Origin of the sequence: Pararhizobium sp. PWRC1-1, assembly GCF_049897905.1 — a bacterium.
Classification (GTDB): domain Bacteria; phylum Pseudomonadota; class Alphaproteobacteria; order Rhizobiales; family Rhizobiaceae; genus Pararhizobium.
Genome location: NZ_JAFCXE010000002.1, coordinates 111846 through 223151 on the forward strand (window position 1 = coordinate 111846; position 111306 = coordinate 223151).

At 60.0% G+C, this 111306-nt stretch carries 113 protein-coding genes, 1 tRNA gene and 1 pseudogene (2 of these 115 running past the window's edge); 63 read left to right on the plus strand and 52 right to left on the minus strand.

Annotated elements, in window-relative coordinates:
- Together rplM and rpsI are read left to right on the plus strand one after the other, a co-directional pair.
- A protein-coding gene (rplM, locus tag ACP7E0_RS04125; protein ID WP_060641245.1) for a 50S ribosomal protein L13 crosses the window boundary here: on the plus strand, nt 1-35 show its 3' end. The gene continues 430 nt to the left of window position 1, outside the view; the window shows 35 of its 465 coding nt (coding positions 431-465); the start codon falls outside the window, past its left edge; it ends in the stop codon at nt 33-35.
- A 2-nt stretch (nt 36-37) separates the two neighbouring features.
- Complete coding sequence (gene rpsI, locus ACP7E0_RS04130) at nt 38-511, plus strand: 30S ribosomal protein S9 (RefSeq protein ID WP_060641246.1); 474 nt, start codon at nt 38-40, stop codon at nt 509-511.
- Nucleotides 512-622: 111 nt separating this feature from the next.
- Here the strand turns inward: rpsI and ACP7E0_RS04135 are convergent, their stop codons facing one another.
- Nucleotides 623-1084 carry an Lrp/AsnC family transcriptional regulator gene (locus tag ACP7E0_RS04135; protein WP_426123161.1) on the minus strand — a complete coding sequence of 154 codons (462 nt, stop codon included), beginning with the start codon at nt 1082-1084 and terminating at the stop codon, nt 623-625.
- 118 nt (nt 1085-1202) lie between these two features.
- Here ACP7E0_RS04135 and ACP7E0_RS04140 point away from each other — a divergent pair, with 118 nt between their 5' ends.
- Nucleotides 1203-1994, plus strand: a complete 792-nt coding sequence (locus ACP7E0_RS04140) for a phenylalanine 4-monooxygenase (RefSeq protein ID WP_426123162.1) — start codon at nt 1203-1205, stop codon at nt 1992-1994.
- Between the two features lie 9 nt (nt 1995-2003).
- Here ACP7E0_RS04140 and ACP7E0_RS04145 read toward each other — a convergent pair whose 3' ends face one another.
- On the minus strand, nt 2004-3125 hold the full coding sequence (locus ACP7E0_RS04145; protein ID WP_426123163.1) for an acyltransferase family protein: 1122 nt from the start codon (nt 3123-3125) through the stop codon (nt 2004-2006).
- A 222-nt stretch (nt 3126-3347) separates the two neighbouring features.
- Between ACP7E0_RS04145 and speB the strand changes: the two genes are divergently transcribed.
- The 3 genes from speB (at nt 3348) to ACP7E0_RS04160 (ending at nt 6184) form a co-directional block, all read left to right on the plus strand.
- A complete protein-coding gene (speB, locus tag ACP7E0_RS04150) occupies nt 3348-4304 on the plus strand; it encodes an agmatinase (protein WP_426123164.1) in 957 nt (318 codons plus the stop codon).
- 93 nt (nt 4305-4397) lie between these two features.
- Nucleotides 4398-5330: an N-acetyl-gamma-glutamyl-phosphate reductase gene (gene argC / locus ACP7E0_RS04155; RefSeq protein ID WP_426123165.1), complete on the plus strand. Its 933-nt coding sequence runs from the start codon at nt 4398-4400 to the stop codon at nt 5328-5330.
- Nucleotides 5331-5392: 62 nt separating this feature from the next.
- Nucleotides 5393-6184 (plus strand): TSUP family transporter, encoded by a 792-nt coding sequence (locus ACP7E0_RS04160; RefSeq protein WP_426123166.1) that lies wholly within the window; start codon nt 5393-5395, stop codon nt 6182-6184.
- On the opposite strand, the gene ACP7E0_RS04165 is transcribed toward ACP7E0_RS04160, so the two are convergent.
- Entirely contained in the window at nt 6185-7288 is a 1104-nt protein-coding gene (locus ACP7E0_RS04165) for a COX15/CtaA family protein (RefSeq protein WP_426123168.1), read from the minus strand. It abuts the gene before it with no gap.
- 177 nt (nt 7289-7465) lie between these two features.
- Here ACP7E0_RS04165 and ACP7E0_RS04170 point away from each other — a divergent pair, with 177 nt between their 5' ends.
- Both ACP7E0_RS04170 and ACP7E0_RS04175 read left to right on the plus strand, forming a co-directional pair.
- The gene (locus tag ACP7E0_RS04170) at nt 7466-7678 is read left to right on the plus strand and encodes a DUF2842 domain-containing protein (RefSeq protein ID WP_060641252.1); all 213 of its coding nucleotides are present in this window, start codon (nt 7466-7468) and stop codon (nt 7676-7678) included.
- Between the two features lie 16 nt (nt 7679-7694).
- A pseudogene (locus tag ACP7E0_RS04175) lies at nt 7695-8437 on the plus strand (metallophosphoesterase family protein).
- On the opposite strand, the gene ACP7E0_RS04180 reads toward ACP7E0_RS04175, so the two are convergent.
- Nucleotides 8434-9084: a CatB-related O-acetyltransferase gene (locus tag ACP7E0_RS04180; RefSeq protein WP_426123170.1), complete on the minus strand. Its 651-nt coding sequence runs from the start codon at nt 9082-9084 to the stop codon at nt 8434-8436. The pseudogene ACP7E0_RS04175 and the gene ACP7E0_RS04180 sit on opposite strands and share 4 nt — an antisense overlap.
- A 313-nt stretch (nt 9085-9397) precedes the next feature.
- Between ACP7E0_RS04180 and ACP7E0_RS04185 the strand changes: the two genes are divergently transcribed.
- A complete protein-coding gene (locus ACP7E0_RS04185) occupies nt 9398-10669 on the plus strand; it encodes a GNAT family N-acetyltransferase (RefSeq protein ID WP_426123601.1) in 1272 nt (423 codons plus the stop codon).
- Between the two features lie 14 nt (nt 10670-10683).
- On the opposite strand, the gene ACP7E0_RS04190 is transcribed toward ACP7E0_RS04185, so the two are convergent.
- Nucleotides 10684-12843 carry a GumC family protein gene (locus tag ACP7E0_RS04190; protein ID WP_426123172.1) on the minus strand — a complete coding sequence of 720 codons (2160 nt, stop codon included), beginning with the start codon at nt 12841-12843 and terminating at the stop codon, nt 10684-10686.
- Between the two features lie 274 nt (nt 12844-13117).
- Between ACP7E0_RS04190 and ACP7E0_RS04195 the strand changes: the two genes are divergently transcribed.
- The 5 genes from ACP7E0_RS04195 to ACP7E0_RS04215 all read left to right on the plus strand — a co-directional run bounded on the left by ACP7E0_RS04195 (nt 13118) and on the right by ACP7E0_RS04215 (nt 18934).
- Nucleotides 13118-13633, plus strand: a complete 516-nt coding sequence (locus ACP7E0_RS04195; protein ID WP_426123602.1) for a polysaccharide biosynthesis/export family protein — start codon at nt 13118-13120, stop codon at nt 13631-13633.
- 5 nt (nt 13634-13638) lie between these two features.
- The gene (locus ACP7E0_RS04200) at nt 13639-14814 is read left to right on the plus strand and encodes a glycosyltransferase family 4 protein (protein WP_426123174.1); all 1176 of its coding nucleotides are present in this window, start codon (nt 13639-13641) and stop codon (nt 14812-14814) included.
- A 57-nt stretch (nt 14815-14871) separates the two neighbouring features.
- Complete coding sequence (locus ACP7E0_RS04205; protein ID WP_426123175.1) at nt 14872-16434, plus strand: undecaprenyl-phosphate glucose phosphotransferase; 1563 nt, start codon at nt 14872-14874, stop codon at nt 16432-16434.
- Nucleotides 16431-17702 carry an O-antigen ligase family protein gene (locus ACP7E0_RS04210; protein ID WP_426123176.1) on the plus strand — a complete coding sequence of 424 codons (1272 nt, stop codon included), beginning with the start codon at nt 16431-16433 and terminating at the stop codon, nt 17700-17702. The genes ACP7E0_RS04205 and ACP7E0_RS04210 overlap by 4 nt, the downstream gene beginning before the upstream one ends.
- 65 nt (nt 17703-17767) lie before the next feature.
- A complete protein-coding gene (locus tag ACP7E0_RS04215) occupies nt 17768-18934 on the plus strand; it encodes a glycosyltransferase (RefSeq protein ID WP_426123177.1) in 1167 nt (388 codons plus the stop codon).
- 37 nt (nt 18935-18971) lie between these two features.
- Here ACP7E0_RS04215 and ACP7E0_RS04220 read toward each other — a convergent pair whose 3' ends face one another.
- The gene (locus ACP7E0_RS04220) at nt 18972-19634 is read right to left on the minus strand and encodes a hypothetical protein (RefSeq protein ID WP_426123178.1); all 663 of its coding nucleotides are present in this window, start codon (nt 19632-19634) and stop codon (nt 18972-18974) included.
- Between the two features lie 204 nt (nt 19635-19838).
- Between ACP7E0_RS04220 and ACP7E0_RS04225 the strand changes: the two genes are divergently transcribed.
- A tRNA-Pro gene (locus tag ACP7E0_RS04225) sits at nt 19839-19915 on the plus strand.
- 538 nt (nt 19916-20453) lie between these two features.
- Nucleotides 20454-22037, plus strand: a complete 1584-nt coding sequence (locus ACP7E0_RS04230; RefSeq protein ID WP_426123179.1) for a flagellar hook protein FlgE — start codon at nt 20454-20456, stop codon at nt 22035-22037.
- Nucleotides 22038-22212: 175 nt separating this feature from the next.
- Here the strand turns inward: ACP7E0_RS04230 and ACP7E0_RS04235 are convergent, their stop codons facing one another.
- The 9 genes from ACP7E0_RS04235 to ACP7E0_RS04275 form a co-directional block, all read right to left on the minus strand.
- Complete coding sequence (locus ACP7E0_RS04235; RefSeq protein ID WP_426123603.1) at nt 22213-22479, minus strand: hypothetical protein; 267 nt, start codon at nt 22477-22479, stop codon at nt 22213-22215.
- 5 nt (nt 22480-22484) lie between these two features.
- Nucleotides 22485-22835 carry a hypothetical protein gene (locus tag ACP7E0_RS04240; RefSeq protein ID WP_426123180.1) on the minus strand — a complete coding sequence of 117 codons (351 nt, stop codon included), beginning with the start codon at nt 22833-22835 and terminating at the stop codon, nt 22485-22487.
- Nucleotides 22836-22956: 121 nt separating this feature from the next.
- Nucleotides 22957-23202, minus strand: coding sequence for a DUF982 domain-containing protein (locus tag ACP7E0_RS04245; protein WP_426123181.1), 246 nt, complete (start codon nt 23200-23202; stop codon nt 22957-22959).
- Nucleotides 23203-23304: 102 nt separating this feature from the next.
- Entirely contained in the window at nt 23305-23838 is a 534-nt protein-coding gene (locus tag ACP7E0_RS04250) for a MerR family transcriptional regulator (RefSeq protein WP_426123182.1), read from the minus strand.
- Nucleotides 23839-23992: 154 nt separating this feature from the next.
- Nucleotides 23993-24331 carry an integration host factor subunit alpha gene (locus ACP7E0_RS04255; protein ID WP_113316049.1) on the minus strand — a complete coding sequence of 113 codons (339 nt, stop codon included), beginning with the start codon at nt 24329-24331 and terminating at the stop codon, nt 23993-23995.
- Between the two features lie 94 nt (nt 24332-24425).
- Entirely contained in the window at nt 24426-25397 is a 972-nt protein-coding gene (locus tag ACP7E0_RS04260; protein WP_426123183.1) for a beta-ketoacyl-ACP synthase III, read from the minus strand.
- 5 nt (nt 25398-25402) lie between these two features.
- Entirely contained in the window at nt 25403-26461 is a 1059-nt protein-coding gene (gene plsX / locus ACP7E0_RS04265) for a phosphate acyltransferase PlsX (RefSeq protein WP_426123185.1), read from the minus strand.
- A 204-nt stretch (nt 26462-26665) separates the two neighbouring features.
- Nucleotides 26666-27217 (minus strand): YceD family protein, encoded by a 552-nt coding sequence (locus tag ACP7E0_RS04270; RefSeq protein WP_426123186.1) that lies wholly within the window; start codon nt 27215-27217, stop codon nt 26666-26668.
- A gap of 87 nt (nt 27218-27304) precedes the next feature.
- On the minus strand, nt 27305-27844 hold the full coding sequence (locus tag ACP7E0_RS04275; RefSeq protein ID WP_426123604.1) for a ubiquinol-cytochrome C chaperone family protein: 540 nt from the start codon (nt 27842-27844) through the stop codon (nt 27305-27307).
- A 131-nt stretch (nt 27845-27975) separates the two neighbouring features.
- Between ACP7E0_RS04275 and ACP7E0_RS04280 the strand changes: the two genes are divergently transcribed.
- Nucleotides 27976-28500 (plus strand): outer membrane protein assembly factor BamE, encoded by a 525-nt coding sequence (locus ACP7E0_RS04280; RefSeq protein WP_426123187.1) that lies wholly within the window; start codon nt 27976-27978, stop codon nt 28498-28500.
- A 137-nt stretch (nt 28501-28637) separates the two neighbouring features.
- Here the strand turns inward: ACP7E0_RS04280 and ACP7E0_RS04285 are convergent, their stop codons facing one another.
- The 4 genes from ACP7E0_RS04285 to ribH all read right to left on the minus strand — a co-directional run bounded on the left by ACP7E0_RS04285 (nt 28638) and on the right by ribH (nt 33193).
- Entirely contained in the window at nt 28638-30776 is a 2139-nt protein-coding gene (locus ACP7E0_RS04285) for a sodium-translocating pyrophosphatase (protein WP_426123188.1), read from the minus strand.
- Nucleotides 30777-30995: 219 nt separating this feature from the next.
- Nucleotides 30996-32231, minus strand: coding sequence for an MFS transporter (locus tag ACP7E0_RS04290; RefSeq protein WP_426123189.1), 1236 nt, complete (start codon nt 32229-32231; stop codon nt 30996-30998).
- Nucleotides 32232-32240: 9 nt separating this feature from the next.
- On the minus strand, nt 32241-32735 hold the full coding sequence (nusB, locus tag ACP7E0_RS04295; RefSeq protein WP_113245252.1) for a transcription antitermination factor NusB: 495 nt from the start codon (nt 32733-32735) through the stop codon (nt 32241-32243).
- Nucleotides 32732-33193 (minus strand): 6,7-dimethyl-8-ribityllumazine synthase, encoded by a 462-nt coding sequence (gene ribH, locus ACP7E0_RS04300; protein WP_113316057.1) that lies wholly within the window; start codon nt 33191-33193, stop codon nt 32732-32734. The genes nusB and ribH overlap by 4 nt, the downstream gene beginning before the upstream one ends.
- A 207-nt stretch (nt 33194-33400) precedes the next feature.
- Between ribH and ACP7E0_RS04305 the strand changes: the two genes are divergently transcribed.
- Complete coding sequence (locus tag ACP7E0_RS04305; protein ID WP_426123190.1) at nt 33401-33904, plus strand: cupin domain-containing protein; 504 nt, start codon at nt 33401-33403, stop codon at nt 33902-33904.
- A 43-nt stretch (nt 33905-33947) separates the two neighbouring features.
- Nucleotides 33948-34466, plus strand: a complete 519-nt coding sequence (locus ACP7E0_RS04310; protein WP_426123191.1) for a GNAT family N-acetyltransferase — start codon at nt 33948-33950, stop codon at nt 34464-34466.
- 154 nt (nt 34467-34620) lie between these two features.
- Here the strand turns inward: ACP7E0_RS04310 and ACP7E0_RS04315 are convergent, their stop codons facing one another.
- The 9 genes from ACP7E0_RS04315 to ACP7E0_RS04355 form a co-directional block, all read right to left on the minus strand.
- The gene (locus ACP7E0_RS04315; RefSeq protein ID WP_426123192.1) at nt 34621-35241 is read right to left on the minus strand and encodes a riboflavin synthase; all 621 of its coding nucleotides are present in this window, start codon (nt 35239-35241) and stop codon (nt 34621-34623) included.
- Entirely contained in the window at nt 35241-36353 is a 1113-nt protein-coding gene (ribD, locus tag ACP7E0_RS04320) for a bifunctional diaminohydroxyphosphoribosylaminopyrimidine deaminase/5-amino-6-(5-phosphoribosylamino)uracil reductase RibD (protein WP_426123193.1), read from the minus strand. Before ribD ends, ACP7E0_RS04315 begins: the two co-directional genes overlap by 1 nt.
- Before the next feature lie 69 nt (nt 36354-36422).
- Nucleotides 36423-36896, minus strand: coding sequence for a transcriptional regulator NrdR (nrdR, locus tag ACP7E0_RS04325; protein WP_426123194.1), 474 nt, complete (start codon nt 36894-36896; stop codon nt 36423-36425).
- Nucleotides 36897-36923: 27 nt separating this feature from the next.
- A complete protein-coding gene (glyA, locus tag ACP7E0_RS04330) occupies nt 36924-38225 on the minus strand; it encodes a serine hydroxymethyltransferase (RefSeq protein WP_426123195.1) in 1302 nt (433 codons plus the stop codon).
- A gap of 184 nt (nt 38226-38409) precedes the next feature.
- Nucleotides 38410-39735, minus strand: coding sequence for a L,D-transpeptidase family protein (locus ACP7E0_RS04335; RefSeq protein WP_426123196.1), 1326 nt, complete (start codon nt 39733-39735; stop codon nt 38410-38412).
- A 548-nt stretch (nt 39736-40283) separates the two neighbouring features.
- On the minus strand, nt 40284-40796 hold the full coding sequence (gene ldtR / locus ACP7E0_RS04340; protein WP_113318097.1) for a transcriptional regulator LdtR: 513 nt from the start codon (nt 40794-40796) through the stop codon (nt 40284-40286).
- A gap of 129 nt (nt 40797-40925) precedes the next feature.
- Nucleotides 40926-41363: a DUF6163 family protein gene (locus ACP7E0_RS04345; RefSeq protein WP_426123197.1), complete on the minus strand. Its 438-nt coding sequence runs from the start codon at nt 41361-41363 to the stop codon at nt 40926-40928.
- Nucleotides 41364-41518: 155 nt separating this feature from the next.
- Nucleotides 41519-42460 carry an adenylate/guanylate cyclase domain-containing protein gene (locus ACP7E0_RS04350; protein ID WP_426123606.1) on the minus strand — a complete coding sequence of 314 codons (942 nt, stop codon included), beginning with the start codon at nt 42458-42460 and terminating at the stop codon, nt 41519-41521.
- A 505-nt stretch (nt 42461-42965) separates the two neighbouring features.
- Nucleotides 42966-43304, minus strand: a complete 339-nt coding sequence (locus ACP7E0_RS04355; protein ID WP_426123198.1) for a hypothetical protein — start codon at nt 43302-43304, stop codon at nt 42966-42968.
- A gap of 438 nt (nt 43305-43742) precedes the next feature.
- Between ACP7E0_RS04355 and hemB the strand changes: the two genes are divergently transcribed.
- Entirely contained in the window at nt 43743-44756 is a 1014-nt protein-coding gene (gene hemB / locus ACP7E0_RS04360) for a porphobilinogen synthase (protein ID WP_426123199.1), read from the plus strand.
- Between the two features lie 20 nt (nt 44757-44776).
- Here hemB and ACP7E0_RS04365 read toward each other — a convergent pair whose 3' ends face one another.
- Nucleotides 44777-46369: a GGDEF domain-containing protein gene (locus ACP7E0_RS04365; RefSeq protein WP_426123201.1), complete on the minus strand. Its 1593-nt coding sequence runs from the start codon at nt 46367-46369 to the stop codon at nt 44777-44779.
- Nucleotides 46370-46801: 432 nt separating this feature from the next.
- Here ACP7E0_RS04365 and ACP7E0_RS04370 point away from each other — a divergent pair, with 432 nt between their 5' ends.
- The 5 genes from ACP7E0_RS04370 to ACP7E0_RS04390 all read left to right on the plus strand — a co-directional run bounded on the left by ACP7E0_RS04370 (nt 46802) and on the right by ACP7E0_RS04390 (nt 49805).
- Nucleotides 46802-47266 (plus strand): RDD family protein, encoded by a 465-nt coding sequence (locus ACP7E0_RS04370; protein WP_113318100.1) that lies wholly within the window; start codon nt 46802-46804, stop codon nt 47264-47266.
- A gap of 181 nt (nt 47267-47447) precedes the next feature.
- Entirely contained in the window at nt 47448-48194 is a 747-nt protein-coding gene (locus ACP7E0_RS04375; protein ID WP_426123202.1) for an arginyltransferase, read from the plus strand.
- Between the two features lie 27 nt (nt 48195-48221).
- Nucleotides 48222-49127: a DMT family transporter gene (locus ACP7E0_RS04380; protein ID WP_426123203.1), complete on the plus strand. Its 906-nt coding sequence runs from the start codon at nt 48222-48224 to the stop codon at nt 49125-49127.
- Between the two features lie 67 nt (nt 49128-49194).
- The gene (locus ACP7E0_RS04385; RefSeq protein WP_060641285.1) at nt 49195-49416 is read left to right on the plus strand and encodes an AbrB/MazE/SpoVT family DNA-binding domain-containing protein; all 222 of its coding nucleotides are present in this window, start codon (nt 49195-49197) and stop codon (nt 49414-49416) included.
- Nucleotides 49413-49805: a type II toxin-antitoxin system death-on-curing family toxin gene (locus ACP7E0_RS04390; RefSeq protein WP_426123204.1), complete on the plus strand. Its 393-nt coding sequence runs from the start codon at nt 49413-49415 to the stop codon at nt 49803-49805. Before ACP7E0_RS04385 ends, ACP7E0_RS04390 begins: the two co-directional genes overlap by 4 nt.
- Nucleotides 49806-49845: 40 nt before the next feature.
- Here ACP7E0_RS04390 and parC read toward each other — a convergent pair whose 3' ends face one another.
- Nucleotides 49846-52122, minus strand: a complete 2277-nt coding sequence (gene parC, locus ACP7E0_RS04395) for a DNA topoisomerase IV subunit A (RefSeq protein ID WP_426123205.1) — start codon at nt 52120-52122, stop codon at nt 49846-49848.
- Nucleotides 52123-52321: 199 nt separating this feature from the next.
- Between parC and ACP7E0_RS04400 the strand changes: the two genes are divergently transcribed.
- Nucleotides 52322-52723 carry a hypothetical protein gene (locus tag ACP7E0_RS04400; protein ID WP_426123206.1) on the plus strand — a complete coding sequence of 134 codons (402 nt, stop codon included), beginning with the start codon at nt 52322-52324 and terminating at the stop codon, nt 52721-52723.
- A gap of 151 nt (nt 52724-52874) precedes the next feature.
- Complete coding sequence (locus ACP7E0_RS04405; RefSeq protein ID WP_426123208.1) at nt 52875-54068, plus strand: hypothetical protein; 1194 nt, start codon at nt 52875-52877, stop codon at nt 54066-54068.
- A gap of 257 nt (nt 54069-54325) precedes the next feature.
- On the opposite strand, the gene ACP7E0_RS04410 is transcribed toward ACP7E0_RS04405, so the two are convergent.
- The 3 genes from ACP7E0_RS04410 to aspS form a co-directional block, all read right to left on the minus strand.
- Entirely contained in the window at nt 54326-54952 is a 627-nt protein-coding gene (locus tag ACP7E0_RS04410) for a Fic family protein (RefSeq protein WP_426123209.1), read from the minus strand.
- 177 nt (nt 54953-55129) lie between these two features.
- Entirely contained in the window at nt 55130-55312 is a 183-nt protein-coding gene (locus tag ACP7E0_RS04415) for a hypothetical protein (protein WP_426123210.1), read from the minus strand.
- A 76-nt stretch (nt 55313-55388) separates the two neighbouring features.
- Nucleotides 55389-57185, minus strand: a complete 1797-nt coding sequence (gene aspS / locus ACP7E0_RS04420) for an aspartate--tRNA ligase (RefSeq protein ID WP_426123211.1) — start codon at nt 57183-57185, stop codon at nt 55389-55391.
- Between the two features lie 290 nt (nt 57186-57475).
- Between aspS and ACP7E0_RS04425 the strand changes: the two genes are divergently transcribed.
- The 3 genes from ACP7E0_RS04425 to rnd all read left to right on the plus strand — a co-directional run bounded on the left by ACP7E0_RS04425 (nt 57476) and on the right by rnd (nt 61443).
- Nucleotides 57476-58708: an MFS transporter gene (locus tag ACP7E0_RS04425; protein WP_426123213.1), complete on the plus strand. Its 1233-nt coding sequence runs from the start codon at nt 57476-57478 to the stop codon at nt 58706-58708.
- 100 nt (nt 58709-58808) lie between these two features.
- Entirely contained in the window at nt 58809-60212 is a 1404-nt protein-coding gene (locus ACP7E0_RS04430; RefSeq protein ID WP_426123214.1) for a multicopper oxidase domain-containing protein, read from the plus strand.
- An 85-nt stretch (nt 60213-60297) separates the two neighbouring features.
- A complete protein-coding gene (gene rnd / locus ACP7E0_RS04435; RefSeq protein ID WP_426123215.1) occupies nt 60298-61443 on the plus strand; it encodes a ribonuclease D in 1146 nt (381 codons plus the stop codon).
- A gap of 103 nt (nt 61444-61546) precedes the next feature.
- On the opposite strand, the gene ACP7E0_RS04440 is transcribed toward rnd, so the two are convergent.
- A complete protein-coding gene (locus ACP7E0_RS04440) occupies nt 61547-61954 on the minus strand; it encodes a DUF2000 family protein (RefSeq protein WP_426123216.1) in 408 nt (135 codons plus the stop codon).
- On the opposite strand from ACP7E0_RS04440, the gene ACP7E0_RS04445 reads away from it, so the two are divergent.
- The 3 genes from ACP7E0_RS04445 to ACP7E0_RS04455 all read left to right on the plus strand — a co-directional run bounded on the left by ACP7E0_RS04445 (nt 61953) and on the right by ACP7E0_RS04455 (nt 65484).
- Nucleotides 61953-62861 (plus strand): AraC family transcriptional regulator, encoded by a 909-nt coding sequence (locus ACP7E0_RS04445; RefSeq protein ID WP_426123217.1) that lies wholly within the window; start codon nt 61953-61955, stop codon nt 62859-62861. The two genes, ACP7E0_RS04440 and ACP7E0_RS04445, sit on opposite strands and share 2 nt — an antisense overlap.
- Before the next feature lie 89 nt (nt 62862-62950).
- A complete protein-coding gene (locus tag ACP7E0_RS04450) occupies nt 62951-64018 on the plus strand; it encodes an adenylate/guanylate cyclase domain-containing protein (protein WP_426123218.1) in 1068 nt (355 codons plus the stop codon).
- Nucleotides 64019-64125: 107 nt separating this feature from the next.
- Nucleotides 64126-65484, plus strand: coding sequence for an esterase-like activity of phytase family protein (locus ACP7E0_RS04455; RefSeq protein WP_426123219.1), 1359 nt, complete (start codon nt 64126-64128; stop codon nt 65482-65484).
- A gap of 333 nt (nt 65485-65817) precedes the next feature.
- Here the strand turns inward: ACP7E0_RS04455 and ppx are convergent, their stop codons facing one another.
- The 4 genes from ppx to ACP7E0_RS04475 form a co-directional block, all read right to left on the minus strand.
- Nucleotides 65818-67338: an exopolyphosphatase gene (gene ppx, locus ACP7E0_RS04460; RefSeq protein WP_426123220.1), complete on the minus strand. Its 1521-nt coding sequence runs from the start codon at nt 67336-67338 to the stop codon at nt 65818-65820.
- Between the two features lie 12 nt (nt 67339-67350).
- Nucleotides 67351-69537, minus strand: a complete 2187-nt coding sequence (locus ACP7E0_RS04465; protein ID WP_426123221.1) for an RNA degradosome polyphosphate kinase — start codon at nt 69535-69537, stop codon at nt 67351-67353.
- 66 nt (nt 69538-69603) lie between these two features.
- Nucleotides 69604-70290 (minus strand): DnaA regulatory inactivator HdaA, encoded by a 687-nt coding sequence (gene hdaA / locus ACP7E0_RS04470; protein ID WP_426123223.1) that lies wholly within the window; start codon nt 70288-70290, stop codon nt 69604-69606.
- Nucleotides 70291-70296: 6 nt separating this feature from the next.
- Nucleotides 70297-71433 (minus strand): AI-2E family transporter, encoded by a 1137-nt coding sequence (locus ACP7E0_RS04475; RefSeq protein WP_426123224.1) that lies wholly within the window; start codon nt 71431-71433, stop codon nt 70297-70299.
- A 219-nt stretch (nt 71434-71652) separates the two neighbouring features.
- Between ACP7E0_RS04475 and purM the strand changes: the two genes are divergently transcribed.
- The 4 genes from purM (at nt 71653) to ACP7E0_RS04495 (ending at nt 74095) form a co-directional block, all read left to right on the plus strand.
- Nucleotides 71653-72735, plus strand: coding sequence for a phosphoribosylformylglycinamidine cyclo-ligase (gene purM, locus ACP7E0_RS04480; RefSeq protein WP_426123225.1), 1083 nt, complete (start codon nt 71653-71655; stop codon nt 72733-72735).
- Entirely contained in the window at nt 72732-73364 is a 633-nt protein-coding gene (gene purN, locus ACP7E0_RS04485) for a phosphoribosylglycinamide formyltransferase (RefSeq protein WP_426123226.1), read from the plus strand. Before purM ends, purN begins: the two co-directional genes overlap by 4 nt.
- Nucleotides 73365-73448: 84 nt before the next feature.
- Nucleotides 73449-73688 carry a type II toxin-antitoxin system Phd/YefM family antitoxin gene (locus ACP7E0_RS04490; protein WP_426123227.1) on the plus strand — a complete coding sequence of 80 codons (240 nt, stop codon included), beginning with the start codon at nt 73449-73451 and terminating at the stop codon, nt 73686-73688.
- Nucleotides 73685-74095, plus strand: a complete 411-nt coding sequence (locus tag ACP7E0_RS04495) for a type II toxin-antitoxin system VapC family toxin (protein ID WP_426123228.1) — start codon at nt 73685-73687, stop codon at nt 74093-74095. Before ACP7E0_RS04490 ends, ACP7E0_RS04495 begins: the two co-directional genes overlap by 4 nt.
- A 1-nt stretch (nt 74096) precedes the next feature.
- Here the strand turns inward: ACP7E0_RS04495 and ACP7E0_RS04500 are convergent, their stop codons facing one another.
- Together ACP7E0_RS04500 and ACP7E0_RS04505 are read right to left on the minus strand one after the other, a co-directional pair.
- A complete protein-coding gene (locus ACP7E0_RS04500) occupies nt 74097-74696 on the minus strand; it encodes an NUDIX domain-containing protein (RefSeq protein ID WP_426123229.1) in 600 nt (199 codons plus the stop codon).
- 7 nt (nt 74697-74703) lie between these two features.
- Nucleotides 74704-76836: a molybdopterin-containing oxidoreductase family protein gene (locus ACP7E0_RS04505; RefSeq protein WP_426123230.1), complete on the minus strand. Its 2133-nt coding sequence runs from the start codon at nt 76834-76836 to the stop codon at nt 74704-74706.
- 67 nt (nt 76837-76903) lie between these two features.
- Between ACP7E0_RS04505 and ACP7E0_RS04510 the strand changes: the two genes are divergently transcribed.
- The 3 genes from ACP7E0_RS04510 (at nt 76904) to ACP7E0_RS04520 (ending at nt 79432) form a co-directional block, all read left to right on the plus strand.
- On the plus strand, nt 76904-77770 hold the full coding sequence (locus tag ACP7E0_RS04510) for a 23S rRNA (adenine(2030)-N(6))-methyltransferase RlmJ (RefSeq protein ID WP_426123231.1): 867 nt from the start codon (nt 76904-76906) through the stop codon (nt 77768-77770).
- Nucleotides 77771-78071: 301 nt separating this feature from the next.
- Entirely contained in the window at nt 78072-78800 is a 729-nt protein-coding gene (locus tag ACP7E0_RS04515; protein ID WP_426123607.1) for a ribonuclease T2 family protein, read from the plus strand.
- Nucleotides 78801-78841: 41 nt separating this feature from the next.
- A complete protein-coding gene (locus tag ACP7E0_RS04520) occupies nt 78842-79432 on the plus strand; it encodes a glutathione S-transferase family protein (RefSeq protein ID WP_426123232.1) in 591 nt (196 codons plus the stop codon).
- Nucleotides 79433-79509: 77 nt separating this feature from the next.
- Here the strand turns inward: ACP7E0_RS04520 and ACP7E0_RS04525 are convergent, their stop codons facing one another.
- Entirely contained in the window at nt 79510-80151 is a 642-nt protein-coding gene (locus tag ACP7E0_RS04525) for an outer membrane protein (RefSeq protein WP_113317919.1), read from the minus strand.
- 333 nt (nt 80152-80484) lie between these two features.
- On the opposite strand from ACP7E0_RS04525, the gene ACP7E0_RS04530 reads away from it, so the two are divergent.
- Both ACP7E0_RS04530 and uvrC read left to right on the plus strand, forming a co-directional pair.
- The gene (locus ACP7E0_RS04530) at nt 80485-81279 is read left to right on the plus strand and encodes an SDR family oxidoreductase (RefSeq protein ID WP_426123233.1); all 795 of its coding nucleotides are present in this window, start codon (nt 80485-80487) and stop codon (nt 81277-81279) included.
- A complete protein-coding gene (gene uvrC / locus ACP7E0_RS04535) occupies nt 81276-83303 on the plus strand; it encodes an excinuclease ABC subunit UvrC (RefSeq protein WP_426123235.1) in 2028 nt (675 codons plus the stop codon). The genes ACP7E0_RS04530 and uvrC overlap by 4 nt, the downstream gene beginning before the upstream one ends.
- A 57-nt stretch (nt 83304-83360) precedes the next feature.
- On the opposite strand, the gene ACP7E0_RS04540 is transcribed toward uvrC, so the two are convergent.
- Both ACP7E0_RS04540 and ACP7E0_RS04545 read right to left on the minus strand, forming a co-directional pair.
- A complete protein-coding gene (locus ACP7E0_RS04540) occupies nt 83361-84047 on the minus strand; it encodes an alpha/beta hydrolase (RefSeq protein ID WP_426123237.1) in 687 nt (228 codons plus the stop codon).
- Nucleotides 84048-84154: 107 nt separating this feature from the next.
- On the minus strand, nt 84155-85246 hold the full coding sequence (locus ACP7E0_RS04545; RefSeq protein ID WP_426123239.1) for a helix-turn-helix transcriptional regulator: 1092 nt from the start codon (nt 85244-85246) through the stop codon (nt 84155-84157).
- 214 nt (nt 85247-85460) lie between these two features.
- On the opposite strand from ACP7E0_RS04545, the gene pgsA reads away from it, so the two are divergent.
- From pgsA to ACP7E0_RS04560, 3 genes are read left to right on the plus strand one after another with little or no spacing between them, the layout of a single operon-like run.
- A complete protein-coding gene (gene pgsA / locus ACP7E0_RS04550; RefSeq protein ID WP_113317923.1) occupies nt 85461-86048 on the plus strand; it encodes a CDP-diacylglycerol--glycerol-3-phosphate 3-phosphatidyltransferase in 588 nt (195 codons plus the stop codon).
- Nucleotides 86048-86308, plus strand: a complete 261-nt coding sequence (moaD, locus tag ACP7E0_RS04555) for a molybdopterin converting factor subunit 1 (protein ID WP_426123240.1) — start codon at nt 86048-86050, stop codon at nt 86306-86308. The genes pgsA and moaD overlap by 1 nt, the downstream gene beginning before the upstream one ends.
- Nucleotides 86309-86312: 4 nt before the next feature.
- Nucleotides 86313-86780 carry a molybdenum cofactor biosynthesis protein MoaE gene (locus tag ACP7E0_RS04560; RefSeq protein WP_426123241.1) on the plus strand — a complete coding sequence of 156 codons (468 nt, stop codon included), beginning with the start codon at nt 86313-86315 and terminating at the stop codon, nt 86778-86780.
- Nucleotides 86781-86793: 13 nt separating this feature from the next.
- Here ACP7E0_RS04560 and ACP7E0_RS04565 read toward each other — a convergent pair whose 3' ends face one another.
- A complete protein-coding gene (locus tag ACP7E0_RS04565; protein WP_426123242.1) occupies nt 86794-87690 on the minus strand; it encodes a branched-chain amino acid ABC transporter permease in 897 nt (298 codons plus the stop codon).
- A gap of 65 nt (nt 87691-87755) precedes the next feature.
- Between ACP7E0_RS04565 and ACP7E0_RS04570 the strand changes: the two genes are divergently transcribed.
- Nucleotides 87756-88316, plus strand: coding sequence for a CGNR zinc finger domain-containing protein (locus ACP7E0_RS04570; RefSeq protein ID WP_426123244.1), 561 nt, complete (start codon nt 87756-87758; stop codon nt 88314-88316).
- Nucleotides 88313-88828: a hypothetical protein gene (locus ACP7E0_RS04575; RefSeq protein ID WP_426123245.1), complete on the plus strand. Its 516-nt coding sequence runs from the start codon at nt 88313-88315 to the stop codon at nt 88826-88828. The genes ACP7E0_RS04570 and ACP7E0_RS04575 overlap by 4 nt, the downstream gene beginning before the upstream one ends.
- A gap of 91 nt (nt 88829-88919) precedes the next feature.
- Here the strand turns inward: ACP7E0_RS04575 and ndk are convergent, their stop codons facing one another.
- Both ndk and ACP7E0_RS04585 read right to left on the minus strand, forming a co-directional pair.
- Nucleotides 88920-89342, minus strand: coding sequence for a nucleoside-diphosphate kinase (gene ndk, locus ACP7E0_RS04580; RefSeq protein WP_037108924.1), 423 nt, complete (start codon nt 89340-89342; stop codon nt 88920-88922).
- Between the two features lie 101 nt (nt 89343-89443).
- A complete protein-coding gene (locus ACP7E0_RS04585; protein WP_426123246.1) occupies nt 89444-90133 on the minus strand; it encodes a glutathione S-transferase family protein in 690 nt (229 codons plus the stop codon).
- 156 nt (nt 90134-90289) lie between these two features.
- Between ACP7E0_RS04585 and ACP7E0_RS04590 the strand changes: the two genes are divergently transcribed.
- Complete coding sequence (locus ACP7E0_RS04590) at nt 90290-90805, plus strand: DinB family protein (protein WP_426123608.1); 516 nt, start codon at nt 90290-90292, stop codon at nt 90803-90805.
- Between the two features lie 116 nt (nt 90806-90921).
- Nucleotides 90922-91143 carry a hypothetical protein gene (locus tag ACP7E0_RS04595; RefSeq protein ID WP_426123247.1) on the plus strand — a complete coding sequence of 74 codons (222 nt, stop codon included), beginning with the start codon at nt 90922-90924 and terminating at the stop codon, nt 91141-91143.
- 12 nt (nt 91144-91155) lie between these two features.
- On the opposite strand, the gene ACP7E0_RS04600 is transcribed toward ACP7E0_RS04595, so the two are convergent.
- Nucleotides 91156-92334: a low temperature requirement protein A gene (locus ACP7E0_RS04600; RefSeq protein WP_426123248.1), complete on the minus strand. Its 1179-nt coding sequence runs from the start codon at nt 92332-92334 to the stop codon at nt 91156-91158.
- Nucleotides 92335-92554: 220 nt separating this feature from the next.
- Between ACP7E0_RS04600 and ACP7E0_RS04605 the strand changes: the two genes are divergently transcribed.
- The 3 genes from ACP7E0_RS04605 to ACP7E0_RS04615 all read left to right on the plus strand — a co-directional run bounded on the left by ACP7E0_RS04605 (nt 92555) and on the right by ACP7E0_RS04615 (nt 96113).
- Nucleotides 92555-92950 carry a Rap1a/Tai family immunity protein gene (locus ACP7E0_RS04605; RefSeq protein ID WP_426123249.1) on the plus strand — a complete coding sequence of 132 codons (396 nt, stop codon included), beginning with the start codon at nt 92555-92557 and terminating at the stop codon, nt 92948-92950.
- 135 nt (nt 92951-93085) lie between these two features.
- A complete protein-coding gene (locus tag ACP7E0_RS04610) occupies nt 93086-94165 on the plus strand; it encodes a GGDEF domain-containing protein (protein ID WP_426123251.1) in 1080 nt (359 codons plus the stop codon).
- 58 nt (nt 94166-94223) lie between these two features.
- Nucleotides 94224-96113 carry an ATP-binding cassette domain-containing protein gene (locus ACP7E0_RS04615; RefSeq protein WP_426123252.1) on the plus strand — a complete coding sequence of 630 codons (1890 nt, stop codon included), beginning with the start codon at nt 94224-94226 and terminating at the stop codon, nt 96111-96113.
- Between the two features lie 263 nt (nt 96114-96376).
- Here the strand turns inward: ACP7E0_RS04615 and ACP7E0_RS04620 are convergent, their stop codons facing one another.
- A complete protein-coding gene (locus ACP7E0_RS04620) occupies nt 96377-97282 on the minus strand; it encodes a DMT family transporter (RefSeq protein ID WP_426123253.1) in 906 nt (301 codons plus the stop codon).
- A gap of 135 nt (nt 97283-97417) precedes the next feature.
- A complete protein-coding gene (locus ACP7E0_RS04625) occupies nt 97418-98281 on the minus strand; it encodes a DMT family transporter (protein ID WP_426123254.1) in 864 nt (287 codons plus the stop codon).
- A gap of 82 nt (nt 98282-98363) precedes the next feature.
- Between ACP7E0_RS04625 and ACP7E0_RS04630 the strand changes: the two genes are divergently transcribed.
- The gene (locus ACP7E0_RS04630; protein WP_426123256.1) at nt 98364-99782 is read left to right on the plus strand and encodes a PLP-dependent aminotransferase family protein; all 1419 of its coding nucleotides are present in this window, start codon (nt 98364-98366) and stop codon (nt 99780-99782) included.
- Between the two features lie 95 nt (nt 99783-99877).
- Nucleotides 99878-100096: a hypothetical protein gene (locus ACP7E0_RS04635; protein ID WP_426123257.1), complete on the plus strand. Its 219-nt coding sequence runs from the start codon at nt 99878-99880 to the stop codon at nt 100094-100096.
- A 21-nt stretch (nt 100097-100117) separates the two neighbouring features.
- Here ACP7E0_RS04635 and ACP7E0_RS04640 read toward each other — a convergent pair whose 3' ends face one another.
- Nucleotides 100118-100960 carry a GNAT family N-acetyltransferase gene (locus ACP7E0_RS04640; protein WP_426123258.1) on the minus strand — a complete coding sequence of 281 codons (843 nt, stop codon included), beginning with the start codon at nt 100958-100960 and terminating at the stop codon, nt 100118-100120.
- A gap of 175 nt (nt 100961-101135) precedes the next feature.
- Here ACP7E0_RS04640 and ACP7E0_RS04645 point away from each other — a divergent pair, with 175 nt between their 5' ends.
- From ACP7E0_RS04645 to ACP7E0_RS04655, 3 genes are all read left to right on the plus strand, one after another.
- Nucleotides 101136-102062 carry a Gfo/Idh/MocA family protein gene (locus ACP7E0_RS04645; protein WP_426123260.1) on the plus strand — a complete coding sequence of 309 codons (927 nt, stop codon included), beginning with the start codon at nt 101136-101138 and terminating at the stop codon, nt 102060-102062.
- A 115-nt stretch (nt 102063-102177) separates the two neighbouring features.
- A complete protein-coding gene (locus ACP7E0_RS04650) occupies nt 102178-102468 on the plus strand; it encodes a ribbon-helix-helix domain-containing protein (RefSeq protein ID WP_426123261.1) in 291 nt (96 codons plus the stop codon).
- Entirely contained in the window at nt 102465-102755 is a 291-nt protein-coding gene (locus tag ACP7E0_RS04655) for a type II toxin-antitoxin system RelE/ParE family toxin (RefSeq protein ID WP_426123262.1), read from the plus strand. Before ACP7E0_RS04650 ends, ACP7E0_RS04655 begins: the two co-directional genes overlap by 4 nt.
- Before the next feature lie 9 nt (nt 102756-102764).
- On the opposite strand, the gene ACP7E0_RS04660 is transcribed toward ACP7E0_RS04655, so the two are convergent.
- Both ACP7E0_RS04660 and ACP7E0_RS04665 read right to left on the minus strand, forming a co-directional pair.
- Nucleotides 102765-103214 (minus strand): DNA polymerase III subunit chi, encoded by a 450-nt coding sequence (locus ACP7E0_RS04660; protein ID WP_426123264.1) that lies wholly within the window; start codon nt 103212-103214, stop codon nt 102765-102767.
- A gap of 8 nt (nt 103215-103222) precedes the next feature.
- On the minus strand, nt 103223-104719 hold the full coding sequence (locus ACP7E0_RS04665) for a leucyl aminopeptidase (protein WP_426123265.1): 1497 nt from the start codon (nt 104717-104719) through the stop codon (nt 103223-103225).
- Nucleotides 104720-104733: 14 nt separating this feature from the next.
- On the opposite strand from ACP7E0_RS04665, the gene ACP7E0_RS04670 reads away from it, so the two are divergent.
- The 6 genes from ACP7E0_RS04670 to pdxA form a co-directional block, all read left to right on the plus strand.
- Nucleotides 104734-105045 carry a hypothetical protein gene (locus ACP7E0_RS04670; protein WP_426123267.1) on the plus strand — a complete coding sequence of 104 codons (312 nt, stop codon included), beginning with the start codon at nt 104734-104736 and terminating at the stop codon, nt 105043-105045.
- A complete protein-coding gene (gene lptF, locus ACP7E0_RS04675; RefSeq protein ID WP_426123268.1) occupies nt 105042-106217 on the plus strand; it encodes an LPS export ABC transporter permease LptF in 1176 nt (391 codons plus the stop codon). Before ACP7E0_RS04670 ends, lptF begins: the two co-directional genes overlap by 4 nt.
- A complete protein-coding gene (gene lptG, locus ACP7E0_RS04680) occupies nt 106214-107299 on the plus strand; it encodes an LPS export ABC transporter permease LptG (RefSeq protein WP_426123269.1) in 1086 nt (361 codons plus the stop codon). Before lptF ends, lptG begins: the two co-directional genes overlap by 4 nt.
- Nucleotides 107299-109638 (plus strand): LPS-assembly protein LptD, encoded by a 2340-nt coding sequence (locus tag ACP7E0_RS04685; protein WP_426123271.1) that lies wholly within the window; start codon nt 107299-107301, stop codon nt 109636-109638. The genes lptG and ACP7E0_RS04685 overlap by 1 nt, the downstream gene beginning before the upstream one ends.
- A 226-nt stretch (nt 109639-109864) precedes the next feature.
- The gene (locus tag ACP7E0_RS04690; RefSeq protein ID WP_426123272.1) at nt 109865-110809 is read left to right on the plus strand and encodes a peptidylprolyl isomerase; all 945 of its coding nucleotides are present in this window, start codon (nt 109865-109867) and stop codon (nt 110807-110809) included.
- A 10-nt stretch (nt 110810-110819) separates the two neighbouring features.
- Nucleotides 110820-111306 carry the 5' portion of a 4-hydroxythreonine-4-phosphate dehydrogenase PdxA gene (pdxA, locus tag ACP7E0_RS04695; RefSeq protein WP_426123273.1) on the plus strand. The gene runs 542 nt beyond the window's last position, so only the first 487 of its 1029 coding nucleotides appear in the window; its start codon is at nt 110820-110822; the stop codon falls past the right edge of the window.

Sequence of the window (111306 nt, forward strand, 5' to 3'; positions counted from 1 at the left end):
CAGCGCTGAACAGCAAGAACACAAGGAGCGCCTAATCGTGGCTGATCTCTCTTCTCTGAAAGACCTCGGCACGGCAACTGAAGCAACTGCTTCGGCTCCGGTTCATGTCCGCAAGGTCGACGCCCAGGGCCGCTCCTATGCGACCGGCAAGCGCAAGAACGCCGTTGCCCGCGTCTGGGTCAAGCCGGGCTCCGGCAAGATCACCGTCAACGGCAAGGAATTTGCGGCTTACTTCGCACGTCCGGTTCTGCAGATGATCCTGCGCCAGCCGATCTTCGCTGCTGCCCGTGACGGCCAGTTCGATATCGACGCAACGGTTGCAGGCGGCGGTCTTTCCGGCCAGGCCGGTGCCGTTCGTCACGGCATCTCGAAGGCCCTCACCTACTTCGAACCGGGCCTGCGCACGGTTCTGAAGAAGGGTGGCTTCCTGACCCGCGACAGCCGCGTCGTCGAGCGTAAGAAGTACGGTAAGGCCAAGGCCCGCCGTTCGTTCCAGTTCTCGAAGCGTTAATCGTTTCGAAAATTTCGATTTGGAAAAGGCGGGCTTTGTCCCGCCTTTTTCTTTGCCTTGCTTGCGCATGTCATTGCCCCAAAACCGCTGCGCACTTTTGGGCGATATGCGTTACAGCGGCAATTCCGTAGAAAACTTCAGTTCCCTGAGCACGAAGCTCGACACCACCGTGCGCACATGGGGATTGCGCATGAGGTAGCGCGTCATGAAGGCCTCGTAGCTTTCCACGTCGCTCATCCGGATTTTCAGCATGTAGTCGAAGGCGCCGGAAAGCGCATAACACTCCATGATCTCCGGCCGCTCCAGCACCACCGCCGCAAAAGAGGCCACCGCCTCCTCGTGATGATCCTCCAGCGTCACATGCGCAATGACGCAGAGTTTCAGATCAAGCTTTCCCGGATCGAGCAGCGTTACCCGCTTGCGGATGACGCCGTCGGATTCCAGCTCCTGGATCTTGCGCCATGCCGAGCTCTGCGACATGCCGGCCTTCTCGGCTAACTCCGCCAGAGACAGACTGCCATCGGCCTGGACGAGCTGCAGAAGCTTGCGATGGAAACTCCCAGATTCTTTCATAATTTTAGAAATCTCCGAAAAATTCTGCCAAGATTATGGAGATGTTCAGCACGAAAGAAAGAAAAATCCGCCGATCCCGGAGCATAATTGCAAGGAAGCACGCATCTAGGAGGACGCCATGACCAAGCAAAGCAGCTACACCGCCAAACTGCCAGGCCGGGACGGGATCTATCCCTACACAGCGGAGGAAGACGCTATCTGGGGCGAGCTCTACGAGCGGCAGATGAAGCTGCTCGCCAACATGGCCTGCCAGGAATATCTCGATGGGGTAAAGACCCTTGGGCTGAGGCGAGACAAGGTACCGCAGCTTGCCGATGTCGGCCGCCGCCTGCATGAGACGACAGGTTTCGGGGTCGAAGGCGTGCCCGCGCTCATTCCACCATCGCGCTTCTATGAACTGCTATCGCAGGGCAAGTTTCCGCTGGCCACCTTCCTGCGCCGCCGTGAGCATATCGACTACATCGAGGAGCCGGACCTGTTCCATGAGGTGTTCGGCCATTGCCCGCTGCTGACCAACCAGAGCTATGCCAATTTTGTGCGCCATTTTGGCACAGCTGCGATGCATCTCGGGAAGGGCTATTCCTGGCACCTGTTCCGCATATTCTGGTTCACCGTGGAATTCGGACTGATCAATACGCCGCAGGGACGCCGCTGCTTTGGCGCCGGCGTCGTCTCTTCGCCAAGCGAAGCGAAGGCCGCGATGGACGGCACTGCCTGCGAATTCCGGCCGTTCGACCTGATGAGCGTGCTGCGAACTCCCTACCGGATCGATATCGTCCAGCCGATCTACTATGTCATCGACAGCTTTGCCGATCTTGAAGCGATCGTCGCGCAGGATATCGGCAGCATGATCGACAAGGCAAAATCACTGGGTGATTTTACCCCGGCCTTCGAAGCAAAGGCATCCTGACGCACGCCGTCAGGATAGCCTCTTCGGCCACAGGGTGCCGAGCCACCGGTTCAGGACCTGGGTTGCGGGCCTTTCAAAGCATGAAAACTGCAAGGCAGAGACCAGCATAATGACGCCGAGAGCGATCATCGCCTCGAATGCCAGCAGCCCGTAACTGTCGGCGACGGCGCTTGCCATGACCTTCACGAACAGCTGGATGACATAGATGTGCAGGAGATAGGTCGAGAACGACCAATCGCCGAGACGCGCAAGCCATGGCAGACGCATGCTGAACAGCGGGATGGCGCCAAGAACGAAAAGTGCGGACGGCACCCCCCAGAGCATGAAACGGATTTCGTTGCTGTAAATGCCACTCAGGGCAACTGCGGCGAAGATAAGCGGGAGGCCGAGAAGCCAGAGAGGTTTGAACCATCTCTTGCGGTGGATTGATGCGCCATAATTCCAGATGAGAATTCCCAGAACAAATTCCAGGATGATCGGCTGCGTATAAAATTCGAAAATCTTGTCGCCGTCGATGAGAGCGCCCAAGGCAGCGCAGGTGCAAAGAATGAGCGCAGCGACGAGCAGCGTCCGATCGCCAGAGAGCCAGATCGAAAGCGCGACCACGCCATAGAAGAAGAATTCGTAATTCAATGTCCAGCCGATGATCAACGTCGGCAACGTCGTTCCGTTGACGAAATCAGGCAGAAAAAACAGCGAAAAAAGCAACCTGGTCCAGGACATGCCAGGGTTGTTGACGACCGAAGGATACAGCAGGCAGAGAAGACAGAAGACGAAGGTCATCAGCCAGTAGAGCGGTGCAATGCGAGCCAAACGGCGCAGCATGAATTCGAGCGGGGAGAAATGGGCCGTGCGGGCCGCGATCATCGCCATGATGTAACCGCTGATGACGAAAAAGATATCGACCCCGATTGCGCCGATCGCAAAACCGTTCGCCCAGCCCAATTGCGAACTCAGCGACGCGGACAGGTGATGGAAAACCACCAGCCATGCCGCAATCGCGCGGAGATACTGGATCGAATCGACAGTTCCCGCTTGTGCCGGTGAGACCACAACGCGCGGTGCAGATGCCGCACGGCGAAACGCTGCATAGGCAATGCCGGCCGTTGCAGGACGTTTCTCCGAAATCATAAGGGTTACCTTTTGCTGCGATCAGCCATGCATTTGGAATTTCTGTTTCAAATCGGGACAAACAGGTCGAAATCCTGTTCCCTGACCTTCTTTTAGCAAGGATCATGCCAGAAACTTAAATAATCATTCACCACGGACCAGCAGCAGTCCTATTCCCCCATTGCAGATCACCGGCTATCGTGCGCGCTGACATGTCAGCAGAACGAAAAGACGGGACCGTTCATGGCCAACAAGACGATAGACCACGCCATCACAGCCACATCTCTGAAGAGCGCCGCCACCGACCCGACCCATGCGGGTATCCTGTCCTTCATGCGGCGGAAATACACCAAGAGCCTGAAGGGCGTCGATGCTGCCGTCTGGGGCATCCCGTTCGACGCGGCGACATCCAATCGTCCCGGCGCCCGCTTCGGGCCACAGGCGATCCGCCGCGCCTCCGCCATCTTCGACAATGATCCGCAATATCCGTTCGACCGCGATCTATTCGAGGACATGGCCACGATCGACTATGGCGACTGCCTTCTCGACTATGGCAATCACAGCAAGACGCCGGCGACCATCGAGCGCGAAGCGGCCAAGATCCTGAAGAGCGGCGCGTTCCTCTTGACCCTTGGCGGCGACCACTTCGTCACCCTGCCGCTGCTACGCGCCAATGCCGCCGTTCACGGCCCCATCTCTCTCGTCCAGTTCGATGCACATCAGGATACCTGGGCCGACGAGAAGGGCCGCATCGACCATGGCTCCTTCGTCGGCCGTGCCGCGCGCGAGGGCCTGATCGATACGGCAAGCTCGATCCAGCTCGGCATCCGCACCCATGCGCCGGATGATTGCGGCATCCGTATTCTCTATGGCTACGACCTCGAGGAGATGAGCGCTGCCGAGATCGCCGATGTCATCCTGCATCATGTCGGCGACCGCCCGGCCTATCTCACCTTCGATATCGACTGCCTCGATCCGGCCTATGCGCCGGGCACAGGAACGCCGGTTGCGGGCGGCCCGTCCTCGGCGAAGATCCTGTCGGTGATCCGCAAGCTTGGCGCTCTCGTCATCAAGGGCGCAGATGTCGTCGAGGTGGCTCCAGCCTATGACCACGCCGATATCACCGCCATTGCGGGCTCCACCATCGCGATGTATATGCTCGGCCTTCATGCCGAACAGCTGGCGGAACGACGCGGATAGCAACCGAGCCCGCCCTGTTGTCAAACTGATTCAATTGCATGCCAAAGTGATTCCGCAAGACCCGGCAATCCATTGGCAGGACAGGATAAAACCATGAAACCGAAGATCTTCATCGATGGCGAACACGGCACCACGGGCCTGCAGATCCGAACGCGCATGGCTGGCCGCTTGGATGTGGAGCTGCTGTCCATTCCGGAAGCCGAACGCCGCAACGCCGCCATTCGCGAAGATCTCCTGAACAGCGCCGATGTCGCGATCCTCTGCCTTCCCGACGACGCCTCCAGGCAGGCGGTGTCGATGCTTGAAGGCAACAACAAGGTGCGCATCATCGACACCTCGACCGCCTATCGCATCGCGCCGGACTGGGCCTATGGCTTTGCCGAAATGGATGCGGCGCAGGCGGCGAAAATCCGCGATGCCCGCCTCGTCGCCAATCCCGGCTGCTATCCGACCGGCGCCATCGGCCTGATCCGCCCATTGCGCCAGGCCGGTATCCTGCCGCAACGCTATCCGATCACAGTCAATGCGGTCTCCGGCTATACCGGCGGCGGCAAGCAGATGATCGCGCAGATGGAAGACCCGGCCAATCCGGACCCTATCGATTCGCCGAATTTCCTCTACGGCCTGACGCTCAAGCACAAGCATGTGCCGGAAATGCAGATCCACGGCATGCTCGATCGCGCCCCGATCTTCTCGCCGTCAGTCGGCCGCTTCCCGCAGGGCATGATCGTCCAGGTGCCGCTGTTCCTTGATCAATTGAAAGATGGCACGACGCTCGAAACTATCCACGCAGCACTGGTTGCCCATTATGCCGGACAGTCGATCGTCGAGGTCTTGCCGCTTGATGTCAGCGCCAAGCTTTCGCGCGTCGATGCCGTCGAGCTTGCCGGCAAGGATACGATGAAGCTCTTCGTATTCGGCTCGCAAGGCGGCGAACAGGTCAATCTCGTTGCCCTGCTCGACAATCTCGGCAAGGGCGCATCGGGCGCTGCGGTCCAGAACATGGATCTCATGCTGTCGGCATAGACCAACATCACATCCGGAGCATCCACCACCCGGTCCGCACGCGCGGAAAGGCATTAGCTGACATGGGCGATACCGGCTTCTTCGCGACCGTTTTTGCAAGGGTCGCCACTGCGCTGCCGGAGCATGGCCTCTATGTCCTGCTTGTCTGCACCTTCATCGCCGGTCTTGCGCGCGGCTTTTCCGGGTTCGGTGCCGCTCTTATCCTGATCCCGATCGGCGGTTCCATCCTCGGCCCGAAGATCATGTCGCCGGTGCTTCTGGTCATCGACACGATCGCGGCAGCCGGTATGTTGCCGGCCGCCTGGCGCGCCGCCAACCGGCGCGAGGTGTTCACAATGGCATCCGGCGCCCTGATCGGCGTGCCGCTCGGCACGGCGGCCCTGGCGCTTGCCGATCCGCTCATCCTGCGCTGGTCGATCACCGTCGTCTCGGCTGTCCTGCTTGTCCTGTTGATTTCCGGCTGGCGCTATCACGGCCAGCCCCGAGCGCCGCTCACCGCCGGGGTCGGCGGCATTGCAGGCGTCTTCAGCGGCGCGGCGCAGCTCGGCGGCCCACCCGTTGTCGCCTACTGGCTGAGTGGCGCCAGCGACGTGCTCGTCATCCGCTCCAACATCATGCTGTATTTCGCGATTTCCTCAGTTCTGACCGCCATCAGCTATGTCGTCGGCGGCCTGTTCGTCGAACAGGTCTTTGCGCTGACACTGGTCATCCTGCCACTTTACGCCGGCGGGCTTTACGTCGGCTCGCGCCTGTTCGGCTTTGCCAAGCCATCGACATTCCGCATCATCTGCTACTTCCTGATCGGTTCGTCCGCCATTCTCGGCATGCCGGCCCTCGATGGACTTTTGCGCTGATCAGTCCCGGATTTCGATTTCCAGCGGTCGCGGATATTCGCCGATAAATGCGCGCCAATGGGCGACGGCGAAACCGAGCACGACCAGCGCACCGCCCTGATGCGCGACGCCCCAGCCAACCGGCACCTGCAGCAACAGCGTCATGATGCCGATGATCGCCTGGATCGTCACCAGCACGAACAGCAGAACCGAGCGCCGTGCATGCGTCGTTTCCGGCGCGTTGCGCAGCGAGGCGATCATGTGCATCAGAACGAAGGCGAACAGCACATAGGCGCCGATGCGGTGGACGAACTGCACGGTCTTCGGGTTTTCAAAGAGATTGAGCCAGGCGGGCTGCTGGATGAACAGGCCCGATGGTATGAGCGAGCCGTCCATCAGCGGCCAGGTGTTGTAGGAGAGGCCCGCGTCGAGACCAGCGACCAGCGCGCCCAGATAAATCTGGAACAGCGCCATGCAGGCGATGAGCGCTGCCATTTTCCTGGAGCTTTTCGTCGGCGCCGGATCATTGGCATGCGGCGCCAGTCCCCTGCCGATCCAGATACAGGAGACGAAGATCAGACAGGCAATAATCAGATGAGTAGCCAGCCGGTACTGGCTGACTTCCGTGCGATCGGCAAGACCGGACGATACCATCCACCAGCCGATAAAGCCCTGAAATCCACCCAGCGCCAGAATGCCGACCAGCGGCAACTTGAGGCGCGGCTCGATTTTTCCGCGAATCCAGAAGAAGGCGAGTGGCAGGGCGAAAATCAAACCGATCGAGCGGGCCAGCAACCGATGGGCCCATTCCCACCAGAAGATGGTCTTGAACCCTTCCACGGTCATGTCGCTGTTGATCTGCTCATATTGCGGGATCTGTTTGTAGAGCTCGAATTCCTCCTGCCATTCGGCAGCGGTGAGCGGCGGGATGACGCCGTGGATCGGCTTCCACTGGGTGATCGACAGGCCGGATTCCGTCAACCGCGTTGCACCGCCGACAAGGACCAGCCCGAACAGCACCAGCACGACAATACCGAGCCAGATCCTGATCTGAGTCCGATTGCGGCTGACCGTGTCGATCTCGCGCATCAGACGCTGTTGCGTTGCCAAATCCGTGCTTGCCATCGAGGCCTCCACTTATCGAAACACACAGGCATCGCCGGAAGACGGTGATTTGTCCGATGACCTGTGCATCAAAAGCGTTGATTTGCACCAGAGCAGCATGCAAAACAAGGCTTACCCCTTTGCGGCATGCCGTCGCGGCCAAGAACCCCGGCGAACCTGCCAACCGGAAAGACCTGAATGCCTGTACGCCTGAGAAAACTGATCGGCACTGTCCTGATCATCATCCTCGTCATCGTCTATGCGCTGGCGGCCACCACCTTTGCCTCGCTTCTCCTCGGCACGTCGCCGTGGTGGGTGCATCTGGCCTATTTCTTTTTCACCGGTCTGTTATGGATTCTGCCCGCCATGCTGATCATCAAGTGGATGGAAAAACCCGCCAAACCGCGTTGAGCCGAAAGACGATACCATGAAAATCGCAGTGATCGCCGATATCCACGGCAATGACCTCGCCCTTGAAGCCGTGCTTGCCGATATCGCAGCGCAGGGCATCAACGACATCGTCAATCTCGGCGATCACCTGAGCGGCCCGATGAATGCTGCTCGCACCGCCGATATCCTGATGGCGCGCAATTTCCCGTCGATCCGCGGCAATCACGATCGCTGGCTGGTCACTCTTCAACCGGCTGAGATGGGCACCTCTGACAGTATGGCACACGCCGAACTGCTACCGAACCATCTCGACTGGCTGCGTGCCCTGCCCGCGACGCTTGTCCACCGGGAGGAACTGTTTCTCTGCCATGCCACGCCGCAGGACGATCTCACCTACTGGCTGGAAGACCTGACGGCTGATGGCGTTGTGCACATATCCGCCCGCCAGCGGATAGAAGGTTTTGCAAACGGGATCGATTTTCCCGTCATCCTCTGCGGCCATACCCATATTCCGCGTGCTGTGCGGCTTGCCGACGGACGGTTACTCGTCAATCCCGGCAGCGTCGGCTGCCCCGGCTATGACGATGACGAACCGGTATTCCACAAGGTGGAAACCGGCTCGCCCGACGCATCCTATGCCATCCTTGAAAAGGCAAACGGCCGCTGGAACGTCACCTTCCGGCGCGTGTCCTACGATCACATGGCGATGTCGAACCTTGCACGCGAGCGCGGCCGCAACGAATGGCCAATGCGCTCGCCACGGGCTGGCTCGGCGATTAAACCGCCTTTTCGAGCGCTTCGATATCAGCGCCGGTGATCGCGGCAATGTGTCGAGTAACCGTGTCGACCGGCCAGTTCCACCAGGCAATTGCCTGAAGGCGCTCGACGATATCATCACCGAAACGCCGCTTCACCACTCTACCCGGGTTTCCGGCCACGACGCTGTAGGGCGGCACGTCCTTGGCGACCACGGCGTGAGCGCCGATAATGGCGCCGTCGCCGATTGTCACACCTGGCATGATCGTCGCCTTGGTCCCAATCCAGACATCGTTTCCAACCGTCGTGTCGCCACGATAGCCGCTTGCATAACCGGCCGGGTCGAAACCGTCGCGCCATGCGCCGGGAAAGATGCCGAACGGGTAGGTCGAAAAACCCTGCATGGCATGGTTGGCGCCGTTCATGATGAACGTCACGCCTTGCGCCAGCGCGCAGTAACGGCCGATCTCCAGCCGGTCACCGATGAAATCATAGTGGTAGAGGACGCATTTCGCCTCGAAATGCTCCGGCCCTTCAGGATCGTCGTAATAGCTGAAATCGCCGGCGCTGATCAGCGGCGAACGGATGATATTCTTGAGAAAGCCGATTTGCGGGAATGCGGCGACGGGCGTTACGGCACCGGAATCCGGCACGTCTTGATGTTCAGGCATGGGAATGCTCCACCTTTATGTCCAACGGTCGTGGTGACATAGAGCGATCTGGAAACGCGCGGGAATTGCAACGAATTGTCCAAACCTTGTTCAGTGGCGCATCGGTCTCTCCATCAAGTCGCCTCGGAATAGCAAAAATCGTACGGCAGTTCCAGCCTGCCCGGAGCACCAGGAGATGAATCGGTCTTATCCATTCAGTAACCGCTTTCGATAAAATCCACGGAAGGTTGTGCCCGGCCCGATCAATTTAAACGAAAATAAGCGCATGCTTGCATTAAATATGCACACCAACCCGTTCCCGGAACAGCAAGCGATCATGACCGACGTGGACTTCAACATCATGCCCGTCAGCGAGGCTTCCCGCCACGTCCGGCATGACCGTGAGGACGCCACCCACCAAATGGTAGGCGCCCGGGGTCTGAAGCTGAGTGTGCATGTCAGCCTTGAGGCTCTGGAAGCCGACTGGCGGGCGCTGGAGGCATCGTCCGCTACATCGCTGCATCAGGGCTTCGACTTGTGCCTGGCTTGGGCGGCGGCCCACAGCAACCAGCTCCTGCTGGTGCGCGGCAGCATAGCCCGGAAAACAGTGTTCATCCTGCCGCTCGAGTTGGTACGCGGCCCACTGTTTCGCACCGCGCGGTTCATCGGCTCACCGCACAGCAATATCAATACCGGGCTGTTTGCCGCTGATCTCGATCCGCTGAACTGCGAGCAGATGGCGCAGGCGCTGATCACAGATCTGTCGGTCAAACTCTCGCGTGTCGCCGATATCGTCATGCTGGAAAAGATACCGTTCGACTGGCGCGGCATGCGCCACCCTCTCGGCTCCCTGCCGGCAGTGCAGAATCAGAATGCATCCTTCCAGCTGCCGCTGCTTGGCAATTTCGAAGCCACGCTTGCCCAGCTGAACGCGAAACGGCGGCGCAAGAAGTTTCGCGTGTCGGAAAAGCGGCTGGAATCACTCGGCGGCTACGACCATATCATCGCCACGACACGCGAGGACCGGCGGGCACTTCTCGACCTGTTCTTCGAACAGAAGGCCATCCGCTTCAAGGCGCTCGGCCTGCCCAATGTTTTCCAGGACAGCGAGACACGCGCCTTCTTTCATGCCGTGGCAGCTATCGACCCCACACCGGACGGCCAGCCGCTCGAGCTCAATGCGATCCGTTTGCGCGGAGCCGAAGAGGGCCGCATCGTTGCCATTGCCGGGCTGTCGCGCAAGGGCGATCACGTCATCTGCCAGTTCGGATCGATCGATGAGAGCCTCGCTGCCGACGCCAGCCCGGGCGAACTGCTGTTCTACCTGATGATCAAGAAATACAACGACGAAGGCTTCCGGCTGTTCGATTTCGGCATCGGCGACCAGGGCTACAAGCGGTCTTGGTGCACCGTCGAGACCGTCCTTTACGATATCATGCTACCCCTGACGCGGCGCGGCCGCCTGGCGGCATCGGTTCACAGAGCTACCGTGCGCCTGAAAGCCACGATCAAGAAAAACAGGAAGACCTATGCTTTCGTGCAGCGCCTGCGTCAAAGCCGGCAGGCGCCGGCCGTAGGCAATGGCGCGGAAACCGAGGGCGACTGAGACAGACGCCGCTTTCAGGCCGCGCGGCGGCCGGAGTTGCCCGTTTGCGGGTAGCCCGTTCCCGTCATCAGCACGATTTCACCATATCCGGCATCGCCAAAATCGGTGATCAGCTCGATGATCTCTTCGTTGCCGAGCGCCGGTGCCGAAATGATGATCTTGGTATCCTTCGAACGCGTCACCTTACCGATCACGCCGGCATCGGCCGGACCACACTCGACCAGCACCGTGTCATAAGCATTCGACAGCGCATCAATGATCATCTGCAAGCGTTCGATACCGCGCGAGGTAAAGGCAGGATCGGCATCTCCTTGGGGAATGATATGCGCGTCCGACAGGCGATCGGCGTGGATCGTTTCGGTAAAGGGCACTTCGCCGGCGAGAAGATTGGTGATGCCGGCCAGATCGCCGGACTGGGCCATCAGGTGCGTCGGGCAGGCCGAACCGGTCAGGTCGATCAGGACGATCTTGCGCCCCTCCTCCGCAATCAGCCGCGCCAGCGCCACCGCATTCACCGAGCCCTCGTCGCCCGCAGGCGATACGGATACGGCAACGCGGATATCCTCGTCGCACACATGACCGGCGACCGATTCGATCGAGAAATCGTCTTCGTCCGGTTCGGCCTCATCAACCGGCGGGACCTCAGGCAAAGCCGGTTGGGGGGAGATGCCAGAGGTAGCAGCCCCCGGCACTGGCCGCGATGAGGTTTGCCGAAGGGCAGGTGCTTTCAAGTCTTCGTCCTCGAAATATCCGTCTTCCGTGCGCCCGACCGGCCGCAAGGCCCGCCCGCTGAACAATTCCGAAAGCATGATGACAACGCAGCTGACAAGAAAGGCTGCCAGAGCTGCGACGATTGTAATCGGCAGAACCTTGGGGAAGCTCACTTCGGTCGGCTCTACCGCCTGGGAGATGATCCGGGCATCCGCCGGCGCGGCATTCTCGCCGCTGCGCGAGGTCGCTTCGCGGTAGCGCGCCAGGTAGGTTTCGAGCAATTGCCGCTGAGCCGTGGCTTCACGCTCCAGCGCCCGCAGGCCAACCTCGTCCTCGCCGGCCTTTGCCGATGCAGCCTTCAGCGTGTTGAGCTGGGCGACGAGCTGACGCTCGCGCAGCTGCGCAACATTCGCTTCATTTTCCAGGCTTCCGAGAATCTTCTTTGTTTCGCTGACGATCTGCGCGCGGATGCCTTGCAGCTGCGATTTCAGGCCCTTCAAGCGCGGGTGTCCGTCGAGAAGCGTCGTCGAGAGATCAGAGATCTGACCCTGGATATTGGATTCCGTTTCCTTGAGGCGCTGAATCATCGGCGAGGCAACGACGTCATTCAGCGTATCGACTGCCTTGCCGCTTGCAAGTGCCATGCGGACGTTTTCAGCCCGCGCTTCGGCATTGGCGCGCTCACCGCGGATGCGGGCAAGTTCGGTGGAGATGTTGTTCAGCTGGGTGCTGGCAAACGTGTTGCCGGTTTCTCCGGTCAGCAGAAGATCGGACGATGCCCGGTATTCCGCAACCTTGGCCTCGGCATCGCGAACCTTTTCGCGCAGGTTGGCAATTTCCGGCTCCAGCCAGCGGCTGGCCTCCGAATTGGAATCAAGCTTGGCGCCGCTTTGCAGCGACAGGAAGACCTTGGCCATCGCATTTGGGATGGCGGCAGCCAGCTGCGGGTTCTCCGAGGTGAACTGCACGGCGACGACCCGCGACTTTTCGACCTGATAGACCTGCAGCTTCTTCTGGAATTCCTTGAGGACACGCTCTTCCGGCGGCAGGTCGAGGGGGTTTTTCTTGATCCCGAGCATCACCAGCACATCGGAGATCGCCGACGGATTGGCCGTCGGGTCAAATTCCGGCAATTCATAGAGCTTCATATCGCGCGCGACCTGTTTGATCAGATCGACCGAGCGCAAGAGCTGCACCTGACTTGAGATACCGGATTCGTCGAATTGGCTGTCGGCGGTCTGCGGTTGCGCCTGGTTGACGCCGCTAAATTCGGCCTGACGCGATTCGATCAAAAGCCGGGCCTCGCCCTGATATTCAGGCGACATCAGATTGGCGGCGGCAAAGGCCACCCCCGCAAAGACAACGGTTGCCAGCAGTACCCTGCCCCGCCGCCGCCAGATGGCGCGGAACAGCCCGCCGAGATCGATATCTACATCCTGATGACCATCGTTGACGCTGGACATGCGTTTTACCTCGAACCTGCACAACTCGCGGCCACAGTAAACAAACATGGTAACGCAAGGGTTAATAAGTCTTCGCGTACAAAACCGTTATCCAAGATTGCAGACAATATATATGCGTCCCATTGCGCGAATTGCGCTGCCTCTTTACCGGCTATTAACCCTAACGGATTGATAACATCGGGCCATGACATGGTTTCTGGAGCGCGAGAGCCCGATGACGTCCGCACGATTGAAAACAGGCCCCGCCATAGCCATCGTTTCGCTGTGCCTGGCGATGTCCGGATGCACCAGCTATCAGCCGGCGCCCAAGGCCTTCCACGAAGCCACCATCCAGCCCTACCGGGTGGACAGCGGCGACAGGCTGCGCATCAGCGTTTTCGAGCAGGCAGGCCTCACAGGCAGCTACACCGTCGATCAGGCAGGCTATGTCGCCTTCCCCCTGATCGGCGCCGTGCCGTCGCGTGGCCATACCCTGCCCGAGATGGAAAAGATGATCGCCGGCAAGCTGCGCGAAGGTTATCTGCGCGATCCCGACGTGACGATCGAAGTCGATCGCTATCGCTCTGTCTTCATCATGGGTGAAGTTGGCCAAGCCGGGCAATATTCCTACGTACCGGGCATGACGGTCCAGAACGCCATTGCGGTCGCCGGTGGTTATTCGCCCCGCGCCAACCAGGCGAATGTCGATGTCACCCGCAAGATCAATGGCCGCATCCTGACCGGCCGGGTTTCTATCTCCGACCCGATCATGGCCGGCGACACCATCTATGTGCGCGAGCGGCTGTTCTAACAGTCATGAATGATCCCCGTCCGCTGCGCATCATTCATTTCTTCCGGTCGCCCATTGGTGGGATTTTCCGCCATGTGCGCGATCTGGCCGAAGCGCATGCCAGGCAGGGGCATGAAATCGGTATCGTCTGCGACAGCACGACAGGCGGCACCTACGAGGATGCGCTGTTCGACGAGATAAGGCCGTTCCTGTCGTTGGGTCTTGTCCGCCTGCCGATCCGGCGGTCGATCGGCCCGGCTGATCTGGCGGCACTGTGGAGCAGCTACAAGGAAATCAGAAGTTTGCGGCCGGATATCCTGCACGGGCATGGCGCCAAGGGCGGCGCTCTGGCCCGGATCATCGGCTCAGCCTTGCGGGTGAACAAGTATTGCGTTGCCCGCCTTTATTCGCCGCATGGCGGTAGCCTCCACTATAGCAAGGCGACCCTTTCGGGGAAGGCAGTCTTCTTTCTCGAACGCCTGCAGGAGTATTTGACGGATGCGATCGTTTTCGTCTGCGACTTCGAACGCAGGACCTACGAAGCCAAGGTCGGTAAGCCCCATGTCCGCAGCGAACTGATCTACAACGGCATCGACGATCGCGACTTCGAAACCGTCTATGCGCGGCCGGATGCCGTGGATTTCCTCTATATCGGCATGTTGCGCGATCTCAAGGGTCCTGATCTGTTCATCGATGCCTTCGCACGAACCGAACGCAATATCGGCAAGCCCCTGTCGGCGATGATGATCGGAGACGGGCCGCAGAAAGCCGAATACGAGCAGATGATGTTGGAACGGGGTCTTGGCCGCCGTATCGAAATGCTGCCCGCCATGAAGGCGCGCGATGCCTTTGCCTTTACCCGCAATGTCGTCGTGCCTTCGCGCGCCGAATCCATGCCCTACATTGTCCTCGAAGCCCTGGCGGCGCGAAAGCCGGTGATATCAGCAAGGGTTGGCGGCATCCCCGAGGTGCTTGGACCTGAAAGCGCTGCACTCGCCACGCCGGACGATGCCCAGGCGCTTGCCGATGTCATGACGGCAGCGATGACAGAGAAGAACTGGGCGAACGAGGTGATGCCCGACGCGGACGCGTTCAAGGCAGCATTCTCGACATCGACCATGGCCGGCAGCATCATGCGGCTCTATCGCCAGCTTGTACCGGAATCTATCGCGCCACCCGAGATTGTAGCTCGCCGCTCGTAAGCGTTTCTTAGGGGCTTTCTGCTATCCCGAAGGCACACAACGGCCCGGGCGGATATCATGAACAAGATCGATAAACCGGAAGCTTTCGATACAGACGCGCTGCGTAAGAAGATTTCCGATATCCGCGCCACCGAGCCTGGCGAAAAGCGCGCAGACGAACCCGCGCGTGAACTCAATCCGCTTGCACGCCGCATCGCATCTCAATTCCGCACCGATACCTATTCGCCAAACATGATCATCGGGCTGATACGGTTGCTTGAATTCAGCGCGCTGTTTGCCATTGGCTATGCGATTCATATGCTCTATGTCGCGCCGAGGCTGGACGAGTTGCTTGGCTACTGCGCCCTCATCGCCGGCGTTTCCGTTTTGACAGTCGTGTTCCTGCAGCTGTGCGACGGATATCAGGTTCCTACGCTCAGATCCCCGGCCCGGGTCGTGCCGCGGCTGATCGGCTGCTGGACGCTCGCGTTCGCCACCATGACGATGGTGCTCTTTCTGCTGAAGACCGGAGGCACGTTCTCACGCTTCTCCTTCGGCATCTGGTATGTGCTCGGAGCGGTTTTTCTCATTGCAGAACGTGCCTTCATCGCCTTTTCGATCCGCCGCTGGGCGCGCAATGGCATCATGGAACGCCGCGCGGTCATCGTTGGTGGCGGCCAGCCCGCCAAGGATCTGATCCGTTCGCTCGAACAGCAGACCGACAACGATATCCGCATCTGCGGCATCTTCGACGATCGTGACGAACGCCGCTCGCCCGGCATCATCGCCGGCTATCCCAAACTGGGGACGGTTGCTGAACTGGTCGATTTCGCCCGCCTTACCCGCATCGATATCCTGATCATCGCGCTGCCGCTTTCGGCGGAGCAACGCATCCTTGAACTCCTCAAGAAGCTTTGGATCCTGCCTGCGGACATCCGCCTTGCGGCTCATGCCAACAACCTGAGATTCCGCCCGCGCAGCTATTCGCATGTCGGCCAGGTGCCGATGCTCGATATCTTCGACAAGCCGATTGCGGACTGGGATTCGGTCGCCAAGCGCATCTTCGACGTCTTCTTCAGCCTCGTGGCGCTCGCCGTTCTCTGGCCGGTCCTTATCGGTGCTGCGATTGCCGTGAAGCTCAGCTCACCTGGCCCGATCATCTTCAAGCAGAAGCGTCATGGCTTCAACAACGAGACGATCGACGTCTACAAATTCCGCTCGATGTACACCAACATGAGCGACCCCACCGCCCGCAACGCAGTCACCAAGGGCGATCCGCGCGTCACCCGCATCGGCCGTTTCCTGCGCAAATCGTCCATCGACGAACTGCCCCAGCTCTTCAACGTGCTCAAGGGCGAGCTGTCGCTGGTCGGCCCACGTCCGCACGCCGTTCTTGCCCAGACCGCGGAACGGACCTATTCCGACGTTGTCGAAGGCTATTTCGCCCGCCACCGCGTCAAGCCGGGCGTCACCGGCTGGGCGCAGATCAACGGCTGGCGCGGCGAGGTTGATCATGACGACAAGATCAAGTTCCGCACGGCTTTCGACCTCTATTACATCGAAAACTGGTCGTTGTGGCTGGATCTGAAAATCCTGTTCCTGACACCGATCCGGCTCTTCAACACGGAAAATGCCTATTGAGCGCACCAGCCGCCACTTCAGCCCCGGGTTTTCGCCCACAACTCGCCGCCGTGGCAATCTTCGGCTCGGCGATGGTGACGTTCGGCGTTTTCCTGTCAGGCTTCGTCATCGCGGAACCTGCACCGTACGAAGTCTTCATGGCTGCGATGATCGGTGTCTGGTTCATTTTCGGCCTGAAAATATCGCGGTCCGTCGCGCCGCTTCTGGCGCTGGTTATCCTGTTCATGACCGGGGGCATCCTGTCGCTGACGGTCATGAGCGATCTTGCCACCGCGCCGATGTATATGGCGGTGTCCGGCTTTCTCTGCCTTACCTCGGTCTTTTACGCGGCCATCATTGAAGCCCGCCACGAACGTCTGAAGCTGATCTTCGATGCGTGGGTGGCCGCAGGCGTCATCACGTCGCTGCTCGGTATTCTCGGCTATTTCGGCGCCATCCCGGGAGCGGCGAATTTCACACTCTACGACCGTGCCAAGGGTGCCTTCCAAGACCCCAACGTTTTCGGTCCGTTCCTGGTCGCCCCTTCCCTCTACCTGATGTACCGGCTCTTGAGCGACCGGATCGCTACCGCGCCGATAAAGGCCGTAGCCATCCTGATCATGGCGCTCGGGCTCTTCCTCTCCTTCTCGCGTGCCGCCTGGGCGCTTTATCTGTTCTGTGCCTGCGCCCTTGTTTTCGTCATGCTGCTGAAGGAACGCACCGGTGCCTTCCGGCTGAAAATCCTCGTTCTGACACTCAGCGGCGCATTGCTGATGGTGGTGGCGCTCGTGGTCGCCCTGCAGATCCCGCAGGTCTCCAATCTCTTTTCAAGCCGTATCCAGCTTGTCCAGGACTATGACGGCGGTCATCTTGGCCGTTTCGACCGCCACAAGATCGGCTTCCTGATGTCGATGGAAACACCGCTCGGCATCGGCCCGATGGTATTCAGCAAGATCTTCCCCGAAGACGAGCACAATATCTGGCTGAAATCCCTGACCTCCTACGGCTGGCTTGGCTTTGTCTCCTATGTCACCCTGATTATATTGACAGTGACCATGGGCTTCCGCCTCCTGTTGCTCGACCGGCCATGGCAACCCTATCTGATGATCGCCTGGATCGTTTTGATCGGCCATGCCGCGATCGGCAATGTCATAGACACCGACCACTGGCGGCATTTCTTCCTGTTGCTCGGGATCGTCTGGGGCTGCGGCGCCCTGGAATACCGCCATCGCCGGACCGCCTCCAGCGCGCAGGCACGCCGCGTTTACCCCGCGCCAACCCGGCGTTAACATCAACCCTGTACACAAGGGGACGGACCGGCTCCATATCGTGACCGGCGGCGGACAGTCAGTATATGAATATCGATCCTTCTATCGCTGAAACCGGAAGCGGCTTGCGTATCCTCCAGGTTCTGGAACCAAGCGGCGGCGGATCGGGCCGCCACTTTCTCGACCTCTGCCTTGGCTTGAAGGAGCGCGGTCACCACGTCGAAGCGGTCTATTCGCCGCTTCGAGCGGAAGAAGCCTTTATCCGTGAACTGAAATCGCTCGGCCTGCCTGCCATCCACGCCGTCGCCATGAAGCGCTCACCCGGCCTGTCGGACATTGCCGCCTTTCGCGCGCTGCGCCAAATCATCGACGGCCCCCTGCCCTTTGACATAGTCCACGGCCACAGCTCGAAGGCCGGCGCCCTCACCCGCCTTCGCCTGCCGGGGCGCCACGCGCCACGTGTCTACACGCCGCATGCCTTTCGCACCATGGATCCGACACTGGGCAAGGCCGGACGGTTGATCTTCGGCAGCATCGAGACCATTCTCGCCAAGCTGTTCACCGATCACCTGATCTGTGTCTCCGCCGACGAATATGCCCATGCCCGGTCGCTGGGTGTGCCCGCGCGAAAACTCTCGGTCATTATCAACGGCGTCGCACCGCCGCCGCCCGACATGGCCAAGACCGTACGCGCTAGTTTCGGCATTTCCGCAGAAGCGTTCGTCTTCGGCTTCGTCGGTCGGCTCTCGCATCAGAAGGCGCCGGAACGGCTGATCGAGGCCTTCAGCAACGCAGCCTCGCGGCTTCCGGATGCACATCTGATCATGGTTGGCTCCGGTGAACGGGAAGCGGACGTCCGGGCGGCCATCGCCGAAAGCGGCCTGCAGAAACGCATCCGCCTGACATCGGCTTTTACCGGCCCGCAGGCGGTTCCGGCCTTCGACGTGCTGGTGATGGCCAGCCGCTACGAGGCGATGTCCTATGTCATGCTGGAAGCGGCGGCATCCGGAAAGCCGATCGTCTCCACCGATGTCGGCGGTGCGTCAACGGCGATCGACAAGGACAAAAGCGGCCTGATCGTGGCCAATGACGGCGACAGTATCAAACTCGCCAATGCCATGGTCGAAAGCGCCAGGCCCGAGCGGCATCTCCAGATGATCGCTGCCGCCCGCGACCGCATGTCGGATTTTTCGATGCGGCAGATGATCGACAAGACCGAGGCAGTCTACCGCGGACTTGTCTCCCGGCCATAACCCGCAGACCGCCGAGGGAGCATCTGATACCGCGGCTTTACCCCTGTGCGCACCAGCCATTCTTGCCATCGCCCGTGCGGCGGGCTAGCCCCTCGGAGACCAGCATGTCACCGATCGAGCGCCCCTGCCCGACCGTCACGCGGGCACCGGGGCCGGAGGCTGCGGCCAGTTGCACGCCGCCGGTATTCAAAATTTCCCACAGGCGCTTTTTCGCCAGCGAGCCGAGCTTGCGTTCATTGTCGCATTTGGCCTGCTTGATCCTTGGTGCCTGGATCTCGGCGATCTGGATCTTGCGCCGCCCATACCAGAATGTACCGCCGTCGACGACGCAGTTTTCCAGCGTTTCCGTGCAAAAATAAAAGGTTCCGGGCTTGCGGCCTGTGGGCTGCAGATTGGCAGTATCTACTGCGGCCTGCTCGACGGGGCGAATCGTGGGCATGGCCAGAGCGGGCCTTGCAGCCGGTTGGGTTTTCTCGACGCGCCTTTCCGGAACGGCGGCCTGTTTCTCCGCCGGACGTGTCTTGGCAATCGACGCGGTATAGAAAGGTGCCGCCATCGGCATGATTGCCGCGCGATGCTCATAGGCAATAACGGCGCTGACCGAGAGGATACCGGCAAGATACCACGGCCACATGCCACCCTGAGCTTTCTTGCGCACGGTACGCCGCTTCTGGCCTTTTCGCGCCGCTGTCTTTGCCATCACCTTGATCCCCGATTTGCAGGGGCATTATCGGTGCAAGGGATTGCCGAAAACTTTAAGCATCAGGAAAATTCACCACTGGCGCCGTATTTGTGGCAATCTCGTAGCGCGGGGAAACCTCCCCGCTTTTTCCGCCGATTTATCGCCTTTTCCAAAAACAGGGCTTGCGCGCCAACTCCCGATTATATACGGCTCTTTTCGGTTCGGAGCGTAGCGCAGCCCGGTAGCGCACTTGACTGGGGGTCAAGGGGTCGTGGGTTCGAATCCCGCCGCTCCGACCATTTTCTCCTTGATATCCCTGTCTAACCATCTGTTGCAGTTTTCTTTTCTACCGGAAGAAAACGGAAGAAACAGGCGACAAGTAACCGGGCCGGGAAACACCGAAACCCGAATTAATCCCGGCCAACTGAGCGCCTTGTTCCCGCGATGTTCGCAAACAGCGATTCGCGAATGATCCTTACCATCTTGGGAATCTCGGCCTCCTTGGGTGCATCCCCCGAGACGCCTGAATCAGTATGGAAACGGATGGCATGGTTGACGTGCCATAAGATCAGAGATCTGAAATATAGGTCTGCAGTGGTAGCGCAAGATTGTCCTGGCTTCCTTCATCGGCAGAAGAACAACTCATGATCGACCTTTTTTAAAGCCGCCCAAGACTACCGGCATACAAAAGAAAAATAGCGCGGTTGCAAATAATGACATCTCGCTTGCTTAAGCACCTGCGTAGAATGACTAAATTAGGATAAATGCACGCCAGCCTCACGTAAGGATGATCGCACACACCATCGGTTGTATTTTATTCACTTTTTGGGGTCTTCAATGAGTCTTTACGGAATGATGAGAACCGGTGGTTCCGGCATGAATGCTCAGGCAAACCGCCTGGGCACGGTCGCCGAAAACATCGCCAACGCCAACACCACCGGTTACAAACGGGCGTCGACTGAGTTCTCCTCGCTGATCCTGCCGACCAGCAATGGCTCGTACAATTCCGGCGGTGTCGAAACCAACGTGCGCTACAGCATTTCGGAACAGGGTCCGACGACCTACACCACGTCCGGCACCGACATGGCCATCAACGGCGGTGGTTTCTTTATCGTCGAGGGTGCCAATGGTTCCAACTTTCTCACCCGTGCCGGCGCCTTCACGCAGAACGGCGATGGAGATCTGGTAAATTCCGCCGGCTACACGCTGATGGGTTACGAGTACAAGGCAGGCGTCGATCCGACGGTGGTCGTCAATGGTTTCGACGGCCTGACCAAGGTCAACCTCGCCTCAGATGGGCTGGTTGCCAAGGGTTCGACCAAGGGCTCAATGGGCGCGACGCTGAACTCCGGTGACGCCGTCGGTGCGGAATCAAAGACATCGCTCAAAGTTTTTGACAGCCAGGGAAACGCACTTCTCGTGAATTTCGTTTATACGAAAACGGCGGCCAATAAATGGTCTCTGGACGTCCAGCACAACGGTGCGTCCTTAATGAACCAGCCCGCAATGCCGTCCAAGAATGCTGCCGTTTCCGGCAACCTGGATCCGGCGGCGGCCGTTGGCGATACATTCACGACCAGCTCGAACATCTACGACAATACAGGCTTGCTGCGGACTCTGGATACCGTCTACACAATGACCGCAGCGGGATGGGAATACACCGTCAGCCACGCAGGTACACCTTTGTTTTCAGATCAGTTTCACGCTAACGAGTTCGACGGAGCGGGCGATTATATCGATCCAGACCCTGAGGAAGTGCCTGAACTGACCTTAGGCACCGGAACGACCATTGGGCCGATCATGACGACTCCCACCGGATTGACGTCTAAACCCGGCCCATCAACGATCGCGCTGACTTTCGACGGTAGTCCAGCAGCGATCGGCACACCAGTAACAGTTTCATTCGATGCCAAAGGCCAGTTGATTGGCCCCCAATCGGTGACAACCGGCGCGCTTGCGCTCGGGGGCTCGGTACTTGGCTCGCTCAAAGTTGATATTACCAAAACCCAACAGCTTGGCCGTGCGTTCACTCCGGACGGCGGTACTATTGATGGTAGCGCCCCGAGCAAGGTGGCCGGCTATCAGATCGACAAGGAAGGTATCGTTTACGTCAAGTACGAAAACGGCACGCTCGACCCGCGCTACAGGGTGGCATTGGCCACCGTCCAGAGCCCGGACAATCTCATTCCGCAGTCTGGCAACGTCTATTCGCAGGGCGTGGATTCGGGCGTCATCATCACCGGTTTTGCGGGCTCCGGCGACTTCGGCAGCATTCAGTCCGGCGCGCTTGAAGGCTCCAACGTTGATATCGCCAACGAACTGACGGCGATGATCGAATCCCAGCGTAGCTACACGGCGAACTCGAAAGTCTTCCAGACAGGCGCCGATCTTCTGGACGTTCTTGTGAACCTGAAGCGATAGACCTATTGCCCCATTCACATGGCTCAACAACCTGCGACGAGCCGGGCTTTTCTTCCCCGCCCGCACGGGACGATGTCCCGTGCGGGCGAAACCAGGTCATTTCAATGTCTTGGTCAATCTTCCCAGTCATCTCAAACCGCCGCTCATTGCCGCGGTTGAGCTTGAATGCATCCATTCAATGCACTGAAACGTCAGTCTCCGGTTCTTCCAGGAAAGACTCGATGCCGTCGCGCTCGACGGTCGCCAAAAACTCCTCGAAGGCTTCCTTGTCCGTGGCAAAGGGTTCTTCCCAGACGGTCAGGCCTTCGTCCTGATCGATCACTTCCATCGTCCAGCCATCCGTGCTGCCTTCCGTACGGAAGATATCGACGAGTACGGTGATGTCGTCTTCGGTGAATTCGCCGGAAAAATCGGAATGTTCGAGCTTCTGCTTCTTCGTCATGGTCATCATGCCTGTTTCGTATGGGTGACTGTGGCGGTGAGCCGGCCTCTGGAGCGTTCGCGCGTAGCGCTGTTCTCAAGCCGCTTGGCCGCCTCCTTGATTTCGAGCGGCGCAAAAAGAGCACGGTATTCCGGCCGTGTCATCGCTGCTTCCATCGAAAATTCGGTTTTCTTCGCCTCGACCAGGCGTTCCAGGCCGGTGGTGCCAGGCTTGAACACAAGCTCTCTGGCAGCGTCGACGCCACCCTTCAGGATCACGAGGCGGCGGAACAGAACCGGCCGAAAGCCGATCCGCGCACAATGATCGTAGAGCGCCAGCATCTCACCGTGAAATTTTGCCTGAATGGTCTTGCTCATCTCGTTCTCTTCTCAATCGCACGGCAGACTCCGGAGATGCCGGCCACTCGCGCCAAGAGCCTGTTTACCCGACCGGCGCGACGATCAAAAGACCGCCATCGGCGCCAATCGCGCGGAGCCTTCAGTCCTGAACCGCAATCTCCGCTTCGACAGCCGCCGCCAGAAACGCCTTTCGCGCGTCTTCGGCCGGGCGTTTGCCTTCGACGACCTCAGCGCAGATTTCGAGCGCCCGGTCCAGAGCCGGTGCATCCTCCAGCGGCCAGTCCTCGATCATCGCCCAGGAGGCCTCGGTGGTGTTGGAGATCGTCACGTATTTGTCCGGCCCTTCCAGGGCGAGCGTCACGCTTTTCGTCCAGGACTTTTCCATTGTCTCGCCTTGCTCAGAATTCAGTCGGGGTTCCTACCATGAACGGCAGGGCGGCACGAGGGGAAAGCGCTAGCCGCGATCGGCCGTTGCAGTACCGCGATCTCAGCGCACCTGATCGAGCAGCCGCTTGCATTCGAGGAGATCGTAGAGCGCTTCCTGCAGCAGTGCCCTGTCCTCCTTCCCGACCGATGTCTTGCCGATCGAGATTTCCGGCGTTTCGTCATTGCCGCCGACGAAGGAGAAGAACCGGCGGCTGGCCGGTGCCTTGGCGCGGCCGACGATCTGGTCCTCCTCAGGATTGCCGAGCTTCGGCTGGGCCGGCTCCTCGATATTGGCGGCAGCCAGCGCCTCGACGGTTGCCAGGTCGCCGCTGGCAATCGCCGCGACGAACTTGTTGCCGTTCATCTTCAAAAGCTTCTGCACGCCCTTGATCGTATAGCCGTGATCGTAGAGCAGATGGCGGATGCCCTTGAGCAGATCGACGTCTTCCGGCCGGTAATACCGCCGGCCGCCGCCACGCTTCATCGGCTTGATCTGCAGGAAGCGCGTCTCCCAGAATCTCAGCACATGCTGTGGCAGGTCGAGATCGTCGGCCACTTCACTGATAGTGCGAAATGCATCCGGGCTCTTGTCCATGTCTTCCCCCATTCCGCATCGAACATGCGCGGCATTCGCCACGCGGCTCTGGCCGCAGGTCCATATTGCCGTGACTGCGAATAATTACACGAATCATGCGCATTTCAACGGCTTATGGACGTGTTTTCAACCACTTTAATTATGGGAAGCAGATTTAGGCGGCCGGGGATTGCGGTTTCAACTTGGCCTTGCGCTGCAGATGCGCCTTGAGCACGCGCTGCTTCAGCACGTTGGAGGCCTTGAACGTCATGACGCGGCGGGGAGAAATCGGGACTTCCTCGCCGGTTTTCGGGTTTCGCCCGATGCGCTCGTTCTTGTCTCTGACCTGAAACGTCGCGAAGGAAGAAAGCTTGACGCTTTCCCCACGCACGATGGCATTACAGATTTCGTCAATCACGGTTTCGACCAGTTCTGCCGATTCCGTTCGCGAAAGACCGACCTTGCGAAAAACCGATTCGGCCAGGTCTGCTCGTGTCACCGTTTTTCCGCTCATCTTCCCCCACCGATTTTCTTGAAATATCGATTAGCCCGGAAAGAGTATTGCCCTTGTCCATTCCGGTCAAGCGTCTGCACCATATCACATTTTTTTACCAGCGCAGCAGTACGGAACCCCAGGTGAAGCCGCCGCCCATCGCCTCAAGCAGGACGAGATCACCCTTCTTGATGCGTCCGTCGGACGCGGCAACATTGAGCGCCAGTGGGATGGAGGCTGCCGAGGTGTTGCCGTGAAGATCGACAGTGACCACCACTTTTTCAAGCGGAATGCCGAGCTTCTTGGCCGAACCGTCGATGATCCGGCGATTGGCCTGGTGCGGCACCAGCCAGTCGAGATCGTCGGCGGTCGTGCCGGTGGCCTCGAACGCTGCCTCGATCACATCGGTGATCATGCCGACCGCATGCTTGAAGACCTCGCGGCCCTCCATGCGCAGATGACCGACCGTGCCGGTGGTCGAAGGACCGCCATCGACATAGAGCTTTTCCTTGTGAGCGCCGTCTGAGCGCAACTGCGCGGTCAGCACGCCGCGATCGGCCGTGGTGCCTGAACCTTCCTGGGCTTCCAGGATCAGCGCGCCGGCGCCATCACCGAACAGCACGCAGGTCGTGCGGTCGTTCCAGTCGAGAATGCGTGAAAACGTTTCGGCCCCGATGACCAGCACCCGCTTGGCGAGACCGCCGCGGATATAGGCATCGGCAGTGGTCACGGCAAAGATGAAGCCCGAACAGACCGCCTGCAGGTCGAAGGCCGCGCCATGGTGCATGCCGAGCCGGTTCTGGATGTTGACGGCGGTGGCCGGAAAGGTGTTGTCGGGCGTCGAAGTGGCCACGATGATGAGATCGATATCGGCTGGCGTCAGGCCAGCATTGGTGAGAGCCGCGCGCGCAGCCCCCTCGCCGAGCGACGCGGTGGTTTCCCCCTCGCCTGCAATGTAACGCTGGCGAATGCCGGTGCGCTGCACGATCCATTCGTCGGACGTGTCGACCTTCTCTTCCATTTCGCGATTGGTCATCACCTGCTTCGGGAGGGATGCCCCAAAACCGCGAACCACAGAACGGATCATGCTTTTCAAACCTCGTCTGCCATGCCGGTCGCTGCACCTTCGGAAGGGCGCGAGGCATGGTATTTTTGCAAATCGTTTTCGATCTTGGCCTTCAGGCCGTTGCGGACCATGTCGTAGCCGACATCAATGGCGGCTGCGAAACCTTCCGCGTCCGTTCCTCCATGGCTCTTGATCACGACACCATTAAGGCCGAGGAAGACGCCGCCGTTCACCTTTCGCGGGTCCATCTTCTCGCGCAGCCGGTCAAAGGCGCCCTTGGCAAGGATATAGCCGATCTTGGCCAAAAGCGTGCGCGACATCGCGGCGCGCAGATATTCGGCGATCTGGCGGGCCGTACCCTCGGCAGCCTTGAGCGCAATATTGCCGGAAAAACCTTCGGTGACCACCACATCGACCGTGCCACGGCCGATATCGTCACCCTCGACGAAGCCGAAATAGTCGATGCTGTCGATGCCGGCTTCGCGCAGCAGGCGTCCGGCTTCCTTGACCTGTTCCTGGCCCTTGATTTCCTCGACGCCGACATTGAGCAGGCCGAGCGTCGGGCGCTCGACTTCGAACAAGGCGCGCGCCATGGCGCCGCCCATCAGGGCAAAATCCATCAGCTGCTGCGCATCGGCGCCGATCGTCGCGCCAACGTCGAGCACGATGCTCTCGCCTTTCAGCGTCGGCCAGATCGCCGCAATGGCGGGGCGCTGGATGCCTTGCATCATCCGCAGGCAGAACACCGACATCGCCATCAGCGCGCCGGTATTGCCAGCCGAGACCACCACATCGGCCTCACCCTTGTTGACGGCCTCGATCGCTTGCCACATGCTCGCCTTGCCGCGCCCGCGCCTGAGCGCCTGGCTGGGCTTCTCGTCCATGGCGATCGCCAGTTCGGAAGCATGGAACGTGCTGCTGGCCTTCAGCTTTGGATATTTTTCCAACAGAGGAGCACATTGGTCTTCAAGACCGTACAGCGCGAACCGGATATCGGGGTGCCGTTCAAGCGCCTTGGCGGCGCCCGGAATGACGACCTGCGGACCGAAGTCGCCGCCCATCACATCAAGAGAAATTCTGACCACGCGTGCCCTATCCTTTTTTCCTGCCACACTGCATGTTTCGTTCCGGCGCAATCAGTATGGGCGATGGAGACACACGTGTTTTCATAACATTTGAGACGTAACGGCCCCGCTTGCGAGGCAAAACGGCCCAACGGGCTGGATTTCGGCCAAAATACCGTTTTTCGCTGATGTGACAACCGAATTATGCCACGCGCCACCGTTCACTCAATCCTTTTTCCAATCCTTGAGGGCAGCGAAGGGATTGGGGCGAACATCGTCTTTTTCGCTGCTTTCGATCCGCTCACCGAAGCTTGCGCCCGCTTTTCGCGGATAGGGATCGATGGCGAGTGCTGCATGTTCGGTCACGGCCAAGCCGACATCAATGGTGTCGCCGGTAAACATGTCGGGAAGATCGGGGCCTTCCGGGTCGAGAATCATCTCACCGCTGTCATTGGCGGCAATCCGCGCCAGCCGCGAGCCCTCCGGCACGAAGATCGCTTCGACGGGTTCATCGATCTGTGATTCCACCGGCTCCAGCGTCACGACGCAAGCCTGGACGATCTTGGCCTGGACACGCCCCTTGATCTTGACGCCGTCTCTTTTCCATCGGGCAATCTGCAGCTCGGCGTCGAGCGATTGCACCTCCAGGACATTCCAGAGGTCGCGCAACGCGTTGCGTTCGGCTTGGCTCGCCTTGATGCGAACCGTCACGGCGTTGGCGGAAATATTGCCGACCTTGACCGGGTATGAAAGCGCAGGTTTTTCGTCGTGGTTCATTGTCTGGTCCTTTCAGGCAGCAATACCGCCCAAGATAGTGCTGCCGGCCATCCGCGAGACTCTGGCATCGCGTCGCGAAAGACGGGCTCAGGCCGCCGCTTGCAGCAGGTCGATCCGGCCGGTTTCTACGACATCCTCGCCTTGCAGCGCAAGCTGGGCCTCGGCAGCCAGCAGATAGTCGGCAAGGCCCAGCATCGACAGGGCCTGATCGTCCGTCTGCGGATGGAAATTACGCTTCAGCGCGGCAGCCAGCTCGTCGCGATCGCGCCGCTCCAGTGCTGCCGCATAACTTTCAAGCCGGCCATAGAACATCGACGCCAGCTTCTTCATGCGCTTGGGCACGCTGACATCACCAACGCCCAGTTCGCGGATCGAATGATCGACGTCCTCGAAGAACGCATCGATGATCTCCTGGGCGATCTCCTGGCCGGCGCGTTGCGCGCTGCGGGTGCGGCGGAAATACAGGATCAGCGATGCCGACAGCATCTCGAAACGGCCCATCACTGTGTCCGGCACATCGAGGTCGGTATAAAGGTACGGACGGCGGGCGGCCGCGGTCAACAGCGCGTATTGGCGCTTAACAATGGCCGCATTGCCGTTTTTTTTGCCGAACAGTCCGAATATCATCATAAAGCCCAAGTTTGCCTGCTTCAAAATGCGCAAGCCCGCGCATCCTGTTATTGCATGATTGCCGAAGCTGGTTTACCGAAGCAGGCACGAAATGCAATGGCGCATCTGCCAGCGTTACCTTGGGGGAGATGTCGTTGACGAAACGGTATTTCAGGTCAGACATGAAATTTCTGAATAACGTCGCTTTTACATTGGCAATTTGCGCAACCACCCTTTCCGGCTGCAAAACAGCTGAAGTGCTAAACACTAGCCAGACGATCAATCAGGGCTATGTTGTCGATCAGGAAACACTGGCTCTTGCGCCAGTCGGCTCCAGCCGCGAGCAGGTGCTTCTGTCACTGGGAACGCCCTCGACAACGGCGACCTTCGACAACGAAGTGTTCTATTACATTTCGCAGAGGCGCCAACGCCCGGTCGCCTTCATGAAGCCGAAGCTGGTCGATCAGAGCGTTCTTGCCGTCTATTTCGACAAGGATGGCGTCGTCTCGCAGCTGGCGCACTATACGCTGCAGGATGGCAAGGTCTTCGACACGATTTCCCGCACCACGCCGACCGGCGGCAAGGAAATGACCTTCCTCGGCCAGCTGCTCTCCGGCAACGGCATCGGCAAGAGCATGGCGAAGTCGGTACTGGGCAACGCCAACAACCAGTAACGGGCAGCCCAGCCAGACGCGTTTGCGAACTTCAAATGAAAAACCCGCCGGCGATGAATGCGTCGGCGGGTTTTTCTTTGTCTTTAGTTCCTTCACCCGCCCCACCGAAATGGTGCGGCAGGCGCGGCCTCAGATCATCATCCTGCGAGTACTGCCAGAAGCAGCAGTGCAACGATGTTGGTGATCTTGATCGCCGGGTTGACGGCAGGGCCTGCCGTGTCCTTGTAGGGATCGCCGACGGTATCACCGGTCACCGAGGCCTTGTGGGCTTCCGACCCCTTCATATGACGCGTGCCGTCCTTATCGACGAAACCGTCTTCAAAGCTCTTCTTGGCATTGTCCCACGCGCCGCCGCCCGAGGTCATCGAGATGGCGACGAAGATGCCGTTGACGATAACGCCGAGAAGCGAGGCGCCCAGCGCTGCAAAGGCGGACGCCTTGGAGCCGGAGATCAGCAGAACGCCGAAATAGACGACGATCGGCGCCAGCACCGGCAGCAGCGACGGCACGATCATTTCGCGGATCGCCGCCTTGGTCAGCATGTCGACCGCACGGCCATAGTCCGGCCGGTCGGTACCGGCCATAATGCCCGGCTTTTCGCGGAACTGGCGGCGGACTTCCTCCACTACGGCACTGGCCGCACGGCCGACAGCTGTCATGGCGATGCCACCAAACAGATAAGGGATGAGACCGCCGAAGATCAGGCCGGCGACAACGTAAGGGTTGGACAGATCAAACGAGATCGTCCCGACATCGGCGAAGTACGGGTACTTGTCGCCATTGGCGACAAAGTATTTGAGGTCGTTCGAGTAGGCAGCAAACAGCACCAGGGCACCGAGACCGGCAGAGCCGATCGCATAGCCCTTGGTGACTGCCTTGGTGGTGTTGCCGACCGCATCGAGCGCGTCGGTCGATTTACGGACTTCCGGGGGAAGACCGGCCATTTCAGCGATACCGCCGGCATTGTCGGTGACCGGACCGAAGGCGTCGAGCGCCACGATCATGCCGGCAATGCCGAGCATGGCGGTGACGGCGATACCAGTGCCGAACAGACCTGCCAGCTGGTAGGTCGAGATGATGCCGCCGACGATGACGAGCGCGGGCAGCGCTGTGGATTCCAGCGACACGGCAAGCCCCTGGATGACGTTGGTGCCGTGGCCGCTGACGGAGGCCTGGGCGATGGAATTGACCGGCCGCTTGTTGGTGCCGGTGTAATATTCGGTAATCACCACGATCAGCGCGGTGACCACAAGACCAAGAATACCGCAGATGAAAAGGTTGGTGCCGGTGATGTCCTTACCCTCGACGGTGCCGATCGAGCCCCAGCCGATGGTCAGCGAAGTCGCAACCGCGAGGCCGATGATCGACAACAGGCCGGTGACGATCAGCCCCTTGTAGAGCGCGCCCATGATCGACCCGTTCGAGCCGAGCTTGACGAAGAAGGCACCGATGATCGAGGTGATGATGCAGGCGCCGCAGATGGCCAGCGGATAGCTCATGACCAGACTAAGATTGGCACCGCCGGCAAAGAAGATCGCGGCCAGAACCATGGTGGCAACGATAGAGACAGCATAGGTTTCGAACAGGTCGGCCGCCATGCCGGCGCAGTCGCCAACGTTGTCGCCGACATTGTCGGCGATAGTGGCCGGGTTGCGTGGATCGTCTTCCGGAATACCGGCTTCCACCTTGCCGACGAGATCGCCGCCGACGTCTGCACCCTTGGTGAAGATGCCGCCGCCGAGACGGGCGAAGATCGAGATCAGCGACGCGCCGAAGCCGAGCGACACCAGGGCGTCGATCACGTCACGCGAGCCTACGGCAAGGCCAAGACCGGCCGTCAGGATGAGGTAGTAGATGGTGACGCCGAGCAATGCCAGACCTGCAACCAGCATGCCGGTGATCGCACCGGACTTGAAGGCGATATCGAGACCTGCCGCAAGACTGACGGAGGATGCCTGCGCCGTGCGGACGTTGGCGCGGACCGAAACATGCATGCCGATGAAACCGGCCGCACCCGACAGAACCGCGCCGATCAGGAAGCCGATGGCCGCTGTCACGGAGAGAAGAACCCAGGCACCGACAAAGACGACGGCACCGACGATGGCAATGGTCATATATTGACGTGTGAGATAGGCCTGCGCCCCCTCGCGTATGAAGCCTGCAATCTCTTGCATGCGGGCATTGCCCTGATCGGCAGACAGCACCGATCGCGTCGCCCAGATGGCATAAACCACCGAAAGCAACCCGCATGCGATAACGCCCAGTAGGATGGTCATTTCGCGATTTCCTCCGTTTAGCCTACGGGCTCACTCCGTTCCGCAGGCCCCCAAAAAGCGCTGCGGACCAAGCCTCCTCTTCAAGCATGGGCCGCATACGTGGCTGCAGAGTGCTGTGGCGAATCGGGATCGTCAAGCCGCGAAAACCGGAAAAACCCACGTTTTTCGGTATGTTGGCGGCGGCTTACAAGTCGGGAATACTTCTTTGGGAGAAAAATCTCAGGCCGCACGCCGCCTTTCGGCGACAAATAGCGAAATGAGCAGCAAAAGGCAGAATGCCGCCACCGGCCAGACGGCAGCGCTCAGCATGTCCCAGCCATAGGCCGTCAGCACCTTGCCAGAACCGAAGGAGGCAAGTGCCACGGCGCTGAACAAGATGATGTCGTGAAAACCCTGTACCTTGTCGGCTTCCTGCGGCCGGTAGCTTGACGCAACGATCGCGGTTGAACCGATGAAACCGAAATTCCAGCCGGCCCCGAGCAGGATCAGTGCACCCCAGAAATTCCACAGCGCAATGCCCGCATGAGCTACCAGTGCACAGGCCATCAGGATGACCAAGCCGCAGGCGACCACTCTTTCTGCCCCATAGCGGCTGACCAGCATGCCGGTGAAGAAACTCGGCGCAAACATCGCCAGCACATGCCACTGGATGCCGAGTGTCGCCAGATCCTGCGAGAAACCGCAGCCGACGACCATGGCGATCGGCGCGCCGGTCATCATGAAGGTCATCAGCGCATAGGTGGAGATGCCGCAAATCATCCCGGTGATGAAGCGCTGGGTCAGCACGATCTCGCGCAGCGGACGGATGGGGCCCATGGATGCAGAGCCCGTGACTGGGCGCAGATCCGGCAGCCGCAGGAACGCCAGGATGGCGATTGCCGCAAGGCAGGTGGGAACAAGCGCAATGAAGGCACCGGCAAAGAACACCGGCGCCAGCGCATCCTTGGTCAGGATGACCAGTTGCGGCCCGAGCACGGCGGACACCATGCCGCCGGCAAGAATCCACGAAATCGCCCGCGGCTTGTAGAATCGGGGAGACGCATCGGCGGCGGCAAAGCGCAGTTTCTGGGCAAAACCGCCGGAAATGCCGGAGATGCACAAGCCGAGCGCAAACAGCCAGAAGTCACTTTGAAACAACGCATAGGCAGCCAGAACGCCGCCGCAGGCACCGAGAAGAGCGCCGACCATGAAGGCTGCCTTGCGGCCAAGCAATCGGGACATGGCGGCGACGAAGACCGCGCCGAGTGCTACGCCGACATTGAAACCGGTCAACGGCGCAGTCGCCAGCGACTTGTCGTCGCCGAGCAGCTGATAACCGGCGACGCCGCCAACGGAAAAGACGATCGGGCCGATGGTGCCGAGAATGGCCTGTGCTGCCGTCAGAAGATAGACATTGCGCCGGGCACCGTGCAGTTCATGATCCATGCCCTGCACCGTGCCTGCCTGCGCTGTCATTGCATGACCTTACTTCTTGACGTCGGTTCTGATCGTGCGGGCGATCCGGTCGAGCACGGCATTGACGAGCTTCGGCTCGTCCTGTTCGAAGAAGGCCTTGGCGATCTCGACATATTCGGTGACGATCACGGCGACCGGGACGTCCTTGCGTTCGCGCAGCTCGAACGTGCCGGCGCGCAGGATGGCGCGAACGGTGGAATCGAGACGCGACAATGCCCAGTCGTCCTGCAAGGCCGTGCCGATCAGCGGATCGAGCAGGCGCTGGTCGCGCACGACGCCGGCAACGATCGAGCGAAACCAGGAAGCATCCGCCTTCAGATAGGTGTCGCCATCGATTTCCTGGCCAAGCCGGTGCGTTTCGTATTCGGCGACGATCTCCAGCACGCCGGTGCCGCCGACATCCATCTGGTACAGCGCCTGAACGGCAGCCAGGCGGGCAGCGCCGCGCTGGTTTGCCTGCTTGATCGGCTGGTCGGCCGGCGGGTTGGTAGGAGTGTCGCTCACTGTTCGCCGCCCAGCTTGATCTTCAAGTCGATCATGGTCAGTGCCGCGCGGGCAGCAAAGCCGCCCTTGTCGCCTTCGCTCTTCTTTGCGCGGGCCCAGGCCTGCGCGTCGTTTTCGACGGTCAGGATGCCATTGCCGATGGCAAGGCTTTCGCTGACGGCAAGATCCATCAGGGCGCGGGAGGATTCGTTCGAGACGATGTCGAAATGATAGGTCTCGCCACGGATGACCATGCCGAGCGCGACGAAACCGTCATACTCGGTTGCGCCATTGTCGATGCCGTCGAGCGCCATCGCAATTGCCGCCGGGATTTCCAGCGCGCCGGGAACGGTCACGACGTCATAGGTTGCACCGGCATCCTTGAGCGCCGATGTGGCGCCATCAAGCAAGGCGTCGGCCATGTCGTCATAGAAACGCGCTTCCACAATCAGAATATGTGGTTTCTCAGTATCGGACATTTGTCACCTGTCTGAAATTGGGGGCCGGACATCTCCAGCGCAGGCGGCGGTCAAACCACGCTGGAGCCCGATTGGCAAGCATTTTTCGTTGCGGGCATGGATTTGGCGAGGCGTTTGACCATCGCTTCATGCAGATCACCTGAAATTGCCGCCATCTTTTCAATCCGATGGCGTCTCTGTACAAGTTTCGACCAAGAGGAGAAAAACATGACAAAGATGCAGAGACCCGTCATCAATCCGGCTGAACTTGACCTTGAGCATTGGCAGGAAGGCACGTTCTTTGAATCCCGCGACGCGCCCTTCGGCACCCAACTCGGCCTCAAGGATCTCGGCATAGGCTACGGTGAAGTCCCTCCGGGCAAATCCGGCTGCCCGTTCCACAATCACCATATCGAGGAAGAGCTGTTCGTCATTCTGAGTGGCGAAGGCGATTACCGGTTCGGACCGGATCGCTATCCCGTCAAGCCCGGCGATGTGCTGGGAGCACCGGCGGGCGGACCTGAAACCGCCCATCACCTGATCAATACCGGCACCGTCCCCCTCACCTACCTGTCGATTTCGGCCAATGCGAAGGCGGAAATCGTCGAATATCCGGATTCAGGCAAGTTTCTGGCCAAGTCGCGCGCAACACCCGGCGGAAAACCCGTCTTCCGTTTCGTCGGACGCAAGGAAAGCGAAACCGATTATTGGGACGGTGAACCGGGAATCTGATCGAATACCGGAATCATTATTTCAAACGGACCAAAGAAACCTCATGCACAGCGTCCCCACCATCGAAACTGAACGCCTGATCCTGCGCCCCTATCGTCGCGACGACTTTACCCCCTACGCTGCGCTCTTTGCCGATCCCGAAGTCACCCGCTTCGTCGGCGGCATACCGTTTTCGCGAGAACAGGCCTGGACACGCTTCCTGCGCCAGGTCGGCATGTGGCACTATTTCGGTTTCGGCTTTCTGGTTTTGCAGGACCGCGAGACCGGCCAGTTTATCGGCGAAGCCGGCTTTCACGATCTGCACCGTGGTATCAGCCCTTCGGTCGAAGGCACGATGGAGACCGGATGGGCACTATCGCCACGCTCCCACGGCCAGGGCCTCGCAACCGAGGCAGTCAGCGCCGCAATGAAATGGGGCGACCAGCACTTTCCGTCGATGAAAAAGACCTGCATCATCGATATCGGCAACCTTGCATCGCTAAGAGTGGCCTCGAAACTGCAATTCAAGGAAACCGGCCGAACGACCTATCATGGGGCGAATGTGATTTTGCTGGAGCGGTGAGGTTTCGCGCAACGGCGTCACTGCGGCAAACCGGCGACCAATGTGCAGCTACCCGCCCTTGCGTGCAGGCGCGAGACGGGTCGGAGAATGCATCGATCCGCTCCCGGACATCCGGGGCGGGGATCAGATCGAGGCAGAGATTGTTCGGGCCAGCCTACTCGGCCTTCGGTGCCGGAAACTCGGCCAGTCGCGCGGCATAGCGGGCCATCGTGTCGACTTCGAAATTGACGAAATCGCCGGCCTTGCGCTCGCCCCAGGTTGTCACCTCCAGCGAATGACGGATCAGCAGCACGTCGAAATCCGTGCCGTTGACAGCATTGACGGTCAGAGATGTGCCGTCCAGCGCGATGGAGCCTTTCGGTGCCACGAATTTTGCCAGATGTGCTGGCGCGCGCAGGCGAAAACGGGTCGCCTCGCCTTCCGCCTCGACGGAGATGATTTCAGCCTTGTCATCGACATGCCCGGACACCAGATGGCCGCCCAGTTCGTCGCCGATCTTCAGCGAGCGTTCCAGATTGATCTTCTGGCTCACCGTCCAGGACGAAATCGTCGTCAGCCGCAACGCCTCTTCCCAGGCCTCCACCTCGAACCAGCGGCCATTCGCGCCTTCTTCCGGCAGCGTCGTCACCGTCAGGCAGACGCCGGAACAGGCAATCGAGGCGCCGATATCGATACCCTTTGGATCATACGCGGTGGCAATGCGCAGCTTGATGCCCTCATCGAGGCTGGTAATCGTTTCGACGGTGCCGATATCGGTGATAATGCCGGTGAACATCAGAGGGTTCTTTCGTATTCGTAGGTGTCGAGAAGGTCGTCGCCAAATGTATCTGTCCGCCGATGGACGAAGCCCACCGGCACGAGCTTCCGGTCAAGTGGGGATGGCACCCCCTGCTCGCCAAGAGTGAGCGGCGCTGTAAACAGAAGAATCCGGTCAACCAGTCCGTCATTGAGGAATTGCTGCGCCGTACGCGCGCCCCCTTCAACCAGAAGCGAGGACACGCCCCGCGTTGCCAGAGCCGCGAGCAGGTCGGCCGGAACCTGCGGATCGCAGACCACGACCTCGACACCGGCTGCCTCCAATGCCTGCTGACGCTCGAGAAAGGCGACCGAACCGTCGCTCTCGCCGGTGACTATCAGGACCGGGACGGTGCGCGCCGTCTTTGCCAGCTTCGAGGTGATAGGCAGGTTGAGATCGCCGTCGATGACGATGCGCAATGGCGAACGGTGCTCCAGCCCGGGGATACGGGTGGTCAATTCCGGGTCGTCGGCGATCGCCGTGCCGATCCCGACAAGGATGGCATCGGTCTCGGATCGCAGCCGATGCACGATGTCCCGCGCCGGGGCGCCGGTGATGCTTACCTGCCCCTGCCCCCTGATGCCGATCATGCCATCGGCGGAAACGGCAAGCTTCAGAGTCACATACGGCCGGTTGTTGCGCTTGCGCATGAGGTAACCCTCAAGCTCGCGCTCGCCCTCTTCCTCCAGCACCCCGGTGACGACCTCGATGCCGGCATCGCGCAGCATTTCCAACCCATGCCCCGAGACGCGCTCATCCGGGTCGGTCACGGCAACCACCACGCGGGCAATACCGGCCGCAATCAGCGCGTCGGCGCAGGGCGGCGTCTTGCCGTGGTGGGAGCAGGGTTCGAGCGTCACATAGGCCGTGGCACCGCGTGCGGCCGTTCCGGCAGCTGCCAGAGCCTGCGTCTCCGCATGCGGCCTGCCGCCAGTGGCCGTGACGGCGCTACCGACGATCTTGGGGCCATCGCCATCATTGCGGACAATGACGCAGCCGACGGACGGGTTGGAACCTGTGGCTCCGCGGTGCTGGTGTGCGAGGCGCAGTGCCTCCACCATGAAACGCTCGTCGTCAGCCATTTCCGCCATATCGATGCCATCCCTCACCCTGCAGACGTCAACCGCCGCCCTTTCGGGCGGCGCAAGTATTGGCATCCATCAGACGCCGGGATCACGCGCGATCTTGGCGCTGATCTCGGCGATCACCTTCTCGAAATCATCCGCATGGGAGAAATCGCGATACACCGAGGCGTAGCGGACGAAGGCAACGTCATCGAGGCCTTTCAAAGCCTCGAGCACCTGCAGGCCGATTTCCTCCGACGGAATTTCCGTTTCGCCGGAGCTTTCCAGCCGCCGGACGATACCTGACACCGCCCGCTCGATCCGGTCGCGGTCGATCGGGCGCTTGCGCAGCGCGATCTCGAACGACCGCAGCAGCTTGTCGCGGTCGAACGGCGCCTTGCGGCCGGTCTTCTTCAGGATCATCAGCTCCCTGAGCTGCACCCGTTCGAAGGTCGTGAAGCGGCCGCCGCAATCCGGGCAGATGCGCCGGCGGCGGATGGCGGCGCCGTCCTCCGCAGGACGGCTGTCCTTCACCTGGCTGTCTTCCGATCCGCAATAGGGGCAGCGCATCAAGGCTCCTTCAGTAGAGGTCTGGGATCAGAGGTAGGGATACATCGGGAAACGATCGGTCAGCTTGACCACCTTTTCACGCACGCCAGCCTCGACAACAGCATTGCCTTCGTCGGAATTGGCGACCTTGAGGCCATCGAGAACCTCGACGATCAGGTTGCCGATTTCGCGGAAGTCGGCTTCCTTGAAGCCGCGTGTCGTACCGGCAGGCGTACCAAGACGAACACCGGAGGTGACGAACGGCTTTTCCGGGTCGAACGGGATGCCGTTCTTGTTGCAGGTGACATAGGCGCGGCCAAGGGCAGCTTCTGCCCGCTTGCCGGTGGCGTTCTTCTTGCGAAGATCGACCAGCATCAGATGGTTGTCGGTACCGCCCGAGACGATGTCGAGACCGCCGGCAACCAGCGTTTCCGACAGCGCCTTGGCATTCTTGACGATCTGGGCGGCGTAATCCTGGAATTCCGGCTGTAGCGCTTCGCCGAGAGCCACGGCCTTGGCGGCGATGACGTGCATCAGGGGGCCGCCTTGCAGGCCCGGGAAGACGGCCGAGTTGAACTTCTTTGCCAGCGCCTCGTCATTGGTGAGGATCATGCCGCCACGCGGGCCACGCAGCGACTTGTGCGTGGTGGTGGTTGCAACGTGGCAATGCGGGAATGGCGACGGATGCTGATTGCCGGCAACGAGACCCGCAATGTGGGCCATGTCGACCATCAGATAGGCGCCGACTTCATCGGCGATCTCACGGAAACGCTTCCAGTCCCATATGCGGGAATAGGCAGTGCCACCGGCGATAATCAGCTTGGGCTTGTGCGTGCGAGCCGATTCGGCCACGGCATCCATATCCAGCAGGTTGTCGCCTTCGCGCACGCCGTAGGAGACGACGTTGAACCACTTGCCGGACATGTTGACCGGCGAACCATGCGTGAGGTGACCGCCCGAGTTGAGGTCGAGGCCCATGAATGTGTCGCCCGGCTGCAGCAGTGCCAGGAACACGGCCTGGTTCATCTGCGAACCTGAATTCGGCTGGACGTTGGCGAACCCGACGCCGAACAGCTTCTTGGCGCGCTCGATGGCGAGTTCCTCGGCGATATCGACGAACTGGCAGCCGCCGTAATAGCGCTTGCCCGGGTAGCCTTCGGCATACTTGTTGGTCATGATCGAGCCCTGGGCTTCGAGCACGGCGCGCGAGACGATGTTCTCAGACGCAATCAGCTCGATCTCATGGCGCTGGCGGCCCAGCTCCTTCTCGATCGCACCGAAAATATCCGGATCGGTGTCGGCAAGCGAACGGCTGAAGAAAACATCGGGGTTGACGACGGAATCGCTCATTCTCAAAGCTCCTTAAGAGGCGGTGGCACGGTGTTTACCGTCCTCGCATGGCAAGGGCAATACGGGCTGTGCGATTTGCGCCATTTCCCCCATCCGCAGCGCCGGGATGCGACAGGGGCCGGCAACGCAAAAGGCCGCGCCCTTTCAAAGGGACGCGGCCTTCGCTCGATGAATGCAGGGCCGCTTATTGCGGCAGGTTGTCGCGCTCGACGGCGCCGGCGGCCTGCTCGATGCCGGTCGTGGTCTGCAGCGCCAATTCCTGCTCACCATCCATCTCGTAGATGTCGTCGCGGAACTGCACGATACCGTCGGTTGCCGCCCAGGCGGTAATGTACTTGAAATAGACCGGGACTTCGACTGCCAGCTTGATCGGCGAGTTCTGGCCGGCACGGATGGTCGCCTCAATCTGCTGACGCGACCAGCCGGGCGTATCGCGCAGAAGCCAGGTCGTCAGGTCGCGCACGTTCTGGACGCGCACGCAGCCGGAGCTTTCGAAGCGGGCGAGCTTGTTGAACAGGCCCTGCTGCGGCGTGTCGTGCATGTATTCGTTGTTCGGGTTGTGGAAGTTGATCTTCGTCGAGGCCATGGCGTTGGTCTTGCCTGGATCCTGGCGGAACGTCAGGTTCGGCGCCTTCTCTGCATTCCAGTCGATCGTCTCCGGCGAGACTTCGTTGCCCTTGCCGTCGATGAGGCGGATCGAATTCTTCTTCAGATATTCCGGATCCTTGCGCATCAAGGGAACGATGTCCTTCTCGACAATCGAGCGCGGAGATGTCCAGTAAGGGTTGATGACGACCTCGTAGATCTTCGAGTTGATGATATGTGTCTGGCGGCTGATACGGCCGACAACGGCCGTGTGGCGTGTCGCAACTCGGCCATTTTCGACGGCTTCGATATAGGCCGCCGGAATGTTGACCAGCACATAGCGCTCGCCGAGATCGCCCGACATCGACTGCAGGCGGACGATGTTGGTATTCAGCTGACCAAGGCGGACATCGGCCGCGATGTTCATCGCCTTGATCGAATATTCGCCGAGCACCCCATCGGCGGGCAGGCCATGACGGGCCTGAAAGCGCTTGACCGCGCCATCGACATAGCTGTCGAAGGAGTTGGAAATACCGGCGGATTGCGGCAGGTCACCCGAAATAATCAGGCGCTGGCGCAGGGACTGTACGGACGGATCGGCAACGCCCATTTCCAGGCGAACCGACGAATTGACCTGCGGCCAGCCGCCGGCCGAAACGATCTGCTGATACTGGCCAACGGCGTTCTGGGTATTGGCAAGTGTATCCATGCCGAAGATCGGCGTGTTGGACACGACGGCCGTGGCGCTGCGCGAAGCCTTGGCATCGAACTGGTCGTCCCAGGCGCCGCGGCGCGGTGCATTGATGATATCGTCAAGAGCGTCCTGCGCAAAAGCGCCACCGGCGAATGTTGCAGCGCCAAAAGCCGCCGCCGAGGCAAGGAAGCCACGACGCGAAAGTGCATCAATTCCGGGTTTCTTCGACATGTTTCCTACCATCCAATGCTGCTACGCAAAACGCAGAGCTATCACGAACACAGTTAACGTAAACTATACTTGCAGCTCCCTGCCCGCAGTTCACATTTGTGAGATTACGAACGCAACTCGCGGCCAGTCGCCCATTGGCAACAGAAGCAACGCAAACCCGCATTCTCGTGCATCGTCGCTGTCACAGTAATATGGCCAATTCGTGTCACCTGCCCGCGACCTTGGACTTCACAGCATGCGCTACGGACCCCGGTGCAGCATTCCGGAGACACTGCCTCTGTGCTCGCTCTCGCATCAGGAGGCGGCGAAGAGACCGCACTGGGGAGTTCATTTCTATCAAACAGGGAAATTTGCGCGTGGGAGCGCGGCAGGATTGATCGGATGCCGGAAGGTCATTGATCTCCGGCGCCCCGACGAGCATGGCTTCAGTCGGGTAACGCATCAATCGGGCCAGAAAACGGTGGCGCTGTGCGCCCTAATGTCCGCTTCTCATCCTGCGGCAGTTAAGCCGCAGGAGAGGAGAAACAGCAGTCAGTTTGTAGCGCTGATCAGAGCTTGTAGAGCATCGTGTCGTTCCAGAAGCGGTCGAGGCGCTGCAGGAGCTTGTTCATCTGGCCGAACTCGTCGGTGCCGATGCCGCCAACCTTCTGGATCGAGCCGATATGGCGCTCATAGAGCTTGGCGACCGTTTCGGCGATCTCCTGGCCCTCGTCCGTCAAGCTGATGCGAACCGAGCGACGGTCGATGCGCGAGCGCTGGTGATTGATGAAGCCGAGATCAACCAGCTTTTTAACATTGTAGGATACGTTGGAGCCGAGATAGTAACCGCGCGAGCGCAGTTCGCCGGCCGTGAGTTCCGAATTGCCGATGTTGAAGAGGAGAAGTGCCTGGACGGCGTTGACATCGGAGCGGCCCGACCGGTCGAATTCATCCTTGACGACGTCGAGCAGACGACGGTGAAGACGCTCAACCAGGTGGAGGGATTCCATGTAGAGCGAACGGATCGCATCTTCGTGGGGATCTTTGACGGCAACGGCCTGCGGTTTCATTTTGGTGTTCATGATGACTGCCTCACTGTTTTGTTTGGCGGTGTGTTTCTCTTCCCGCCTTGAGGTAGACACTATCGAATACGTATAAAATTCTACTTAAACACCAGCCTTAACAGCGCCTTACTATCCACAGCCCTTGTGTCAGGGTAAATCAATTCTTGCAGCACGGGCTTGGCGTGCCCGCTGATAGAAGATGGCAGCCCGGAAAACCACGAAGGTGACGGCCACTGCAGCGTGCAGAATGACCAGCAGCGGCTTCTCCCCGAAAATCTGCGGATAGACCGCAAACATGACGATTTCCGCCCCGGCTGCCACCACCCAGATCACCGGCCCCCAGGAGACCAGCAGCCACAATCCAAGCGCCGCAACGGGATAGACGACAGCAAGTGCCGTCGCTGCCACCCGCCACTGCACCGGTAGCAGATCGAACCGCCCGCCGCCTCCGAACGAGAAGCCGATCAGCATCGCCCAATAGTTCAGACCGAACCAGAAACACGACACGGCCACCAGCCGCAGGAACAATCCGAACAGCGTTTCGGTGAGCGACAGTTTGGGGATTTTGACAGAATCAAGGGCCATGGCGGGCAAGATATGTCGCGGACGAACGCTTTGCCAGACGGATATTTTCCGCGCCCGGGATCACCACGAACGCTCCGCCGTGATCCGAAGCAGCTATTTCTTGAGCCGGACCATAGCGAACACAGGCATCGGAGCGCCGATGGCGCGCTGCCCGGTCACCGGCGGAAGATCTTGTACAGGCCGGCAACGATACCAATCCCGAGAAGCGACCAAGCTGACCAGAAAGTACCGTGCCATGTCAAAACATTGATTCCGGCAATACCCAGGCCAAGGATCCCAAGGACGGCAAGGAGCCGGTCGTACCGGCTTTGAATTGCTGCCCAGATCAGGGCCGACAGGACCGCCAGCCCCAAAACCGCCCAGCCCGACCAGAAATCGCCATCCCACGACAGGACATTGATGGCGACCAGCACGCCAGCCGCCAGCGCGGCCAGCCAAAACATCGAGCGGATGATCGCCGGCCATGCCTGCAGGGGCAACGCAGAGCTGGCCTTCGCCTGCGGGCCGGCATCCACGTCCGGCTTTGCCTTGATGCCTGGCCTTGGATCGGCCGGTGGCGATGCCTGGGTGGTGCCCTCGCCAATACGCACGGCGTAGCTCGGCACCGCGTCGGCCATATTCTTGATCGTCAGCGGCCCAAGGAAATCGAAACCGACCGCCACCTTGTTGCGAACCTGATCATAGACCGTATTTGAGATCACGATCCCGCCAGCCGTGGCCGATGCCTGCAGGCGCGCGGCAATATTGACACCGTCACCATAGATGTCGTCGCCATCGACGATCACATCGCCGAGATTGATGCCGATGCGAAACAGCATGCGTCCATCCAATGGCCGCGTAGCGTTCTGGCCTGCCAGCTCGTTTTGAACGTCCATCGCTGCGCGTACGCATTCGACGACGCTCGGAAATTCGGCAATCACCCCGTCGCCCCAGGTATTGATCACCCGCCCGCCATGCGCCTCGATCAGCCGGGACATCGCATCGCGGTAATGCTTCAGCATCGCCAGCGTGCCTTCCTCGTCCACGCCCATCAGACGTGTGTAATCCTGCACATCAGCACAGAAGATCGTCGTCAGCTTGCGTTGTGTGCCGCGCAATGTGTCGCTCATGATTCCCCGTCTCCTCACAACCAGGCTAGCCCGGTTGCCTAGGGAAGGATATGGGGATTGCAACTTGCAGGAAAAGGCCCATGGGCAGATTGCCGCAAATTATATCCGAAGCATGAGGATGCCCTGTATTTTCTGGGTGTTCCACGCCGTTCGGCCGCGTCTGACCGCGCCGGCGCCCTTCAGCGAGCCGCCTTTCGCCACTTTAACGCCGGAAAAAAGATTGTGGGATTAACAAAGTTAATTGTGAGCAGAAGCTGTTTGAGAAACAGTTCGAATGCCTAGTCGGTTGGCAGTCTGACCGGGCACGCCGGAACTTGAACATTTGGCCTCTCCTCTCCGGGAGAGGCCCTTTCAGGATCGATCGCCAGACGTTTCGGCGGATCATGAGGTTATCGCTTGCCGACACCGCAGGGGTTCTGCACGCGACGTAGAAAGGGGCTCCACAAACAGGGAGCCCCTTTTCGAACATCAGCGTCATCTCACATAACCCGCGCTACTTCGTGTAGACGATCTTGCCGCCATTGGCCGCGGTCTGGATGCCGATCACATTGTCCAGCTGGACGTTTTTCGCTTCAAGCGTCGCCATCAGGGCCGGGTCGTTCTGGATTTCGGTCTGGGCCTTGGTGATCGATTCCGGTGACGGGTTGCGATAGCTCGCTGGGATAGACGACGTGTCCGTATTGGCATTGCTCTCGGAGCCGACATTGACGATCGTGATCATGTCATCAGCCATCATCGGCGTCGTCGAGCTCGTGGTCTGTGCATAGGCATAGCCGCTGAGCGTTGTCGCAGACAGGGCAGCAGCAAGGGCAAGTTTGACAACAGTTTTCATTGTCTTCTCCTCTGGTTCGGAGGCCTCTCACCGCTCATCGGTGATTTGTATCAGACACTCCATAAGACGAGACCAAACCCGAATACGGGGGAAATGGTTCCTTCGTCATCACGGTTTCGTGAAATGAATCCGCAGGTACCGGGACCCGATTTCAGCTTATCGAACGGCGGTAAAGCCGTTGGGCGGGACACGGCAGGGGCTTCCACCTCCCCCTTGAGGGGGAGGTCGCGACACAGTCGCGGGTGGGGGCGATACAGCGAACCCCACGGTCTATTGCATGCCGCAGATCACCCCACCCCCCGCACTGCGTGCCGACCCTCCCCCTCAAGGGGGGCGGGTAAAGGGATGATGAAACGCCGCACCTCAATCATTTTCCTTTGACCATTGCCCGTGATAAACCGCGACCAGATGAGATGAAGCTGACGAAAGACGAACGCCATGACCGACAAGACCAATGCCGTTGACCTCATCACCGGCCATCGCCGCATGCGCCGCAACCGCAAGGCCGACTGGACCCGCCGGCTGGTGCAGGAAAACCGGCTGACGGTCGATGATCTGATCTGGCCGATCTTTGTCGTTCCCGGCACAAACATCGTCGAGCCGATCGACGCCATGCCCGGTGTCAACCGGATGAGCATCGACAAGGCCGTGGAGGCGGCAAGGCTCGCCGCCGATCTCGGCATCCCTGCGCTTGCGACCTTCCCGAATGTCGATATTTCGCTGCGCGACGACACCGGTTCCAACAGCCTTGCGGCCAACAATCTGATCAACGAGACGACGCGGGCCATCAGGAAGGCCGTGCCGAATATCGGCGTCATCACCGACGTGGCGCTCGATCCCTTCACCAGCCATGGCCATGACGGCATCCTGCGCGACGGCGAGATCGTCAACGACGAGACGGTGGCGCAAATCGCCAGGGCTGCGGTCCTGCAGGCCGATGCCGGCGCCGATATCATCGCCCCGTCCGACATGATGGACGGCCGGGTCGGCGCCATCCGCCGGGCGCTGGACGCGGCCGGTCACCAGAATGTCGGCATCATGGCCTATGCCACCAAGTTCGCCTCGGCCTTCTATGGCCCCTATCGTGAAGCCATCGGCACCAGCGGCCTGCTCAAGGGCGACAAGAAAACCTATTATATCGATCCGGCCAACGGCACCGAGGCGATGCGCGACGCCGCCCTCGACGTCGAGGAAGGCGCCGACATGCTGATGGTCAAGCCCGGCCTGCCCTATCTCGATATCTGCTGGCGGATGAAGGAAAGCTTTGGCCTGCCGGTGTTTGCCTATCAGGTCTCCGGCGAATATTCGCAGATCAAGGCCGCCGCCGCCAATGGCTGGATCGACGGCGAACGCGTCATGCTGGAAACCCTGCTTGCCTTCAAGCGCGCCGGTTGCGACGGCATCCTCAGCTATTTCGCTGTCGACGTGGCACGGATTCTAGCCAAACGATAAACCGGTCCGCCCGCTCCGCTTCAGCGCACAGGCCCGGCGCCCTTCCTGTAAGGTTGGGCGGGCCTGCTGGCTTCGGTTGGGTGAAAAACTCTGACCCGGTTGCGGCCGGCGGCCTTTGCCCGGTAAAGGGCAGCATCCGCATGGGCAACCATATCGCTCCATGGCTGATCGGCGCCACCCGCAACGCCGAAGCTCGCCGTCACCTTCAAGAGTCCTCCATCCGGCGTTGCCATTGCGTAGTTGGCTATGGCGCTCTTCAGCTTTCGCGCCGCGTTGGCGGCTTCTGCCAAGGAGCCGCTTTCGAGTAGAACTGCAAATTCCTCACCACCGAAACGGGCTAGAGGGACTGCCGTACCGATGGAACGCCGCATCAGATCGGCAGTCGCCCGCAGCACGGTGTCCCCGAAGGGATGGCCATAGCGGTCGTTGATCGATTTGAAATGATCGATATCCAGGAGGATCAGGAAACGAACTCCATCCGCCATCAAGGTCTCGCCACGGCTCTCAAGTGCGCGCCGGTTCAGAAGATCCGTGAGCCCATCTGTCGTGGCCAGCGCTTCGAGTTTGCGGGTCAACAACGCCCGTTCATTAAGCCGTTCTGCAAGAATGCCGATAGCGCCGTAGAGCCGCTGGATCTCCCTCACCTCATCTGGCGCCGAAACGAGAACCGCCGGGCGCTCATCTGCAAGCGCGATCACCGCCTGCGCGCCCTTGAGCAGGGGGCGCAGGATATAAAACTGAACGGAGGCAACGAGGCCCACCACGAGCAGCAGAAGTACGGCTGTGGTCAGCCCGTTGCGATAAAGAGCCGATAATGCGTCATGCTCCTTCGTCTCGAATTGACCGGCGATCTCCTTGAAATAGATGTCTCGCATTTCACCCAGCGGCCGCATCATCGCGACGTAACGCTCGGTGAAACTCACGCCATCGAGGGAAAACTGGCCGGTCCTGCCGCCGAGCGCCATCTGTTCGTCGATCAGCGCAAGCCCCCGCCCCATGAATGTTTCATCCGCCTCGGCGCGCATCGTCCGGATCGCCACGGTCTCGGGCAATGCCAACGCATTCGGGCCTAGCAGGTCCCATATTTCGAGCAGTCTGCCGCGCGCAGCATTGCTGGCCGCGATATCCTGCGGCGGCATTGCAGTGCTCGCCGCCATCGGCGCAATCAGATAGGAACCAAGCCGCCCGGCATATTCGCGCATATCGCTTAACGCGATCCCCTGCACGATGATGGCGCCAAGCTCCCGGTCCAGCTTCAGGATTTCACCACTATGCCATTCGATGATCGGCCGATAGTCATCGCGGGCTAGGAACATGGCATCGATTGCCGCACGGATTTCCGCGTAACTGCGCTCGGGGCGCGGCTTGTGTTCAAACGCGGAGATCAAAGCGCGGCCTCTGTCAAGCTGTACCCGCACACGGTTGATCATCTCATCGGGTATGTCGCGCCGCTTGAGATCGTCCAGCGCTGCGTCCGTATCCTGCATGAAACCACGCCACGCCCGCAGTGCCTCGAAACGCTTCGGTTCGGATGCCGTCATCAGGCTGTTGGCAGGACCGCGTTCGGCCGAAATGAGATTTGCCGCATCGAAGATGGCGGTAAACTGCCGCATGTTTTCCGCGCCGGATCCGGAAAGCTTCAATCGAGGTAGACAGCGTCGAGGTTGCAAGCAGCAACGTGCAGACAACTGCAAGCAAGGCCATGCACCAGAGACGCCCGCGGAGACCGCCAAACCGGCCGGCATTGGTATCTGCATTGACGCTGAGGGGCATTGGGCGAGGAACCGGTGAACTGTCTGACGATTGCTGCATATCAACAAACCGGATTTGAACCAGTGTCTTTTGGGAAGGTGAGCGTCCCAGATTCGCAGGGCTTTCCTTCCGCTAGCACATTCTGATGAATGCAGGCTGAAGCACCTGCGAAACCGGCTAGTGCTGCAGAATTTTCCTGGCCGTCGAACTACAAATTTATCAGCGCCAAGCTCCACGGGATTTGCATTTTTGCGGCCACTTCCCATATCAGGAAGAGAACTGGAGACACAGACATGAGCGTGCAGGACGAAAATCTCAGAATTCCCAGCAATGACTGGCGGGCCTATCAGGGCGTGCTCAGCCGTCGCGTCATGGCGTTCATCATCGACTATGCCATCGTCGGGCTTCTCTGGATTCCCGCCGCCGTCGTCGTGTTCTTTCTCGGCATCCTGACGCTCGGCCTCGGTTTCTTCCTTTATCCCGTGCTGTTTGCCGGTCTCGCCATGCTGTATTTCGGCATCACGGTGGGCGGTCCGAAGCAGGCTTCGCCGGGCATGAGCATGATGGGGCTGGCAATCGCCCGCACCGACGGCCGGCCGATGGATTTTCTCACGGCAATCGTCCATCTGGTGATCTTCTGGATCGCCAACGCAATTTTGACCCCGCTGGTGCTGCTTGTCGGCCTGTTCACCGATCGTGGCCGGTTGCTGCACGACCTGCTCATCGGCACGGTTACGGTCCGCCGCGACGCCTATTGAATGGCTTGACTTGCGACGGGATGCTTTACCGCATTCCGTCGCTATCATGCAGCCGATCACCTAAAAACCACAGGTTTACTGCATCGCAACGCGACAGTTCAAAAAGTCGCGATTGACCTTTTATAATCTTGCGCCATGCTAATGTTATCCAGGCGGCCAAGAAGAGCGATCTCCGCACCACATGAACACGCAAACTACACCGTCTCCACAATTCTACCTGACCGCGCCGGCAACCTGCCCGTATCTGCCGCAGGAGATGGAGCGGAAGGTGTTTACCCATATGGTGGGCGAGCGGGCGCCTGAACTCAACGATCTCCTCACCCAGGGTGGTTTCCGCCGCTCCCAGAACATCGCCTACCGGCCGGCCTGCGAAAGCTGCCGGGCCTGCGTTTCCGTGCGCATCGTCGCCGGCGAGTTCTCACCCACCCGCTCGATGCGGCGTATCCTGGCGCTGAACAGCGATGTGGTCTCGACCGAATACCCGGCTGAGCCCTCCAGCGAGCAGTACAGCCTGTTTCGCCGCTATCTCGACCATCGCCACCAGAAAGGCGGCATGTCCGACATGTCGGTGCTGGATTATGCGATGATGGTCGAGGATACCCATGTCAACACCAAGATCATCGAGTACCGCCTCAAGGTCGAAGGCGATGGGATCGGCCTGGCGAAGGGACCGCTGATCTCGGCAGCACTGACCGACAGGATGGGCGATGGCCTGTCGATGGTCTATTCCTATTTCGACCCTGATCTGGCCGACCGCTCGCTCGGTACCTTCATGATTATCGATCACATCCGCAAAGTGAAGGAACGTGGCCTGCCGCACGTTTATCTTGGCTATTGGGTCAAGGGATCGCGCAAAATGGACTATAAAACAAAGTTTCTGCCGCAAGAGCACCTTATGGCCCAGGGCTGGGAGCGCTATACAGAATAAAGCGCAGCCACCTGACAGGACAAAATCTTGAGTGAAGCCATCGATGCCGCCCACCACCGCCGCGGACTTCTCATCACCGGCCTTGGCGGCCTTGCCCTCTCCTTCGACATCCCATTGATCCGCTCCGCCGATGGCGAAGTCTGGTCGCTGCTGGCTTTGCGCAGTCTGTGCACCTTCATCGTCGCGCTGATCGCCTGGGTGGTGCTGAACAAGTGTCTCGGCCGCAAGATCGCTTTGGTCCCCGGCAAAGCGGGATTGCTCGCCGGCCTGTTCTACGGCCTCGGTTCCTTCACCTTCCTATTGTCCGTTTTCAACACCGCGACCGCCAATGTCGTGTTCATCGTCGCCTTCACGTCGATGTTCGCCGCTATCCTGTCCTGGGTCTTCCTCAAGGAACGCCCTTCCAACGCCACATTGGTGACCATGGCCGTGATGGTCTTTGGCGTCGGCCTGATCGTTCAGGACGGCTTGAAAAGCGGCAGTTTCTTCGGCGATGCCATGGCTGTCTGCTCGGCCCTGATGCTGGCATCCGCCATCACCGTCAGCCGCGCCAGCGGCAAGGACATGGGGCTGGTGCCCCTGGCGACCGCAATCTTCCCCGCCATCATCGGCTACATGCTGTCGCCGGCCGAAGGCCTCGCGATCGCCCATCCCGGCTGGATCATGTTCGATGGCCTGATCATGATCCCGCTCGCCTTCTTCTGCCTCGCCACCGGCCCGCGCTACCTGTCGGCCCCGGAAGTCGGCATGTTCTACCTGCTCGAAACCATCCTCGCGCCACTCTGGATCTGGATCGTCTTCATGGAGGTCCCGACCTCGCAGACGCTGGTCGGCGGCGCCGTGCTGATTCTAGCGCTGGTCGGGCATTCTGTGTGGCAGATGCGGAAGAAATCGGCCGTGGACGCGTCGAACGAGCTTCCGTTCACGGGGTGAAGCTCCCTACCAATTGCTGAGGAGAAAAATCAATGTTATAACACGATTATAACATTGGAGTTTTGCCATGAACATCACCATCCGCAAGATCGGCAATTCGGAAGGCGTGATCATCCCGAAGGAAGTCCTTGATCGCCTCGGGCTCAAAGCGGGCGACGAGTTTGAATTGAAGGAAACGGGAAATACTCTTGAGCTAGCGCCCCAGAAGGACGATCTTGCAGAACAATTGCGAGCGGCGAGGATTGGCATGAAAAAATATCATGTTGCGCTGCGTGAACTGGCGAAATGACTTCCGTTAAGTGGCTGTCAAGCGAAGCCATTGAAATCATACATCACGAACAGATATTGGAACACGGTGGCTTGCCGGGCCTAAAGGACGGTAACGCCCTTGAGTCTGCTTTGGCGCGTCCGGTTAACAAAGCAGCCTACGGCGAGGATGATTTACACGTCCTCGCGGCAGCTTACCTTTACGGCATCGTTCGAAACCACGGATTTTCAGACGGCAACAAGAGGACGGGCTGGCTGGCAGCGTTTACCTTCCTGCTGATCAATGGTCTTTTGATAGAAATAGAACAAGCTAACGTTATCGCTTTTGTTCTATCCGTCGCTGCAGGAGAGATTGACGAAGCCGGCACCGCGCGATTCCTGCGGGATCACACCGTTCCGTTTGATTTTTGACGGCTGGGATATTTAATCACCTCAGCCGTAACAAACCCGATCACCCCGTAAACTTACCACTCCTCGGGAAGCCCTTCGGCACTGCCCTGCCCGCCGTTGCGCGGTCGCCGATCCATTCGAGCAATTCGTCCTTGCTCTTGGTGAAGCTGCGGCCGGCGCTGTCGGCCCAGGTGAGGCCGTCTGCGATAGCGAAGCAGCGCATGTCGGAGACACCGCCATCCTTGTAGCGCTGCAGGCGAACACCCTTGCCGCGACCCATTTCCGGAATTTGAGCGAGCGGGAAGACCAGCATCTTGCGGTTTTCACCGACGATGGCGACATGATCGCCCTTGACCGGAATGACCAGCTTGGCTTCATCCGGCATGGCAACGTTCATGATCTGCTTGCCCTTGCGGGTATTGGCAGCCATATCGCCCTCCAGCACCACGAAACCGTTGCCGGCTGCCGACGAGATCAGCAGTTTTCGCGCGGGATCGTGGACGAAGGCGGTCAGCACGTCCTGGTCGTTTTCCATGTCGACGATAATGCGCAGCGGTTCGCCATGCCCGCGTCCGCCCGGCAGCTTGTCGCCGCCCAACGTATAGGCCTTGCCGCCGGTGGTGACAACGAGGATGCGGTCGGTGGTCGAGGCCGGGAACGACAGTTTCAGCCCGTCGCCTTCCTTGAACTGCAGCGTCGAGACATCCGAAATGTGGCCCTTCAGCGCCCGGATCCAGCCCTTTTCAGAGATGACGACGGTGATCGGTTCCTTCTCGATCATCGCCTGCTGGATCGCTTCCAGATCGGCTTCCGGCGCATTGGAGAACAGCGTGCGGCGGCGGCCGATTTCGGTGGCCTTGGCGAATTTCTTCTTCACCTCGCCGATTTCCCACGCAACGGTCTGCCACTGCTTTTCGTCGGACGCCAATAGCGTCTCGATTTCTGCCTTCTCCTTCGACAAGGAGTCGAATTCGGTGCGGATCTCAAACTCTTCCAGCTTGCGCAAAGAGCGCAGGCGCATGTTGAGAATCGATTCGGCCTGCAGGTCGGTGAGTGTGAAACGCTCCATCAAGGCGGGCTTGGGCTCATCCTCTTCGCGGATGATGCGGATCACCTCGTCGAGGTTGAGATAGGCGATCAGGTAGCCGCCGAGGATTTCCAGACGGCGGTCGATGGCGGCCAGCCGGAAGCGCGAGCGGCGCTGCAGCACATCGCGGCGATGGTCCAGCCACTCCAGCAGAACCTCGTTCAGCGCCATCACCTTGGGAACGCGTCCCATGGACAGCACGTTCATGTTCAGCGGAATGCGGTTTTCCAGTTCCGACAGCTTGAACAGCGATTCCATCAGGATCGTCGGATCGACCGAGCGGCTCTTCGGCACCAGAACGAGGCGGACATCCTCGGCCGATTCGTCGCGCACGTCTTCAAGCAGCGGCAGCTTGCGGGCGATCAGCAGTTCGGCGATCTTTTCGATCAACCGCGACTTCTGCACCTGGAAGGGAATTTCGGTGACGATGATCTGGTAGCCACCGCGGCCGGTATCCTCGACTTCCCATTTTGCACGAACGCGAAACCCGCCGCGGCCGGTCTTGTAGGCCTCGATGATGCTCTCGCGGCTATCGATGATGATGCCGCCGGTCGGAAGGTCGGGGCCTTCGATACCGCCACGCTCCGGATTGTTCGGATCGAGCATCAGCTCTTCGATGGTCGCGCCCGGGTTCTTGATCAGGTGCAGTGCGGCGTCGCAAAGTTCATGGGCGTTGTGCGGCGGGATCGAGGTCGCCATGCCGACGGCGATGCCGGAAGCGCCGTTCGCCAAAAGGTTCGGGAAGGCGCCAGGCATGACGACCGGCTCCTGATCTTCCTCATTGTAGGTTGGGCGAAAATCCACCGCGTCCTGGTCGATGCCTTCAAGCAGAAGGCTCGCCACATCGGTCATACGGGCTTCGGTGTACCGGTAAGCGGCCGCACTGTCGCCGTCGATATTGCCAAAATTGCCCTGGCCATCGACGATCGGGTAACGCTGCGAGAAATCCTGCGCCAGGCGCACCAGCGCATCATAGACCGACTGGTCGCCATGCGGATGGAACTTACCGATGACGTCGCCGACGATACGGGCGCATTTCTTGAACGACGAATTGGAGCGCAGCCCCATTTCGCTCATGGCATGGATGATGCGGCGATGGACCGGCTTCAGGCCGTCGCGCACATCGGGCAGTGCCCGGTGCATGATGGTCGATAGCGCATAGGCAAGGTAGCGCTCTTCCAGCGCCGCCTTGAGGTCAACCGGCACAATGTGATCGTCTCCGCCCGACGGCGGCAAAAGGCTCTTTCCCATGGTTTCTTGCTACCGCAACAAACCCTGAACGGCAAGGATTGCAGGGCATTGCGCTGTGGAGAACCCGTGTGTGGCTGGGTCTTGCCCAGCGTCAGGCAGTGATCGCTAAAATGCACCCGGCCATATACCCCATATGGTTGTATCCGTGCTAATTGGCCACTGGTGAAATCAATACCGATTCTCCAGCAAAGGTTATGGAATGCGCATCCCGTCGAAACTTGCCACGATTGCCGCCGCTCTCGCCATGCTTGCCAGCCAACCAGCAAGCGCAGAAGAAGCAGCAATCCCTGCCAATCGCGAAACGGCCGTCAACTTCATCACCGGTGTAACGGCAAACTGCCGCAATATCGCTAAGCCGAAAATGAAAGTCGTCAAGGCGCCCGCGTATGGCACCGTCCGGTTTCAATGGACGAAATACAAGATCAGCAACATTTCCCGCCTTTGCGACGGCAAGCCGGCTTTGGGCATGATGATCTTTTTCAAGCCACAGCCTGGCTATCGCGGCAAGGACAGCTTCACCTTTGGCGCCAGCATGCAGCGCTACGAGGGAAGCTCCGACACCCAGTACAAGCAGCATAAACTCGATGTCGTGGTGAAATAGGCGCGTTCGGAAACCGCCAGGCAGCAATTTTTGTCCCAAAAACGGGCGCTCGAACGAAACATAGCCTGTCGAAGCAATTCGAATATATTTCGGCCTTAATCCGTATTAGAAATGCCTTCGAAATTAGAGCTTTACAACAAGGAACCGCTCCATGATGCCTACCCGCAACCTTCGTCTGATGCTAGCGAGCGCCGCTTTTATCGGCCTTTCCGGTCCGGCCTTCGCGCTCGACGGCGCGGATCTCGTCACCAAGCTGAACGCCGCCTATGCCCTCAATGGCGCAACCGTTGCCTATGAAAAGGTCGCTGTCGATGGCACGACGGTGACGCTTACCGGCGTCAGCGTCAAATCGACGGCCGCCCCCGGCAAGGATTTCAAGATCGGCCACGTTACGCTTGAGGGCGTCGAGGAAACCGATGGCGGCGGCTACTATGCCGAAACCGTCACGCTGCCGGATGTCGACGTCAAGGAAGACGAAACAGCGATTACCGCCAAGGACATCTCCGTCGGCGGCCTCAGCATACCCGGCAATCCGGCCGGAGGCACGGTCAACGATATCGTCCTTTACGAATCCGCAACGACTGGCCCGGTGACAGTCACCGCCAAGGGCAAGCCAGTGTTTTCGATGGACGAATCGGAAGCCAACCTGACGAAGCAGGAAAGCGACGCCGGTTTCGATTTTGACGCCACCTTCTCGGGCATCAAGGCCGACCTCTCCGGCGTCGAGGACCCCAAGTCGAAGGATGCGATTGAAAAGCTCGGCCTGAAAAACCTTGCCGGCGAGATGACGATGAAGGGCAGCTGGGAAGTGGCCACGGGCAATGTCTCGCTTGAGGAATATGCCTTCGACTTCGCCAATGTCGGCCGCCTGGCGATCGCCTTCGACGTTTCCGGCTACACGCTGGACTTCATGAAGTCCGTGCAGGAAGCCATGAAGGCAGCGGAAACCAATCCGAACAAGGAAGAGGCCAATCAGGCCATGGGCCTGTCGATGATGGGCCTGATCCAGCAGCTGACGTTCAACAGCGCCTCGATCCGCTTCGACGACGCAACAATCACCAAGCGCGTTCTCGACTATATCGGCTCCCAGCAGGGCACCACGGGCGATCAGCTGGCGCAGTCGCTGAAGGGCATGGTGCCGTTGATGATGGCACAGCTGAACGTGCCGGAACTGCAGAACCAGGTCTCGAGTGCCGTCAACACCTATCTGGATGCACCCAAGAGCCTGACGATCTCGGCCGAACCGGCCAACCCGGTTCCGTTCCCGATGATCATCGGCGCCGCCATGGGCGCGCCGAACACGGTACCGGGCGTGCTTGGCGTCAAGGTTAGCGCGAACGACTGATCTTTCTTCGAAAGGTATCCGCTAATTAAAAATAAACCCTGGCCGTTAGTAAACGGCCAGGGTTTACATTGCATATAGATTATTTCCTAAACCTTGATGACTACACGCGCTACGCGCTCGCGGATAACGATCATTTTGCACCCACCGAACATAGTATAGGTATCAATTGTCACGCCTCACATCAAATGAAGGTCGACAGTGTCGGGAATAACATCTACGTACCAACGGACGTTATCAAGAAATATAGCCAAGACAATCTAAGACAACAGAGCACTAATCACCAACAACACAAAACCGCCAATAAAAGTATAAACTACTGGATGCTTCTCAATATGAGACACCAAGTTAAAATTGTTCTCTATATTTATTAAACTCTTCGGTGGTCCGTATTCAGGCATTTCGGCGACAGCAGCACGGTCGTCGCCATTTCCTGAGGCTGCCCTTTTATGAATATCCAGCAACTGCACGGCCAAATGTGCATCAACTAATTTCTCCAGCTCACCGACATCAATTCGGCCAGCAGAAAATGCCACATCCGCAGCCTCTAGAGCTTTATAGTATGGATGTTTATTGGAGGCTATTTGATCAGGTACTGTTTTCACGCCGGGAAGACGATAACCAAGTTTAGCGCAAATTATTAAATAAGATAGTATCCTTGAAGTCCTTCCGTTGCCATCAACGAATGGGTGTATCCAGTTTATCTTCCATAAAGAGTATGCAGAGAGATGTATCGCATTCTTATCATGCCAATTATCATTTATGTAATCACAAAACTCCTCCAAAAATCTCGGTACTTCTTTTGCTTCTACAGGAATATGCGTACTACCAGTAATTTTTATATTTCCAGGGCGTGTTACACCTGCGTATTTGCTAAGGCGCTCCAACGCATTCCGTTCAACCTCATGATTGTGGAAGGCCGAAGTTTATAATTCTGACTGCCTATCCATAGCTTTAATTCTTCCATAGCGGCATCGAACTGCCGCAGGGTATTTTCAGCCTCAATCCGGGCAACCTCTTGAGCATCATGAACCAAAATTGGCTCATCCGCCTCACTCGATCTGTCATTCGCCATTTTTTCGTGAACTCAAACGGGCTGCAGCCTGGTCAATAATTTCACGCGTTATATCATCATTTTCTATTTTGGCAGACCCGTAAGCAAAGCTTCGCCGCTGCTCTTCCCGGTGGTCATCATTCATCACTATTTTTCTAGCTTTTTCAATAAGTTCGTTTAACTCTGTGCTCATTTTAGAATCTCCCATTTTTATAGAGTTTAACAAACCATTGTGGCAGTGGAAGGCCGTATATCTAGTCATCTATTTTTTATATGTCCTTCTTCAGCGGCGGGATGACACGCAGCGACAGTTCCAGCAGCTGCTTCGGCATGGCAGGGGCCGGTGCGTTCATCAGGAGGTCCTGTGCCTGCTGGTTCATTGGGAACAGCGTGATCTCGCGCAGGTTCTTGGCGCCGAGCAACAGCATGACGACACGGTCGATACCGAAGGCGCAGCCGCCATGCGGAGGTGCACCGTACTGGAAGGCGCGGTACATGCCGCCGAAACGCTCTTCAACGTCCGTCTGGGACAGGCCAACCAGTTCGAACGCCTTGACCATCAGTTCCGGCGACTGGTTACGGATCGAGCCCGAAGCAATCTCGAAGCCGTTGCAGACGGCGTCATACTGATAAGCCTTGATCGTCAACGGGTCCTGCGTCTGCAGCGCCTCGAGACCACCCTGCGGCATCGAGAACGGGTTGTGGGCGAAATCGACTTTCTTGTCTTCCTCGCTCCATTCGTAGAACGGGAAGTCGATGATCCAGCAAAGCTCGAAACGGTCGCGGTCGATGAGGTTCAGGTCCTCGCCGGCCTTGGTGCGGGCTTCGCCTGCGAACTTGTAGAATTTTGCCGGATCGCCGGCGACGAAGAAGCAGGCATCGCCTGCGTCAAGACCAAGCTGCGTGCGCAGCGCTTCGGTGCGTTCCTCGCCGATGTTCTTGGCAAGCGGACCGGAGCCGGCAGTCGTGCCGTCTTCTTCCTTGCGCCAGAAAATGTAGCCGAGGCCCGGCTGGCCGGTCGACTGCGCCCAAGCATTCATGCGGTCGCAGAAGGCACGCGAACCACCGGTCTTGGCCGGGATCGCCCAGACCTCGACCTTCGGATCGCGCTCGATCATGCCGGCAAACACCTTGAAACCGGAGCCGGCGAAATGTTCGGTGACGGCCTGCATCTCGATCGGGTTGCGCAGGTCCGGCTTGTCGGAACCGTATTTGCGGATCGCCTGGTCATAAGGAATACGCGGCCATTCCTTGGTAACAGGCTTGCCCTCGGCAAACTGCTCGAACACGCCGGTCATGATCGGTGCCATCGTGTCCCAGACGTCTTCCTGGGTAACGAAGCTCATTTCCAGGTCGAGCTGGTAGAATTCGCCCGGCAGGCGGTCGGCGCGCGGGTCTTCGTCGCGGAAGCACGGGGCGATCTGGAAGTAGCGGTCGAAACCGGCGACCATCAACAGCTGCTTGTACTGCTGCGGCGCCTGCGGCAGCGCGAAGAACGTGCCGGGATGAATACGGCTCGGCACCAAAAAGTCGCGCGCGCCTTCCGGCGACGAGGCCGTCAGGATCGGTGTCGAATATTCGGCAAAGCCGGCCGAGTTCATCCGCGAGCGCATGTCAGAAATGATCTGGCTGCGCTTGACGATGTTCTTGTGCAGCGTTTCGCGGCGCAGGTCGAGGAAGCGGTACTTGAGCCGGATGTCTTCCGGATAGTCCGGCTCGCCGAACACCGGCAGCGGCAGTTCCTTGGAAGCAGAGAGCACTTCGATCTCCTGCGCGTAGAGTTCGATCTCGCCGGTTGCCATCTGCTTGTTGACGGTCTCGTCCGAGCGCGCCTTGACGGTACCATCGATGCGGATGACCCATTCGCCGCGCACCGTCTCGGCCGCCTTGAAAGCCGGTGAGTCGGGATCGACGACGATCTGCGTCATGCCATAGTGATCGCGAAGATCGATGAACAGCAGGCCGCCATGGTCGCGAACGCGGTGGACCCAGCCGGAGATGCGGACGGTCTGGCCGACATCGGCTTTGCGAAGAGCGGCACAAGTGTGGCTGCGGTAACGATGCATGATATTATCCTGGAACCAAGGGGCTGCGCGGCCACGCCAAAGCGCGCTGCGGCAGCGTCAAAATCGGGCGGAAAAGCGCATGGTGGGGCCGATTTGTCAAGGCCGGGACGTGCGCGCAGGCAATCAAAGACAACCATAGGACCGCGTTTGCGCGACTGCGGAAGCCGCCCATTCATGCCGGATGCTGACCGGACCATCAATTATCGTGACTGTTTTTGCCGGATGGCTGCGTCTAAGACTGAGGCATGGCACGCCGGCATGGAGTCGCGTCCGCCCGGATACGTTTCGTCATGTCGCAGCTTCGCCCGCTCATCCCTCTCCTCATCACCGCCGGCATCCTGATCGGCGGCAACGGGTTGCAGGGGACCTATATTTCGCTGCGCGCCCTGCAGGAGGGCTTTTCGACATCGCTGATCGGCCTTGTCGGCACCGGCTACAATATCGGCTTTGCCATCGGCTGCATCTATGTGACGCGTATCCTGCGCTCGATCGGTCATATAAGGACGTTTTCGGCAATGGCGGCGATTGCATCGGCAGCCTCGCTGGCCATGGTGCTTTTGATCGATCCGTGGTTCTGGTTCCTGATGCGGCTGATTGCCGGCATCTGTTTTGCCAGCCTGTTTGCCACCGTTGAGAGCTGGCTGAATGCCCGGGTCAACAATTCCAACCGTGCCCGCACTCTGTCGATCTACCGGCTGGTCGATCTCGGCTCGGTGACGGCGGCGCAGTACCTGATTCCGACCGTTGGTATCGAGGGGTTCCAGCTGTTTGCCATCGTCTCGATGGCGCTCACCCTGTCGCTAGTGCCGATATCCTTTGCCGACCGCTCCAGCCCTGGGTTGCCGGAGGCGATCAAGTTCGACGTCAGGGCGCTGTGGAATATCTCGCCGCTGGCGACGATCGGCTGCATCGTCGTCGGGCTCACCAACTCCACCTTCCGCTCGCTCGGACCGATCTATGCCGAGGGCATCGGCCTGTCGATCACCGCGATCGCCACCTTCATGAGCGTCGGGATCATCGGCGGCGTGGTGCTGCAATATCCGCTCGGGCTTTATTCCGACCGGCTGGACCGGCGGCTGATCATTCTGTTTGCCACCTTCGGCTCGCTGCTGGCGGGGCTTTTCCTCGCGTTTTATGCCGGCAGCGACGAATGGCTGAATTTCATCGGCATCTTCATCTTCGGCGCCTTCGCCATGCCGCTCTATTCGCTGTGTTCTGCCCATGCCAACGATCATGCCGCCGAGGGGCAGCACGCGCTGGTTTCGGCCGGCATGCTGTTCTTCTGGTCGTGCGGGGCGATTATCGGGCCGCTGTTTGCCTCGTTCATGCTGGATATTTTTGGGCCGCAGGCGCTGTTCATCTATACCGCCGCCGTGCTCGCCGCCTTCATGCTCTATACGCTGCAGCGAATGATGGCGCGCGGTGCGGTCCCTGCCGGGGAGCGCTCGATGCGGTTTCGCAACCTTTTGCGCACCTCCTCCTTCTTCAACAAGCTGGCGGCCAGGCCCGAGGACAAGAAGTAACATTTGGCCGGCGGACTGCGGCAAGATGCGCGCAAATGCCAATTGATGAATGTCGCCTTCAAGTTTAAACGGGGGCATCTCAATGTCCGGAATCCTGCCCATGCCGATCATCAGCCGCCGTACACTTCTGAAAGGATCGGCTGCGGCCACTGCCTCCTTTGCCATCGGTGGTGGGCTTGCGGCGCGAAATGGCATTGCGGCCCCGGCGCCGATGCTGCTCAAGGCGCAATTTACCGAGGCAAAACTGGCCACTGACGGCATCACCCCGAAAATCATGACCTACGGCACAAGCGAGGCGCCTGCTACAGGCATGCCGCCGGTGATCCGCATGAAAAAGGACGAGCCCTTCGCCGCCCGGCTGATGAATGCCCTGGACGAGCCGACGACGGTCCACTGGCACGGCCTGCGCATCGTCAACGCCATGGATGGCGTGCCGGAGATGACCCAACCTTACGTTTATCCCGGCGATGCTTTCGACTATGCCTTCACGCCGCCGGATGCCGGCACCTTCTGGTACCATCCGCATTGCAACACCTTGACTCAGATGGGCCACGGGCTGACCGGCGTCATCGTCGTCGAGAATCCCGATGATCCCGTCTTCGACGCCGAGATCGTGCTCAACCTGCGCGACTGGCGGCTCGGCACCGGCGGCGCCTTCATTGCGCCGTTCAAGCCACGCGATGCCGCACGCGGCGGTACCTATGGCACGGTGCGCACCACCAACTGGCAGCAGCAGCCGCGCTATGACGCACCTTCGGGCGGTCTCGTTCGCATCCGCATCGCCGCCACCGACGTGACGCGCATCTATTCGCTTGCCGCAGAAGGCGCGCCGGCTGTGGTGATCGCGCTTGACGGCAATCCGGTCGATGCGCCCTTTCCGCTCGAACTCCTCGCTGTCGGCCCCGGCCAGCGCGTCGAACTGGTCGTGCGCATGCCGGACAAGGAAGGCGCCGTGGTCAAGATCGGCAATTTCCGCGGCTCGAACCCCTTCACGGTGGCAACGCTGCGCGCAACCGGCACCTCGCTGAAGCGCGATATCCGTGATGTGAAACCGTTGCCGGCCAATCCGGTTGCCGAGGCCGATCTTTCGACGGCGACGCGCATTCCGCTCGATTTTACCGCAACGGCCGAACATGCACCGGTTCCCAGCATCTGCGGCACGATCGGCTATACGTTCTGGGCGATCAACAAGGTGCCGTGGCAGGGCGATACGCCGGATCCGGGAGCCCCGGTTTCCGAGCTGAAATTGGGCAAGAGCTATGTGCTGCAGGTCAGGAACCGCACCCCGCATGCACACCCGATCCACCTGCATGGCCTGAGCTTCCGCATCCTCAGTTCCAACAAGCGCACCATCCTACCGCCGCCGACAGACACGATCCTGCTTTTGCCCGACGAACAGGCGGAACTCGGTCTTGTTGCCGACAATCCCGGCGACTGGCTGCTCCACTGCCATATCATCGAGCACCAGAAGACGGGAATGTCGGGATATTTCCGCGTCGTTTGAGCTTTTTTCGTTGTGGCACCGGGCGCGACGGGATACATCGGGTGAGTTTTAACGGCCGCATTTCCGCCACAGTGATTGAAGTTTGATGATCGAGACAACCGCCGAACTTGCCGCCGCCTGCGAAACGCTGGCCAGCGGGGAATACCTGACGATCGATACGGAATTTCTCCGCGAGACGACCTTCTGGCCGCAGCTCTGCCTGATTCAGATGGCTGGGCCGGATATTGCCGTCATTGTCGATCCGATGGCAAAGGATATCGACCTTGCGCCGTTTTTCGAGCTGATGGCCAATACGGACGTGGTCAAAGTGTTCCATGCGGCCCGCCAGGACATCGAAATCATCTACAATCTCGGCAAGCTGATCCCGCATCCGATCTTCGATACGCAGGTCGCCGCCATGGTCTGCGGCTTCGGCGACAGCGTCTCCTACGATCAGCTGGTCAGCCGCATCAAGAACGTTCATATCGACAAGTCCTCGCGCTTCACCGACTGGAGCCGCCGGCCGCTGTCGGAAAAGCAGCTCGATTATGCGCTGGCCGACGTTACCCATCTGCGCGATGTCTACCTGCACCTGAAGACCGAGCTTGAGCGCGAAGGCCGCTCGCTATGGCTGACTGAGGAAATGGCCATCCTCGAGGCCAAGGAAACCTACGATATCCATCCGGACGACGCCTGGCAGCGCCTCAAGATGCGGCTGAAGAAGCCGATCGAACTCGCCGTCCTGCAGAAGGTCGCCGCCTGGCGCGAACGCGAGGCGCGCAGCCGCAACGTTCCGCGCGGCCGCATCCTCAAGGACGACGGTCTCTACGAGATCGCTCAGCAGCAGCCAAAGGACATGGAAGCCCTCTCGCGTCTTCGCACCATCCCCAAGGGCTGGGAGCGCTCCTCTGCAGGCACGGCAATCCTCGAGGCAGTCAACGCCGCGCTCGAATTGCCCAAGGCCGATATGCCGAAGCTGCCGCGCCAGAACCAGGCGCCGGAAGGCGCCCAGGCCGCCGGCGAAATGCTCAAGGTGCTGTTGAAGCTGATCGCCGAAAAACAGGGCGTCGCCGCCAAGATCATCGCCAATAGCGAGGATCTCGAACGGATCGCGTCGGAAGGCCCGAACGCCGATGTCGGCGCCTTGAAAGGCTGGCGTCGCGAACTGTTCGGCGATACCGCGTTAAAACTGATCAACGGCGAAGTCGCCCTACGTTTCGTCGATCGCAAGATCGAAGCCGTGGAACTTTAAGACATTTCGCTAGAGCATTTCCGCTTTTCTTCGGATCGCAAAAACGCTCTATCTTTTTGTTTTGCCGCAATTTCGGCCGCTGCGCACTTTTGCTGAAATTGCTCTAGGGGTGCATCTTTGCACCCTTGGTGATCTTGTCAGTGATCTTCTTGTCGGCGTGAAGCGCAATGCCGACAACCTTGGCATTGTCTGGACCAAACCGGGCGAACACCTCGCGGTTGGCCGCATCATGGCCGGTTGAAAACATTTCTTCGACATAGAGCGACGTCTTGACCGCGCGCTCCAGTGCCCGGCGATGAATAGCGGCAATGGTCTTTTCGTCGGCGGATAGCACGATGACCGGCTGGATGCTCAAGGGATTGTAGACGTTGCCATCCGCATCGCGGTAGACTTCACCGATGATGCCGGGCTTTTCGGCAACAATGCCGCTGGTCAGGAACGCCGTGACGTTCAGCTTTTGCCAGACGGCCAGGTCCTCGCGCAGCACGATTGCAAATTTGGTCTCGAACATGAATGCCAACTCCACTTTAGGAAACAGGACGCTCGAAGCGTCCGGGGGCTCCATAGCCCGCGCGGGCGGTGGCGATCTTGAACGTTCGTGCACATCGGCGACCTTTGACAGCATCAGGGTCGCGCCCGCCTCGGGTGGCATCGAGAGGATCGAGGCGCATTTTCACGGCGACGCCTTCGAGCCGCATCGCCATGACACCTATGCGCTTGGCCTGACGCTGCAAGGTGTTCAGGCGTTCCGCTACCGTGGAATAGTCCGCTACAGCCAGCCCGGTAATATCATCGTGCTGCATCCCGACGAGGTACATGATGGCGGTGCCGGAACCGACGAAGGTCTGCGCTACCGGATGATTTATCTACCGCCGGCAATGCTGAGCGGTGCGCTCAGTGACAATCCACGCGGCCTGCCCTTCGTTCCCTCGCCCGTTATCGCCGACCAAGCCTTTGCCGCAAGTCTTGCGGAGGTAATGCGCGATTTGGATGGCGCGATCGGCGACCTGCAGCTGGACGAAATGCTCACCGGTATCGCCGACGCCCTGCTGCGGCATTCGGACGGCGGCGGCAAGGCCTCCGGCCGGGCGTTCGATCCCACGGCAATCCGCAGCGCCTGCGACTTTCTGCAGGCGCATTCCGACCGGCAGGTGACCTCCGGTGAACTCGAGGCTGTGAGCGGCCTCGACCGGTTTACGCTCGCCCGGCATTTCCGCTGGAGTGTTGGCACCAGCCCGCACCGCTATCTCGTGATGCGCCGGCTTGAGCGGGCGCGCGGCATGATCGGCAGCGGCAGGAGCCTCGTCGAGATCGCGCTCGAAACTGGCTTTTCCGACCAGGCGCATTTCACCCGGCACTTCAAGAAGGCCCACGGGATGACACCGGGACGCTGGGCAAGCCTTCGCGGCCGGGCTTAAAGGATGCGACAAACCGTTACACAAAATCGCTTGACCCGACCTGTCCAAGGGGAACAATACCTGCCTGCACGGGGAAGTGGAACCGATTCATGAGAGAAATATCCCCAACGGAGAACTGGCTGCTGATCACCCTTGGCATGGCGCTGAGCGGTGTACTCTACGGCCTTGTGGCCTATCCCGGTGAACCGATCATCATCGGTGCGGTCTTCGCGGCCTTCATGAACATGCCAATGATCGCCTTCGAACGGCGCATCCTGTTGCGGCCGCTTTACCGGCGCATCGAGCGGCTTCCGACCTTTGCCTTCATCGCGGCAGCGCTGGTCATCTACGAAATCCTGATGAGCATCGGGTATGCACTGGCGACCCTGCTGATGCGATCGCTCGGGTTTATGCCGCAGAAACCGCTGGCCGAGGCCATCGTGATGCCTTTTAACGTCTTCCTCTATGCGCTTGCCGTCTGCGCCCTGATCGTCTTCATCCTGCGCGTGCGCGACCTGCTGGGGCGCGACGTGTTCACCAGCATGCTGATCAGCCGCTACCGCCGGCCGGTGAAGGAGGAGCGCGTCTTCCTGTTCATCGACCTCGCCGATTCGACGTCCTTTGCCGAAAAGCACGGCGACTTGCGCGCGCAGGAGTTTCTCAAAGCCTTGTTTGCGGCTTTCGCCGAACCGGTCCGGCGTCACAAGGGTGCGATCGATGACTATGTCGGCGACGCCGCCATCGTCACCTGGCCTCTGGCCAGAGGTGTCAAATTTGCCCGCTGCGTTCGCTGCGTCTTCGATATCCTTGATGACATCGAGGCCAATGCGGATACCTGGCACAAGAATTTCGGCCACGTTCCGCGGCTGCGCGCAGCCCTTCACGGCGGATTCATCATCACGGCGGAAATCGGCGTCGATCATCACAAGATCGCTTATTTCGGCGATACGGTGAATACGACGGCGCGGCTGGAATCCTTGTGCAAGTCGCTGGGCAGGCAGGTACTGATCTCGACGGAACTTGCCCATCGCATCAGCTTTCCTGACACGATCGCCATCGAAGATCTGGGCACGCATGCCGTCAAGGGGCGTGGCCAAACGCTCGGCGTCATGGCACTGGCCGAGCAAGCCAAAGCCGAGCTTCTCGCCCCCTTCGAACTGCGGATACCAGCCGAGTAAGCGGCCTGCCATTACCACCGTCACCAAAGCTTCATCCAGCCGTCAAGTCGCCGACATCAAAGCCCTGCTAAGCGGAACCCCTCGACCAACCGCTCAATGGGGACATCATGAAAAACGCTCTCTTCGCTTCCGTGGCTTTCAGCCTTCTGATGACATCGGCCGCTTTTGCCGAAGACACCGTCTTCCCGGCCAAGCTTGCCGCCCACGCCATCCTGCCGGCCAACACGATCATCGCTGCCCCTGCGGATGCTGCCGACTACCTGAAGACATCGGGCAAGTTCACGACGCCGGACCGCAAGCGCACTGAGGCTCTCGGCACGGTGCCCGGCAAGGACGGCGTGCGCCTGACTGGCCTGTCGCTGCCCTTCGATGGCCAGCCGATGCAGGGATTTTCCGGTATCAAGACCATGGCGGACGGCACCTTCTGGAGCATGTCCGACAACGGTTTCGGCTCGAAACTGAACTCGTCCGACACGATGCTGATGCTGCACAATATCAAGATCGACTGGGACGCCGGCAAGGTCGAAGCCGTGAAGACGCTGTTCCTGTCCGATCCCGACAAGAAGGCCCCGTTCCCGATCGTCATGGAAGGTGCGGCGACGCGCTACCTGACGGGCGCTGATTTCGACGTCGAATCCATCCAGCCGGTTGCCGACGGTTTCTGGGTCGGCGAGGAATTCGGCCCCTATATCCTGAAGTTCGACCTCGACGGCAAGCTGACCGACGTCATCGCCACCACGGTCAACGACAAGCCGGTGATGTCGCCCGACAACCCGACGCTGACTGTTCAGGCCGACCCTTCAAAGCCGATGCCCGCACTCAACGTCAAGCGTTCCGGCGGCTATGAAGGCCTGGCCCTGTCGAAGGACGGAAGCAAGCTCTACGGCCTGCTCGAAGGCCCGCTCTGGACCGACGCCGAAACAGTCGAGCAGGCCGAAGGCCGCCCGGCATTGCGCATCATCGAACTCGATGTCGCATCCAAGGCCTGGACCGGCCGCAGCTGGCTCTATCCGCTGGCTGAAGGCGGCGAAGCCATCGGCGATTTCAACATGCTCGACGACAAGACCGCTCTGGTGATCGAGCGCGACAATGGTGCCGGCACTGTCGACAAGGCCTGCGCCAACCCGAAGGAACCGAAGCCGGACTGCTTTGCCGTCGGCTCCAAGGTCAAGCGCATCTACAAGATCGAGATGACCGATGACAACGCCGGCAAGGCCGTGCGCAAGATCGGCTATATCGATCTCCTGAAGATCGCCGACCCGGACAACAAGAAGCGCCAGGGCGGCGGCGAAGGTTTTTATGACATGCCGTTCGTCACCATCGAGAACGTCGACCGCGTCGATGACACCCACATCATCGTCGGCAACGACAACAACCTGCCGTTCTCGGCTGGCCGCTCGCTCGACAAGGCCGACGACAACGAATTCGTCCTGCTCGAAGTCGGCGAATTCCTGAACGCCAAGTAAGCCATTCCAAAAGACGAAGGCCCCGCAACGGGAGTAGTGGGGCCTTTAAACTGCTGACAGCCGTGACGTTGCCTACTTTCATAACATTAGTAATGCGTGCGGGATACATTCCACACTCTCCATCATCCCGGACTTGTTCCGGGATCCAGTCAGCTCAAGTCTTTGAGCTGGAAGAGTCTTTTGACCCGACGGGCGTCGGGTCGCTGGATCCCCGCCACGAGGGCGAGGATGACGGGGTTGGGTTGTGCCGCTTCGCCAACGAGAACATTCCCAGGGCCTGGTCACCGATCCAGCGATACCAGATCGCTGCGCCTATACCCAGTCACCTATTGGTTACTCGAACCGGAACGCGATCCGCTTGCCGGTCAGCTTGGCAAGTTGCTGCAGACGGCCGTCGAGCCGTTCGCCGGCAAATTCCGAATAGGCGGATGGGACGATGAACTCGAGATCGAGGTCTGGCGAGGCCGATGGCCGGATATCGAGATTGCGCGCGACGCCGGGCATGGATGCCGACAGAAGATAGACCACCCTCAAAAGACCGCCAAGAAGCTTTGCCAGTTCCAAAAGGCGCGGCGTGGCGATTGCCGCTAAGGGCTCGGTGGCGCCGTCGTCGTTCAGGCCCTCGAAACGGTAATAGTTGGCCAGCGCGATATAGGCGCGGCCAGCATGGGTAATCCCGGAAAACGTGCTGTGGGCGATGATGTTGAGCGCCTGCAGGCCGCGATAATCCGGATGGGCGCGCCAGCTGATATCTGCGAGCAGGCAGGCTGCCTGTCGGTAGCGGCCCTCTTCCTCGGTCTCGGCGATGCCGAAATGCGGCACCATCTTGCCGCTCCAGTCGGCAAGCTCGCGGGCATGTTCGGGCGAGCGGGCGCGCAGGATGGCGATTTCGCGCGCGGCAGCCAGCAGCGGATCGTGAGCGCGAACCGTGTCGGACAGCAGCGAATAGAGATAGCCCTCCCGAACGCCGAGCGCCGAAAACGAAATCACCGACGGTTTCATCTGGGCGACGACTTCCTGCAGGGCGACGGCGCCGAACGGCAGCAGGGCGCGGCGGCTCTTCGAAATATGCGCGTAAGCCGGCGATTTGACATCCTTGGGATCGATCACTTCCGGAAGGAAGGCCATGGCTTCGTCAAAGGAGATTTCGTAGCCCTGCATCATGTGCAGCGGATAATCACGCAATTCCATATGCAGCTTGGCGATCGAGCGCCAGGTACCACCGACCGCGTAGAACGTGCGGCCGCCGGCATTCTGCAGGACCTGTGCGCCCTTCAGGTAGCGGCGCACATGGCTGCGGGCCTTGACGACCGATCCCTCGGCATGTTCCGACAGGCGGATACCGCCAAGCGGCAGGGTGATGCCTTTTCCGACCTTGGGGCCGAAGACATCGACAAGCTCCAGCGAACCGCCACCGAAGTCACCGACAACGCCATCGGGATCGTGATAGCCGCTGATGATGCCGAGCGCGGAGAAGTAGGCTTCCTCCTCACCGGTCAGCACGCGGACCTTCTGTCCGAGGATTATCTCTGCGCGGCGGATGAAATCCGGACCGTTCGAGGCGTCGCGTGCGGCGGCTGTCGCCAGCACGAAAACCGTGGAGGCCCGCGCCTGCGTCGACAATGCCCGGAACCGGTGCAGCGCCTTCAGCGCCCGCTCGACGCTTTCGGCGTCCATCCGGCCGGTCGCATCGATGCCCTTGCCGAGACCGCACATGACCTTTTCATTGAACAGAATGGCCGGTGACCGGCTCAGCCCCTCATAGATCACAAGTCGAATCGAGTTCGACCCAATGTCCACGACGGAGACCGGGGCAATACCAGGCAAACGCCCCTGGGCTTCAGACTCTACCATGCAATTCCAGTTTTATCTTCTGCGGCCGCTATCCCAGCCGGCAATTACCTTCGGCGTGCTGGATTTCAAAGCCTCTCCCCGCCCGGACAGGCTGGGATTGGTCATGAAATAGACCTGCGCATTGAACGGTTCGGAATCCTTGGCGACTTCCATGCGCCGCGACGTTCCGTCAGGAAGGATCTCGTAGCTCTGCTGGTTATCGATGAGATTACCCAGCATGATCTGCGACAGCACCTGTTCATGCACAGTCCGGTTGATGAGAGGCACAAGGGTCTCCACCCGCCGGTCCAGATTACGCGGCATCATGTCCGCCGATCCGATATAGACGAGCGCGTGCTCGGAGGGAAGCCCATGGCCGTTGCCGAAACAGAAGATGCGTGAATGCTCGAGGAAGCGCCCGACGATCGACTTGACGCGGATCTTGTCGGATAGCCCCGGAACCTGCGGCCGCAGGCAGCAGATACCGCGCACCACCAGGTCGATCTGAACCCCCGCGCGGCTGGCACGGTAGAGCGCATCGATGATTTCCGGATCGACCAGCGAATTCATCTTCATCCAGATCGAGGCCGGACGGCCGGCTTCGGCATGGACGATCTCCTCACCGATGTGCTGCAGGATGCGCGGGCGCAGCGTGTGCGGCGAAATCGCCAACTTCATGCCGGCTTCTGGCTCGCCGTAGCCGGTGATGAAATTGAAGATGTTGGCCATGTCATGGGCAATCTTCGGATTGCAGGTGAAGAAGGACAGGTCGGTGTAGATCTTTGCCGTGACCGGATGATAGTTGCCGGTGCCGAGATGACAGTAGGTCCGAAGCTTGCCTTCCTCGCGGCGCACCACCATCGACATCTTGGCATGCGTCTTCAGTTCGATGAAGCCGAACACCACCTGCACGCCGGCGCGTTCGAGGTCTCGCGCCCAGCGGATGTTGGCCTCTTCGTCGAAACGGGCCTTCAGCTCGACCAGCGCCGTTACCGACTTGCCGGCTTCAGCCGCATCGATCAGCGCGCGGACGATCGGGCTGTCGTTGGAGGTGCGGTACAGCGTCTGCTTTATCGCCAGAACGTCAGGATCGCGCGCAGCCTGGAGCAGAAACTGGACCACCACGTCGAAGCTTTCATAGGGGTGGTGGACGACCATGTCCTTTTCGCGGATAGCGGCGAGGCAGTCTCCGGCATGTTCGCGGACGCGCTCGGGAAATCGCGCATTGTACGGCTCGAAGCGCAAATCCTCGCGCGGCGCCTTGGTGATCTCCGAGAGCGTGTTGAGTGCCAGAAGGCCCGGCAAGACCGCAACGCGGTTTTCCGGAACGCCGAGTTCGCCGACGACGAACTGGCGCAGTTCCAGCGGCATTTCCGAATCGATCTCGATGCGAATGACCGAACCGCGCCGGCGCCGCTTCAGAGCGGTCTCATAGAATTGCACGAGATCTTCGGCTTCTTCCTCGACCTCGATATCGCTGTCGCGAATGATGCGGAAGGTGCCGGAACCCTTGACCTCATAGCCCGGAAACAGCCGTTCGATGAACAGGCCGACGGCATCCTCCAGGGTGATGTAACGGATCACCGATTTTGAATCGGGCAGCCGGATGAAGCGGTCCAGCGCGACCGGAAGACGCAAAAGCGCCGTCATCGGCTCGCGCCCGCGCGTGCTCGTCAGCTGCAGGCCCATGGTGAAGCCGAGGTTGGGGATGAACGGAAACGGATGGGCGGGATCGATCGAAAGCGGTGTCAAGACCGGGAAGATCGCCTGCTCGAATTCGGTGGCAAGCCATCCGCGATCTTGCGCCGACAGCGAGATCGGCCGGACGATCAGAATGTCTTCCTTGGCGAGATATTGCTGCAGCACGGCCAGCGAGGCCTGCTGCTCCATCTGCAGATTGTCGATTTCCTTGAGGATATCCTGCAGCTGCTCGACCGGCGTCTTGCCATCCGGGCTACGCACGACGACACCCTGGCGAACCTGCCCTTCAAGACCAGCGACACGCACCATGAAAAATTCGTCAAGATTGGCGGCGGAAATCGACAGGAAGCGGACGCGCTCCAAGAGCGGATGGGCGGTATTAAGAGTTTCCTCAAGGACGCGGCGATTGAACTGCAGCCAGGAGAATTCGCGGTTGATGAAGCGCTCGGGGCTGTTCATCAGGTCGATTTCGTCGGCCACCGGCGCGTTTGCAGTCGTTGCAGATGTCACAGTGTCCATTATCCCCGGTCCGCCTTTTGCTTTTCTCGAAGCAGCTAGCGCAGTTTGACGACCTAACTATGACAGTCAATCGATTTCGCGTGTCTTTCCAAGGGTGTTGAGCACTTCCAGCGCCAAGGCTCTGCTGATGCGGGTGCCGCGCGCCAACGCCAGATGGTCCAGCCGCTCGACGATCGTCTGGGCGGATTCAAGCGATCGCTCCATGCGGGCGACGATATAGCCGATCAGCCGGTCATCGACGGCAAGCTGGCGGTCGGCCAGAAGCTTGACCAGAACCTGCGCCAGCAATTCATCATCCGGCTCGCCGATCTCAACCACGGTCGCTGCCTTCAGGCGCGAGCGGAGGTCGGGCAATTCGACCGGCCAGGACATCGGCCACAGCCGGCTGGTGATCAGCAGGCTGGTACCGTTTTCCCGCACGCTGTTGATGACGTGGAACAATGCCCGGTCGTCGAAGCCCTGCCGGTCGGCATCCTCGAACAGCACCGGGCCTGCCGCTGCGATCTCGGCCGCATTGCTGCCTGCCGTCGGGTGAATGGAAACAGCTGCGCTGTTTTCGCGCCAGATTGCCGCAAGATGCGATTTACCCGATCCGATGGGGCCAGCCAGGATCACCACCGGCGACGGCCAGCGCGGCCAGCTGTCGATGATCGTCACGGCCGCCTTCAGCCGTTCGGACACAAGAAGGTCGTCACGACCCGTCTGCGGTTCGTGCTCGAAAACGAGCGGCAATTGTTCGAACTTGCGGACCATACGCTGTTACTCTGGAAGCTTGTACTCAGGGGTCTTGTGTTCCGGCTCGATCGTCAGAATGTGGCGATGGCCGTGATAGAGCGTGCTGTCGAGATAACGGCCGATGCCAAAACGGACCAGCACGCCGATAGCGGCAGCACACGGAACTGCGACCAGCAATCCGACAAAACCGAACAGTGCGCCGAAGGCCAGAAGCGCGAACATCAGCCAGACCGGATGCAGGCCGACGCTCTTGCCGACCAGCCGCGGCTGGAGGATGTTGCCCTCCATGAACTGCCCGGCAAAGAAGATCGCCGCGATCATACCGATATGCAGATAATCCGGCCAGAATTGGACGAGCGCCACACCAACAGCGAGCACCAGCCCGACCATCGAGCCGACATAGGGAATGAAGCTGATCATGCCGGCGAACAGGCCGATCAGCAGACCGAAGTTCAGGCCTGCCAAGGTCAGCGAAACCCCATAGAACAGTCCGAGAATAATGCATAGCGAGCCTTGCCCGCGCACAAAGCCGGCAATCGTCGTGTTCATGTCACGGGAGATCTGGCGCACGGTCGCAACATGATCGCGCGGGATCCAGCCGTCGACCCTTTCGACCATCCGGTCCCAGTCCAGCAGCAGATAGAAGGCGACCACCGGCGTGACCACGAACAGCGAAATGATGTCGAGCAGCGCCATGCCCGAATTCCACAATTGCTGGAACAGCGTGCCGAGGAAGCCGGCCCCCTGCTCGAGCAGCTTGGCGGAATTCTGCTTGATCGTGTCCATCTGACTTGTAATCCATTCAGGAAGCCACTCGGCGCGCTGGCTGGTCAGGAATTCCTGCAGGAGCGAAATATACCCGGGCATCTTCTGGATAAATTCGGATGCCTGCGTGAACACGATCGGGATGATGACGACCAGCGACAAAGCGAAGACGACGACGAAGCCGATCAGGATGACCACCGTCGCCATCAGCCGGCTGAGGCCAATTCTTTCCAGCCGGTCGGCAACGGGATCGAGAAAATAGGCGAGCGCCATGCCGGCAATGAACGGCAGGAGAATGGTGGAGAACACCATCAGGAAGGCAATGAATCCGGCAAGGAAAAGCAGCCAGAAGATGATCTGGCGCTGCAGCCCGCTGCCGCTCAATTTGTTGACCATGCCACTGTTCCGATGTCTTGCCGCTAGCGCTGCCCAGCGCCGCTTCCTTAGCTGGAGATAGGATGTGGCACCGACCATGGTCAAGCCTGTGGCGCAAAAGGGCCGACAATGACCGGCAAAACATCAAAAAAGCGGGAGTAATCGGGGCAATATGCTTGCACTTGCGGCACCACCATGCCAATCGCAATCCAAATATGACGAGCCGGCGGAGATCAAGCCATGAGCGAGCCAGGAAAGAACGGTCTGACCTACAGCGATGCAGGTGTGGATATCGATGCGGGAAACCTTTTGGTGGAAAAGATCAAGCCGCATGTGCGCTCGACACGGCGCCCCGGCGCCGACGGCGAGATCGGTGGCTTCGGCGGTCTTTTCGACCTCAAGGCCGCCGGCTTCAAGGATCCGGTCCTTGTGGCTGCCAATGACGGCGTCGGCACCAAGCTGAAGATCGCCATCGAAGCCAACAAGCATGACACGGTCGGCATCGACCTCGTCGCCATGTGCGTCAACGACCTGGTCGTCCAAGGCGCCGAGCCGCTGTTCTTCCTCGACTACTTTGCCACCGGCAAGCTCGATCCGGATCAGGGTGCTGCCATCGTCGGCGGCATCGCAGCCGGTTGCCGCGAGGCAGGCTGCGCGCTCATTGGCGGCGAAACCGCTGAAATGCCCGGCATGTATGCCGGCGGCGACTATGACCTCGCAGGCTTTGCCGTCGGTGCTGCCGAACGCGGCCAGCTGCTGCCGGCAGGCGATATCGCCGAAGGCGACGTCATTCTGGGTCTCGCCTCGTCCGGCGTACATTCCAACGGCTATTCGCTGGTGCGCAAGATCGTTTCGCTGTCGGGTCTTGCCTGGGACGCGCCTGCCCCGTTCGGCGAAGGTACCGGTTCTCAAACATTGGCCGACGTCTTGATGACACCGACGCGCATCTATGTGAAGCCGCTGTTGAAGGCCATCCGCGAAACCGGCAAACTGAAGGCGCTCGCCCACATCACCGGCGGTGGTTTTCCGGAAAACATTCCGCGGGTGCTGCCGAAGCATCTTGCCGCTGAAATCGACCTTGCCGCGATCCAGGCACCGGCCGTGTTTTCCTGGCTTGCCAAGACCGGCGGCGTCGCCGCCAACGAGATGCTGCGCACCTTCAACTGCGGCGTCGGCATGATCGTGGTCGTGGCCGCAGAAGATGCCGATCAGGTCACCTCGGTTCTGAAGGCCGAAGGCGAGACCGTCTTTGCACTCGGCCGCATGGTCGCCCGCGACGAAGGCGCTGCCGGCACGGTCTACAAGGGCACGCTTACTCTATGAACGATACGGTGAAAGCGGCCCGCAAGCGGGTCGTGGTGTTCATTTCCGGCGGCGGCTCCAACATGCTGGCGCTGGTCAAGGCTGCCTCCGTGCCAGACTACCCCGCCGAAGTCATCGCCGTGATCTCCGACAAGCCAGATGCCGGTGGTCTGGCGAAAGCCGCAGCGCTGGGCATCGCCACCTTCTCGTTCGTGCGCAAGGATTTCGACAGCAAGGACGCCCATGAAGCGGCGATCCTCGCGACACTGAAAAACCTGTCGCCCGACATCATCTGCCTGGCCGGCTACATGCGGCTGCTTACCGCCACCTTTATCAATGCCTATGAAGGCCGGATCATCAACATCCACCCTTCCCTGCTGCCGCTCTTCCCCGGCCTGCACACCCATCAACGGGCCATCGATGCCGGCATGACGGAGGCCGGCTGCACCGTGCACTTCGTCACAGAAGGCATGGACGAAGGCCCGGTTATCCTGCAGGCCAAAGTGCCGGTATTGCCGGGCGATACGGCGGACGACCTTGCAGCACGGGTGCTGGTCGAGGAACACAAGTCCTATCCGGCGGCTCTGCGGCTTGTGGCCGAGGGCAAGGTGCGGATGCTAGATGATGGGGTTGTGTCCGCCGCATCCTGAGCGGCTGGACAGGCATGACCAACCGGTTGACCAACTGCGATATCTTCCGTTAGGGTACGTCCGCATACCAGCGGAGATCAGGCTATGACCAGAACTGTAAAGGTCGCTGAAGCCAAAACGCATTTGTCGGAATTGCTTACGAAGGTGGAGTTAGGCGAAGAAATCATTATCTCGAGAGGCGACACGCCGGTTGCACGGCTCGTGCCAATCGATGATGAGGAGCGCCGTGCAAATCTCTTCCGCCTGATCCGGCGAGACCGCGCGAAAAACAAACCGGTCTCGCTTGAAGAGATTTTACAGTGGCGGGACGAAGGTCGTAAATGAAGTCCGATTTCGTCGTTGATGCCTCGGTCGCCGCTGTGTGGTTTCTGGCAGATGAGCAGAGCGACGTCGCTGACGCCGTCATGGACGCACTGCTTCGCAAAACTGCATGTGCGCCCGATCTTCTGCGACACGAAGTTCGCAGTGTACTTTTGATGGCAGAACGCCGCCAACGGATCAGCAGTGATCTTGTCTTGGCATCCCTCATTCGGTTGCATCACTTGCCAATCGTCATTGCCGATTCCGGCGACGATGCTCTCGTTGTCGGCCTCGCACGCGCGCATCAACTTTCAACATATGATGCGGCTTATCTCGCGCTTGCGATCACAGAAGGGATTCCGCTCGCCACGCTTGATAAAAAGCTTCGACAAGCAGCCGCCGCAGAAGCGGTTCAGCTCTTCTCCGCATAATTCACCCCGCCGCCAGTCTCTCCCTATTCAGCATCGCCCATTGCAACAGCATGATCGTCTTGCCGTCGCAGATCTCGCCGCTGTCGATCATCGCCATGGCGTCGGCGAGCGGGATTTCCAGGACCTCGATATCCTCGTCCTCGTGCGCGGCACCGCCGCCGTCTTCGGCGCGTACTGTCACATCGATGATGGCGGCAAAGAAGTGTACGGTTTCGGTCACGGCACCGGGCGACATGAAGGCCTGGAAGACGGGACGGACATCCGTCACCAGATATCCCGTCTCTTCCATTACCTCGCGCTTGATCGCCTCGGCCGGATGATCGCCGTCGAGCAGTCCGGCCGGTGTTTCCAGAAGCCAGCCGGAATAGCCGTTGAGATAGGTCGGAATGCGGAATTGCCGCACCAGGACGACGCTGTCACGCTTGGGATCATAGAGCAGGATGGTGGCGCCATTGCCGCGGTCATAGACCTCCCGCTTCAGCGTCTTCGTAGCGCCGTTCGAGCCGGTATAATTGAAGGTGATGTTGCGCAGGTGATACCAGTTTTTCGAAAGCGTCTCGTCCTTGAGGACTTCGATCTTTGCATTCTCGAATTTCGTCATTGAGTGTTCAATCCCTGCGCAGCCATACGTGATTGTCATGAAAAGCCGCCCCGCCATAGGGGGCGACCGCGTCGGCACCGGTCAGGACGTTGATGCCCTCACCGTCCAGATGCGCGTCGTTCGGCCAAAGGCCTTCGGCGATGACCACGCCACGCCGCGTGCCGCCACCGATTTTCGCATGCAGGCGGATTTCCCCGCGCTCGTTGCCGATCCGCACGATGTCTCCCTCGGCGATACCAAGCGCCGTAGCATCTTCCGCTTGGATCATCACTTCGGGCCGGACTTCCTTCTGCAGCGAAGACGGCGTTTCGGCAAAAGTCGAGTTCAGGAACGACCGGGCTGGCGATGTCGCCAGCCGGAAAGGATGTGTCTCGTCGGCTACCTCGATCAGATCGACATGGTCGGGAAACTTGGGCAACTGCGCATGCGGGCCGAAGACACCGAGCGCTTTCGGTGGACGGTTCGGCGCCGGTGTGCCGGTCCAGTCGGCCTTGAAGCGGAATTTTCCATCGGGATGGCCAAAACCATCGACGAAATGCGCGGTGTCGAAATCGGGTTGGACGTCGAGCCATTTCTCGCGCTTCAGCCCCTCATAGCCGATGCCGTAGTTGACCAGGATATGGTCGATATGCTCGCGTTCGCTGAGGCCGAAACCGGGCTTGTCGGCAACGCCGAGGCGCTTTGCCAGTTCCTCGATGACGAACAGATTGGTGCGTACGGTCGATGGCGGTTCAACCACCTTGGGGCCGAGCAGGATATGCTGGTGGCCGCCGCCACGATAAAGATCGTCATGCTCGAGAAACATGGTGGCGGGCAGCACGATGTCGGCCACCTTGGCCGTATCGGTCATGAACTGCTCGTGCACGGCGACAAACAGGTCGTCGCGCAAAAATCCCTGCTTCACCAGCCGCTGTTCCGGCGTGACGTTGACCGGGTTGGTGTTCTGGATGAGCATGGCCGTCACCGGGCCGCGATGGCGCAGCGCCTCGGCATCGCCGGTCAGCACCCGGCCGATCTGCGACTGGTCGAGCATACGGATATCCGGATCGAGCATTGCTGAACCTACCAGTTCGCGCTTGTCGAACTTGAAGATATCGTTGTTGGTATGGAAGGCGCCGCCGCCCTCATGCTGCCAGGAGCCGAGTACGGTCGGCACCGAGGCGGCGGCGTGGATGGCGACCGCGCCGTTGCGCTGGCGGGTAAAACCGTAGCCGAGCCGGAAATAGGTTTTTGGGGTGGTGCCGACCAGCTTGCCGAAAGCCTCAATTTCCTCCACGGGAAGCCCGGTGATGGCAGAAGCCCATTGCGGCGTGCGCGTCTTCAGATGCGCTTCAAGCCCCGCCGGATCGTCGGCGTATTTTGCAAGGTAAGCCCGGTCGGCATATCCGTCGCGAAAGGCGATGTGCATGACGGCACAGGCAAGGGCCGCGTCGGTTCCGGGCTTCAGCACCAGCCCCATATCGGCCTGCTTGATCGTCGGATTGTCGTAGATGTCGATGACGACGATCTTGGCGCCACGCTCCTTGCGGGCCTTGATCGCGTGAGTCATGACGTTGACCTGGGTCGAGACCGCATTGGTGCCCCAGATGACAACGCAATCGGATTTCGCCATCTCGCGCGGATCGGGGCCGCGCAGCGAACCGGTCGCCATCGCCAGTCCGGTCCAGGCGAGGTTGGTGCAGATCGAGCCGAAGAAGCCGGAATATTTTTTGGCGTGACGCAGCCGGTCGATCGAATCGCGCTGCACCTGCCCCATCGTGCCGGCATAGAAATAGGGCCAGACGGCTTCGGAGCCATGCGCCTGCTCGGCCTTGACGAAGGCTCCGGCGATCTCGTCCAGCGCGTCCTCCCAGGACAGCTCCTGCCAGCTGCCCTCGCCCTTGGCGCCCTTGCGGCGCTGCGGCACCATCAGGCGGCCGGGGTGATAGATGCGCTCGGAATAGCGTGCGACCTTGGCGCAGATGACGCCGGCGGTGTAGGTATTGGCGCCAGCGCCGCGCACCCGGCCGATCCGGCCTTCGGGAGTAATATCGACCTCCAGCGCGCAGGCCGAGGGACAGTCGTGCGGACAGACGGTGTGGCCGACGGACTTTTCTGGTTTTATGGGGGTCGCAACGTTCATTGCTTTTCTATATTGCATCGCGAAAGGGTGTCACAGTCCCCTTCGCCATACATTCCAACATTTCACGGGACGATAAGGGACGCGAATGAATTACCGTCACATCTACCACGCCGGAAACTTCGCCGACGTCCTCAAGCACGCCGTTCTCGCCCGGCTGATCGTCTATATGGCGCAGAAGGAGAAGGCCTTTCGCGTGCTCGATACCCATGCCGGTATTGGTATTTATGACCTTTCGAGCGAAGAAGCGCAGAAGACCGGCGAATGGGTCGACGGTATCGGCCGCATTCTCGACACTGACATTCCGGCCAAGGCAAAGGCGATTCTGGAGCCTTACCTCACGGCCGTGCGCGATCTCAACCCTGATGGCGGCCTGACGCTCTATCCGGGATCGCCAAAGCTGACCCGCATGCTGATGCGGCCGCAGGACCGGCTGTCGGCGATGGAACTGCATCCCGACGACTACGAGACACTGCACCGGCTGTTCGACGGTGATTTTCAGAGCCGTATCACCGAGCTCGATGGCTGGCTGGCGCTCGGCGCCCATCTGCCGCCGAAGGAAAAGCGCGGCATCGTATTGGTCGATCCGCCGTTCGAGATCGCCGGCGAATACGAACGGCTGGCGGATGGCCTGCACAAAGCCTACCGGCGGTTTTCCGGCGGAACCTTCTGCCTGTGGTATCCGCTGAAGCAAGGCGCACCGATTGCCGAATTCCACGCTACCCTGCAGGCATTGGAAATCCCCAAGATGCTCTGCGCCGAACTGTCGGTCCGCAGCGACCGCGATACGACCGGGCTTTCGGGTTCCGGCCTGATCATCGTCAATCCGCCTTTCACGCTGAAAAGCGAACTCGACATCCTGCTCCCCTTCCTCAAGGACCGGCTGAAGCAGGATCGCCATGCCTCTGCCCGCGCCTTCTGGTTGCGCGGCGAGGAAGTGCTGGAACGGGATTGAGCAAGGACGGGATTTGGGCGGGACTTGATGGTTTGCTCGCGTAAGCGGTGATCGGAGCGATCCCGGCATCACCATCGCTGATATTCCCATCCGGTCAGGCCTGAATATTGCCGGGCAAAGGCCACCGCCACCGATGACGAAAGCCGGGCGATCTGGTATCTCATCGGGCCGAACCGGGGGCCGGCATCGGTCGAATGTTGAATTTCTGCATGGGCGCGCTGATCCGTGGCATATCTACGGCGCACTCCGCTTCGCTAAGGTGATATCGGTGATTTCAGGATTTCGCAGAACCATCGTGGTCATGTTCGGACTGCTGGCGCTTGCCGCATGCAGTGGCGAAGGCGGAGAAAAGAAGCAGGCTGGACAAGACACGCCTGCTGCAAGTAGCTCCGCCAATACGCCGATCGTCGGCACTCCTGCCGTCAACGCGCAGAGAGCCAAGAAATCCGTCCCATTGGGCAGCGGTCTCGACTTCTATGTCCTGTCGCTCTCCTGGTCGCCAAGCTGGTGCCTGGACAACGATCCGTCGGGACGATCGATGCAATGCGACCCGGACAACAATCACGGCTTCATCGTCCACGGGCTCTGGCCGCAGAACGAGCAAGGCTATCCGGAATTCTGCCGCACGCGCGAATCGGACCGGGTGCCGGACGCGCTGGGGCGGGGCCTGTTCGATATCATGCCGTCGATGGGGCTAATCGGCCATGAATGGCGCAAACACGGTTCCTGCTCGGGGCTGAGCCAGAAGGACTATTTTGCCGTGTTGCGCGCCGCCCGTGAAAAACTGGTGATACCGCCGGCTTTGCAATCGGTCGGACCGGATCAGAGAACAAATGCCACGCAAATCGAAACGGCGCTGATATCGGCCAATCCGGGCCTTCGCCCTGATGCGCTCGCTGTCACCTGTGCCTCCGGCCGCGTCGATGAAGTCCGCATCTGCTTCAACAAGGATCTCAGCTTCCGCGCCTGCGGCGCGATCGATCGCGCCGGCTGCAAGGTGAAAAACCTTAACCTGCCCGCTACCCCCTAGACCACCTCAACGAACGAACCATCCAGCGAAAGAAAGCTCTGATGAAGATCTTCTATTCCCCGACTTCCCCCTATTCCAACAAGGTGCGCATGGCCGCGCGTTACGCCGGTCTTGCGACCGAAAACGTTTTGACCGACACCAACGGCACCCCGCAGGACCTGATCGCCAGCAACCCCTTCGGCAAGATCCCGACGCTGGTGACATCCGAGGGCAAGGCGATCTACGACAGCCGCGTGATCATGAATTTCATCGACCGCGAGACCAAGGGCAAGCTCTATCCGCGCAACGCCGAGAAGCGTACCGACGTGGAATTGCTGGAAGCCTTGTGCGACGGCATCTGTGACTGCCTGCTGGCGATTGTCTACGAAAAGCGCTTCCACCCGCCGGAAAAGATCCATCAGCCGTGGATCGACAGACAGTGGGAAAAGGCCGGCCGTGGCCTCGACCTTCTCAACGCCAATATGCCGAAGACCGGTGCCAAGCTGCATGCCGGTCACTTCGCGCTCGCGGCCCTGCTGCGCTATATCGAACTTCGTTTCACCGGAGAGTGGCAGAAGGGCCGCCCGAAGCTGAAGAACTGGCCGCAAAAATTCGAAAAATTCTTCCCGGACTACGCACAGTTCAAGGTCTAATACCCTTGGAAATCATTGCATAAAACGCAAAAAAGGCCGGATCGCTCCGGCCTTTTTTGTATTCCCGATCCGATGGATCAGAACTTGACGCCCATACCGACGCGGACGCTGTGTTCGTCGTAGCCCGACGAAACCTTGCCGCCCGGCAGGTCGAAGTTCTTCGAACCGTAGTCGGAGTAGCGGTATTCGACGCGCGCCGTGACGTTGTCGGTCACGAAGGCTTCGGCACCGGCACCGGCCGTCCAGCCGAGCAGCGTGTTCTTGTCCGAACCGCCGGCATTGCCAGTTGCCTTGACGCTCGATGCTGCCAGACCAGCCGTACCGTAGACCAGAACCGGGTTCAGGTCGTAGCCGACGCGGCCGCGAACGGAGCCGTTGACGCCCTGTTCCATCTTGCGATCGGAATTCTTCGTATCGTTGTCGCCGTAGTTGATGTCAGCTTCAGCACCGTAAACGATGTTGCCGCTCTGCATGTTGTAGCCACCATAGAGACCGCCACCAAAACCAGCAGCGCTACGGCCGCCCGTAGCGTTGTACTCACCATGGCCCCAGTTGGCGGTACCACCAACATAGGCGCCCGACCAGTTCTTCACGGCGGGTTCGTTGTATTCGGCAGCCGGAGCAGCCGGAACTTCGTCGATCGCGTCGGCAGCCTGAACAGCGGAGAAGGCGATGAGGGATACGGCAGAAGCCATAAGGGTGGTGATGAGAGTACGCATAAAAGTCTCCTTTACGAACCGATGCTCCGGACCCTCGCGGTCCCAAACTGATACATCGGGGAATTGCAAATTAACCCGCCCGGTTGACGAGGAAATTGACGGTCAAATGCGGATTCTCAAGAGCCAAATTGTGAAATTTTAGTGGCACGAGCATGGCTAAAATTCGATGTTGCTTCATCGCCACAGGGAAATTATTAACCACAAAACACTATTAATAGAAAATATACTATAACTGCTCAAAACAATTCAATTTACCGCTTTTGCATTAATTTTTCCGAAACGAATGCGTGGGGCTGTTTCGCAATATTGGCCTGGCTCCTATATCCTTGCGGCATGCAAAAACACGAATCGCATAACGGGACGCTGCGGGCTCCTTTGAAAACTGCACTGGTGACCGGTGGCGCCCGGCGCATCGGCAAGGCTATTGTCGAGGATCTGGCGGCCCATGGCTTTGCAGTCGCCATCCACGCCAATACATCGCTGACCGAGGCGGAGGCCTTGGCAGCGGAGATTCGTTCAAGAGGTGGCAAGGCTGCGGCGGTTGTGGCCGATCTTGCCGATACTGCGTCCGTGCGGACCGTCATGGAAAAAGCCGTCTCGGCGCTGGGACCTCTCGGCCTGCTGGTCAACAACGCCTCGCTGTTCAAGAAGGACAGCCTCGACGAATTCGACGAGACGATCTGGGACCGGCATTTCGCCCTTCACGTCAAAGCCCCATCGTTGCTGGTCCGCGATTTTGCCACACAATTGCCGGGCGAGAATTCCGGGCTGGTCGTTAACATCATCGATCAGCGCGTCTGGGCTCCCAATCCGAGATTTTATTCCTATATGTTGTCGAAGTCGGCTCTTTTGACGGCGACAAAAACGATGGCACAGGCCTTGGCACCGGCAATCCGCGTCAACGGCATCGGGCCGGGCCCGACCCTGCCGAACGAACGGCAAAACAAGGATGATTTCGACACACAGGTCGAGGCGCTGATCCTGAAGCGTGGTCCGCAGCTTGACGAATTCGGCCGGGCGATCCGGTTTCTGTTCGACACGCCGTCGATCACCGGGCAGATGATTGCGCTTGACGGCGGCCAGCATCTTGCCTGGGAAACGCCGGATATTTTGGAGATTGTGGAATGAACGGGCGCGTGCCCAATGACGGCGGCATTCTCTATGATGAAAATGCCAGCGACGACGAAGACCTGATCGAGGTGCCGGATGCTGCTGCGCCGGCGCCGATCCTCGATTGGGCAGAGACCAGCGCCATTCCCGACGGTTTGCGCGGCGCCGACCTTATCCAGGCCTTCGTCAAGCGCCTGCCCAACAGCCCCGGCGTCTACCGCATGTTCAACGAGGCCGGCGACGTGCTCTATGTCGGCAAGGCGAGAAACCTGAAGAAGCGCGTCAGCAACTATGCGCAAGGGCGGCTGCATTCCAACCGCCTGACCAAGATGGTGCGCGAAACCGCCAATATGGAATTCGTCACGACGCGCACCGAGATCGAGGCGCTGCTGCTCGAAGCCAACCTGATCAAACGCCTGCGGCCGCGCTTCAACGTGCTGTTGCGCGACGACAAGTCGTTTCCTTATATTCTGGTGACCGGAGATACACGCGCACCGGCGCTCTACAAGCATCGCGGTGCGCGCAGCCGCAAGGGTGATTTCTTCGGACCCTTCGCCTCCGCCGGCGCTGTCGGCCGCACCATCAACTCGTTGCAGCGCGCCTTCCTCTTGCGCACCTGCACCGACAGCGTGTTTGAAAGCCGCACCCGCCCCTGCCTGCTGCACCAGATCAAGCGTTGCGCGGCCCCCTGCACCCATGAGGTCAGCGACGCCGACTATGCCGAGCTGGTCACCGAGGCCAAGGATTTTCTCTCGGGCAAGAGTCAGGCGGTGAAGGCGACGATTTCAGCCGCAATGAGCGAAGCCTCCAAAAACCTCGATTTCGAGCGGGCAGCGCTTTACCGCGACCGGCTGGCGGCGCTGTCGCATGTCCAGAGCCACCAGGGTATCAATCCGGCCGGGGTCGAGGAAGCCGACGTGTTCGCCATCCATCACGAGGGCGGGGTCTCCTGCATCCAGGTGTTCTTCTTCCGCACCGGCCAGAACTGGGGAAACCGCGCCTATTTCCCCAAGGCCGACCCGACCCTGACATCCGCCGAGGTGCTCAGCGCGTTTCTCGTACAGTTCTACGACGACAAGCCCTGTCCCCGGCAGATCCTGCTCTGCGAGACGGTCGAGGAACAGGATCTGCTGGGCGCAGCACTCAGCGAAAAATCCGGCTACAAGGTCGCGATCCTCGTGCCGCAGCGCGGGGAGAAGAAAGATCTGGTCGAGCACGCCGTTGCCAATGCCCGCGAGGCACATGGCCGCAAACTCGCCGAAACCGCCTCGCAGTCGCGCCTGCTCGAAGGTTTTGCCACGACGTTCAAGCTTGAGCGCACCCCGCGCCGTATCGAGATCTACGACAACTCCCATATCATGGGCACCAATGCCGTCGGCGGTATGGTGGTGGCGGGGCCGGAAGGTTTCGTCAAAGGCCAGTACCGCAAGTTCAACATCAAATCGACCGACATCACCCCCGGCGACGATTTCGGGATGATGAAGGAAGTGATGACGCGGCGGTTTTCACGCCTGTTGAAGGAAGAGGGGAAGCCCGACCGCAGTATCGAGACCAACGAGGACAGCGCGTTCCCGGCCTGGCCCGACATCATCCTGATCGACGGCGGCCAGGGCCAGATGACGGCGGTGCGGGCCATCCTCCAAGAGCTGGATATCGAGGATTGCGTCGTTGCCATCGGCGTTGCCAAGGGTGTTGACCGTGAAGCGGGCCGCGAAAGGTTCTTCCCGCCGGGCGGTAGCCGCGACGGGTTTTCGCTGCCGCCGCGCGATCCCGTCCTCTATTTCATCCAGCGCATGCGCGACGAGGCGCATCGGTTTGCCATCGGCTCGCACCGGGCGCGACGCAAGAAGGAAATGGTCAAGAACCCGCTCGACGAGATCGGCGGCATCGGCCCGACGCGCAAGCGCGCCCTGCTCCACCATTTCGGCACCGCCAAGGCTGTATCCCGCGCCGGGATCAATGACCTGATCGCCGTCGAGGGCATTTCGGAAGCGGTGGCGCGACTGGTCTACGATCATTTCCATGAGGACGGCGCGAAATAAGCGAAGGCGGCCAGATCTGCCGCCTTTGCCATTCAGTCCAATGGTAAGGTCAAGCGACTAGGCCTTTGCGGCTTCATCGATGAAGGCTGCGACGTCGACGGGCATCGAGGCCAGCGAAGCATGGCTTGCCTTCAGCGTAATGACCTTCTTTGCCCCGAGCCGGCCCGACATCCAGCGCTGGTTGTCCGGATGGATCATGTGGTCCTCGCTGGAAATCTGATACCAACTGCTCTTGTTCTTCCATGCCGGATTGCTGATCTCGTTGCCGAACGTGCTGGCAAGCGGCGCTTTCTGGGTGATGCCCATGACAAGCCCCTCATCGGCGCTGAGGTCCTGGCAGAAGCTCTCATGATATTTCTCCGGCTTGACCCAGAGATAACCATCGCTGTCCGGCGCCAGATTGGCGGCCGCCGCTGGTGGACTTTTCGCCGTGATGCCGCCGGGGCTCTCGCCCGCGTCGGGCGCAAATGCCGCGATATAGACAAGCCCAGTGACATTCGGCTGGTTGCCCGCTTGGGTAATAACGGCGCCGCCGTAGGAATGGCCAACAAGAAGAACAGGCCCGTCTACCTGGGCAACCATCTTGCGGGTACGCTCGGCATCGTCCGCCAAAGATGTCAGCGGCAGTTCGACAGCCTTGATGGAACGATGACCCAAACGGGTCAGTTCCAGGATGACTTTGCTCCAGTGGGCAGCGCCACCCCAGAAGCCATGCACGAGAAGGATCGTCGGAACCTGTGCCATGTGATGTTCTCCCAGCAGATTTGATTGGAAACGGCAGGCCGATATGAGCAATACACCCTATCGGCGGCTATCAAACAGCAGGTCTATGACGGGACTGTGGCGCAGCCTCAGATCGCCAGCCGTCCGAGGCCAGACAACATCCGCGTCAATTCCGCCTGACGCCGCGTTCCGGTCTTTAGGAAGATGCGCTTCAGGTACGTACGGACCGTTTCAAGCTTCAGGCCAAGCTTGATCGACACCGCTTCCAGGCTTGCACCGGAGGCGAGTTCACGCGCGACGCGGGCCTCTCCGGGTGTCAGATCAAACAATCCGCTGAGGACCCGCATATCCGGCGCTCCGGCTGCGCCGACCGGTGTTGCAATCAACACAGCAAGGCTTCTCGAAAAAATGTCGCGTGCATTTCTTCGAACCGGCATGAGATTTAGGATCAAGGCCGGCGCGTTTTCTTCCGCCGCCAAAGGGATGGATTGCACATTCGACGCCCGCGCGACGCTCAATTGTTCCAGCGCGGTGAGAACCAGTCCATTCGCCGCAGGGTTTTTGAGCGAAATCCGGTTGGCGGCGCCGGTGCGGATACGCGGCGCAAGAGCCTCCATATCCTCGTTCATGGCCAGTACCCGATTATCATCGCTGAGGACCGCGGCGGGAAGCCCGATCAATGACAGCGTCGATGTGATGCTGTGCGCCTGCCGGAAAATCATTCGCGAGGAGATCAGCGCTGCGCGGGCGAGATCACCTTTCACGCTGTTGATGCGATCGAGCGCCTGACTTGAGAATGGCCCGTCCTCGCTGCGGGCAAGAAAATCAAAGACGAGCGTGTGCCCCGAAGGCTCTGGCAACACCGCACCCATGCTCCAGCCAAGGCCAAGCGGTCGCAGAAAGGTGTTGTAGATCGGATCGTCAGCGATTTCCTCTGCGGTCATGAGGTCTACGTCGCGGGCAAACGACATCGGTGCCAACAGCATGGAGCGTTCCGGCCGCGGATTGTGCGGCCTCGCATCGCTGCTTGCATACCGCTCCATCGGTTCCTCGATGTTTGGCGAGCAAACCCACCGGATTGCTCCGCCGGTATCGGCGGTCAGAATGCAGGCCGAGAAACCGTTCACCTCTTCCGCCAGACTGGCGCAGACGTCCGGCCAAAGCTCAGGGATAACTGCGGCTTCATAGATACGATCGATCAGCGTCAAGGCATCGGACATTATTTGCTCTATGTTGGAGCATTTACTCGATAGTGCCCCAAGGAGACAGGTTTTGCCAAGCGCAATGCAGCCGGTCCCTAAAAATAGGGGTTTTAGTTCACCCTGCGTTCAGACGAATTCCGCCATAATTCAGGCCGATCTCTAATGACCGGTTGACGCCGCTGTCACAAAGTCTTTCATCTGTCGTCAAAGAACTCGCAGAGAACCCGAATCGATGTCCACCACGCCTGCCGCTTACAACATTCCCAATCTCCTGACCTATGCCCGGATCCTGGCAGTGCCGCTGATCGTCCTGTGTTTCTTCGTCGAAGGCAGGCTGCAGAGTTCGGATTTCGCCCGCTGGACGGCGCTGGGGCTTTTTGCTGTCGCCTCGATCACCGATTTCTTTGATGGCTATCTGGCGCGTATCTGGAAGCAGACCTCCAATATCGGCCGCATGCTGGATCCGATTGCCGACAAGCTGCTGGTCGCCTCGGTTCTTCTGCTTGTGGCTGCCGATGGCACGATTGCCGGCTGGTCGATCTGGGCGGCGATCATCATTCTGTGCCGTGAAATCCTCGTTTCCGGCCTGCGCGAATATCTCGCCGCCCTGAAGGTCAGTGTGCCGGTAACCCGCATCGCCAAATGGAAAACGACGATCCAGATGGTCGCCATTGCCTTCCTGCTGGCTGGCCCTGCCGGCGACAAGGTGCTCCCCTACACGACCGAAATGGGCATCGGCCTGCTCTGGCTTGCCGCCGCCATCACGCTCTATACCGGCTACGACTATTTTCGCGCCGGCTTGAAACACATGGTTGACTGATGGCGAGCGTCAACCTCGTCTATTTCGCCTGGGTGCGCGAGCGGATCGGCAGGGGCGAAGAAACGCTGGTGCTTCCGGGTACCGTCGTTACGGCGGGCGACCTGCTCGCCCACCTGAAGACGCTCGGCGAGGAATATGAGGCGGCGCTGGAACATGAGAATGTCATCCGCGTCGCCATCAACCAGGAACATGTCGATCACGACGAGACGATTGCCGGTGCGCGGGAAATCGCTCTTTTCCCGCCGATGACCGGAGGCTGAGACGGTGACGCGTGCTCCCGTCACGGTTCGCGTCCAGCGTGGCGATTTCGATCTGGCATCGGAAGTACAGGCTCTGTCGGCCGGCCGCCACGATATCGGCGCCGTGGTGACGTTTTCCGGGCTTTGCCGCGATGAAGCCGGAACGCTGAGCGCCCTTGAACTCGAGCACTATCCCGGTATGGCGGAAGCGGAAATCACCCGTATCTGCGACGAAGCTATCACCCGCTTCGGCCTTCAGGCCGCCACAGCCATCCATCGCTACGGCAAAATCGTACCCGGCGAAAACATAGTCCTCGTCATCACCGCCTCGCCGCACCGGCAGGCTGCCTTCGATGGCGCCAATTTCATCATGGATTTCCTGAAAACCTCGGCCCCCTTTTGGAAGAAAGAACACGCCGCCGATGGCACTGCGGGTGGCTGGGTCAGCGCCAAGGACGAGGACGACAGTGCGAGGGACCGCTGGTCGGACTGACCAGGTCCATCTGTCAGGGCTGAAACCGTTCCTTGCGCGTCAGCACCAAAAGCAGCACCAGGAACGAAAAGATCACAAAATCCCGCCACAGCATTGGCCCATAGGCGCTCCACAGGGTTTCGCTCAATCCCATCACCGCTGCCCCCACCGCTGCCAGGACAGGCGCGGTCTGGCCACCGATGGCGGCAATGAACAGCACCTTGACGCCGAACACCAGACCGGCACCGAAATCCATCGTGCCGTAATAGGCAGTCGCCAGAATGCCCGCGATCGCTGCCAAAAGGGCCGAAAATCCGTAGGCGGCGATGAAGATGCGGCGGCCATCCACACCGCACAATGCCGCAGCACCCGCATCGTCGGACACGGCCCGCCATGCACGGCCCCAGGCCGAGCGCGCGAGGAACAGCTGTCCTGCCCCGACGATGGCCAGCATCAGGGCCGTGTTCACGAGCTGCACCACCGTCAGCGTCACCGGAAACCGCGGATCGGACCAGAGCGTCACCGGCGTATTGAGAAACGGCGGCAGCCACAGGCTGCGTGTCTGCGCCGCGATCCGCGACACTTCCATCAGCACCAGCGCGATGCCGAGCGAGACGACCACCACCGTATTGGCCGATGTCGCCGCCAGCCTGTGCATGACCGAACGTCCGATCAACAGGCCGGCACCGAGCGTATAGACCAGAGCCGACACCGCCCCGACGGCAAGCGCTGCCGGCAGCACCAGCCACAGGCGGTTCCAGGCGAAATCGGAAAACAGCAGGAATATCTGGCCGGCAAAGCCGAACAGCGCACCATAGGTCAGATCAGCCCGCCGGGTGACGGAAAAGGCGATCGAATAGCCGAAGGCGAGCAGCGCATAAAGGGCCGCGATAGGCAGTGCGCTGGCAAGCTGCTGCAGAAAATAGGCCATGACACATCCACTGATGACAAAATCACTATAACTGGTAAAATACGTTTTACCAGTTAGGATATTGTATGACGTTTTCCTGGACCCAGCATCGCTTTTCCGGTGGCGCGCTCGCCCTCGATGTCGCCAATTCGGTGATCCTGCGCTTCGACGCCGAGCGGCGGATCGACCGCTACGCCGATCCCGCTGCCATGCGCGACTTTGCCACTGCCGCAAACCGGTTCTCTGCGGAAAAGGAACAGTTTGGAACACTGGAGCCGGTGGCGCCGGAAAACCGCGATGCGTTTCTGGATTTACGCGAGGCGGCCGACCGGCATTTTCGCGCCGGGGTGCTCGGCGCCTCTACGGGAGAAGACCTGGCCGACCTGCTCGATGCGGCCTCCACCATCATCCGCAGGCATCCGGCAAAAACCGCCCGCACGCCGCTCGATGCCGCCACCGCCCGCTCGGCATTGATGCTTGCGGCATTCAACGAGCCGGAACGGCTGAAAATCTGCCCCAATTGCCAATGGCTGTTTCTCGACCGCAGCCGCAACCGCAGCCGCACCTGGTGCGACATGACGGTCTGCGGCAACCGCGCCAAGGCCAACCGCCACTACCAGCGTCAGAGGAAGGATTTTGTCGCATGAGCACCCGGCGCCTCACCCTTGCCGCGACGCTTCTTGCCGTTATGGCCGTTCTGCCTGCCTGCCAGCGCGAGACCGGCCCCGACCCGCTTCAGTTGACCGGCAAGATGTTCATCTTCAACTACCGCCTCGCCTATGCCACCTACATGATCACGCTCACGAAGACCCAACCGGTGCCGGATGGCAGCACCGTCGTCGCCACATTCGAAAACCCGTCGGGTGGACCGCCCCTGAAGCTCGACCGCACACTGTTTCAAAAGCTTGACAAGATCGTGCTTGAAAGCCCCGACGTCACCTGCGTGAAGAAGCAAAAACCCTATTCGGTGACGATCGAAGTCAAAGGCCCCGATGGCGCCATCCTGCAGACGCTGAAGACTTCTGTCATTTCCAATCTCGACCAGGACATCATGCCGGCGCAAGCGCTGGTGGTCGGCCCGGCCTATGACAAGAACCCGGACGTCTTCAAGAACGGCAAGGCACCCGAACATTTCCAGACTGCGAAATGCCCGACCTGAGACGCCATAATGCAAAAAAAGCCGGAGCGTTTCCGCCCCGGCTTTTTACAGTCTTTTCAAACTCTTCGGGTCAAAACCCTCAGAGATTGATTCAGCCGACGATTTCGGTGTCGGAGAACCAGTACTTGATTTCCTGTGCAGCGGTTTCCGGAGCGTCCGAACCGTGAACCGAATTTTCGCCGATCGACAGGGCGTGGGTCTTGCGGATCGTGCCTTCGTCGGCGTTGGCCGGGTTGGTCGCGCCCATGATTTCGCGGTTCTTCAGGATGGCGCCTTCGCCTTCGAGAACCTGAACGATGGTCGGGCCGGAGGTCATGCCTTCAACCAGTTCGCCGAAGAAAGGGCGTTCCTTGTGAACGGCGTAGAAACCTTCGGCTTCGCGCGTGCTCATCCAGACGCGCTTGGAAGCGACGACGCGCAGACCTGCGTCTTCGAGCATCTTGGTGATGGCGCCCGTCAGGTTACGCTTGGTTGCGTCCGGCTTGATCATCGAAAATGTGCGTTCAATCGCCATTGTCTCAATTCCCTTTGCTTACATAAATCGGGGGTTTTTCCGCGAATTTTGCGGTTCAATAGCCGCCAATTCCGTGCAAAACAAGGGGGAGCGCAGAAGTTTCACGCCGCTGTCACGCAGCGCCCGGCACCGTTATGCAGATCGAGGCAACGCTCGAACCAGTCGATCACCGGATCGCCCGGCTCTAGAATCCGCTTCGTCGAGACGATGCGGGCCCATTGCAGCGGCCCGAAGACGATATAGTCGGCAAACAATGGCGTCTCGCCGCCGATGAACGGCTGCTTCTTCAGCATCATACGCAACGGCTCAAGCTTTGCCGCGAAGGTCTTTAGTTCCTCTATCCCGGTTTCCGCCACCGCCTCGAGGCTCATGCCGAAGCGGGCTTGGCGGGAGGTGCGGAAATAGGCCTGATCGACCGGTTCCAGGCGGTCGTGAATGTCCATGAGGATGATGCGCACAAGCGATGTGTGCAATGTCATCAGCGACCAGCTCTCGATGAACCGTGCCATCCCCTTGCCGCCCTCGCCGCCAAACAGCGATGGACGATCCGGATAGGTCTTCTCCAGATAGAGCGCGATCTCAAAGCTGTCACTGACCAATTGCTCGCCGTCGCGCAGCAAGGGTACGATCTTGGTGGCCGCGTTCTCGATCACCGGGATCTGGGTGAAGCCCACCGGCATGGTCTGGTGATCCATGCCCTTGTGGGCAAGCGACAGGACCGTCTTCCACGTATGGGGCGAAAACGGGCGGCTCCGGTCTGCGCCGCAGAGCGTATAGAGGGTGCGGGTCATGTCGTCTCCTTCAAAGGCATGGCAATCAAAAGCATGGCAACATGGGCATTCGAAACCACAGACAGCCAACAATCAAATCAGTAAATTTCATGGATCGCATCACCCACCGCGATGCGATTTGGCGCTAGACTGCGCAAAACCCTGGGGAATACCATGATGCTCGATCACTACCGGATGTTTGCCGATTACAACCTCTGGGCCAACCGGCTCGTCTATGAGGCCGCCGGCAGACTCGACGATGCGCAATATCGCCAAAACAAGGGCGCCTTTTTCGGCTCGCTGCACGCGACGCTCAACCACGTGCTATCAGCCGACCGGATCTGGATGAAGCGTTTTACCGGCACCGGCGAAGCGCCGGCGACACTCGACGGCATCCTGTTTGATGATTTCGCCGAACTCTCGGCTGCACGAACCGCGGAAGACGCGCGCATCGTCGCCTTTGTCGCCGGCCTCAGCGAAGACGATCTCGCCGGCCGGTTTACCTATACGCCGGTCAGCAACCCCATCCCCGTCACCCAGCGCCTCGCCCCGCCGCTCGCCCATTTCTTCAACCACCAGACCCACCATCGCGGCCAGTTTCACATGACATTGACGGCGCTGGGCGGGCCGAGCCTTGCGCTGGACATGAGCTATTTTTTACGGGCGCCGGAATTCCGGCATTACGCGGAGTGAGGCAAGCACCGGAAATCATTTGGTTCTTCGCTGCCGTCACAGCAATGTCACAAGGCTTGAGCAAGTCAGCCGCGTCATAGTCCGTTCATATTTTAAGAATGGAGCAGGACGACGCCATGGATTGGTATCCCATCGAAGCGCTTGAGGCCGGCAAGCTTGCCGTGCTGCATTTTGAAAATCAGGACGAACAGCGCTGGGTCGGCTACATCCATGACGACGGCATCTGCCACTGGCCGGAGAATGTGTCGGGACGCCGCCCCGATGGCTGGCAGGACCTCTCCGCCCTGTTCTCCACCCTGCCCGACAGCGCAAAGCAGATCGTCTCGGCTTCGTTTTAGGCGGCTGCCCGGTTATGCGGCCGCGCCCGACGCGGGCCGCAAAGCCAGATATTCCCAGAGAGCCACGACGAACAGCACTGCGGTCGCGGTGATCTGGATGACATAATTGCTGCTGAACGGCACGAGCACGGCGGTTGCCGTGAGAAGAACCAGCCCGGCGATATGCGAAACCGGGATTTTCCGGGCAACGGCCATCTTCACCCAGATATTGCCGGCGAGAAACAGGATCGGGCCGCCGATCATCGCCAGCGCGTTTTTCAGCGAGCTATCCTCCTGCGCATGCGACAGGCTGAAATCTTCGCCGACCGCCGTCAGTATGATGCCGGCGATGATCGGCAGATGGCCGTAGGTGAACAGGTTGTGCGCGACGCTCTCGGGGCGGGAGGTGTTTTCCGCCTTGTCGGCCGCATCTGCCTGTCCATGATGGAAATAGATCCACCACATGAAGCCGGTGCTGAGGAATGCACTGCAGAACACCGCAAAGGTCGTGTTCGAGTTCATATGCTCGGCGGCGTTCTTGCCGGTGGTCAGGATGGTTTCGCCCAGGCAGATGATGACGAACAGGGCGCAGCGTTCGGCCATGTGCTCGCCCGAGACATCCAGCGTTTCCGGCGGCGATTTTCCAAGGCCCGGCACGGCGTAGCGGACGGCGGGCGAGGCATAGTCGATGATCAAAGCGAAGCTCCACAGCGCGATCCGGCCTTCCAGCTCCATCATCGCGCCGGCCAGCCAGAAGACGGACGAGGCCAGCGTCCAGAGCGTGATCCGCACGAAGGTGGTGAAGGATGCGTCGTCGACACCCCGATAGGCATAGAGCGTGAAGAGCGAGCGGCCGACCTGCATGGCGCAGTAGATCAGCGCGAACATCAGCCCATGCTCGCCAAAGGCTTCCGGCAGCGCCAGCGCCAGCAGCACGCCGCAGAACATCAGGCAGAACAGCATCAGCCTGACGGCTTCCGTGCCGGTGTGCAAAAGATTGGTGACCCAGGTCGTATTGATCCAGACCCACCAGATCGCCAGGACCAAAAGCATGGATTCGAATGCCGCCGTCGGCCCGAAATCGGAAGCCAGCGTATGCGACAGCTGCACGAGCGCGAAAACGAAGACCAGATCGAAGAACAGTTCGGGAAAACTGGCGCTGGTCTGGTCGGGCTCTTCTGTGCGCAGCCAATTCGGACGCTTAACCGGCATGAGACGCTCCGTTTTTGCCGCCGGTGACGATATGTTCGCCGCTGCTTTTGGTTCCACCATCTCTGCGCATGATGTTTTTCCTGCTTGATTTTGCCGAGATATAGAGCGCCGCCCGCAGCCGGCAACGGCGCCGATGACAGACGGAACGGACAATCCGTTGCCCATATCGGCCGACCTCCTGTAAGCTTGCCCGATACGTGATCCCTGATGGAGGCGTCGCATGAAAAGACGGATGCTTGCGATGACAGCCGGTCTGATGTTTGCTTCGGCGAGCCAGGCGCAGTTCATGGATGCCGACGACCTCAACACGTTCTGCCGGCAGAAACACCCCGTCGCCTTCGGTTACGTCGCCGGCGTGCTCGACCGCTGGTCGCGCGATCTGTATCACGCCGAAATGTCCGATGTCGTCGATAAGGAAAACAACCGGCCGGACAGCAAGGTCCCGGTGACGGAGAAGATCCGTGCCAATGTCTGCGATCCCGACACCATCACGCTTGAGGAGCAGGTGCGGAATGTCTGCGCCTTTGTCGCCGCCCATCCGAAGGAACATGGCCGCAGCGCCGATATGCTGGTCCAAATGGCGATGCAGGCGAAATGGCCCTGCCCGGCCCGATAATGTCTGCCGATGAAAGCAGCCGGGCAGTTGTGCTTTGTCAAAACGCTCTTGCCTTTGACAGTCTTTTAATCCCGATGCTTTATCAGCTTTCTCCTGCAACCACCGCGCTTTCCGCGGTTTTGTGAGGGACGCGCAATGACGGACAAGCCCCAGCACGACGGCAATCAGGCGCAGAACGCCGCGATCCTGCTCAGGGTCGCCCAGACCATGGCCAAGCTTGGCGTTGCCGCTTTCCCGCGCAATTACGAACTGTTCTACGAGGCGCTGTCCGGCAACAATCCGCAATTGACGCGCGAGGTTGCGGCGCTTGGCGCCCACCCGATGCAGAACCCGATCGAGCAGATCGGCGTCAAATATCACCTCTCCGGCTTTGCCGCGATCGAGGCCGATATGATTCGCGCCGATACCGCCCGCTCGATCTCCGCCGTCAGCCATGTGCTGAAGGACAGCATCGCCAAGAAGGAAGTCTTTGCTGCGATGCTGCGCAGCTTCATAACCCGGCTGGAAACCGATCCGGTTGCCAGCATGTCGGACTTCGCCGATGACGCCGCGCGCCTGCGCGATGCGGTCGCCGTGTTCGAACGCGAGGAAAAGGCCTTTACCGCTGCGATGAACGAGACCGTGACGCAGCTTGGCGGTATCGACAGCGATATCGAGACGATGCGCAAGGCCGCCACCCGCGATCCCGTCACCGGCCTGCCGAACCGCATCGCCTTCTCGGCCAAACTCACGGCACTCTATGACGACGGCAAGGCGGTCGGCCCGGCAGCGCTGGCGCTGGTCACCGTCGAGGGCCTGCGCGAGATGGGCGAGCGTCATGGCGCAACCGCTGTCGAAAAGGCATTGAAGAAACTGGCGCCGGAATTCCGAAAATCCGTCAAGAAGGACGATTTCGTCGCCCGCATCGGCACCGACGAATTTGCCTTCGTCTTCCACGACGTCTCGGCCGACAATGCCGAAGCCATCGCTCAACGCATCTGCACCTCCGTCGAAGGTGTGCAAGTCGCCCTGCCGAACCGGGCGTTCACGACGCAGGCTCTATCGCTCTCCACCGGCATCGCCATGGCGTTTACCGCATCCGGCGGCGTCGATCTGTTCACCCAGGCCGAACTGGCTTTGAGGGCGGTGCGCAGCCGGGGCAAGCCGGGAACTTTGGTGTTTTCCGCCGCAATCGGCGGCCGGACGAAAAAAACCTACTCTCCACACGCCGCCTGACCCTGTTGCACTGCGGCAAACCCTTGCCTTCTCGGCCGAGTTCGGCCAAAACGCCGCCATGATCACGCTCAATAATCTTTCGGCCCGCATTGTCGGACGCCTTCTCATCGACCAGGCCAGCGTTGCGCTTCCGGCCGGCATCAAGGCTGGCCTCGTCGGCAAGAACGGCGCCGGCAAGTCGACCCTGTTCAAAATCATCACCGGCGACATGGAAGCCGAGACCGGCTCGGTCTCGATCCCGAAGAACGCCCGCATCGGCCAGGTGGCGCAGGAAGCCCCCGGCACCGAGGAGCCGCTGATCGAGATCGTGCTCAAGGCCGACAAGGAGCGCGAGGCGCTGCTGGCCGAAGCCGAGACCGCCACCGACCCGCATCGCATTGCCGACATTCATATGCGGCTTGCCGATATCCAGGCACATTCGGCCGAATCGCGCGCCGCCAGCATCCTGGCCGGCCTCGGCTTCGACGCCGAAGCGCAGTTGCGCCCGGCCTCGTCCTTCTCCGGCGGCTGGCGCATGCGCGTAGCGCTGGCAGCCGTGCTGTTTTCCGAGCCGGATCTGCTTCTGCTCGACGAGCCGACCAACTATCTCGACCTTGAAGGCACGTTGTGGCTTGAGGATTACATCAGCAAGTACCCGCACACGGTCATCATCATCAGCCATGACCGCGACCTGTTGAACACCGCCGTCAATGCCATCGTCCATCTCGACCAGCAGAAGCTGACCTTCTATCGCGGCTCTTACGACCAGTTCGAGCGCCAGCGCGCCGAAGCGATGGAATTGCAGACCAAGGCCAAGGTCAAGAACGATGCAGCGCGCAAGCATCTGCAGGCGTTCATCGACCGTTTCAAGGCCAAGGCTTCCAAGGCCCGTCAGGCGCAGTCGCGCGTGAAAGCGCTGGAGCGCATGGGCACGGTCTCGTCCGTCATCGAGGATCACGTCCAGGGCTTCAAGTTCCCCGATCCGGAGAAAGAAGCCGCATCGCCGATCATCGCGCTGGAAAACGGCACCGTCGGCTATACGCCGGGCAAACCAATCCTGCAGCACATGTCGCTGCGCATCGACACCGACGACCGCATCGCGCTGCTCGGCTCGAACGGCAATGGCAAGTCCACCTTCGCCAAGCTGATCTCCGGCCGCCTGCCCGCCACCGGCGGCTCGGTCCAGACGGCGCCGGGCCTGAAGATCGGCTTCTTCGCCCAGCACCAGCTCGACGACCTGATCCCCGAACACGATGCCGTCGAGCATGTGCGCCAGCGCATGCCCGGTGCCACCGAAGGCAAGGTGCGCGCCCGCGTCGCCCAGATGGGCCTTGCGACCGCCAAGATGAGCACGCCCGCCAAGGACCTCTCCGGTGGCGAAAAGGCCCGCCTGTTGATGGGCCTTGCCGCCTTCGATGCGCCGAACCTGTTGATCCTCGATGAGCCGACCAACCATCTGGATATCGACAGCCGCAACGCACTGATCCAGGCGCTGAACGAATATACCGGCGCCGTCATCCTGATCTCGCACGATCGCCACCTGATCGAGGCGACGGCCGACCGGCTGTGGCTGGTGAAGGACGGTACGGTCTCCAACTATGACGGCGACCTTGAGGACTATCGCGCAACCATCGTCCAGAGTTCCAAGGGCAAGGGCGGCAAGAACAAGACTAATGGCGGCGAGGAGCAGCTGAGCAAAGCCGAGCAGCGCAAGGCCAATGCCGACAAGCGCGCCACCTTTGCGCCGCTGAAGAAAAAGATCAACGATGTCGAATCCTTGACGGCAAAACTGAACAAACAGATTCAGGCCCTCGACAAGGAGCTTGAAGACCAGGACCTCTACGACAAGTTCCCGGAAAAGGCGGCTGCCAAGGTCAAGGAACGCGCCGAAGTCGTGGCCAAGCTCGCCAAGGCCGAGGAGCACTGGATGACATTGTCCGACGAATACGAACAGGCAATGGCAAGCTGATCGGCGGCGGTCAGTTCGATTGGTTTGAGCACCTGATCTCGTCCGTCATGCTCGCCCTTGTGGCTGGCATCCAGTCCGTTCAAGTCCTTGAGCGCAAGAGACTCTTTTTACGCGACAGCTGTTGCGTTGCTGGATGTCCGGGACAATCAACCCGGAGATGACGGAGGTGAGTTTTGTTTTTCAAGAACAGAACCCGGCGCATTTTATCCGCTTTTAGAACGGCGGAACAATGTCGCCATTTTCCTCATAGTCTTTGCCGCCTTTTAAACGGCCAGGGCGCGCTTGCGGGCGGGGATGGTCATGGCCATGACGCCGGCGATGACGCAGGCAAGGCCAATCAGGGCAGTGCTGCTGATGCTCTCCCCCAGAAAGATGACGCCGATCGCCACACCTATGGGGACGCGCAGATAGGCCTGCGCCGTCGTGCCCACAGAGCCCAGCGAGTGCACCAGCCGGAAATAGATGGCGAAGGCCAAAGCCGTCGAAAATACCGAGAGACCCAGCAGGGCGAGGATCGAGCCCGTGGACGGTGCCAGCGTCCATGGCCGATCGATCGCAAGGCTGAGCGGCATGAGGATGATGGCGCCGCAGATCAATGAGCCCGCCGCCGGCATCATCGGATCGAGCGATTTGAAACCACGGCCGAAAATGGCGGCACCTGCGTAGCAGATCGTTGCAGCGACGATGGCGAGCTGGGCTGGCAGCTGGTCACCGGCACCGTTCAACGCTTCCAGGCCAACGACAAGGGTAATCCCGGCAATCCCGGCGATAACGCCGAACAGCTTGCGTCCCGTCACCGGTTCGTGTCGGGTGAGAACCGCAGTGAGCAGAAACGCAAAGATCGGCGTCGTTGAATTCAGGATGGCGGCGAGACCGGCATCAACGGTTTGTTCCGCCCAGGCGATCAACGTGAAGGGGATCGCGCTGTTCAGGCAGGCCTGAAACAGGAACCTGCCCCATGTCGCCCTATCCTTGGGCAGGGAAAGCCCGCGAAAGCGCAGGACCGCCAGCAACAGAAAGCCGGCGATGAGGGTGCGGGTGGCAATCAGCGTGACCGGCGGAATGGTCTCCACGCCGATCTTGATGAAGGTGTAGGACGCACCCCACAATGTTGCGAGCGCCAGCAACAGCGCCAGTTCCTTTTTCAGGTTTATCGTGTCCGGTGTCATGATCGTCTCGCATCAGAAGGATTGCCAAATTCCATCCTGCTATATCGACCGTGACGCCGGAATGCTTCGATGAAGACCGAAGTGTAAAAGTTCTATTGAGGGAACTCAATCAGCCACAGGCAAAGCCACCTGATTCTACCGGGCGAATTTTCGCGCGCCCGCTACGCATAGAATGACCGCGACGGTGACCGCCAGCATCGTCCAACTCACCGGCTCATGCAGCAGGGTTGCAGCCAGCGCGAGGCCGAAAAACGGTTGCAGCAATTGCAATTGGCCGACGGCAGCAATGCCGCCCTGTACGAGGCCGCGATACCAGAAGATGAAGCCGATCAGCATGCTGAACAGCGACACATAGGCAAGGCTGAGCCACGCAGGCAGCGCAACGTTGGAAAAGGTCGCAGGCATGAAGACAAGCGACAGCACGATCATCACCGGCAGCGACAGGACCAGCGCCCAGCAGATTACCTGCCAGCCGCCCAGCGTGCGCGACAGTCTTGCTCCTTCAGCATAACCGAGCCCGCAGACGATGATGGCGGCAAGCATCAACCCGTCGCCGATGGGGGAAACCGCTCCGCCCTGCAGCAGGGCAAAACCAGCCACCAGCGAACTGCCGAGAATGGAGAATATCCAGAAAGCCGGCTTTGGCCGCTCGCCGCCCCGCAGCACGCCGAAGATCGCCGTCGCGAGCGGAAGCAGGCCGACAAAAACGATGGAATGCGCTGAGGTGACGTGCTGCAGCGCCAGCGCCGTCAACAGCGGAAAGCCGACGACGACACCGAGGGCGACGACAACCAGCGAGACGATATCGCCGCGCGACGGCCGCTTCTGCCGGAAGACGAGAAGCAGGCAAAGTGCCAAGAGGCCGGCAATCGCCGCGCGCGCAACGGTCAAGAACACCGGGTCCAGCTGCATCACCGCCACGCGGGTCGCCGGCAGCGAGCCGCTGAAGATCACCACGCCGATCAATCCATTGATCCACCCGCTCGCCATACGGTCCATGTCACACTCCTTCGTTTCGCCCTTATCGACGGCGGCGGCTGGCAAAGCCAGCAACAGTCATATACACTTTGGTAAAACTGTAATGGTATCGGATCACATACAGATGCTTGACGAAACGAAGAGCGGCACCCGTATCGCCGCGGTTATGGCCGCGATCACGCAGCGCATTGCCGGCCGCAGCCTGACGCCCGGCGACAAGCTGCCATCGATCCGGGCGTTTGCACGGACCTTGCAGGTCTCCACCTCCACCGTGGTCGAAGCCTATGACCGGCTTGCCGCCGAAGGCGTGATCCAGCCGCGTCCCGGCTCCGGGTTCTATGTGGCAAGCCAGGCAGCGCCCCTCGCCTTGTCGGAAATCGGGCCGAAACTGGATCGGGCAGTCGATCCCTTCTGGGTCTCGCGCCAGTCGTTGGATGCGGGTGGCGATGATCTCAAGCCGGGATGCGGCTGGCTGCCGCCCTCCTGGTTGCCGGACGACGGCATGCGCCGCGCCCTGCGGACCCTGTCGCGCGCCGGAAGCCCGTCGCTGGCCGAATATGGCGCGCCGCTCGGCCTGCCACCCCTGCGCCAGCTGATCGCGCGCCGGATGGGCGATCACGGCATCGACGCTTCGCCGGACCAGATCATGCTGACGGAATCGGGAACGCAGGCGCTCGATCTCATTTGCCGGTTTCTGCTCGAGCCGGGCGATACCGTGCTGGTCGACGACCCCTGCTATTTCAATTTCCATGCACTGCTGCGCGCCCACCGCGCCCACATCGTCAGCGTTGCCTATACGCCCACCGGGCCTGATATCGAGCAGTTCGCCAAAGTGCTGCAGGAGCACAAGCCGCGGCTCTACATCACCAATTCGGCCATTCACAACCCGACCGGGGCGACGCTCTCGCCAGTGACGGCGCACCGGGTGCTGAAACTGGCCGAACAGGCTGGGCTCACCATTATCGAGGACGATATCTTCGCCGATTTCGAGCATGTTGCCGCCCCAAGGCTTGCCGCCTTCGACGGGCTTGAGCGCGTCATCCATATCGGCAGCTTTTCCAAAACCCTGTCGGCATCGGCGCGCTGCGGCTTCATCGCCGCCCGGCCGGACTGGATCGAGGGGCTGATCGACCTGAAGATCGCCACCACATTCGGCGGGGGGCCCCTTACCGCCGAACTGGTACTGAATGTGCTGCGCGACGGCAGCTACCGCAAGCACATGGAGGGACTGCGCCCGCGCCTTTCGCGCGCCATGGCCGACGTGAGCGCCCGGCTGAAAAACCTTGGGCTCGTCCCGTGGATCGAGCCACAGGCCGGGATGTTTCTCTGGAGCCGGCTGCCGGATGGTCTCGATTCGGCAGAGATTGCCCGCGAAGCGCTGGCGGACAACATCGTCCTTGCTCCCGGCAACGTCTTCAGCCTGTCGCAGTCGGCAACAAGCTTTTTGCGGTTCAATGTCTCGCAGTCCCAGGACGACCGCATCTTTGCGGCACTGCGCAAGGCTATTGCGCGGAAGCGATAGCCTTGCGCCGCCGGAGCACTATCCACAAGCAAACGCTAAAATTTTACCAAAACCTTTAAGCCACCGTTCAAATCGAGGCTTTAACTTTCCGTTTCATGAAGCACGAAACCCAAAATGCCTTCCGATTCCGGCGCGTCAAATGGGGCGATCCCCGACACGCGATGAATGCGTTGCGCAACAAGGAGCCGGTGTTTGTCGAGGAAGCCCAGGCCTCTAGCCGCCTGTTCTGGGTGCTCGTCGTGCTTCTGGTGATCGCCATCTTCGTCAGCATCGTCATCTTCGGCAGCCATCGCAGCCTGCCCCTCTGGAACTGAAGCGGCCTATCCCAGTCTGCCTTATCCCAATTCGAATGTGGTGATCCCGTAAATCTGCCCGAGCGGCAGGTCCGGCACCGGGCCACGATACATCCGCGCCGTCTCGAACACCGGCTTCAAATTGTAGCGATCGCACAGCGCGCGGGCTGCGGCATTGGGCTCGGGAATATCGAGATAGACCTGGCCGCCGCCAACGCTGGTCACCAGCTTGCGGAAGATCAGATCGGCATTTGTTTCGCTGTCGGCAAACAGCGGACCGATCTTGTGGCCCTCGCGGCAGGCGCGGATGGTGCCGTAACCGGCAATTTCGGAGTTGCGCAGCAGGGCAAAGCTTTCGCGTGTATCCATGGCTTTCAGCCACTCGCGCAGGAATGCATCCCGCCGGGCTGGATTGAACCTGGCATCATAATCCGCCAGCATCGGCACAAGCACCCGCGAGACCGATACCAGCTCCGTACCGGGCGGCTCGGTGCACTGGATCTCGCCACCATAGCGGAAGTTGGCATGGGCATAGACGAATCCAGACTTGCGGTAATTGTCCTGCTGGGCCACCACGCCATCCAGCCCGACCGTCCGGCTGCCCGCCTCCGCCAGCGCCCTTTGCCACAGAGCAAGGCCAATCCCCTGCCCGCGATAATCCGGATGGACCATATAGAAACCCAGAAACGCGTAGGTTTCGTCATAGCGCACCAGCGAAAGCGCCGCGGCCATGGTGCCATCCTCCTCTGCAATCCAGTAGCCGTCCGTATCCGCCGCCCAGAAGGCCGGCGCATCGTCGAGACCGGGATTCCAGCCCTCTCTGGCCGCCCAGTCGATCAGGACATCGAGATCGGCACGGCCGGCTTTTCGAATGATCGGGGGCATGGACACTCCTTTGACATTGCAGACTACCCAAATAGCGCAGCTTGGCTATTGTCCACCACCCGCAATAACGATTGTCTGCAGCGTATCGTTTACGGTGTGCGACAGCCGCTTGCCCGGGCTTGTCTTTCTGGTACAAAAGCCCACCATAAAAGTCATACAAATCGAGCGACACACCATGAGCCCCATCCATATCTCGATCGTCGGCGTCGGCAAGATCGTCCGCGACCAGCATCTTCCTTCCATCGCCAAGAATGCGGATTACAAGCTGATTGCCGCCGCCAGCCGCCACGGCGTCGTCGATGGCATCGACAATTTCAAGTCTATCGAAGCGATGCTCGACGCGGTTCCGGCCATTGATGCCGTCTCGCTCTGCATGCCGCCGCAGTTCCGCTATGCGGCCGCCCGCACGGCACTTGAGGCCGGAAAGCATGTGTTCCTCGAAAAGCCGCCGGGCGCGACGCTCAGCGAAGTCGCCGACCTTCAGGCGCTGGCCGACGAAAAGGGCCTGTCGCTGTTTGCCAGCTGGCATTCGCGCTATGCGCCCGCCGTCGAAGCCGCAGAGGCTTTCCTTGCCTCCACCAGGATCAACGACGTCAAGGTGATCTGGAAGGAAGACGTGCGCCACTGGCATCCTAACCAGGACTGGATCTGGGCCGCCGGCGGTCTCGGCGTCTTTGATCCCGGCATCAACGCCCTGTCGATCGTCACGCATATCCTGCCGAACCCGCTGTTCATCACCTCGGCGACGCTGGAGTTCCCGGAAAACCGCGACGCTCCGATTGCCGCCTCGATCGTCTTCAGCGACGCCAACAATCTGCCGGTTTCCGCCGAATTCGACTGGCGCCAGACCGGCCACCAGAGCTGGGACATCGTTGCCGAAACCGATGCCGGCATGATGGTTCTCTCCGAAGGCGGCGCCAAGCTGTCGATCGACGGCAAGCTCGTGCATGACGAGCCGGAACAGGAATACCCAGCCCTCTACGCCCGCTTCGCCGAGATCATCAAGACCAAGACCTCCGATGTCGATCTGGCGCCGCTGCGGCATGTGGCCGATGCGTTCATGCTGGGCCGGCGCAAGTTCGTGGATGCGTTCTTCGATTGAAACCTTCAGAAGAACAATCAGGGCCGCGCAACTGCAGTTGCGCGGCCTTTTTTATGTCATGCGACAGGATTAAATCATACTGCGTGCTAAAATCAGGGAAATGGAGGCTCTCGCAATGCGAACGACACAGGCGCTCAGCATAACCCTTCCCATAGAAATGGCCGAAATGGTCAAGGCGAAGGTCTCGTCCGGCGAATATGCCAGCGAAAGCGAAGTCATCCGCGATGGATTACGCACGCTTGCCGCCCGCGACGCAGCCATCGAGAAATGGCTGATCGAGGAGGTCGTGCCGACCATCGACGCGATGGACAAGGATCCCAGCCGGGTCCGATCGGTCGCAGAGACCCGTGAAGAGCTACACCGCTACATGGATGGCGTTAAGAATGTCGGCAAAGCGGCCCGATGAGCTATGTTGTTGGTTTTGACGCATCAGCGCGGGCCGACATCAAGGATTTGTATCGTTACATTCTGGTCAACGCCGGAGAGCAAGTCGCGGACGCTTACGTCGATAGACCTCTGACATATTGCGCAGGCTTCGAAAGATTTCCAAAACGTGGCATCAAACGCGAAGACATTTCTCCAAGATTACGACTGGTCGGCTATCGCCGGCAAGCAACTATCGCCTTTCGCATCCGCGACAACACTGTCACCATCGTACGAATATTTTACGGTGGCAGAAACGTTATTTTATAATACGCGCGCCTAGGCCTTCTTCACCCAGCGCCCGTCCTGGTTCTGCTGCCAATAGGTCAGCGCATGCCCTTCGGCTTTCAGCACCTTCCAGTGCGCCCGCGCGCCTTCCAGCTGGGCCTGATCATAACCATCGAACATGAACACCACCCGCTCATAGGTGCTAACCGGCGGTGGCACCGCGCCGTCGATGATGAAGCGGACGGTGGCACTGTTGGCGTTGCCCTCACTGGCCGTCAGCAAGATCGGCTGATCGCCGGAAAACTCCGTCGCATCGGTGCCGTGCGGCAAAAAGCTGTCGTCGCGATAGGTCCAGAGATGATTATCGAGCATGTCGCGCCGCTCATCGGCTACCGTCTGGACGACGACGCGCCAGCCGCGCTCGACACAACGGTCAAGCAGCGGCGGCAGCGCGTCTTCGAGCTTGGATTCCGTCAGGTGGTAGAACAGGATTTCCGTCACGTCGCCGGTCAGCTTTCGTAGTTGGCGCGGACCAACTCATCGAGCAGGCGCACGCCAAAACCGGAGGCCCAGGACTGGTTGATCTCGTCGGTCGGCGAGCCCATCGCGGTGCCGGCGATATCCAGATGCGCCCAGGGCGTGTCCTTGACGAAGCGCTTCAGAAACTGGGCGGCGGTGATCGAACCGGCATAACGGCCGCCCGTATTCTTCATGTCGGCAAACTTGCTGTCGATCATCTTGTCATATTCCTTGCCGAGCGGCAGGCGCCACAGGCGTTCGTGCGTCGTCAGCCCGGCCGCGGTCAGCTGGCCGGCCAGCCGGTCGTCATTCGTGAACAGGCCCGCATGATGGCTGCCGAGCGCCACCATGACGGCGCCGGTCAGGGTCGCGAGGTTGATCATGAATTGCGGCTTGAAGCGGTCGTTGCAATACCAGAGCGCGTCACAGAGCACGAGCCGGCCTTCCGCATCGGTGTTGATGATTTCGATGGTCTGGCCGGACATCGAGTTGACGATATCGCCCGGACGCTGGGCGTTGCCATCCGGCATGTTTTCCACAAGGCCGATGATCCCGACGACATTCGCCTTGGCCTTGCGGGTTGCCAGCACGTGCATCAGGCCGGTGACGGCGGCCGCACCGCCCATGTCGCCCTTCATCTCCTCCATGCCGGCGCCCGGCTTGATCGAGATGCCGCCGCTGTCGAACACCACGCCCTTGCCGACGAAGGCGACCGGCCGGTCCTTCGGCTTGCCGCCCTTCCATTGCATGATCGCCAGGCGCGGCGGCCGCACCGAGCCCTGTGCCACGCCCAGCAGCGCGCCCATGCCGAGCTTCTTCATTTCCCGTTCGGTGAGGATTTCGACTTCGACGCCGAGCTTTTCCAGCTCCTTCGCCTTGGCCGCGAATTCGACAGGGCCGAGAATATTGGCGGGCTCGTTGACGAGGTCACGGGCAATGAAGACGCCTTCGGCGATCGCCTGTGAATGGGTAGCCGCCTTCTTGGCGGCGATGACCGCGCCCGTGACGATGGTCACCTTGACCGGCTTGGGTGGCCCCTTCTGGTCGTCGTCGTCCTTCTTCGTCGTCTTGTAAGTGTCGAAGCTGTAAGCATTCATCTCCATGCCGAGGGCGAAATCGGCGGCAGCCTTGCCGGAAACCTCGAGGCCGGGCGCATCGAGAAAAATCACGACCTTTTCGGCACCACGGACTTTCGACGCCGCAGCACCGCCGGCCTTCAGCCAGTCATGCGCCGTCAGATCGGCGCCCTCGCCGATACCGAGCACCAGAATACGATCGACGGGCGCGCCCTGCGGTGCAACGATATCCAGGGCGCGCAGCGACTTTGCCTTGAATTTGGCGATACGCGCTGCCTTTGCAACAATTCCATCCGGATCGGCTTCCGCAGCCCCTGCCGCCTCTTTTCCGTCAAGAGTCTTGAGCAGGATCGCCAGACCGCCGGACAGGCGGGCTGATTTGCTGAAACCGATTTCGAATTTCAATGACATGAAGAGACTCCAGAATGGCCTTGCGCAGATGCCGGCATGTTACATGGCGGTTACAGTGGCAAACATTCGCCATCAACCGCAAGCCCGAAACAGGTTCGTGCACCGTTCTTGGTTTTGATGGCCTTGGCAAGCCGCACCGGCGCGTTTACATGCTGTTAACTATCATTCTTTGCCAAGCCTTAGCCCTGCCCTTTTACAATTTGATAGTCGTGGAAAACTTGCAAACCGTTTCAAACAGCGCAATACGGGCAAAGGGAACGGCCGGAGACCTATCGGCGGCGCTTGGCTGCTCATGCGGCAGGAAGATGAGCCGGGACACAGCATGAAACTGATCGAGCGCTATATTCTCCGGCGGGCAACGGGCATGTTCCTTGCAACGCTGCTGCCGCTGATGGCGATCGTCTGGACGACGCAGGCGTTGACCAGCGTCAACCTCGTCACCGACAGCGGCCAGTCGACGCTTGCGTTCATGCGCCTCGCAACGCTTATTCTGCCTTCGATCATTCCACTCATTCTGCCCTTTGCGCTGGTCATTGGCGTTGCACAAACGCTGACGGCGATGAATTCCGATTCGGAACTGACGGTGCTGAACGCCGCCGGTGCCTCGCGCAGCACCATTATCCGCCCGGTCATCTATCTCGGGATCGCGCTGAGTGTGCTGTCGTTCACGGTGGATAACTTCGTCGAGCCCTACTCGCGCATGGCGGTGCGCAAGATGATCGCCACCGCTCATGCTGACCTCTTGTCATCGGTGGTTCAGGAAAACACCTTCCGCAAGATTGCCGACGGTCTGTATGTTCAGGTCGCTTCGCGCCGCAGCGGCGGCGTCCTGCACGGAATCTTCGTCGCAGATTCGCGCGATCCGGCTTATGAACTGGTCTACTACGCCCGCGAAGGCGCCGTCGACGATAACGGTTCGGCCCTAGTGATGAAGGATGGCGAGGTCCATCGAAAGCTGCCGGATGGCAATGTCTCGATCATCAAGTTCGATAGCTACGCATTCGATCTGACCGACATGACAAAGATGGCCGGAGAAACCACGATCCGCGCGAAGGATCGCGACCTGCCATTCCTGCTCAACCCGGATCCCGAAGATCCGGTCTACAAGAGAAATCCGAGCTCCTTCACGGCCGAGCTGCACCGCCGCCTGACCGAGTGGACGTTTCCGCTGTTGTTCGCATTGATCGCGCTGGTTGCCAGCAGCGATGCCCGCTCACACCGCGAAGCGCGCGTGCATCCGATGATAACAGCGCTTCTCATCTGCTTGTTCGTGCGCTGGGCAACATTCTATGCCGCCAACAGCGCCGAGGAATCGCGCTTCTTTATTCCGATCATGTATCTGATACCGCTCGCCACCGGCTATCTGGCGATACGGCAGCTGATGGGTAACAAGCGGCTTGAAATTCCCCTGACCTTGGAGCAGAAGGTCAACGAGATCCTGGTTCGCCTGCGCCTGACAAAGGCCACCCCGGCATCTGACGGGAAACAGTCTCCATGATCTTCACCACGCTCGGACGTTATTTTTTCAGGCGCTACGCGGTCACCACCTTCTGGTTTCTGATCGGCATTTTTGCGTTGATCTTCATCATCGACTTCAGCGAGCTTTCCAACCGGATGGCGCAGCTGCCGCGCTATTCGGTGACCGGCGCGCTTTTGATGACGGCATTCCGCATTCCGACGATCCTGCAGCAGACTGTACCGTTTGTGGCCTTGTTTGCCGGTATGGCAGCGCTGATCTCGCTCAATCGCCGATACGAACTGGTGGTGACGCGCGCTGCCGGCATTTCCGTCTGGCAGTTCCTGCAGCCTTTCGTCATTGGTGCATTCCTATTCGGCGTCCTGACCGTCATTGCGCTCAATCCGATTGCGTCATGGGGAACAAAGCAGGCAGAGGCGCTGGAGGCGGAATGGGGAAGCTCCTCTTCGGCGGCTTTGGCAATCTCGATCCCCTGGCTTCGCCAGATCTACGGAAAAGACGATACGATCATCGGCGCCCGGTCCGTCCAGGACGAAGGCAAGACGCTGGTCAACGTCACGGTGATCCATTTCGATCCGCTTGGCACAATCGTCTCGAGGCAGGATGCAGCCACAGCAAAACTGGAAGATGGTTACTGGCTTCTTAACGATGTGACGGAAACCCGCAACGGACAGCTACCTCGGCGTCTTGCAACGGCACAGCTTCCGACTCACCTCAAGCCGGAATTCGTTCAGGAAACGTTGACGAAGGCTGATTCTATTCAGTTTTTCGACCTTAGGCGAAAAATTGAAGTGGCGAAGTCGTTCGGCTTCCCGACCAATGCCATGGAAACCCAATTCCACTCCATGCTGGCGCTTCCATTGCTTCTGGTCGCAATGACTTTGATCGCTGCAAGCGTCTCGTTAAAATTTAGCCGGTTTAACCAATCGAGACCGGTAATTCTCGGTGGAATCCTGTCGGGCTTCGTGCTTTATGTCGTCACCGTGCTTGTCAAAGCATTCGGGAGCAGCGGCATAGTGCCTCCGTTCGTTGCAGCCTGGTTGCCAGTTGTTGTAGCGATGGCGCTGGGCTCGACGATTCTATTGCATGAGGAGGATGGCTAGTGGCGGCAAGCAACCGCAAACATATCAGGCTGCTGGCGGCCATTCTGCTTTCCGGTGTTGCGCTCCAGGCGCTGACGCCGATCGCACCCGCATGGGCACAAGAAACCAAGATCGATTCGTTCAATCCCAAAATGCCCGAAGATGCCAAGATGCTTCTGTCGGCCAATGAACTTGTCTACAACAAGGACGCTGAGCGCGTGATCGTGCGCGGCGCCGTCCAGATCAATTACGGCGGCTACCAGATGGTCGCCCAGCAGGTCGAATACAGCCAGAAGACCGGGCGCATCATTGCGACCGGTCAAATCGAGCTGATCGAGCCCGGCGGCAACAAGGTCTATGCCGACCAGATGGACGTGACCGATGATTTCGGCAACGGCTTCATCGAGCGGCTGCGGGTGGAAACGACCGACCTGACGAAGCTCGCCGCTGTCACCGGCGAGCGGCGCAATGGCGAGGAAATGATCCTCAACAACGCCGTCTATACGGCCTGCACCCCCTGCGCGACCAATCCCGACCACAAGTCGCTTTGGCACGTCAAGGCGCAGCGCATCGTCCAGAACGGCAAGACCCATACGATCCGCATGGAGAATGCCAAGTTCGAGCTGTTCGGCAAGCCGATCCTGTACCTGCCCGTGCTTGAGGTTCCAGACCAGACGGTCAAGCGCAAGAGCGGCTTCCTGTTCCCGAAATTCGGCTATACGCAGAAGCTCGGCGCCGGCGTGAGCATCCCCTACTACTGGGCGATTTCGCCCTATATGGATGCGACAGTCACCGCAACGGGCTTAACACGCCAGGGCTTCCTGCTGCAGGGTGAATTCCGCCAGCGTTTCGAGAATGGTGAGCATATTCTCACCATGGCTGGCATCAGCCAGATGAACCGTGAGGGCTTTACCAATGGCACGGTCGACGCTCAGGAAACCGTCCGTGGCATGATCGGCTCGAAGGCCAAGTTCGATATCAATCCGCGCTGGGCGTTCGGCTGGGACGTCGTCGTTCAAAGCGACAACAACTTCGCCAAGACTTATGAGCTATCGACGTTTGACGGCACGACGCTGACGAACCAGGTTTACCTGACCGGTCTCGGCAAGCGGAATTCTTTCGACGCACGTGCGTTCTATTTCGACATCCAGGATGCGGATCCCGACAGCATCGCCGAAAACAAGCAGGCGGTGGCGCAGGTTCTTGACTATTCCTATACGCATCCGGAACCGGTACTTGGCGGTGAACTGACTGCGGATTTCAACCTGACCAACATCAATCGCAATCGCGAAGATTCGTACGTCGTCGGCCCCATCGGCGATCAGGTCTACCGCTATCCCGGTCTCGACGGCACCTATCACCGTCTGTCCGCCGAGGTGGAATGGAAACGAAATTTCATCGTTCCAGGCGGTCTGTCGCTGACACCAATGTTCGCCGCCCGTGGCGATGCGATCGGCACGTCGATGACCGATCCCAGCAACTACAGCGGCAACTACTATGACGGTGACGGCACTACGCGGCGCATGCTCACAGCCGGTATCGATGCGCGCTACCCGATCCTGCTGACCACCCAGTACAGTAGCCATATTCTTGAGCCGATCGCCCAGGTCTTTGCCCGTCCCGACGAACAATATGCCGGTGGCCTGCCGAACGAGGATGCGCAGAGCTTCGTCTTCGACGCCACCTCACTGTTCGATCGCGACAAGTTTTCAGGCTATGACCGCATGGAAGGCGGTACGCGTGCCAATCTCGGCATCCGTTATACCGGGGCACTCGGCAACGGTTACGCGTTGCGTGCAATTGCCGGACAGTCGTTCCATCTCGGTGGCCTGAATTCCTTTGCGACCGACGATCTGATTAAGGCCGGGGCAAATTCCGGCCTCGAAACGGACCGGTCCGACTATGTCGCCATGATCGGCATCGATGCACCGTCTGGTCTTACCGCCAGCCTGAGCAGCCGTTTTGACGAGAAAACCCTCGACATGCGCCGTGCCGACGCGACGCTCGGCTACCAGGGCATTTTCTGGCAGACGGCGGTGACCTATACCAGCATCCAGGCGCAGCCGATCTACGGTTCGCTCAATGACCAGGACGAAATCCAGACTGCTGCGGCGTACAAGTTCGCTGACTACTGGTCGGTATTCGGTTCGGTCACCTACGATCTGAACAGCAATGTCATCACCCGTAACGGCATAGGCATCACCTATGATGACCGCGATACGATCTTCTCGCTTGTCTACAAAGAAGAGCGCGATACCGATCAGACGATAGCCAACGACTGGTCGATCGGCGCACGCATCAGCTTCCGGACGCTCGGCGACATCGACGTGGGCGATACGAAGTTCGACGGCTTGAACTGAGGCGCGCCGCCCGGCGGCGCCCTCCTCGGTGTTCCGGCAACCATGCCGGACGTATGGCCACTTTGCGGCGGGCAGAACCGCTTTTTGCGGCGAGCGACGGGTCTTGTCATTGTTCGGCCGCATGTACTATGCATCCTTGCAAGGAAACGCGCAGGTTGATTGCGCTTGCATCACAATCATGGCCGCTGCAGATTCCAGCTGCGGCGGAAAATGAAGAGGACAAAGAATGGGCGGGAAATTCTCGATCGCGCGTACGGTTTCGGCAATGATCCTTGCTTGCAGCCTGACACTCGCTGCCGCACCGGCCACCTATGCCGCCACCAGCAAGGTCGTTGCCGTCGTCAATGGTGAGCCCATCACATCCGGCGATATCGCCAAGCGGACGGCCTTCATGCGCCTTCAAAAGCAAAGCGGTGGAACCGCGGCTGCCCGCGAGCAGATGATCGACGAAGCGCTGAAGCGCGGAGAAGTCCTGCGGGTCGGTGCTTCGGTCAGCACCTCGGAAGTCGAAGCTGCCGTCGGACGCTTTGCCGCCGGCAACAAGCTGAGCGTTCAGCAGCTGTCCCAGGTTCTCGATCAGGCAGGCGTCGGCATCGATCACTTCCGCAATTATGTCGCCGTTGCCATGAGCTGGCCACGCGTCGTCAATGCCCGCTACGGCGGCAGCAGTGGCGGACGCCTTTCGAATGAGGACCTTGTCCGCCGCATGCAGGAAGCCGGCGGCAATAAGCCGGTGACGACGGAATACTTCCTGCAGCAGGTGATTTTCGTCGTGCCAGCCGCTAAGCGCAACGCCATCATCGGCAAGCGCCAGGCGGAAGCCAATGCCTCGCGTTCACAATTTCCGGGCTGCGAGCAGGCCAAGGTGTTTGCAGCCACGATGCGTGATGTCTCGATCCGCAATCTCGGCCGCATGATGGCGCAGGAACTTCCCGCCGACTGGAAGCCGCTGATCGAAAAGGCCGGCGACAGCAACACGACCTCGACCCGCGTCACCGAACGGGGCGTCGAATATCTCGCCATCTGCAAGAAGCGCGAAGTCTCCGACGACCTGGCTGCTGAAATGGTCTTCCGTGCGGAGGATCTCGGCAAGAAGACCGATGGTGAAGAGCCCAACAGCAAGCGCTATATCGAAGAGTTGCGCAAGCACGCGCAGATCGTTGAAAAGTAACAGTACTATTATGAGCCCGACACGCGACAGGCCGCTCGCCCTGACCATGGGCGATCCGGCCGGGATCGGCCTCGATATCAGCCTCGATGCATGGGTGAACAGGCAGACGTGGCGGACGCCGCCCTTCGTCTTCATCGGCGATCCCGCTGCGCTTGATACCCGGGCGCGTGCTCTTGGCCACACCGTGGCGATCCGGGAAACGGATTGCAACGGCGCTGTTGTGGCCTTCAACGATGCGCTGCCGGTTTTGCCGGTGGCCTGCGCCAGCCCGGTCACCCCGGGCATGCCGGATTCCGCCAATGCGGGCGCGATCACCGGCGCCATCGAAACCGCCGTGCGGCTGACGATGCAAGGCTCGGCCTCCGCCATCATCACCAATCCGATCGCCAAGTCGGTGCTCTACGACGCCGGCTTCAGATTTCCCGGCCATACCGAATTTCTCGCCGATCTTGGCGAGCGCCTGACCGGCGAACCGCTGCTGCCCGTGATGATGCTTG

Excerpts from the sequence above, each read along its gene's own strand:
- ACP7E0_RS04215 (WP_426123177.1), top strand. The coding sequence starts at position 17,768 with ATGAATATCGATCCTTCTATCGCTGAAACCGGAAGCGGCTTGCGTATC.
- ACP7E0_RS04650 (WP_426123261.1), top strand. The coding sequence starts at position 102,178 with ATGCGAACGACACAGGCGCTCAGCATAACCCTTCCCATAGAAATGGCC.
- ACP7E0_RS04280 (WP_426123187.1), top strand. The coding sequence starts at position 27,976 with ATGTCGTTGACGAAACGGTATTTCAGGTCAGACATGAAATTTCTGAAT.
- ACP7E0_RS04665 (WP_426123265.1), bottom strand. The coding sequence starts at position 104,719 with ATGTCATTGAAATTCGAAATCGGTTTCAGCAAATCAGCCCGCCTGTCC.
- ribH (WP_113316057.1), bottom strand. The coding sequence starts at position 33,193 with ATGTCCGATACTGAGAAACCACATATTCTGATTGTGGAAGCGCGTTTC.
- ACP7E0_RS04490 (WP_426123227.1), top strand. The coding sequence starts at position 73,449 with ATGACCAGAACTGTAAAGGTCGCTGAAGCCAAAACGCATTTGTCGGAA.
- speB (WP_426123164.1), top strand. The coding sequence starts at position 3,348 with ATGGCCAACAAGACGATAGACCACGCCATCACAGCCACATCTCTGAAG.
- lptG (WP_426123269.1), top strand. The coding sequence starts at position 106,214 with ATGATCTTCACCACGCTCGGACGTTATTTTTTCAGGCGCTACGCGGTC.
- ACP7E0_RS04170 (WP_060641252.1), top strand. The coding sequence starts at position 7,466 with ATGCCTGTACGCCTGAGAAAACTGATCGGCACTGTCCTGATCATCATC.
- ACP7E0_RS04200 (WP_426123174.1), top strand. The coding sequence starts at position 13,639 with ATGAATGATCCCCGTCCGCTGCGCATCATTCATTTCTTCCGGTCGCCC.
- ACP7E0_RS04445 (WP_426123217.1), top strand. The coding sequence starts at position 61,953 with ATGAATGCCAACTCCACTTTAGGAAACAGGACGCTCGAAGCGTCCGGG.
- ACP7E0_RS04430 (WP_426123214.1), top strand. The coding sequence starts at position 58,809 with ATGCCGATCATCAGCCGCCGTACACTTCTGAAAGGATCGGCTGCGGCC.
- ACP7E0_RS04565 (WP_426123242.1), bottom strand. The coding sequence starts at position 87,690 with ATGGCCTATTTTCTGCAGCAGCTTGCCAGCGCACTGCCTATCGCGGCC.
- ACP7E0_RS04145 (WP_426123163.1), bottom strand. The coding sequence starts at position 3,125 with ATGATTTCGGAGAAACGTCCTGCAACGGCCGGCATTGCCTATGCAGCG.
- parC (WP_426123205.1), bottom strand. The coding sequence starts at position 52,122 with ATGGGAAAGAGCCTTTTGCCGCCGTCGGGCGGAGACGATCACATTGTG.
- ACP7E0_RS04625 (WP_426123254.1), bottom strand. The coding sequence starts at position 98,281 with ATGGACCGTATGGCGAGCGGGTGGATCAATGGATTGATCGGCGTGGTG.
- ACP7E0_RS04250 (WP_426123182.1), bottom strand. The coding sequence starts at position 23,838 with ATGGACAAGAGCCCGGATGCATTTCGCACTATCAGTGAAGTGGCCGAC.
- ACP7E0_RS04290 (WP_426123189.1), bottom strand. The coding sequence starts at position 32,231 with ATGACAGCGCAGGCAGGCACGGTGCAGGGCATGGATCATGAACTGCAC.
- ACP7E0_RS04365 (WP_426123201.1), bottom strand. The coding sequence starts at position 46,369 with ATGCGGCAGTTTACCGCCATCTTCGATGCGGCAAATCTCATTTCGGCC.
- ACP7E0_RS04505 (WP_426123230.1), bottom strand. The coding sequence starts at position 76,836 with ATGCAATATAGAAAAGCAATGAACGTTGCGACCCCCATAAAACCAGAA.
- ACP7E0_RS04415 (WP_426123210.1), bottom strand. The coding sequence starts at position 55,312 with ATGAGCACAGAGTTAAACGAACTTATTGAAAAAGCTAGAAAAATAGTG.
- ACP7E0_RS04375 (WP_426123202.1), top strand. The coding sequence starts at position 47,448 with ATGAACACGCAAACTACACCGTCTCCACAATTCTACCTGACCGCGCCG.
- ndk (WP_037108924.1), bottom strand. The coding sequence starts at position 89,342 with ATGGCGATTGAACGCACATTTTCGATGATCAAGCCGGACGCAACCAAG.
- ACP7E0_RS04590 (WP_426123608.1), top strand. The coding sequence starts at position 90,290 with ATGCTCGATCACTACCGGATGTTTGCCGATTACAACCTCTGGGCCAAC.
- ACP7E0_RS04540 (WP_426123237.1), bottom strand. The coding sequence starts at position 84,047 with ATGGCACAGGTTCCGACGATCCTTCTCGTGCATGGCTTCTGGGGTGGC.
- ACP7E0_RS04510 (WP_426123231.1), top strand. The coding sequence starts at position 76,904 with ATGAATTACCGTCACATCTACCACGCCGGAAACTTCGCCGACGTCCTC.
- ACP7E0_RS04195 (WP_426123602.1), top strand. The coding sequence starts at position 13,118 with ATGTCCGGATGCACCAGCTATCAGCCGGCGCCCAAGGCCTTCCACGAA.
- ACP7E0_RS04515 (WP_426123607.1), top strand. The coding sequence starts at position 78,072 with ATGTTCGGACTGCTGGCGCTTGCCGCATGCAGTGGCGAAGGCGGAGAA.
- aspS (WP_426123211.1), bottom strand. The coding sequence starts at position 57,185 with ATGCATCGTTACCGCAGCCACACTTGTGCCGCTCTTCGCAAAGCCGAT.
- ACP7E0_RS04270 (WP_426123186.1), bottom strand. The coding sequence starts at position 27,217 with ATGAACCACGACGAAAAACCTGCGCTTTCATACCCGGTCAAGGTCGGC.
- pgsA (WP_113317923.1), top strand. The coding sequence starts at position 85,461 with ATGTCCACCACGCCTGCCGCTTACAACATTCCCAATCTCCTGACCTAT.
- ACP7E0_RS04160 (WP_426123166.1), top strand. The coding sequence starts at position 5,393 with ATGGGCGATACCGGCTTCTTCGCGACCGTTTTTGCAAGGGTCGCCACT.
- ACP7E0_RS04425 (WP_426123213.1), top strand. The coding sequence starts at position 57,476 with ATGTCGCAGCTTCGCCCGCTCATCCCTCTCCTCATCACCGCCGGCATC.
- ACP7E0_RS04305 (WP_426123190.1), top strand. The coding sequence starts at position 33,401 with ATGACAAAGATGCAGAGACCCGTCATCAATCCGGCTGAACTTGACCTT.
- ACP7E0_RS04400 (WP_426123206.1), top strand. The coding sequence starts at position 52,322 with ATGCGCATCCCGTCGAAACTTGCCACGATTGCCGCCGCTCTCGCCATG.
- ACP7E0_RS04545 (WP_426123239.1), bottom strand. The coding sequence starts at position 85,246 with ATGTCCGATGCCTTGACGCTGATCGATCGTATCTATGAAGCCGCAGTT.
- ACP7E0_RS04495 (WP_426123228.1), top strand. The coding sequence starts at position 73,685 with ATGAAGTCCGATTTCGTCGTTGATGCCTCGGTCGCCGCTGTGTGGTTT.
- ACP7E0_RS04190 (WP_426123172.1), bottom strand. The coding sequence starts at position 12,843 with ATGTCCAGCGTCAACGATGGTCATCAGGATGTAGATATCGATCTCGGC.
- ACP7E0_RS04180 (WP_426123170.1), bottom strand. The coding sequence starts at position 9,084 with ATGCCTGAACATCAAGACGTGCCGGATTCCGGTGCCGTAACGCCCGTC.
- ACP7E0_RS04315 (WP_426123192.1), bottom strand. The coding sequence starts at position 35,241 with ATGTTCACCGGCATTATCACCGATATCGGCACCGTCGAAACGATTACC.
- ACP7E0_RS04465 (WP_426123221.1), bottom strand. The coding sequence starts at position 69,537 with ATGGACACTGTGACATCTGCAACGACTGCAAACGCGCCGGTGGCCGAC.
- ACP7E0_RS04275 (WP_426123604.1), bottom strand. The coding sequence starts at position 27,844 with ATGATATTCGGACTGTTCGGCAAAAAAAACGGCAATGCGGCCATTGTT.
- ACP7E0_RS04655 (WP_426123262.1), top strand. The coding sequence starts at position 102,465 with ATGAGCTATGTTGTTGGTTTTGACGCATCAGCGCGGGCCGACATCAAG.
- moaD (WP_426123240.1), top strand. The coding sequence starts at position 86,048 with ATGGCGAGCGTCAACCTCGTCTATTTCGCCTGGGTGCGCGAGCGGATC.
- ACP7E0_RS04530 (WP_426123233.1), top strand. The coding sequence starts at position 80,485 with ATGCAAAAACACGAATCGCATAACGGGACGCTGCGGGCTCCTTTGAAA.
- ACP7E0_RS04455 (WP_426123219.1), top strand. The coding sequence starts at position 64,126 with ATGAAAAACGCTCTCTTCGCTTCCGTGGCTTTCAGCCTTCTGATGACA.
- ACP7E0_RS04690 (WP_426123272.1), top strand. The coding sequence starts at position 109,865 with ATGGGCGGGAAATTCTCGATCGCGCGTACGGTTTCGGCAATGATCCTT.
- ACP7E0_RS04645 (WP_426123260.1), top strand. The coding sequence starts at position 101,136 with ATGAGCCCCATCCATATCTCGATCGTCGGCGTCGGCAAGATCGTCCGC.
- ACP7E0_RS04260 (WP_426123183.1), bottom strand. The coding sequence starts at position 25,397 with ATGATCCGTTCTGTGGTTCGCGGTTTTGGGGCATCCCTCCCGAAGCAG.
- purN (WP_426123226.1), top strand. The coding sequence starts at position 72,732 with ATGAACGATACGGTGAAAGCGGCCCGCAAGCGGGTCGTGGTGTTCATT.
- ACP7E0_RS04640 (WP_426123258.1), bottom strand. The coding sequence starts at position 100,960 with ATGCCCCCGATCATTCGAAAAGCCGGCCGTGCCGATCTCGATGTCCTG.
- hdaA (WP_426123223.1), bottom strand. The coding sequence starts at position 70,290 with ATGGTCCGCAAGTTCGAACAATTGCCGCTCGTTTTCGAGCACGAACCG.
- ribD (WP_426123193.1), bottom strand. The coding sequence starts at position 36,353 with ATGGCGGAAATGGCTGACGACGAGCGTTTCATGGTGGAGGCACTGCGC.
- ACP7E0_RS04630 (WP_426123256.1), top strand. The coding sequence starts at position 98,364 with ATGGTATCGGATCACATACAGATGCTTGACGAAACGAAGAGCGGCACC.
- purM (WP_426123225.1), top strand. The coding sequence starts at position 71,653 with ATGAGCGAGCCAGGAAAGAACGGTCTGACCTACAGCGATGCAGGTGTG.
- ACP7E0_RS04575 (WP_426123245.1), top strand. The coding sequence starts at position 88,313 with ATGAGCACCCGGCGCCTCACCCTTGCCGCGACGCTTCTTGCCGTTATG.
- ACP7E0_RS04520 (WP_426123232.1), top strand. The coding sequence starts at position 78,842 with ATGAAGATCTTCTATTCCCCGACTTCCCCCTATTCCAACAAGGTGCGC.
- ACP7E0_RS04140 (WP_426123162.1), top strand. The coding sequence starts at position 1,203 with ATGACCAAGCAAAGCAGCTACACCGCCAAACTGCCAGGCCGGGACGGG.
- ACP7E0_RS04205 (WP_426123175.1), top strand. The coding sequence starts at position 14,872 with ATGAACAAGATCGATAAACCGGAAGCTTTCGATACAGACGCGCTGCGT.
- ACP7E0_RS04255 (WP_113316049.1), bottom strand. The coding sequence starts at position 24,331 with ATGAGCGGAAAAACGGTGACACGAGCAGACCTGGCCGAATCGGTTTTT.
- ACP7E0_RS04620 (WP_426123253.1), bottom strand. The coding sequence starts at position 97,282 with ATGACACCGGACACGATAAACCTGAAAAAGGAACTGGCGCTGTTGCTG.
- ACP7E0_RS04385 (WP_060641285.1), top strand. The coding sequence starts at position 49,195 with ATGAACATCACCATCCGCAAGATCGGCAATTCGGAAGGCGTGATCATC.
- uvrC (WP_426123235.1), top strand. The coding sequence starts at position 81,276 with ATGAACGGGCGCGTGCCCAATGACGGCGGCATTCTCTATGATGAAAAT.
- ACP7E0_RS04525 (WP_113317919.1), bottom strand. The coding sequence starts at position 80,151 with ATGCGTACTCTCATCACCACCCTTATGGCTTCTGCCGTATCCCTCATC.
- ACP7E0_RS04595 (WP_426123247.1), top strand. The coding sequence starts at position 90,922 with ATGGATTGGTATCCCATCGAAGCGCTTGAGGCCGGCAAGCTTGCCGTG.
- nrdR (WP_426123194.1), bottom strand. The coding sequence starts at position 36,896 with ATGCGCTGCCCCTATTGCGGATCGGAAGACAGCCAGGTGAAGGACAGC.
- argC (WP_426123165.1), top strand. The coding sequence starts at position 4,398 with ATGAAACCGAAGATCTTCATCGATGGCGAACACGGCACCACGGGCCTG.
- ACP7E0_RS04240 (WP_426123180.1), bottom strand. The coding sequence starts at position 22,835 with ATGAGCAAGACCATTCAGGCAAAATTTCACGGTGAGATGCTGGCGCTC.
- ACP7E0_RS04405 (WP_426123208.1), top strand. The coding sequence starts at position 52,875 with ATGATGCCTACCCGCAACCTTCGTCTGATGCTAGCGAGCGCCGCTTTT.
- ACP7E0_RS04670 (WP_426123267.1), top strand. The coding sequence starts at position 104,734 with ATGGCCTTGCGCAGATGCCGGCATGTTACATGGCGGTTACAGTGGCAA.
- ACP7E0_RS04355 (WP_426123198.1), bottom strand. The coding sequence starts at position 43,304 with ATGAAAACTGTTGTCAAACTTGCCCTTGCTGCTGCCCTGTCTGCGACA.
- rnd (WP_426123215.1), top strand. The coding sequence starts at position 60,298 with ATGATCGAGACAACCGCCGAACTTGCCGCCGCCTGCGAAACGCTGGCC.
- hemB (WP_426123199.1), top strand. The coding sequence starts at position 43,743 with ATGACCGACAAGACCAATGCCGTTGACCTCATCACCGGCCATCGCCGC.
- ACP7E0_RS04475 (WP_426123224.1), bottom strand. The coding sequence starts at position 71,433 with ATGGTCAACAAATTGAGCGGCAGCGGGCTGCAGCGCCAGATCATCTTC.
- ACP7E0_RS04450 (WP_426123218.1), top strand. The coding sequence starts at position 62,951 with ATGAGAGAAATATCCCCAACGGAGAACTGGCTGCTGATCACCCTTGGC.
- lptF (WP_426123268.1), top strand. The coding sequence starts at position 105,042 with ATGAAACTGATCGAGCGCTATATTCTCCGGCGGGCAACGGGCATGTTC.
- ACP7E0_RS04585 (WP_426123246.1), bottom strand. The coding sequence starts at position 90,133 with ATGACCCGCACCCTCTATACGCTCTGCGGCGCAGACCGGAGCCGCCCG.
- ACP7E0_RS04570 (WP_426123244.1), top strand. The coding sequence starts at position 87,756 with ATGACGTTTTCCTGGACCCAGCATCGCTTTTCCGGTGGCGCGCTCGCC.
- ACP7E0_RS04220 (WP_426123178.1), bottom strand. The coding sequence starts at position 19,634 with ATGGCAAAGACAGCGGCGCGAAAAGGCCAGAAGCGGCGTACCGTGCGC.
- ACP7E0_RS04335 (WP_426123196.1), bottom strand. The coding sequence starts at position 39,735 with ATGTCGAAGAAACCCGGAATTGATGCACTTTCGCGTCGTGGCTTCCTT.
- ACP7E0_RS04500 (WP_426123229.1), bottom strand. The coding sequence starts at position 74,696 with ATGACGAAATTCGAGAATGCAAAGATCGAAGTCCTCAAGGACGAGACG.
- ACP7E0_RS04635 (WP_426123257.1), top strand. The coding sequence starts at position 99,878 with ATGAAGCACGAAACCCAAAATGCCTTCCGATTCCGGCGCGTCAAATGG.
- ACP7E0_RS04605 (WP_426123249.1), top strand. The coding sequence starts at position 92,555 with ATGAAAAGACGGATGCTTGCGATGACAGCCGGTCTGATGTTTGCTTCG.
- ACP7E0_RS04135 (WP_426123161.1), bottom strand. The coding sequence starts at position 1,084 with ATGAAAGAATCTGGGAGTTTCCATCGCAAGCTTCTGCAGCTCGTCCAG.
- ACP7E0_RS04285 (WP_426123188.1), bottom strand. The coding sequence starts at position 30,776 with ATGACCATCCTACTGGGCGTTATCGCATGCGGGTTGCTTTCGGTGGTT.
- ACP7E0_RS04440 (WP_426123216.1), bottom strand. The coding sequence starts at position 61,954 with ATGTTCGAGACCAAATTTGCAATCGTGCTGCGCGAGGACCTGGCCGTC.
- ACP7E0_RS04615 (WP_426123252.1), top strand. The coding sequence starts at position 94,224 with ATGATCACGCTCAATAATCTTTCGGCCCGCATTGTCGGACGCCTTCTC.
- ACP7E0_RS04230 (WP_426123179.1), top strand. The coding sequence starts at position 20,454 with ATGAGTCTTTACGGAATGATGAGAACCGGTGGTTCCGGCATGAATGCT.
- ACP7E0_RS04165 (WP_426123168.1), bottom strand. The coding sequence starts at position 7,288 with ATGGCAAGCACGGATTTGGCAACGCAACAGCGTCTGATGCGCGAGATC.
- ldtR (WP_113318097.1), bottom strand. The coding sequence starts at position 40,796 with ATGAACACCAAAATGAAACCGCAGGCCGTTGCCGTCAAAGATCCCCAC.
- ACP7E0_RS04310 (WP_426123191.1), top strand. The coding sequence starts at position 33,948 with ATGCACAGCGTCCCCACCATCGAAACTGAACGCCTGATCCTGCGCCCC.
- ACP7E0_RS04600 (WP_426123248.1), bottom strand. The coding sequence starts at position 92,334 with ATGCCGGTTAAGCGTCCGAATTGGCTGCGCACAGAAGAGCCCGACCAG.
- glyA (WP_426123195.1), bottom strand. The coding sequence starts at position 38,225 with ATGAGCGATTCCGTCGTCAACCCCGATGTTTTCTTCAGCCGTTCGCTT.
- ACP7E0_RS04610 (WP_426123251.1), top strand. The coding sequence starts at position 93,086 with ATGACGGACAAGCCCCAGCACGACGGCAATCAGGCGCAGAACGCCGCG.
- ppx (WP_426123220.1), bottom strand. The coding sequence starts at position 67,338 with ATGGTAGAGTCTGAAGCCCAGGGGCGTTTGCCTGGTATTGCCCCGGTC.
- ACP7E0_RS04390 (WP_426123204.1), top strand. The coding sequence starts at position 49,413 with ATGACTTCCGTTAAGTGGCTGTCAAGCGAAGCCATTGAAATCATACAT.
- ACP7E0_RS04345 (WP_426123197.1), bottom strand. The coding sequence starts at position 41,363 with ATGGCCCTTGATTCTGTCAAAATCCCCAAACTGTCGCTCACCGAAACG.
- ACP7E0_RS04245 (WP_426123181.1), bottom strand. The coding sequence starts at position 23,202 with ATGGAAAAGTCCTGGACGAAAAGCGTGACGCTCGCCCTGGAAGGGCCG.
- ACP7E0_RS04370 (WP_113318100.1), top strand. The coding sequence starts at position 46,802 with ATGAGCGTGCAGGACGAAAATCTCAGAATTCCCAGCAATGACTGGCGG.
- ACP7E0_RS04235 (WP_426123603.1), bottom strand. The coding sequence starts at position 22,479 with ATGACGAAGAAGCAGAAGCTCGAACATTCCGATTTTTCCGGCGAATTC.